General features: G+C 53.5%; 101 protein-coding genes and 1 pseudogene (2 of these 102 cut by a window edge). 69 read left to right on the top strand and 33 right to left on the bottom strand.

Annotated elements, in window-relative coordinates; genetic code table 11:
* On the top strand, window positions 1–150 hold the 3' portion of the coding sequence (locus GM557_RS07060) for a TM2 domain-containing protein (protein ID WP_155573658.1). Its footprint begins 327 nt before the window's first position; only the last 150 of its 477 coding nucleotides appear in the window; its start codon lies off the left edge, out of view; it ends in the stop codon at window positions 148–150.
* An 89-nt stretch (window positions 151–239) separates the two neighbouring features.
* Here GM557_RS07060 and GM557_RS07055 read toward each other — a convergent pair whose 3' ends face one another.
* The 5 genes from GM557_RS07055 to GM557_RS07035 all read right to left on the bottom strand — a co-directional run bounded on the left by GM557_RS07055 (window position 240) and on the right by GM557_RS07035 (window position 7,066).
* A complete protein-coding gene (locus tag GM557_RS07055; RefSeq protein WP_155573657.1) occupies window positions 240–1,175 on the bottom strand; it encodes a 2-hydroxyacid dehydrogenase in 936 nt (311 codons plus the stop codon).
* A gap of 13 nt (window positions 1,176–1,188) precedes the next feature.
* Window positions 1,189–1,677, bottom strand: coding sequence for a low molecular weight protein-tyrosine-phosphatase (locus GM557_RS07050; RefSeq protein ID WP_155573656.1), 489 nt, complete (start codon window positions 1,675–1,677; stop codon window positions 1,189–1,191).
* Window positions 1,674–2,651 (bottom strand): AEC family transporter, encoded by a 978-nt coding sequence (locus tag GM557_RS07045; protein WP_155573655.1) that lies wholly within the window; start codon window positions 2,649–2,651, stop codon window positions 1,674–1,676. The genes GM557_RS07050 and GM557_RS07045 overlap by 4 nt, the downstream gene beginning before the upstream one ends.
* Before the next feature lie 101 nt (window positions 2,652–2,752).
* A complete protein-coding gene (locus GM557_RS07040) occupies window positions 2,753–6,442 on the bottom strand; it encodes a Hint domain-containing protein (RefSeq protein WP_155573654.1) in 3,690 nt (1,229 codons plus the stop codon).
* A gap of 99 nt (window positions 6,443–6,541) precedes the next feature.
* Window positions 6,542–7,066, bottom strand: a complete 525-nt coding sequence (locus GM557_RS07035) for a hypothetical protein (protein WP_155573653.1) — start codon at window positions 7,064–7,066, stop codon at window positions 6,542–6,544.
* Between the two features lie 636 nt (window positions 7,067–7,702).
* Between GM557_RS07035 and GM557_RS07030 the strand changes: the two genes are divergently transcribed.
* The 7 genes from GM557_RS07030 to GM557_RS07000 all read left to right on the top strand — a co-directional run bounded on the left by GM557_RS07030 (window position 7,703) and on the right by GM557_RS07000 (window position 18,796).
* A complete protein-coding gene (locus tag GM557_RS07030) occupies window positions 7,703–8,197 on the top strand; it encodes a DUF3576 domain-containing protein (RefSeq protein ID WP_155573745.1) in 495 nt (164 codons plus the stop codon).
* Between the two features lie 9 nt (window positions 8,198–8,206).
* Window positions 8,207–10,816 (top strand): leucine--tRNA ligase, encoded by a 2,610-nt coding sequence (leuS, locus tag GM557_RS07025; protein WP_155573652.1) that lies wholly within the window; start codon window positions 8,207–8,209, stop codon window positions 10,814–10,816.
* 14 nt (window positions 10,817–10,830) lie between these two features.
* Window positions 10,831–11,577 carry a hypothetical protein gene (locus GM557_RS07020; protein WP_230880639.1) on the top strand — a complete coding sequence of 249 codons (747 nt, stop codon included), beginning with the start codon at window positions 10,831–10,833 and terminating at the stop codon, window positions 11,575–11,577.
* Complete coding sequence (gene holA, locus GM557_RS07015; protein WP_370513452.1) at window positions 11,574–12,578, top strand: DNA polymerase III subunit delta; 1,005 nt, start codon at window positions 11,574–11,576, stop codon at window positions 12,576–12,578. The genes GM557_RS07020 and holA overlap by 4 nt, the downstream gene beginning before the upstream one ends.
* 243 nt (window positions 12,579–12,821) lie before the next feature.
* On the top strand, window positions 12,822–15,212 hold the full coding sequence (locus GM557_RS07010) for a TonB-dependent siderophore receptor (protein ID WP_155573651.1): 2,391 nt from the start codon (window positions 12,822–12,824) through the stop codon (window positions 15,210–15,212).
* A 333-nt stretch (window positions 15,213–15,545) separates the two neighbouring features.
* Complete coding sequence (locus GM557_RS07005) at window positions 15,546–17,987, top strand: TonB-dependent siderophore receptor (RefSeq protein ID WP_155573650.1); 2,442 nt, start codon at window positions 15,546–15,548, stop codon at window positions 17,985–17,987.
* Window positions 17,988–18,112: 125 nt separating this feature from the next.
* A complete protein-coding gene (locus GM557_RS07000; RefSeq protein WP_155573649.1) occupies window positions 18,113–18,796 on the top strand; it encodes a Fe2+-dependent dioxygenase in 684 nt (227 codons plus the stop codon).
* Between the two features lie 81 nt (window positions 18,797–18,877).
* Here the strand turns inward: GM557_RS07000 and minE are convergent, their stop codons facing one another.
* The 3 genes from minE to minC all read right to left on the bottom strand — a co-directional run bounded on the left by minE (window position 18,878) and on the right by minC (window position 20,882).
* Window positions 18,878–19,183: a cell division topological specificity factor MinE gene (gene minE / locus GM557_RS06995; protein WP_155573648.1), complete on the bottom strand. Its 306-nt coding sequence runs from the start codon at window positions 19,181–19,183 to the stop codon at window positions 18,878–18,880.
* Window positions 19,180–19,995 carry a septum site-determining protein MinD gene (minD, locus tag GM557_RS06990; RefSeq protein WP_155573647.1) on the bottom strand — a complete coding sequence of 272 codons (816 nt, stop codon included), beginning with the start codon at window positions 19,993–19,995 and terminating at the stop codon, window positions 19,180–19,182. The genes minE and minD overlap by 4 nt, the downstream gene beginning before the upstream one ends.
* Before the next feature lie 185 nt (window positions 19,996–20,180).
* Window positions 20,181–20,882: a septum site-determining protein MinC gene (minC, locus tag GM557_RS06985; RefSeq protein WP_155573646.1), complete on the bottom strand. Its 702-nt coding sequence runs from the start codon at window positions 20,880–20,882 to the stop codon at window positions 20,181–20,183.
* A gap of 158 nt (window positions 20,883–21,040) precedes the next feature.
* On the opposite strand from minC, the gene GM557_RS06980 reads away from it, so the two are divergent.
* From GM557_RS06980 to GM557_RS06765, 44 genes are all read left to right on the top strand, one after another.
* On the top strand, window positions 21,041–21,709 hold the full coding sequence (locus tag GM557_RS06980; RefSeq protein WP_155573645.1) for a glutathione S-transferase family protein: 669 nt from the start codon (window positions 21,041–21,043) through the stop codon (window positions 21,707–21,709).
* Window positions 21,710–22,894: an aminoacetone oxidase family FAD-binding enzyme gene (locus tag GM557_RS06975; protein WP_155573644.1), complete on the top strand. Its 1,185-nt coding sequence runs from the start codon at window positions 21,710–21,712 to the stop codon at window positions 22,892–22,894.
* Between the two features lie 42 nt (window positions 22,895–22,936).
* A complete protein-coding gene (locus GM557_RS06970; RefSeq protein ID WP_155573643.1) occupies window positions 22,937–23,692 on the top strand; it encodes a response regulator transcription factor in 756 nt (251 codons plus the stop codon).
* Window positions 23,679–25,112: a sensor histidine kinase gene (locus GM557_RS06965; RefSeq protein ID WP_370513450.1), complete on the top strand. Its 1,434-nt coding sequence runs from the start codon at window positions 23,679–23,681 to the stop codon at window positions 25,110–25,112. Before GM557_RS06970 ends, GM557_RS06965 begins: the two co-directional genes overlap by 14 nt.
* A gap of 269 nt (window positions 25,113–25,381) precedes the next feature.
* Window positions 25,382–28,561, top strand: coding sequence for an efflux RND transporter permease subunit (locus GM557_RS06960; protein WP_155573642.1), 3,180 nt, complete (start codon window positions 25,382–25,384; stop codon window positions 28,559–28,561).
* On the top strand, window positions 28,558–29,907 hold the full coding sequence (locus GM557_RS06955) for an efflux RND transporter periplasmic adaptor subunit (RefSeq protein ID WP_155573641.1): 1,350 nt from the start codon (window positions 28,558–28,560) through the stop codon (window positions 29,905–29,907). The genes GM557_RS06960 and GM557_RS06955 overlap by 4 nt, the downstream gene beginning before the upstream one ends.
* Window positions 29,907–31,514, top strand: a complete 1,608-nt coding sequence (locus GM557_RS06950; protein WP_155573640.1) for an efflux transporter outer membrane subunit — start codon at window positions 29,907–29,909, stop codon at window positions 31,512–31,514. The genes GM557_RS06955 and GM557_RS06950 overlap by 1 nt, the downstream gene beginning before the upstream one ends.
* Window positions 31,515–31,635: 121 nt before the next feature.
* Window positions 31,636–32,070 (top strand): 50S ribosomal protein L11, encoded by a 435-nt coding sequence (gene rplK / locus GM557_RS06945; protein ID WP_099026841.1) that lies wholly within the window; start codon window positions 31,636–31,638, stop codon window positions 32,068–32,070.
* A gap of 3 nt (window positions 32,071–32,073) precedes the next feature.
* Window positions 32,074–32,766 (top strand): 50S ribosomal protein L1, encoded by a 693-nt coding sequence (rplA, locus tag GM557_RS06940; RefSeq protein WP_155573639.1) that lies wholly within the window; start codon window positions 32,074–32,076, stop codon window positions 32,764–32,766.
* Between the two features lie 260 nt (window positions 32,767–33,026).
* On the top strand, window positions 33,027–33,551 hold the full coding sequence (gene rplJ, locus GM557_RS06935; protein WP_099026839.1) for a 50S ribosomal protein L10: 525 nt from the start codon (window positions 33,027–33,029) through the stop codon (window positions 33,549–33,551).
* A gap of 60 nt (window positions 33,552–33,611) precedes the next feature.
* Window positions 33,612–33,989, top strand: coding sequence for a 50S ribosomal protein L7/L12 (gene rplL / locus GM557_RS06930; RefSeq protein WP_155573638.1), 378 nt, complete (start codon window positions 33,612–33,614; stop codon window positions 33,987–33,989).
* Between the two features lie 226 nt (window positions 33,990–34,215).
* Entirely contained in the window at window positions 34,216–38,382 is a 4,167-nt protein-coding gene (gene rpoB / locus GM557_RS06925) for a DNA-directed RNA polymerase subunit beta (RefSeq protein ID WP_155573637.1), read from the top strand.
* An 82-nt stretch (window positions 38,383–38,464) separates the two neighbouring features.
* On the top strand, window positions 38,465–42,781 hold the full coding sequence (gene rpoC / locus GM557_RS06920; RefSeq protein ID WP_155573742.1) for a DNA-directed RNA polymerase subunit beta': 4,317 nt from the start codon (window positions 38,465–38,467) through the stop codon (window positions 42,779–42,781).
* Between the two features lie 320 nt (window positions 42,782–43,101).
* The gene (gene rpsL / locus GM557_RS06915; protein WP_023979007.1) at window positions 43,102–43,473 is read left to right on the top strand and encodes a 30S ribosomal protein S12; all 372 of its coding nucleotides are present in this window, start codon (window positions 43,102–43,104) and stop codon (window positions 43,471–43,473) included.
* A 12-nt stretch (window positions 43,474–43,485) separates the two neighbouring features.
* The gene (gene rpsG, locus GM557_RS06910; protein WP_099026835.1) at window positions 43,486–43,962 is read left to right on the top strand and encodes a 30S ribosomal protein S7; all 477 of its coding nucleotides are present in this window, start codon (window positions 43,486–43,488) and stop codon (window positions 43,960–43,962) included.
* A gap of 105 nt (window positions 43,963–44,067) precedes the next feature.
* Window positions 44,068–45,258, top strand: coding sequence for an elongation factor Tu (tuf, locus tag GM557_RS06905; protein ID WP_155573636.1), 1,191 nt, complete (start codon window positions 44,068–44,070; stop codon window positions 45,256–45,258).
* Window positions 45,259–45,370: 112 nt separating this feature from the next.
* Window positions 45,371–45,679, top strand: a complete 309-nt coding sequence (gene rpsJ / locus GM557_RS06900) for a 30S ribosomal protein S10 (protein WP_018980179.1) — start codon at window positions 45,371–45,373, stop codon at window positions 45,677–45,679.
* 10 nt (window positions 45,680–45,689) lie between these two features.
* Window positions 45,690–46,373, top strand: coding sequence for a 50S ribosomal protein L3 (gene rplC, locus GM557_RS06895; RefSeq protein WP_155573635.1), 684 nt, complete (start codon window positions 45,690–45,692; stop codon window positions 46,371–46,373).
* Between the two features lie 5 nt (window positions 46,374–46,378).
* Window positions 46,379–46,993, top strand: a complete 615-nt coding sequence (gene rplD, locus GM557_RS06890; RefSeq protein ID WP_099026832.1) for a 50S ribosomal protein L4 — start codon at window positions 46,379–46,381, stop codon at window positions 46,991–46,993.
* A 41-nt stretch (window positions 46,994–47,034) separates the two neighbouring features.
* On the top strand, window positions 47,035–47,331 hold the full coding sequence (locus GM557_RS06885) for a 50S ribosomal protein L23 (RefSeq protein WP_196424622.1): 297 nt from the start codon (window positions 47,035–47,037) through the stop codon (window positions 47,329–47,331).
* Between the two features lie 18 nt (window positions 47,332–47,349).
* A complete protein-coding gene (gene rplB / locus GM557_RS06880; RefSeq protein WP_155573633.1) occupies window positions 47,350–48,180 on the top strand; it encodes a 50S ribosomal protein L2 in 831 nt (276 codons plus the stop codon).
* A gap of 16 nt (window positions 48,181–48,196) precedes the next feature.
* The gene (gene rpsS, locus GM557_RS06875; RefSeq protein WP_043557836.1) at window positions 48,197–48,475 is read left to right on the top strand and encodes a 30S ribosomal protein S19; all 279 of its coding nucleotides are present in this window, start codon (window positions 48,197–48,199) and stop codon (window positions 48,473–48,475) included.
* 2 nt (window positions 48,476–48,477) lie between these two features.
* Complete coding sequence (gene rplV / locus GM557_RS06870) at window positions 48,478–48,903, top strand: 50S ribosomal protein L22 (protein WP_155573632.1); 426 nt, start codon at window positions 48,478–48,480, stop codon at window positions 48,901–48,903.
* Window positions 48,904–48,906: 3 nt separating this feature from the next.
* Window positions 48,907–49,584 carry a 30S ribosomal protein S3 gene (gene rpsC, locus GM557_RS06865; protein WP_155573631.1) on the top strand — a complete coding sequence of 226 codons (678 nt, stop codon included), beginning with the start codon at window positions 48,907–48,909 and terminating at the stop codon, window positions 49,582–49,584.
* Window positions 49,585–49,641: 57 nt separating this feature from the next.
* Window positions 49,642–50,058 (top strand): 50S ribosomal protein L16, encoded by a 417-nt coding sequence (gene rplP / locus GM557_RS06860; protein WP_099026827.1) that lies wholly within the window; start codon window positions 49,642–49,644, stop codon window positions 50,056–50,058.
* A gap of 2 nt (window positions 50,059–50,060) precedes the next feature.
* A complete protein-coding gene (gene rpmC, locus GM557_RS06855; RefSeq protein WP_099026826.1) occupies window positions 50,061–50,297 on the top strand; it encodes a 50S ribosomal protein L29 in 237 nt (78 codons plus the stop codon).
* 13 nt (window positions 50,298–50,310) lie between these two features.
* Window positions 50,311–50,586 carry a 30S ribosomal protein S17 gene (rpsQ, locus tag GM557_RS06850; protein ID WP_077396236.1) on the top strand — a complete coding sequence of 92 codons (276 nt, stop codon included), beginning with the start codon at window positions 50,311–50,313 and terminating at the stop codon, window positions 50,584–50,586.
* Window positions 50,587–50,598: 12 nt separating this feature from the next.
* On the top strand, window positions 50,599–50,967 hold the full coding sequence (gene rplN / locus GM557_RS06845; RefSeq protein WP_043557844.1) for a 50S ribosomal protein L14: 369 nt from the start codon (window positions 50,599–50,601) through the stop codon (window positions 50,965–50,967).
* Window positions 50,967–51,287, top strand: coding sequence for a 50S ribosomal protein L24 (rplX, locus tag GM557_RS06840; RefSeq protein WP_155573630.1), 321 nt, complete (start codon window positions 50,967–50,969; stop codon window positions 51,285–51,287). Before rplN ends, rplX begins: the two co-directional genes overlap by 1 nt.
* 10 nt (window positions 51,288–51,297) lie before the next feature.
* Window positions 51,298–51,864, top strand: coding sequence for a 50S ribosomal protein L5 (rplE, locus tag GM557_RS06835; protein ID WP_155573629.1), 567 nt, complete (start codon window positions 51,298–51,300; stop codon window positions 51,862–51,864).
* Window positions 51,865–51,994: 130 nt separating this feature from the next.
* Window positions 51,995–52,300: a 30S ribosomal protein S14 gene (gene rpsN / locus GM557_RS06830; protein ID WP_155573628.1), complete on the top strand. Its 306-nt coding sequence runs from the start codon at window positions 51,995–51,997 to the stop codon at window positions 52,298–52,300.
* A 13-nt stretch (window positions 52,301–52,313) separates the two neighbouring features.
* Window positions 52,314–52,712, top strand: a complete 399-nt coding sequence (gene rpsH, locus GM557_RS06825; protein WP_099026822.1) for a 30S ribosomal protein S8 — start codon at window positions 52,314–52,316, stop codon at window positions 52,710–52,712.
* A 9-nt stretch (window positions 52,713–52,721) separates the two neighbouring features.
* Window positions 52,722–53,258: a 50S ribosomal protein L6 gene (gene rplF, locus GM557_RS06820; RefSeq protein ID WP_099026821.1), complete on the top strand. Its 537-nt coding sequence runs from the start codon at window positions 52,722–52,724 to the stop codon at window positions 53,256–53,258.
* Complete coding sequence (gene rplR, locus GM557_RS06815) at window positions 53,258–53,620, top strand: 50S ribosomal protein L18 (protein ID WP_099026820.1); 363 nt, start codon at window positions 53,258–53,260, stop codon at window positions 53,618–53,620. Before rplF ends, rplR begins: the two co-directional genes overlap by 1 nt.
* 12 nt (window positions 53,621–53,632) lie before the next feature.
* Entirely contained in the window at window positions 53,633–54,202 is a 570-nt protein-coding gene (gene rpsE / locus GM557_RS06810; RefSeq protein WP_099026819.1) for a 30S ribosomal protein S5, read from the top strand.
* Complete coding sequence (rpmD, locus tag GM557_RS06805; RefSeq protein ID WP_155573627.1) at window positions 54,195–54,386, top strand: 50S ribosomal protein L30; 192 nt, start codon at window positions 54,195–54,197, stop codon at window positions 54,384–54,386. Before rpsE ends, rpmD begins: the two co-directional genes overlap by 8 nt.
* Before the next feature lies 1 nt (window position 54,387).
* Window positions 54,388–54,876 carry a 50S ribosomal protein L15 gene (gene rplO, locus GM557_RS06800; RefSeq protein WP_155573626.1) on the top strand — a complete coding sequence of 163 codons (489 nt, stop codon included), beginning with the start codon at window positions 54,388–54,390 and terminating at the stop codon, window positions 54,874–54,876.
* 93 nt (window positions 54,877–54,969) lie between these two features.
* Entirely contained in the window at window positions 54,970–56,343 is a 1,374-nt protein-coding gene (secY, locus tag GM557_RS06795; RefSeq protein ID WP_155573625.1) for a preprotein translocase subunit SecY, read from the top strand.
* Window positions 56,344–56,345: 2 nt separating this feature from the next.
* Window positions 56,346–56,924, top strand: coding sequence for an adenylate kinase (locus GM557_RS06790; protein ID WP_370513449.1), 579 nt, complete (start codon window positions 56,346–56,348; stop codon window positions 56,922–56,924).
* A gap of 205 nt (window positions 56,925–57,129) precedes the next feature.
* Window positions 57,130–57,507, top strand: a complete 378-nt coding sequence (gene rpsM, locus GM557_RS06785; RefSeq protein WP_099026814.1) for a 30S ribosomal protein S13 — start codon at window positions 57,130–57,132, stop codon at window positions 57,505–57,507.
* Between the two features lie 50 nt (window positions 57,508–57,557).
* Window positions 57,558–57,950: a 30S ribosomal protein S11 gene (rpsK, locus tag GM557_RS06780; RefSeq protein WP_043557862.1), complete on the top strand. Its 393-nt coding sequence runs from the start codon at window positions 57,558–57,560 to the stop codon at window positions 57,948–57,950.
* 141 nt (window positions 57,951–58,091) lie between these two features.
* Window positions 58,092–59,111: a DNA-directed RNA polymerase subunit alpha gene (locus GM557_RS06775; RefSeq protein WP_155573624.1), complete on the top strand. Its 1,020-nt coding sequence runs from the start codon at window positions 58,092–58,094 to the stop codon at window positions 59,109–59,111.
* Window positions 59,112–59,155: 44 nt separating this feature from the next.
* A complete protein-coding gene (rplQ, locus tag GM557_RS06770; RefSeq protein ID WP_155573623.1) occupies window positions 59,156–59,572 on the top strand; it encodes a 50S ribosomal protein L17 in 417 nt (138 codons plus the stop codon).
* Between the two features lie 100 nt (window positions 59,573–59,672).
* Window positions 59,673–59,840 carry a hypothetical protein gene (locus tag GM557_RS06765; protein ID WP_155573622.1) on the top strand — a complete coding sequence of 56 codons (168 nt, stop codon included), beginning with the start codon at window positions 59,673–59,675 and terminating at the stop codon, window positions 59,838–59,840.
* A gap of 68 nt (window positions 59,841–59,908) precedes the next feature.
* Here the strand turns inward: GM557_RS06765 and GM557_RS06760 are convergent, their stop codons facing one another.
* The 4 genes from GM557_RS06760 to GM557_RS06745 all read right to left on the bottom strand — a co-directional run bounded on the left by GM557_RS06760 (window position 59,909) and on the right by GM557_RS06745 (window position 69,225).
* Window positions 59,909–61,429, bottom strand: coding sequence for an efflux transporter outer membrane subunit (locus tag GM557_RS06760; RefSeq protein WP_155573740.1), 1,521 nt, complete (start codon window positions 61,427–61,429; stop codon window positions 59,909–59,911).
* A gap of 123 nt (window positions 61,430–61,552) precedes the next feature.
* Window positions 61,553–64,834 (bottom strand): efflux RND transporter permease subunit, encoded by a 3,282-nt coding sequence (locus tag GM557_RS06755; RefSeq protein ID WP_370513448.1) that lies wholly within the window; start codon window positions 64,832–64,834, stop codon window positions 61,553–61,555.
* On the bottom strand, window positions 64,831–68,019 hold the full coding sequence (locus GM557_RS06750) for an efflux RND transporter permease subunit (protein WP_266137858.1): 3,189 nt from the start codon (window positions 68,017–68,019) through the stop codon (window positions 64,831–64,833). Before GM557_RS06750 ends, GM557_RS06755 begins: the two co-directional genes overlap by 4 nt.
* A gap of 24 nt (window positions 68,020–68,043) precedes the next feature.
* A complete protein-coding gene (locus tag GM557_RS06745; protein ID WP_155573621.1) occupies window positions 68,044–69,225 on the bottom strand; it encodes an efflux RND transporter periplasmic adaptor subunit in 1,182 nt (393 codons plus the stop codon).
* 287 nt (window positions 69,226–69,512) lie between these two features.
* On the opposite strand from GM557_RS06745, the gene GM557_RS06740 reads away from it, so the two are divergent.
* From GM557_RS06740 to GM557_RS06725, 4 genes are all read left to right on the top strand, one after another.
* The gene (locus tag GM557_RS06740; protein ID WP_155573620.1) at window positions 69,513–69,800 is read left to right on the top strand and encodes a CsbD family protein; all 288 of its coding nucleotides are present in this window, start codon (window positions 69,513–69,515) and stop codon (window positions 69,798–69,800) included.
* 28 nt (window positions 69,801–69,828) lie between these two features.
* Window positions 69,829–70,560: a DUF4339 domain-containing protein gene (locus GM557_RS06735; protein ID WP_155573619.1), complete on the top strand. Its 732-nt coding sequence runs from the start codon at window positions 69,829–69,831 to the stop codon at window positions 70,558–70,560.
* A gap of 140 nt (window positions 70,561–70,700) precedes the next feature.
* On the top strand, window positions 70,701–71,336 hold the full coding sequence (locus GM557_RS06730) for a ribonuclease HII (RefSeq protein ID WP_099026807.1): 636 nt from the start codon (window positions 70,701–70,703) through the stop codon (window positions 71,334–71,336).
* Window positions 71,333–72,418 carry a DNA methyltransferase gene (locus GM557_RS06725; RefSeq protein ID WP_099026806.1) on the top strand — a complete coding sequence of 362 codons (1,086 nt, stop codon included), beginning with the start codon at window positions 71,333–71,335 and terminating at the stop codon, window positions 72,416–72,418. The genes GM557_RS06730 and GM557_RS06725 overlap by 4 nt, the downstream gene beginning before the upstream one ends.
* Before the next feature lie 278 nt (window positions 72,419–72,696).
* Here GM557_RS06725 and GM557_RS06720 read toward each other — a convergent pair whose 3' ends face one another.
* The 5 genes from GM557_RS06720 to GM557_RS06700 form a co-directional block, all read right to left on the bottom strand.
* Window positions 72,697–73,422, bottom strand: coding sequence for an ankyrin repeat domain-containing protein (locus GM557_RS06720; RefSeq protein WP_230880638.1), 726 nt, complete (start codon window positions 73,420–73,422; stop codon window positions 72,697–72,699).
* A 119-nt stretch (window positions 73,423–73,541) separates the two neighbouring features.
* Entirely contained in the window at window positions 73,542–75,647 is a 2,106-nt protein-coding gene (locus tag GM557_RS06715) for a glutamine amidotransferase (protein ID WP_155573618.1), read from the bottom strand.
* On the bottom strand, window positions 75,644–78,418 hold the full coding sequence (locus GM557_RS06710; protein WP_155573617.1) for a DUF4159 domain-containing protein: 2,775 nt from the start codon (window positions 78,416–78,418) through the stop codon (window positions 75,644–75,646). The genes GM557_RS06715 and GM557_RS06710 overlap by 4 nt, the downstream gene beginning before the upstream one ends.
* Window positions 78,415–79,329 carry a DUF58 domain-containing protein gene (locus GM557_RS06705; RefSeq protein ID WP_155573616.1) on the bottom strand — a complete coding sequence of 305 codons (915 nt, stop codon included), beginning with the start codon at window positions 79,327–79,329 and terminating at the stop codon, window positions 78,415–78,417. The genes GM557_RS06710 and GM557_RS06705 overlap by 4 nt, the downstream gene beginning before the upstream one ends.
* Before the next feature lie 29 nt (window positions 79,330–79,358).
* Window positions 79,359–80,396: an AAA family ATPase gene (locus tag GM557_RS06700; RefSeq protein WP_196424616.1), complete on the bottom strand. Its 1,038-nt coding sequence runs from the start codon at window positions 80,394–80,396 to the stop codon at window positions 79,359–79,361.
* 134 nt (window positions 80,397–80,530) lie between these two features.
* Here GM557_RS06700 and GM557_RS06695 point away from each other — a divergent pair, with 134 nt between their 5' ends.
* The 3 genes from GM557_RS06695 to GM557_RS06685 are packed head-to-tail and all read left to right on the top strand — an operon-like array spanning window position 80,531 to window position 84,156.
* Complete coding sequence (locus GM557_RS06695) at window positions 80,531–81,142, top strand: DUF1285 domain-containing protein (RefSeq protein WP_155573615.1); 612 nt, start codon at window positions 80,531–80,533, stop codon at window positions 81,140–81,142.
* The gene (locus tag GM557_RS06690; RefSeq protein ID WP_155573614.1) at window positions 81,133–82,362 is read left to right on the top strand and encodes a CCA tRNA nucleotidyltransferase; all 1,230 of its coding nucleotides are present in this window, start codon (window positions 81,133–81,135) and stop codon (window positions 82,360–82,362) included. Before GM557_RS06695 ends, GM557_RS06690 begins: the two co-directional genes overlap by 10 nt.
* Window positions 82,363–82,383: 21 nt before the next feature.
* Window positions 82,384–84,156 carry an ABC transporter ATP-binding protein gene (locus tag GM557_RS06685; protein ID WP_230880637.1) on the top strand — a complete coding sequence of 591 codons (1,773 nt, stop codon included), beginning with the start codon at window positions 82,384–82,386 and terminating at the stop codon, window positions 84,154–84,156.
* Here GM557_RS06685 and GM557_RS06680 read toward each other — a convergent pair.
* The 3 genes from GM557_RS06680 to GM557_RS06670 all read right to left on the bottom strand — a co-directional run bounded on the left by GM557_RS06680 (window position 84,135) and on the right by GM557_RS06670 (window position 87,552).
* Window positions 84,135–84,632, bottom strand: coding sequence for an RNA pyrophosphohydrolase (locus GM557_RS06680; protein ID WP_155573613.1), 498 nt, complete (start codon window positions 84,630–84,632; stop codon window positions 84,135–84,137). The two genes, GM557_RS06685 and GM557_RS06680, sit on opposite strands and share 22 nt — an antisense overlap.
* Window positions 84,625–86,145 (bottom strand): S41 family peptidase, encoded by a 1,521-nt coding sequence (locus GM557_RS06675; RefSeq protein WP_155573612.1) that lies wholly within the window; start codon window positions 86,143–86,145, stop codon window positions 84,625–84,627. Before GM557_RS06675 ends, GM557_RS06680 begins: the two co-directional genes overlap by 8 nt.
* A gap of 156 nt (window positions 86,146–86,301) precedes the next feature.
* Window positions 86,302–87,552, bottom strand: coding sequence for a murein hydrolase activator EnvC (locus tag GM557_RS06670; RefSeq protein ID WP_155573611.1), 1,251 nt, complete (start codon window positions 87,550–87,552; stop codon window positions 86,302–86,304).
* Between the two features lie 132 nt (window positions 87,553–87,684).
* Here GM557_RS06670 and msrB point away from each other — a divergent pair.
* Window positions 87,685–88,088 (top strand): annotated as a pseudogene (gene msrB / locus GM557_RS06665) (peptide-methionine (R)-S-oxide reductase MsrB).
* 36 nt (window positions 88,089–88,124) lie between these two features.
* Here the strand turns inward: msrB and GM557_RS06660 are convergent.
* The 4 genes from GM557_RS06660 to carA form a co-directional block, all read right to left on the bottom strand.
* Window positions 88,125–89,345, bottom strand: coding sequence for a threonine ammonia-lyase (locus tag GM557_RS06660; protein ID WP_155573610.1), 1,221 nt, complete (start codon window positions 89,343–89,345; stop codon window positions 88,125–88,127).
* On the bottom strand, window positions 89,345–89,818 hold the full coding sequence (gene greA, locus GM557_RS06655; protein WP_099026795.1) for a transcription elongation factor GreA: 474 nt from the start codon (window positions 89,816–89,818) through the stop codon (window positions 89,345–89,347). Before greA ends, GM557_RS06660 begins: the two co-directional genes overlap by 1 nt.
* A gap of 139 nt (window positions 89,819–89,957) precedes the next feature.
* Window positions 89,958–93,212, bottom strand: a complete 3,255-nt coding sequence (gene carB / locus GM557_RS06650) for a carbamoyl-phosphate synthase large subunit (RefSeq protein ID WP_099026794.1) — start codon at window positions 93,210–93,212, stop codon at window positions 89,958–89,960.
* Window positions 93,213–93,215: 3 nt separating this feature from the next.
* Entirely contained in the window at window positions 93,216–94,595 is a 1,380-nt protein-coding gene (gene carA, locus GM557_RS06645) for a glutamine-hydrolyzing carbamoyl-phosphate synthase small subunit (RefSeq protein WP_155573609.1), read from the bottom strand.
* A gap of 241 nt (window positions 94,596–94,836) precedes the next feature.
* Between carA and GM557_RS06640 the strand changes: the two genes are divergently transcribed.
* Window positions 94,837–95,289 (top strand): GatB/YqeY domain-containing protein, encoded by a 453-nt coding sequence (locus GM557_RS06640; protein ID WP_155573608.1) that lies wholly within the window; start codon window positions 94,837–94,839, stop codon window positions 95,287–95,289.
* Window positions 95,290–95,352: 63 nt separating this feature from the next.
* Here the strand turns inward: GM557_RS06640 and GM557_RS06635 are convergent, their stop codons facing one another.
* Both GM557_RS06635 and GM557_RS06630 read right to left on the bottom strand, forming a co-directional pair.
* On the bottom strand, window positions 95,353–96,306 hold the full coding sequence (locus GM557_RS06635) for a DMT family transporter (RefSeq protein WP_155573607.1): 954 nt from the start codon (window positions 96,304–96,306) through the stop codon (window positions 95,353–95,355).
* A gap of 84 nt (window positions 96,307–96,390) precedes the next feature.
* Window positions 96,391–97,329, bottom strand: a complete 939-nt coding sequence (locus GM557_RS06630; RefSeq protein ID WP_155573606.1) for a DMT family transporter — start codon at window positions 97,327–97,329, stop codon at window positions 96,391–96,393.
* Window positions 97,330–97,457: 128 nt separating this feature from the next.
* Here GM557_RS06630 and dnaG point away from each other — a divergent pair, with 128 nt between their 5' ends.
* The 6 genes from dnaG (at window position 97,458) to GM557_RS06600 (ending at window position 104,369) form a co-directional block, all read left to right on the top strand.
* Complete coding sequence (gene dnaG / locus GM557_RS06625) at window positions 97,458–99,308, top strand: DNA primase (RefSeq protein ID WP_155573605.1); 1,851 nt, start codon at window positions 97,458–97,460, stop codon at window positions 99,306–99,308.
* Window positions 99,309–99,458: 150 nt separating this feature from the next.
* Window positions 99,459–101,408 carry an RNA polymerase sigma factor RpoD gene (gene rpoD, locus GM557_RS06620; protein WP_155573604.1) on the top strand — a complete coding sequence of 650 codons (1,950 nt, stop codon included), beginning with the start codon at window positions 99,459–99,461 and terminating at the stop codon, window positions 101,406–101,408.
* 159 nt (window positions 101,409–101,567) lie between these two features.
* Window positions 101,568–102,017, top strand: a complete 450-nt coding sequence (gene rpsF / locus GM557_RS06615) for a 30S ribosomal protein S6 (RefSeq protein WP_155573603.1) — start codon at window positions 101,568–101,570, stop codon at window positions 102,015–102,017.
* Window positions 102,018–102,023: 6 nt separating this feature from the next.
* The gene (gene rpsR / locus GM557_RS06610; protein WP_155573602.1) at window positions 102,024–102,308 is read left to right on the top strand and encodes a 30S ribosomal protein S18; all 285 of its coding nucleotides are present in this window, start codon (window positions 102,024–102,026) and stop codon (window positions 102,306–102,308) included.
* A 10-nt stretch (window positions 102,309–102,318) separates the two neighbouring features.
* A complete protein-coding gene (gene rplI, locus GM557_RS06605; RefSeq protein ID WP_099026785.1) occupies window positions 102,319–102,948 on the top strand; it encodes a 50S ribosomal protein L9 in 630 nt (209 codons plus the stop codon).
* 191 nt (window positions 102,949–103,139) lie between these two features.
* Window positions 103,140–104,369: a cyclopropane-fatty-acyl-phospholipid synthase family protein gene (locus GM557_RS06600; protein WP_155573601.1), complete on the top strand. Its 1,230-nt coding sequence runs from the start codon at window positions 103,140–103,142 to the stop codon at window positions 104,367–104,369.
* A gap of 16 nt (window positions 104,370–104,385) precedes the next feature.
* Here GM557_RS06600 and rsmA read toward each other — a convergent pair whose 3' ends face one another.
* From rsmA to GM557_RS06565, 7 genes are read right to left on the bottom strand one after another with little or no spacing between them, the layout of a single operon-like run.
* Window positions 104,386–105,228 (bottom strand): 16S rRNA (adenine(1518)-N(6)/adenine(1519)-N(6))-dimethyltransferase RsmA, encoded by an 843-nt coding sequence (rsmA, locus tag GM557_RS06595; protein ID WP_155573600.1) that lies wholly within the window; start codon window positions 105,226–105,228, stop codon window positions 104,386–104,388.
* The gene (locus tag GM557_RS06590; protein ID WP_230880636.1) at window positions 105,228–106,595 is read right to left on the bottom strand and encodes a peptidylprolyl isomerase; all 1,368 of its coding nucleotides are present in this window, start codon (window positions 106,593–106,595) and stop codon (window positions 105,228–105,230) included. Before GM557_RS06590 ends, rsmA begins: the two co-directional genes overlap by 1 nt.
* Window positions 106,596–106,602: 7 nt before the next feature.
* Window positions 106,603–109,056: an LPS-assembly protein LptD gene (locus tag GM557_RS06585; protein WP_155573599.1), complete on the bottom strand. Its 2,454-nt coding sequence runs from the start codon at window positions 109,054–109,056 to the stop codon at window positions 106,603–106,605.
* Window positions 109,056–110,177: an LPS export ABC transporter permease LptG gene (gene lptG / locus GM557_RS06580; RefSeq protein ID WP_155573598.1), complete on the bottom strand. Its 1,122-nt coding sequence runs from the start codon at window positions 110,175–110,177 to the stop codon at window positions 109,056–109,058. Before lptG ends, GM557_RS06585 begins: the two co-directional genes overlap by 1 nt.
* An 8-nt stretch (window positions 110,178–110,185) precedes the next feature.
* Window positions 110,186–111,340, bottom strand: a complete 1,155-nt coding sequence (locus tag GM557_RS06575; protein WP_155573597.1) for an LptF/LptG family permease — start codon at window positions 111,338–111,340, stop codon at window positions 110,186–110,188.
* A gap of 3 nt (window positions 111,341–111,343) precedes the next feature.
* Window positions 111,344–112,366, bottom strand: a complete 1,023-nt coding sequence (locus GM557_RS06570; protein WP_230880635.1) for an L-threonylcarbamoyladenylate synthase — start codon at window positions 112,364–112,366, stop codon at window positions 111,344–111,346.
* Window positions 112,367–112,401: 35 nt separating this feature from the next.
* Window positions 112,402–113,193: a 3'(2'),5'-bisphosphate nucleotidase CysQ gene (locus GM557_RS06565; protein WP_155573596.1), complete on the bottom strand. Its 792-nt coding sequence runs from the start codon at window positions 113,191–113,193 to the stop codon at window positions 112,402–112,404.
* 139 nt (window positions 113,194–113,332) lie between these two features.
* Here GM557_RS06565 and GM557_RS06560 point away from each other — a divergent pair, with 139 nt between their 5' ends.
* Window positions 113,333–114,844 carry a leucyl aminopeptidase gene (locus GM557_RS06560; protein ID WP_155573732.1) on the top strand — a complete coding sequence of 504 codons (1,512 nt, stop codon included), beginning with the start codon at window positions 113,333–113,335 and terminating at the stop codon, window positions 114,842–114,844.
* A gap of 15 nt (window positions 114,845–114,859) precedes the next feature.
* Window positions 114,860–115,343, top strand: partial view of a DNA polymerase III subunit chi gene (locus tag GM557_RS06555; RefSeq protein WP_230880634.1) — the 5' portion only. The gene runs 8 nt beyond the window's last position; 484 of the gene's 492 nt are visible here — the first part of the coding sequence; it begins with the start codon at window positions 114,860–114,862; the stop codon falls past the right edge of the window.

The following is a 115,343-nucleotide window of genomic DNA, read 5'->3' as shown; positions in this document are numbered from 1 at the left end:
CTTTTGGTGACTATTTTTGGGATTATCTTGCTAGGGATTCCAAGTATTATTATTGGGATTATTGCCTTTGTTGAAGGGATTATTTACCTCACAAGGTCTGATGAGGGTTTTTATCGAACATATGTGCAAAATCGCCGGGAGTGGTTTTAACCCTATCGGCTGTGGAGAGATGAAAATAGAAAGCCCGGCAGGCCTTCCCCTGCCGAGCTTTGCTGTAAGGACTTTATGATGAGACCTGTTTAATATGCAGGGGTCAGGAGGGGTTTACCGCTGAAATAGGCGTGCAAATTATCAATGATATTTTGCCCCATTGCTAAGCGTGTCTCTATCGTTGCGGAACCTTGATGGGGTTGTAGGACGACATTCTCTAGCGCGAAAAAGGCCGGATTAATCTTCGGCTCATTCTGAAAGACATCCAGCCCCGCCCCGGCAATGGTTTTGTTTTGGAGGGCAGTGAGCAGGGCATCTTCATCCACCACGCTACCGCGAGCTGTATTGATGAGGACGCCGTCCTTGCCGAGGGCTTCAAGAATCTCCGCATTAATCAACCCTTTTGTTTGGGCTGTTGCGGGGAGGGTTAGCACCAAAACATCCGCCCAATGGGCAAGAGCTTTTAAATCTGGCTCAAAAGCTAGTGGACTATTGGCATGGTGATGGCCACTAAAATAGGCGACCTCCATAGCACTGGCCTGCGCGCGTTGCGCTACTGCTTGGCCAATACGGCCAAACCCGGCAATCCCTAATTTCCGCCCTTTTAGGGAATGGGCGAGGGGTGGCAATGTCCCATCAGCCCATGCGCCTTTGCGTAAAAACGTCTCATTGGCTCTTAGATTACGCTTGAGCGCGAGTAGAAGCAGCATGGCCATATCGGCTACATCATCGGTGGAGATGTCAGTTGTGACAGTGACGCGGATAGCGCGCTTTTTGGCCTCTGTCAGGTCGATGCGGTCTAAGCCCACACCATTAACAGCGATGATTTCGAGATTAGGTAAGGCGGCCATGATCTCTGGGGCAACGCCGTAGGAGCCGCCTGTAGCAACTGCCCGAATGGTAGGTGCAACCTCTTTAAGAGCGTCTAACGTGCTGAACTGTAGAAGCGTGAAGTCCTTTGCGAGGGCCTCCATCGTAGGGGCGGGGAGGGGTTCTAAAAGCAGGAGGGGTTGTTTTGGGGACATGATGAAGGACCTTTCAGAGAGAGGAAGACTCTAAATAACGTGCTGCAAGAGCTTTACAGCCAGCTTCCACGTCGTGCCATGTGGTCTCAAAACCGGCTTCAGGGCCATAATAGGGGTCGGCCACATCGCGTCGTGTTTCATGAGGGATATGCTCTAATAAAAGGCTGAGTTTCGCTTTGCTTTGGGCAGGCTGCATCTTTTGCAAGGCGGCTAGATGGGAGCGGTCTAAAGCAATGATGTGGTCGAATCGTTCAAAATCTTCTTTACGGACTTGGCGGGCGCGGAGGGGGTCGGCATTCAACCCATGGCGGCGCGCTGTAGCGCGGGCGCGTGGGTCTGGTCGGTCGCCTTCATGCCAATTCCCCGTCCCTGCGGAGTCGATATCTGCCATGAGGCCGCGTTGTTCAATTTCGCGCCGCATAGCGAGTTCTGCCAAGGGAGAGCGGCAAATATTGCCGGTGCAAACAAATAAGAAGGAAGGCGCAGAGGAGAGGCAGCTCATGAATGGGTCATCCAAATAAAAAAGGCTAAGCTGAATATGGCACTTACCGTGCCGAAAAAAAGGACCGAGGCAATTTCGCGCTCCATTATGTGATAACGCATGGCGAGAATGACATTGATAGCCGCACTCGGCATCGCCATAGCAAGAACGCCTTCTTGCATGGTGAGAGTAGGGAGATGCCCAGCAAAGGCTAAAGCGCATACCCCAAGAGGGATGAGAAAATTACGCCCTAAAACCATTAATCCTACAGAGAGGCTAAGGCGGACTTGCCGGGCGCATAATACTACGCCGGAGGCAAAGAGGGCCGTTCCCCCCGTGGCATGGCCGAGTAGTTGGAAGGCATGTGTGAGTGAAACGGGAAGGCCGATACCAAGCAATACGAGCAAGAAGGCCAGCATTGGGGCCCAGACAACAGGCTCTTTGCAGGAATGGAGGAGATGCCCGCCCAGTTCGCGCATGGTGGTGTGCCAGCTATAAGGCCCTTCATGCTGACATTGTTGGCGTTGCTGGTCATGATTCATCAAAATGAGGGTCAGGGGGATTTGGCAGAGATTCATTACCAATGAGCCAACGGAGATTGGCACGGCACTGCTAGGGCCAAAGAGCTGCCCTAAAACGGGAATCCCAATAAAGGGGACAGAAGGGCCGGTGATTGTCATGGCGATGAGGGCTGCTTCGCTTTGTCTGCGCTTCATCACCCAACGGAGAAGGCAGAAAAGAACAACATAGATACCAAGCATCGCCACAAGAATGAGTCCCGCTAAAGGCCCAGCGGAGAGAATATGTGCGCGTGGTGTGCTGAGGATGGAGGTAAAAAGAGCCAGCGGCAGGGCATAAAGCATCACGAGGCGGATTAAGATACTTGCTTGTTGGGAGTCAAAATCCCGCCGCCAAGCCGCCACATAACCCAGCCCTAATGTAATTAATATGGGCAGGATAGCATTTATAATTGTCAGGAAAAGGGCTGTTGTCATAGCGGCCATCAATCCTGCCGTGGGAGTGGAAAGATTAGCCTATGATGTTTTCTTCCGTGAGGGAAGGGAGCATTACAGCTCCCTTCCTGTGTCCGTCCTCTTTATGAGGGGAGGCGGTAAGGCCCACCAGCCTGCACCTCAATCGCAAGGACTTGCTGGCTCGCACTGACAGGCGGGCTATCGTGCAGAGGCAGCTCTGCTTCGCCATTGGTCCAACGATGTGGCCCAGCCTCGATGACATCCCAACCATTTAGGCCTCTATCTGTTAGATGGCGTGTGATGATGCTCTCACGCCCACCATTCCAGAGGGAGACTTGTCCAACGAGAACACCTAGTTGACGGCGGTCATCCATATGAGGCCCTACAGCCTCGGATGGACGGAAGGTACGCGAGCCAACGGTGACGCGCTGTGTATAGGCGGGGAGGGTAAAGAGATAACGCCCTGCCTCATGCCGTTGTGGGTGGAGCGTCTCCCCCGTTTCTAGACGGATATAAGGCGCAGGGTCCGTTGTGGTTTCCCCATCTTGGGAATTTTGTTCGGCCTCTGGATCGGTGAGGCCAAGTTCCGCTGCGCGAGCAGCAAACTTGTCATGCAAGGGCTTGACGAACTCTTGAGTAACACCCAGCGGAGCCGCGGCATTCTCATTCCAGTTAAGCTGCTCTTGCTCGACCAAGCGGAGGGTATTCTCCTCATTAGCTTCGTAATGGTCTTGCAGGTCAGTATCCAGCCAGCTTTCTGTCAAGACATCATTTGCCCAGATGACAGAATGAGGCTCCGTTTTGATGTGGTAATAATCATATTCCACTTGGTTATGGTCATAACGGATGGAGGTCCCATTGATGAGCATGCGAGCTGGGACGAAGTGACCTTCAAAATAGAAGCAATGCTCCGGTGTTACAGAGAGGTCTTTATTGGGTAAGCCGGGACCGAAGGCGTCCTTGGCTACAATAACAGACCAACCGGCGAGATCCTCTGGCTGAGAGGTATTTACACGCGCACGCCGTTGGATGACAGCTGTAATCTCGCGCGTTTCCTCACGCCCTTCATTAAGGACACAGATTGTCTCACCTTTACGCAGACGTTCAACGGCCTTCTCCCCTTTCGGGGTACGAATCATACTGCCAGCGAGGAAGCATTTTTCGTAAATAAGGACCGTATTGCCTTCACCATCATCGTTGAGGATAAAGCCACCAGCGTTATAGTTACCTTTGAGGCTCAGCTGCCATGTTGAGGCGTTAGAGCCGTTAGAATCTGTCTGTGTCACAAAGACAGTATTCCCGCTGACAGCAGTTTGCCACTTATCGGTATATTTCATCCCGTAAATACGGATACGAGCATTATACCCCATGGAGGTATTGATGAGTGTTGCACCGGAGGCAATAGTGAGGAGCCCGCCAAGCTGCTCAGGGTCGTTTGTACCATCCGCACCGAGGACGGTAGCCCCAGAGAGGTAACCGCCAGAGGTCACCATTGTGTAAGGATGGCGTGCATAGGGCCCTTTACCAGAGTCGAAGGTAACAACGGTATCCTGTGCTGTTCCTTGGGGGCCAACAACAAGCTCATCATTGTTCGAGACTCTGGCACCACTGACCCAACCGCCGCTAGCGACATCAATATGTTGGACAGAGGCCCCGCTCATTAACACACCAGAGCCACCGCTGAGGATGGTCAGGCGGCTAACATACGCCCCCGACTGCACCGTTGCGTTACCACCGGAGATGAAGACGCTGCTAACATTGGCCCCGGAATTAATAACACCTACACCGCCATTAAGCGCGGAGAGCGTCTGGAGGCCAGCCCCACCGGCGGGAATAGCTATTGTCCCACCGCTCAGGGTAACATTCGGCACTGTTGCACCACCATCCAGCAGGGCAGAGCCACCGCTATTTATGGTAAGCGAGCTGACAGTCACCCCGGAGGCAATGTTCCCTGTCCCGCGGGAGCCTAGTGAGAGAGCATCGACTGTCCCACCGGAGGAAATATTAGCAAAGCCAGCATTATTACCAGCCCCGGTTGCGCTGATGCTGGTGACGTGGACGCCAGAAGCCAGAGAGATGAGACCGCCCGTAAGTTGAGCTGTAGCCCCATCAGCAACGCTAGCACCAGCCAGAATACTGGCTGTCCCGTTACTAATAGGCGCAAAGTTGCTTGCTGTCCCCCCAGAGCCGAGGATAAGCAAACCATTCATCCTGGCCCCAACATTATTCGCAACAGCTCCGCCGCTTACGATGACCGTCCCACCAACGGCAGCCTTATTCTGGGGATCATAACCTGCAATAGCAGCCCCGACCGAATCGCCAGATTGCGTGACCAAACCTGTACCGTTTGGACCTGCGGCATAAATGCCAGAGATAGTAGCCCCAACATTAGCGACCACCTGACCGGCACTAGCAAGCAGGTAATCTGCTGTTACCCCAGAGACGGGAGCAAAAACTTGGTTGCTATCATTAAGGGTCGCCCCGCTGTAAATGACGGCACCAGCATCAATCGTGGATGTACCACCGGTATTGATGACCAGGTTACCAGCCGTACCGCCGCTATTAAGCAGGACTGTACCTTGAGCGTTAGCGGTAACGGCACTTCCCGTACCGCCAGATGTTATCCGGATTGTACCGCCAGTAGATGCCGTAAGGACATTACCTGTCCCCGCTGCGGAAACAACAATGTTACCGCTGGTCTGGGCAGAAAGGTTGGAGCCTAGTGCATCGCTGAGGAGTGTGATGTTACCTTGTTGTAGGGCCGTACCACCGCTGATGATACCACCAGCACTGCCAATTTCTGTACCGCCCGAAACTAAAGGAGAAAGGGCCAAGCCACCGCTATTAACTGTACCGATACCGCCTGAAAGAATGGTGGAACGGCTGGCTATACCATCTTTGTTAACAATCTCGGTTCCGCCAGCGGAGACCATATTGTTAAAGGAGGTCCCGCTACCATAACCGTAAGCGGAGGTAGCATAGCCTTTATTCAGCCATGACACATATGTCCCACCCCCAACAATGAGGGTCCCACCGCTCACAGCGATAACACTGCTTGTTGTACCGCCAGAGTTGAGCCCGGTAGCACCGCTGAGGACAGTTGATTGTGATGCGAGCCCCTTGCTCATCACGGCCTGTGTGGCAGCAGAGCCAACAAACAGCTGATTGAGTGATAACCCGTTAGAGAAGACGGATTGTTGGCCGCCGACGGTGCCGCCGCTTGCCGTTCCCCCATTCCCAACAGCGTAGAGGCTGCCGGGGTTGAAGGTACCGCCCAACATAAGGCCACCACTACCGTTAACGGAGTAGCCTTTAACGGTGAAGTCAGCCCCACCACCACCAACGAGGGCGTAGCCGCCGGACCCAACAATAGAGTTAATAGCTGTACCAATCCCGGTGATAGGACCAATGCCCCCTTGGTTAGGGTCGGCTTTGGAGGTCACTGATCCAGCGAAGACGGCACCAGAATAACCTACAACCCCACCGCTAATAACCCCGCCACCGATAGCCTCAATAGAGGCGGCGGAAAGAGCGGTGGCACCATACATAAATGAGTTATTACCGGCGATGGCGATAGAGCCACCATCGACAGCGATACCATTTGTTATGTTATGGTTAAACACCGCTACGAGGGAGTTGATTATGGCCCCATTAGACCCGCTGGATAACCCGCTTACATAGTAGTTAGAAACGTTAGTGCTAAGGCCAACGGTATTTTGGGCACCGCTCAAAACTGTCGCCCACCCATCGGGGGCTTGAGCTGTCCCAATCGGGGGAAGATTATCGTACTTGGAATCAAAACTATAGGCCATGCAGAGGGCTGTCCTTCCAGCAAGTAGGGCAGAGTAAGTTCATGTGTGGCTATGATAAAAGAAGAATTAATAAAATACTATAAAAAAGTGCGCACTTTCTTAAGAAAGGGGGGTCACATTGTCCGCATAGCTGTGGGGGTGGCTGGCTTCAGCAACGCTAAAGAAAAGGAGAATCCCGTCCTTTTGCGGGGAACAGAACTCTAATTTCGTCCCAGCGCTAAGGCGCAGCGCGGTAATATCGTGGGGGTGTTGCAGCAGTGGGTGGGGTATCTCTGGATTCTCTAGGTCAATGGTATTGGGAGCGAGGTTGTTTAAATAATCCGAAGGGGATGGAATCCCGTAATCATTTGGATTTGAAGATTCGGTAATAGAGACTTTTAACGATCCTCCAAGGAATAAAGTGATTAAAGCTTGGTCTGTGGGGACTTCAAGAAGAAACTTAGTATTGGTTTGAATGAGGCATAGTTCTGCTTGGTACCCATTGCGCCGATATAATGTAAGATTCGTTAATCCATTTTGATGATGGGTTGGTTTTAAAAGAGGAATGGAGAGTAAGCCGGGTCCAGCGGGGGAGAGAAACCATTGACGAAACGCCTCTAAGCTTTCAATGATCGGATGGGTCATCCCGTATATATCCTAAAATATTGATTCTAGTCTCTGTGTAGCCATTCTTGCTGAATGGTTGGTGTCCGCGGGGGGATTCGAACCCTCGACCCCAGGATTCATACCACTTCGATTTTCATCGCCAGCCCTTCCTATAAAATAGGAAGGGCTGTTCGTGGTCTGGACTGTCTCTTCACCACAGGGAGGTCCTGCCGCGGTGTCGCCCGTACAGTCTCTACACCTTCCTGCGTCATTCAGATGAATGAGGCAGGTTTGGCTCGGGATTGGCATAGCCTACTCAATATTTATAGAGAGAGGCGTTAGCGTTCCCCGAATTTGAGCGAATTCACCGGATGGTTTGCCAGCCCGGTGCCCAATTAACTTAGGAATCCTGTGCTCTATCCTGCTGAGCTACGCGGACACGCAGGCTCTGCCTAGCGGCTTTTTTGCGCTTTCGCAAGCCTGTCTATGCAGCATAGCTCTTGGCCTGCGAGGGTGAGCGCGATATGAAGGGGGACGTTTTGATCATTTATGATCGTTATGCTCCTGTCTTTGCCATGGTGGGGGCTTCAATTTGAGACCGGCCTTGGCATGGCCTTTTCAGGTTTGCTCATGTTCTTTTCATCATCGCGCTCAGCCTTTCGCTCTTTTGTCTCTATGTACAATATGCCGCGTTATACCGTGCTGCCTCTTGTAGCGTTATTGGCTGTTGGCGGTCTGGCAGGGTGCGGCGGTGATAAGCGTAACCCATCCTCTTTAGCTGTGCCGCGTAATCACCTGTTAGGGGTGGATCGTGGTGCACAAGGGGGTGATGACCAGCTTCGCGGTGGGGTAAATGCTTATCTCTGGCGTGGGGCGATTGATACGCTTTCCTTCATGCCGATGGCCTCTGCTGATGCGCAGGGGGGTGTTATCCTTACGGATTGGTATCAGCCGGCAGGGGCGCAGGATGAGCGTTTTAAAATCGCAGCTTATATTTTGGACCGCCGGTTACGTTCCGATGCACTTCGTCTGAGTGTCTTCCGCCAGACGCGCCTTAATGGAGGGGAATGGCAGGATGCCCCCGCTGCACCGAACACAGCTTCAGACATTACGGCGCGTATTTTAGAGCGTGCCCGTCAGTTGCGCGCTGAAAATGGTGGCGGGAAGTAAGAGAGACTCATGAGCGATAAAACAGTGAATAGCGCAGCCGAGTCCGGTTTTGACTTCCATGCGCGGGAGCCGCATTGGCAAGCCCGTTGGGCTGAAGCGGGGACCTTCCATGTGCCGGATGTACCGCCAGCCGATAAGCCTAAATATTATGTGCTGGAGATGTTCCCGTATCCTTCTGGGCAGCTCCATGTAGGGCATGTGCGTAATTATACGCTAGGTGATGTCGTAGCACGTTATAAACGCGCGCGGGGTTATGCTGTGTTGCACCCTATGGGGTGGGATGCGTTTGGCCTCCCAGCGGAGAATGCCGCGCGGGAGCGTGGGGTGCATCCGGGTACATGGACATTGCAAAATATCGTCACCATGCGCGGCACGTTGCAACGGCTAGGCTTCTCGCTGGATTGGAAGCGAGAGATCGCTACATGCTTGCCGGATTATTACGGCCAGCAGCAAAAGCTCTTTCTCGATATGTTGGCAGCGGGTTTGGTAGAACGGCGCGATTCGTCAGTGAATTGGGACCCAGTGGACCAAACTGTTTTGGCAAATGAACAAGTTGTGGATGGGCGCGGTTGGCGGTCTGGCGCGTTGGTGGAGAAAAAGACGCTCTCCCAATGGTTCCTCAAAATTACCGATTTTGCTGAACCCCTTTTGGAGGGGCTGAAAACACTTGATAAATGGCCAGAGCGTGTCCGCACCATGCAGGAGCGTTGGATTGGCCGTTCTGAAGGGGCGCGGATTCGCTTCAGCCTGCATAATCCTCCGCAAGGCTATGATGTGGATGGCGATTCCATTGAGGTTTTCACCACCCGTCCTGATACGCTCTTTGGGCTAAGCTTCATTGGTATTGCAGCGGATCATCCCTTGGCGCGTAAGATTGCGGCGGGCAATGCTGAGGCGCAGAGCTTTATTGAGGAGTGCCAGAGAGTTGGCACGTCCGAAGAAGCGTTAAGCACGATGGAAAAACGCGGCTTTGATACGGGCCTGCGTGTGGTGAACCCGTTGAACCCAGAGCAAACCGCCCCGGTCTGGATCGCTAACTTCGTGCTGACAGAATATGGCACGGGTGCTGTGTTCGGGTGCCCCTGTGGGGACCAAAGAGACCTCGATTTTGCGCGTAAATATGGGTTGGATGTCCCTTCCGTTCTGCTGCCTACAGGTGAGGAAGAAGCGACGTTTAAAGTCGGGAAGAAGGCCGTCACAGGTGAGGCCACGCTTTATAATTCCGGCTTTTTGAGCGGTAAGACGACCAAAGAGGCGATTCGTGCAGCTATTGCGCGGGTGGAGGAGCTTGGCGTTGGGCAGGGTGTAACTAATTGGCGTTTGCGCGATTGGGGTATTTCTCGCCAGCGTTATTGGGGCTGCCCCATCCCTATCATCTATTGTCCGTCTTGTGGTGCGGTCCCCGTGCCAGAGGCAGAATTGCCGGTGACCTTGCCGGAGGATGTCAGTTTTGACGTACCGGGCAATCCGCTAGATCATCATCCAACATGGAAGCATGTTGCTTGCCCTAAATGTGGGGCAGAGGCGCAGCGGGAAACTGATACATGCGATACGTTTGTTGATAGCTCATGGTATTTCGCCCGCTTTACCGCCCCACAGGCCAAAACACCGACAGAGCGTAAGGCTGTTGATGGCTGGCTTGCGGTGGACCAATATATTGGCGGCATTGAGCATGCGATTTTGCATCTCCTTTATGCACGCTTCTTCACGCGTGCGATGAAGAAGACTGGCCATTTGGATGTGAGCGAGCCTTTTGCTGGCTTGTTTACGCAAGGGATGGTCACTCATGAGAGCTATCGTGATGGGGCGCAATGGCTATATCCTGATGAGGTCGAGCAGCGCGGCGCTGAAGTTGTGCGGAAGGATAACGGTAAAGCCGTGACGGTTGGACGCTCGGAGAAGATGTCCAAATCCAAGCGTAATACGGTCTCGCCTGTGGAGATTATCGAGCGTTACGGGGCTGATACAGCGCGGTGGTTTGTGCTTTCCGATAGTCCGCCAGAGCGTGATATGGAATGGACAGCAGCCGGTGTGACGGCGGCCGGACGTTTTATGCAACGTCTGTATCGGTTGGTTCAGACGGTTGCTGCGCAGGATGATCCTCATGCCGCGCATGATACGGCAGGGGATGAGTTGCGCCATGTGACTCATCGCACCATTGTCGCAGTGACGGAAGCATTGGAAGGCTTTACGCCGAATGTGGCTGTTGCGCGTCTGCATGAGCTAGCCTCGGCACTGGGTGAGGCCACTGGCCATGAGGAGGGCCTTCCCGCAGCGCGGCGTGAGGCCGCTTATGTGCTGGTGATGTTGATTTCCCCCATGATGCCGCATCTGGCAGAGGAGTTAATGTCTCTCTTAGAGCCAGAAGGCCCCATGGTTGTGGAGCGGCCTTGGCCGGAGGCAGATGAGAGCTTATTGGCGGTAAAAAAAGTCACGATTGCTGTGCAAGTGCTTGGTAAGCTGCGTGGGACGATTACATGCGCCCCTGATGAAGCTAAAGAGGTTGTTATCGCGCAAGCCAAGGATGAGCCGAATGTGGCGAAGGCTTTGGCAGGCAAGCGTATTGTTAAGGAAATCCATGTGCCAAACCGCATTGTTAATTTCGTGGTAGCAGGGTGAGTAAGAGGGGCTGGATGAGCAATATGTGCCAAATGCAGCGTATTATACGCGGGGGGCTTGTTATTCTTGCCGCAGGATTAGGGATTACGAGCCTTGGGGCATGTGGCTTCCAGCCTCTTTATGGCAAGCAATCAGCCCAAAAAGAGGTTGCGGTTAATGACCAGTTGAAGAATGTCTTCGTTGCGAACATTCCCAGCCGTTTTGGGCAGGAAATACGCCTCGCTTTGCAAAAGGAAATGGCTGGAGATGGGCCAGAGCGGCCAGAAGGCTATGTATTGCGTGTGAGTGCGACAGCCTCGTTAGAATCAGTTGATGTGCATGAAGATAACACATCTGGTCGGACGCGCGGTGTTGGTTGGGCGGATTGGCGTTTATATCGTGTCGGAGACATGGATAACGTTTTAGCACGTGGTTATGCTCGGACGATGGATGGCTATAATATGTATATTGAGCAATATTTTGCTCAAACCTTAAATAATGAGACGCTCTATAAACGGATTGGCGAAAATCTCGCTCATGAGATCACCATGCAAGTAGCCGTATGGTTTAAGGCGCATCAATCCCTTGGGCAGGAGAAATCCATTCGTCCCGGGCGTGACCCTTATTTGGACCGTCTGCCAGGGATTCAACGGACAGATATGCGGAATCTGGGGGTGGATGGCTTTCCTGCGAGTATGACGGGGCGCAGTAGCAATAGCATTACCACTTCGACAGGTGAGGATAGCCGCCACCTACAGGAGGAAGAGGATAACGGCCTGTGAGGATAGGCACGCAGGCTGCCGAGCGGACCATTACCGAGGCAGCTCGTTGGCGTGTTGTTCTTCTCCATGGGGAGGATCATGGTCTTATCCGTGAGCGCGCTAAGCGTGCGGTGCAAACGGTTTTTGAGGATTTGGATGACCCTTTCCGCCTTGCTCGGTTAGAAAGCGAGGAACAAGGCCGTTTTGAGGAAGAAGCCTCGGCCCTTTCTTTAACAGGAGGGCGGCGGGTTGTTTGGGTGCGTGGGGTGAAGGATGAGCTTTTACCTCCGCTTAAAGAAGCTCTAGCTCAAGAGAGTGATACGCTGGTTGTGCTGGAGGGACCGGAGCTGACAGCACGCTCTAGGCTGCGACAATTTGCGGAAAAACATGAGCAGGTTGCCGCTATAGGCTGTTACCCTGAAGAAGGGCGGACCTTATCGCGCACGGTTGCGGATATGTTGGCTGAAGAGCGCATAACGCTCGATAAAGAGGCGATGGTTTGGTTCCTTGAGCATGTGGGTAATGACCGCAGCCTTGTACGCAGTGAGGTAGAGAAGCTTCGTCTCTATGGTGAGCCGGGAACGAGATTGGATATAGAGGCGGTACAGGCTTGTGTGGGGGATTCGGGTCAAGCCTCGCTAGATGATGCTGTGTACGCAGCTTTAGCGGGTAACCGGCTGAAGGCGGACCGGGCTTTTGAGCGTGCTATGGCTGATGGCACGAGTGCTGTAGCTTTTGCGCGTGTAGCATTGTCTGTATTGGAGCGGATGCAACAGGTGAGCTTACGCGTTCAGCAAGGGGCCTCGCGGCAAGAGGCGATGGCGGCTTTAAAACCGCCTGTTTTCTTCCGCCGTAAAGATGAGTTTCTCGCTGGGCTACAACGCTGGTCCTTCCCCGCTTTGCAACAGGCCGCACGCGCTACGCAAGCTTTGGAGCTTGCATGCAAACAAAGTGGCGCACCTGATGAGTTATTATGCCGTCGTCATGTGGTAAAGCTGTGTTATCCGCGTTCTTTTTTATAAAGAAGATGTAAGTAGCATCCTCATTCTTTAAGTTCTTCTTGTAAGAAAGAATGGTTTTCCTAAAAAAGCGTTATTTTTATTAATATGGAGGGGTTTGGTTTATCTCCTTGAAAAACATGATTATTTTTACGTCCTTCTCAAAGGGAGAGGCGTATTGGGGAGAAATTAAATTAAGTTTTATTATTAAATGAAAATGATTATCATTTAGAGAAGAACGAGATTATTCCTTGCATGGTGATGTAAATGAGTCGATTTATCCGCAGCGGCCTTAGGCCTTTTTCAGCAGCCTTGACCTTAGGGAGCGTTGCGGGGGGAGCGTATGCAAACACAACGGCCGCTGCCGATGCTGCGCATATAGGGGCTAAGCCTAACATACAGGCGACAGAGGCCGACTCGGATGGTGACCAAACAGCGGCGGATGTTGGTGTTCAAGCTAAGGGTGTGGAGCGCATCCATGTAGTGGGGCACCCATTTAATACATTGCATGCAAGCAATGATATGGGGCGTATGCCGCAAGATGTGATGCATACCGCTCAGACAATTGATGTTGTCCCGCGGGAGTTGATTAAGCAGCAGAATGTCAAATCTCTTGATGAAGCCCTGAAGAATGTGCCCGGTATTACAGCCTCTGTTGGGGAGGGGGCTGGTGGGATGAGTGGGGATCAATTCCTCATCCGTGGGTTCCCTGCGCAAAATGATATTTATGAGGATGGCTTGCGGGATTTTGGTGTTTATACCCGCGATAGCTTCTTCCAAGATTCGGTGAATGTCATTAAAGGCCCATCATCTGAAGTATTCGGTAATGGGACAACGGGCGGGGCGATTAATATTGTTACAAAGACCCCGACATTACATGACCATTACGGTGCTGACTTTAGCGGTGGGTCGGCTAATTTTTATCGTGGTGTTGTGGATGTTAATAAACGCATCAATGATACATCAGCCTTCCGTGTGGAAGGTATGGCTAACTCCAACGATGTTGTAGGGCGCGATTATGTATATTCCCATCGTTGGGGTGTTGCGCCATCTATAGCTTTTGGTTTGGGAACCAAGACAACTGTTGTGTTGCAGGTGATGCACCAAACATCGCGTAATGTTCCCGATTATGGTGTACCCGTTGTGAATGGCCATCCCATAACGGAGAGCTCGTCCTTTGGGGTACGGCGTAGTAATATTTATGGTAAATCGCAAGACCATGATAATAGTGACGATACAATGGAGACGCTGCGTTTAAAGCACGTCTTTAATAAGCATCTTACCTTCCATAATGATTTACGCTTTGGTGAATATAGCCGTGACTTTGCGGCATCTTCACCACAATGTGCTAATGCGTCATGCTCGGAATTGCAGATTTATAATCCGGGTTATAAGAAGGTGGACCCTGCGGCGGGGATTGGCCTTAATGGCGGGCCAATGCCGTATAAGCAAAAGAGCTGGTCTTTCCAAGATGTGGCCTCCCTACAGGCTGATTTTAAGACAGGCTTCTTGCGCCATCAGCTCGTAACGGGGGCGGATTTTGAATATGTGCAGGATTCCCGGCGGCAATATGCGTATGATGCTGTAGGGGCTAATCGGGCAATTCCGTGGCAGAATACATATCATCCTCAGCGTGATAATTATGGCTATGGGACGTGCCGCGCTGATTCTGGGAATTGTTGGAAGAATACGAATTATAGCCTAGGGCGGCCTGATTCCCATGGTTATGGGTTTGATACGGGCTTATTCTTGTACGATCAAATCTGGTTTGCAAAATGGGTGTCCATCAAAGGGGGATTCCGGTGGGACCGTTGGCAAACAGCGTATAAAACATGGGGGGCTGATGGGCAGGAAAGTGCTGCTGCACGGGGCCCGCAAGGGAAGGCTCCCTCTGCTGCGCTAAATTATCACGATACAAAAGGCGTCTTTAACCCGACAGCCAGTTTGCTCATTACTCCCAATAGCTGGCAGACCTTTTACTTCACTTATGCGAGCTCTACCACGCCGATGGGCATGTATGTGACCAATGGCGCAATCCCTATTCGCCCCCTTAATGGGCAGGTTGCTACTCAGCCAGAGCGGGCAAAGCTCTATGAGGTCGGCTCGAAGATGAGCTTCTTGCATGACCGTTTAGGGGCGACAATTTCGCTTTTCCGGCTGGATAAGAGCAACGCTCTGACAACCGACCCGATTGCGGGGCAGGTTTTGGCCACAGGGGTGAAGGAGCGTAACCAAGGCTTGGAGCTCTCCCTTGGGGGGATGATTCTGCCGGGTTGGAACATTACCGGGACGTATGCTCTATATGACCCTCGCGTGATGTCTGGCGCGAATCACGGGCGGAATATCCAATATGTGCCGCATAATCAGGCGACCTTATGGACCGCGTATGAAGCCTTCCCCGGTAAGTTGTGGAACTTTACGATTGGCGGAGGCGTTACATGGCGAGAAGGCGTGTATCTGGACCTCGCAAATACGGCGAAAGTCCCGGCTAATGTGGAGTTCGATTCTTACATATCCCATCGTATCAATCGGCATTGGGGCGTATCGCTTAATGCGTATAACCTCTCCAACCGTTTGAATTATAATTCCCTCTTTACAAACCGCGTTACCCCAGCACCGGGCCGTGCCTTCTTGGGGCGGTTGAGCATGGATTATTAAATCACCACTCAAAATATCAGGGTGTGAACCGCGCTTGCTTGCCTTTCAGAGAAGGGCAAGGGGCGCGGTTTTTTGTGAATGCGCGTTTGTTATCTCACTGTTCTGTAACATTTATGAGGGGAGAGGCACGCACTTAAAGCGGCTTTTATGATGGGGCCTTGGCTGAATGATAGGAGAATACTGCGCTTTTTGTGTTGTGGCAATTAAGACACAATCGCAACTTTAAATAGTTTGTCATCTTTTTTAATGTTTGAAATTGAGAATAATTATCATGTAGGAGAAAAATCATCCTCTTTCGAAGGGCTGTATCATTCTTGCTGTGGAGCATCTTTTATGAGCCGTTTTATTCACCGGTGCCTTAGGCCAGCATCTGCCGCTCTGACATTAGGGAGTGTTGCAGGGGGAGCTTATGCTGCTGATGTGGCTGCAAGCCAGCATCAGGATAGTGCGAAACCAGGTGATAAACATCATGTCGCTGCAAAGGCTGAGCATAAGGCTGTCACTCAACAACATGCGCCGTCATCTGCGACGCAGGGGAGCGCAACGCAGCTGGCTTCAGCGCAAACCACCCCGCAGCAAGAGGGAGTCCAAGCGAAGGGTGTAGAGCGCATCCATGTGATTGGGCATCCTTTTAATACCATGCATGCAAGCAATGATATGGGACGCTTGCCGCAGGATGTGATGCATACGGCGCAGACGATTGATGTTGTTCCGCGGGAGCTGATTAAGCAGCAAAATGCGAAATCATTGGATGAAGCCTTGCGCAATGTCCCCGGCATTACGGCTTCCGTTGGGGAGGGGGCTGGTGGGTTGAATGGCGACCAATTCCTCATCCGTGGCTTCCCTGCGCAGAATGATATTTATGAAGATGGCTTGCGGGATTTTGGTGTCTATTCACGCGATAGCTTCAATTATGATTCCGTGAATGTCATTAAGGGGCCATCCTCTCAGGTCTTTGGGAATGGGACGACCGGCGGGGCCATCAATGTCGTTACAAAGACCCCGACGGTTAATAATCATTATAATGTCGATTTTAGCGGCGGGTCTGCCGATTATTTCCGCGGTACGGTGGATATTAACCAGCGTATTAATGATACAACGGCCTTCCGTATAGAAGGGCTGGGGGCCTCCAATAATGTTGTCGGGCGGGACCATGTGTGGGACCACCGCTGGGGGATTGCGCCTTCTATCGCGTTTGGGCTGGGGACAAAGACAACCGTTGTCCTGCAAGTCACACACGAGACGGATAATAGCGTACCTGATTATGGGATGCCCGTTGTCAAGGCGCGTGGCTCAGCCTATGGGCGGCCTATCTCAGAATATGGCGTCCCGCGGGAGAATTGGTACGGCAAACGCCAAGACCATAACCATACTGATGATACGATGGAGACATTGCGGCTGAAGCATATCTTTAACGACCATCTAACCTTCCATAATGATACGCGTTTTGGTGAATATAGTCGTAATTTTGAGGCCTCTAAGCTTGCTTGTGGGGCGCAATGTGTGAATGCGCTCAATAGTGGTAATTACGGGGCTGGGAGCATTCTTCGTAATACAAATGGGAGTGTGCCGCTGCCTTATAAGCAAAATAGCTGGTCCTTCCAGGATGTAGCGTCTTTGCAGGCTGATTTTAAGACAGGCTTCTTACGGCATCAGGTCGTGACGGGTGTTGATATGGAATATGTCCATGATTCCCGGCATCAGGATACTTATGAGGGTGTATCTATTAAAAACCCTACACCTACAGCGAATATGCTTAACCCTAACCCTGATAATGTGCCTGATGCGATGGTGCGCCGTGTGTCGGCACGGGCGAACTCTATGCCGGATATTGCCGGGATTGGGAAGAAGCCGAGCAGCCGTGGCTATGGGTTTGATACGGGTATCTTCTTGTATGACCAGATTTGGTTTACCAAATGGGCGTCTATTAAAGGTGGCTTCCGTTGGGACCGTTGGCAGAGCAATTATAGGGTCTATGGCCTTGAGAACTTGCCTAATAATCCTGACCGTAGCTTCCCGCAGACAAAGAATACCTTTAACCCAACGGCTAGCCTGATTTTAACGCCTACAAAATGGCAGACGATTTACTTCACCTATGCGAGTTCTACAACCCCAACGGGGATGTATGTAACAAGTGGGGCTGTGCCCGTACGGCCGGGGAGACAGGGGGGCGTGGATACGCGGCCGCAAAAAGCACGTTTGTATGAGGTAGGCAGTAAGTTCAGCCTATTGCATGACCGCTTAGGGGCTACCATCTCGCTCTTCCGGTTGGATAAGGATAACGCGCTGACGACTGATCCCGTCTCTAACTCCACCATTAATACAGGGGCACAGCAGCGTAACCAAGGGATGGAACTCTCTGTTGGGGGGATGATCCTACCGGGATGGAACATCACTGCAACTTACGCATTATATGACCCCAAGACATCGCCTAATGGTGGGGGGAAGATGCATAATCAAATCCAATATGTGCCGCATAATCAGGCGACCTTGTGGTCTGCTTATGAGGCCTTCCCCGGTAAACCGTGGAACTTTACCATCGGTGGGGGGCTAACATGGCGTCAAGGCGTGTATTTGAATAACGATAACACGAGCAAGGTCCCTGCCAATTTGGACTTTGACTCCGTTATTTCTCATCGTTTTGGGCGGCATTGGGTTGCCTCTCTTAACGGCTATAACCTCGCCAATCGTCTGAATTATAATAGTCTCTTTGCAGGTTATGCGACCCCAGCACCGGGGCGGACCTTCTTGGGCCGTTTGACGATGGATTATTAATTTTGGTCTATCCTTCTTGTATCGCAGGGAGGATGGGGTGAAAGTTTCATAAGGAGCGGGCTGGGACTGCCTGCTCCTTTTTACGAATACCCTGCTGACATGGGATAATGGAAAGGCGTGATTTTATGATGTTGCATATTCCTGCGGTTCTCTCCGCGGAGGAGCTGGCAGAACTACGTGGCCGCCTTGCAGCGGGAGAATGGGTTGATGGCCGTGGGACGGCGGGGCCGCAATCAGGCAGTGTAAAAAACAACCTCCAAATCGCGCCGGATAGCCCTTTAGGGCGTGAGCTTTCTACCTTTGTGTTGCGTAAATTGGGGACGAATCCTCTTTATAATAGCGCAGTCCTCCCTTTACGCCTCGTTCCTCCTTTGTTTAATCGCTATGATGTCGGGATGAACTTTGGGGCGCATGTGGATAATGCGTTGCGTCCTATCCCCGGTACAGGTCATCGTGTCCGAACGGATGTATCCAGCACACTCTTTATTTCCGATTTGGATGAATATGAGGGCGGGGAGCTGGTTCTTCATGGCCCGTCCGAGGAGAAGCGGGTACGGCTTCCTGCGGGGGATATGATTGTGTATCCCACAACAGCGTTGCATACTGTAACGCCTGTTACGCGTGGTAGCCGTTGGGGGTCGTTCTTCTGGGCGCAATCAGTGATTCGCTCGCAGGAGCATCGGTCTATCTTGTTTGATTTGGACCAGAGCATCATGGCTCTGACAGAGACACACGGGCCGAAGGATCAAGAAGTCCTAAGGTTGACCAATGTGTATCATAATTTATTGCGGAGTTGGGCGGAGCTATAAAGGGACCGCATCTAGACTTTAAGAACCGGCGGCGGAGCTAGGGCTCCGCCTGCATAACGGTACAATGTGGGGTAACTGGCTTTAAAGCTCGTCACTGGTGACGGTGGAGACCTGTGCACGCAAACCACTTTGAGGGACTTGGATATCAATCTCCAATTTGGAGCATTTATGCCCTCTATCAAGCTTTACATGAACATTATCTTCATCTACCGACACATGGCGTGCGAGGACCTCTAGAATCTCCGCATGTAAGGTACGGAGGAGGGTAGAATCCCCCCCCGCTTGGGCTTGACGCTCATGGGCTAGGAGAATCTGTAAACGGTCCCGGGCAACATTACTGCTTGTTACGGGGCGTTTTTTATTAAAAAAGCTATCCAGAAAACTCATGAGCCCCTCTTTTTGAAGATGCGGTCAAATAGGCCACGTTTTTCTGTAGGAACATTGACAGGGATGTCCTTGCCTTTAAGCCGCTCTACAGCCTCAAAATAGGCCATAGCAGGGGTACTTTCAGGGGCGGCAAAAGTGACGGGAGCTCCTACGTTGGAGGCTTTAAGGACATCTTCACTCTCTGGCACAACGCCGAGCAGTGGTAAGGAGAGGATACCCACCACATCTTCCACACTGAGCATCTCTCCGCGTGCGGCGCGACTAGGGTCGTAGCGTGTCACAAGGAGATGTTTCTCCACTGTTTCACCTTTTTGGGCGCGGGCGGTCTGGCTATCTAACATCCCGATGATGCGGTCGGAGTCACGCACAGAGCTAACCTCTGGGTTTGTGACAATGACCGCATCATCAGCATGATGCATCGCAAGCTGTGCCCCGCGCTCAATTCCTGCTGGGCTGTCGCAGAGGATCCAGTCGAAGCGTTCTTGTAATTCCTGCATGACGCGGGCAACGCCCTCGGCGGTGAGGGCGTCTTTATCGCGTGTTTGGGAAGCAGGGAGGATAGAGAGGGTCTCGCAGCGTTTATCACGGATAAGGGCTTGGGAGAGGGTGGCCTCATTTTGGATGACGTTGATGAGGTCGAAAACGACCCGCCGCTCCACACCCATGATGAGGTCTAGATTACGCAAGCCTACGTCAAAATCGACCACAGCCACATTCTGCCCGCTATGTGCCAAAGCGGCACCTAGGGCGGCTGTCGTTGTTGTTTTGCCAACGCCCCCTTTACCGGATGTAACAACCACAATCTTTGCCATGAAGTTCCCAGCCTTCCTAATTTGAGTGGCCGATTAGCCGAATGTTAGCAGCACACACATTATGGACCTTAGGAGGAGCCTTTATCCTCCTTATCTGTCCCCACACTCTATAGTAGCTCCTAGAAAATGATAAGATGTCCTTGCATGAAAAATACACAATGTTTCTTTCAAGAGTGTAAAAACGATCAGTTTTTTATAACAGCTGCTTGTAGAAGAACGATTTTTAGCTGTTCATCTTCTAGATAAACTTGAGCAGCTTGCCCGATAGGCTCAGCAGGCATTTCCTCAGCAACCATGTAAAAACCATCAATGGCGAGCAATTCCGCTTCCATTTTGGTGGTATAGATGCGCGCATGAGGGCGACCATCGACCCCGGCAATGGCGCGCCCACGCAGGGGGCCATAAACATGGATAGACCCCCCAGCGATAATTTCCGCCCCAGAGGAGACCGGCCCTAGGATAATGACATCACCATCAGGGTTTTGGATAGATTGCCCAGAGCGTACGGGGCGATTAATGATGAGGGGTTCTTTGATAGGGTTAAGAGGCGGGGCTTTTTCTTCTTCCTCAGGGAGTTGGACAGGCCCGCTGGGGCGACCGCCTTGGAGTTCGATAGGCCATTCCCATGTTTGTAAGGCTTGCCAGTGGCGGTCAGCCCCTTCTATGCCGATAAGATGAATATGGCGTTGGCGGAGTTCTTGCTGGAAGCCTGCAAGGCCTTCAGTATGTTCATCAAGTAGGCCAAGATCTAAAATAACGGGCTGGCGATTGAAGAACCCAGCCGCGCGTTGCATGTGATTATCCAGCCCAGCGAGCCAGTCTTTTAAAGGGGCCTCTGGAGAGAGAATAAGCGCAAGGAAAGAACGGCCACGAGCACGGATAGTCATGCCATTAGGCTTTGAGGCTTGCACTGAAGGCCCATCTGATGGATGAAGTGGCTGAGATGCTGAGGGGTTGGGCATGAAGCTGGGGTCACCTGGCTGTTTGTAGAATTATGGAGTGTCTTTTAATGGTCCATAGCATAAAAATGCGTTAGGAAGGACATATGCGTATACTGCATCACTTACCCCTCTCTCCGCAATCGCGTTTTGTGCGTCTTATGCTTGCTGAAAAAGGCTTGCCTTTTGAGCTTGTTATAGAGAAGACATGGGAACAAAATGACGCGTTCCATAAGTTAAATCCGGCGGGGGAAGTGCCCGTTTTGGTAGAAGATAACGGCATGGTTGTGCCCGGAGCGCGGGTTATTGCTGAATATCTGGAGGAAGCGTATCCAGAGACATTTCTATTAGGCCGCACCATGGCAGAGCGTATTGAAATCCGCCGTTTGATTGATTGGTTTGATCGCCTTTTTCAGCAGGAAGTGACAGTAAATTTGCTAGGGGAGAAGGTAGAGAAGCGTCTTTTTGGGCAGGGGGCTCCAGATGGGAATATTCTGCAAGCGGGCTATAAGAATCTGCGCTTCCATTTAGATTATATTGGCTATTTGGCAGAGACGCGTACATGGCTTGGTGGTACGGCCCTTTCTGCGGCGGATTTTATCGCTGCGGCACATTTCTCTGCGCTGGATTTTCTGGGTGATATTGACTGGCGTGCAGCCCCTTGTGTGCGCGATTGGTACGCCCGCATTAAGTCGCGCCCTTGCTTTCGGGCCTTATTAAGCGATCGAGTGAGTGGCGTTACCCCACCTGCACATTATGCGGATCTCGATTTTTGAATGTGGGATGTTATCGTCATAGGGGCTGGTGCAGCGGGGATGATGGCCGCTGCTAAAGCTGGGCAGAAGGGTGCGTGCGTCCTTGTGCTGGACCATGCAGAGCAGCCGGGGCGGAAGATTCTGATTTCTGGCGGGGGGCGATGTAATTTTACGAACATTAAGGCGGATTGGAGGTATTATCGCTCCGAAAATCCGCATTTTTGCCGTTCAGCCCTAGCGCGTTATCGCCCTCAAGATTTTTTGGCTTTGGTAGAAGCCCACAAGATAAGCTGGCATGAGAAGGAAGATGGTCAGCTTTTTTGTGATGAATCTGCCCGGCAGATTGTCACAATGTTGGAGACTGAATGTCGTGCCGCGCATGTGCGCTTTCAGCTTGGTTGTGTGGTACGGGATGTCGCGCATGATGGCCATGTTTTTGCGGTGGAGACCGCGCAGGGTGTGCTTCAGACGCGGGCGGTGATTTTGGCAACCGGTGGGTTGGCTTTGCCAAAATTAGGGGCAACGGACTTCTCTTTACGCATCGCGCAGCGTTTTGGGCTGCGTGTGGTTGCACCGGCTCCGGCCTTAGTGCCCTTTTGTTTGACTGAGGCCCAGCCGGAGCTTGCCGGTGTGTCTTTGCCTGTTACGGCGTCTCTTATGGGGCGGAAAAAACCCTGCTTTACGGGGGGGATGGTCTTTACACATCGGGGTGTGTCTGGCCCTGCGATTTTACAGATTTCTTCATGGTGGGAGAGGGGCGAGGCTGTGCGTCTTAATCTTCTCCCCGGCCGAGATGTGTATGAGATGATGCGGACTATCAGCCAAAAACGGCCCAAGGCCCATGCTGCGGCTTTGGTGGAGGCCCTGCCTGCGCGTCTAGCACGATATCTTGTTCATGGACGGATGGATGGACGTCCTTTGGCAGAACAGCCCGCAAAATCTGTGCGTGTTTTAGCAAACTATGTGGCAGATTGGACGATAAGGCCGAGCAGCACGGAAGGGTATGCTAAGGCGGAGGTCATGCGGGGAGGAGTGGATACGCGGGACTTGTCCTCCCAAACGGTGGAGGCACGCTCTGTGCCGGGGCTTTATATTGTGGGGGAAGCGGTGGATGTGACGGGCTGGTTGGGGGGCTATAACTTCCAATGGGCATGGGCGAGTGGTGTGGCAGCAGGACAGGCTGCGGCAGAACGGGCTAACGTATAGGGTAAGACTGAGGGGACAGTCCCGCGTGGGAGCATATAGCTGATGGTAGATATATCTTTGAAAAAGAATGAGCGGCAGCCTTGGCCTAGCGATCCTCATGAGGAGGGGAAAGGCCATGCCCCAGCGAAGCTTCTTTTAATAGAGGATGACGATAGCCTCGCTGAGGAGATAGTGGAGGACTTACGCGGGCGTGGTTATGATGTGAGCCGTGCTGCCACGGGGCCAGAAGGGCTGGAGATGGCCCGAACAGGTGAGCATGACCTTTTGGTGATGGACCGTATGTTACCGGGGCTTGATGGGCTGAGCATCTTAGAGACACTGCGTGAGCAGGGGATGACAATGCCCGTCTTAGTCCTCTCGGCATTATCGGCGGTAGATGATCGTATTAGCGGGCTTAAAGCGGGCGGTGATGATTATTTGACGAAGCCTTTTGTGATGGAGGAATTAGCCGCACGGCTAGAGGCTTTATTGAGGCGGCCTATTTATGGGCGAGCCTCTATGCTGAAGTTAGGGCCGTTGGAGATGGACCTGCTAGAGCGGCGCGTTCGGCGCGAGGGGCGGGAGATTGAGCTATTGCCGCGCGAGTTCCGTTTGCTGGAATATATGATGCGTCGGCCTAATACTGTCCTTACCCGGACAATGCTGCTTGAGGATGTATGGAATTACCGCTTCGTCCCGCGGACGAATCTTGTGGATGTGCATATCGGTAAATTACGCCGCAAGGTGGATAAGGAGGGTGAGGAAGCGTTAATTCATAGCATCCGTGGGGCGGGGTTCTGTTTGCGTGTTCCGGAGTGACCTTTTCCGCACCGCAGCGTTCCGGCTGACCTTAGGGCTTGTTGGCATCATCGTGCTGGGCATGTTGTTGGAGCTAGGCCTTCTTTATGGGCAGATTAGCACTTATGAGAAGCTCCGCACCGATGATTTGCTCCGCCGCTCCGCCTCTGTTTTGATGCAGGAAGCTCCGGGTGATTTGGAAATCCGTCTAAAGGAGCGCAGCACAAGCGAGCTACGCGTTTTTCTTAATGCCGCAGCGTTGTTTGATAAAAATCGTCATCCCATCGTAGGAGATATGAAGGCATGGCCTGCTGGGCTTAAGTTTGGCCCGACCATGCAGAAGCTCTCCTTTGTGCTGCCAGACCATAGCGTTACAGTCATGCGTTTTTTGGTGGTGGAAGTTCCGGGGATGCAGCCGGGGCGGACGCGGCTTTTAGTGCTAGGTCGCTCCCGTCATATGATTAACGAGCTATGGCAGGTTGCGCAGCGTTCAGCATTATTTGCGATGGTGCCGGTGGTGCTGTTCGCGTTGTTAGCGGGGATGGTCCTTAGTCGCAGGGCCTTGGGACGCATTACCAAAATGCACTCCTCTATTGAGCAAATTATGAAAGGCCAAATGCGTGAGCGTTTACCTGTTGGGCGCGGGCATGACGAGCTAGACCGCCTTGCAGGCTCGGTAAACCGTATGTTGGATAGGCTAGAGCAGCTTATGGGGGAGATGCGCGATGTGGGTAATGATATCGCTCATGACCTCCGCACCCCTCTAGCACGCGTGCAAGCGCGCTTAGATCGCGTTAATGCTGTGGCGCAGAGTTTGGGCCCTTCCATAGAGGATAAAGAGCGTTTTGAGCGTGCGATGGGGTTATGCCAGCGCGATTTGGAGCAATGTTTCTCCATCATTACGGCGTTATTGCGTATTGGTGAGATTGAGACAGGCCAGCGGCGGGTGGGTTTTCAGCAGATGGATATTATGCCCTTGATGATGGATATGGCCGATTTATATGAGCCTATAGCGGAGATGCAGGGTTTATCCCTCTCCGTGGTCCCGCATGAAGGGCCGGTCCCTCTTTGGGGGGATGCGGATTTATTGAATGAAGTCTTAGCAAACTTACTGGATAATGCACTAAAGTTTACAGCCGCGGGAGGCAGCGTCACCTTACGGGCGGGCTGTAATGAACTTGCAGAAGCGTGGTTTGAAGTACGCGATACAGGTGTCGGTATTGCTATAGAGGAGCGCAATGCGGTGATGGGCCGTTTTTACCGTGCAGATAAAAGCCGTCATATCCCTGGGAGTGGCCTTGGTCTTAGCTTAGTAGCAGCGATTGTTCGTCTGCATGAAGCCCGCCTTGTGATTGAAGAAAATAATGAGGTGGGCGTGATGAGTGGCACTGTCTTCCGCCTCATCTTCCCTGCCATTACGGCAGAGGATAAAGCTGCTTAATGGAGAGGAGGGTATGAGGGGGGAAGGAAAATAAATTGTAACGGAATTGTGTTATTTAAAAATCTTTTCAGATGAAAAGGATTTCCTCTTTCATTCCTCCTGTTATAATCTCCGCCCATGAGATAAAAGCGGCCTAGTTGCGCGCAGTGGAGAGATATAGTGCCCCGTGTGATGAAAAAAGAGACATATGCTTTTTTTACAATATTATGGGGCGGAGTGCAGCGCGTGATGCAAGGGGGGCGCGCATGTAAGGTAGGTGCGTTAGCTGTATGAATGCGATTGTTCTAACAGCGTTACGGCGGCCTTACACTTTTGTGGTGATGTCCATCATCATCGTCATTTTTGGTGTAAAAGCGATTTTGGGAACACCGACTGATGTATTCCCAAATATTAAGATACCTACTGTTGCCGTTGTTTGGTCTTATACTGGCTTAATGCCGGAGGAAGTCTCGGGCCGTATCGTTTATTATTACGAGCGCGCTTTGACGGCAACCGTGAATAACATTGAGCATATAGAGAGTAACTCTTATTACGGGCGCGGTATTGTAAAGATATTCTTCCAACCTGGGACGGATGCTGCTGTTGCGCAGACGCAGATTACCTCTGTATCGCAGACTGTGATTAAGCAGCTCCCCACCGGGGCAACGCCGCCTTTGGTTTTGGCATTAGATGCGTCTTCTGTCCCTGTGCTGACCTTGCAGGTGAATAACCCGAATATGTCGGCTTCGGAGGTCTATAATATGGCCTCCAACCTCATCAGGCCGGAGCTTGTCTCAGTCGCTGGGACGGCCATCCCTAACCCTTATGGCGGTGTGGCAGCGGATATCATGGTGGATATCGACCCCGGGAAATTGCTGGCTCATCGGCTCTCCCCGGTAGATGTCGCCAGCGCGTTGAATCGCCAGAATATTGTTCTCCCGGCTGGGGACCAGAAGATTGGGCCGATGGATTTCATGGTGCGGACTAATTCTGCCCCCATGGATATTGAAGCCTTTAATAAGATGCCGATTAAGCAGGTGGGCAACTCGGTCATCTATATGCGTGATGTCGCTTGGGTGCATAAAGGTGGCCCTCCGCAGACAAATGCCGTGCTTGTCCGGGGTAAGCAGGCGGTGATGATCGTCATCCTTAAAAGCGGAAATGCCTCGACCTTAGAGGTCGTTAATGGCGTGAAGAAGCTCCTCCCAGATATTCAAAAAACCCTGCCAGAGGGGACGAGCATGAACATCCTGACGGATGCTTCTAGCTTCGTAAAGGAATCTGTGGTGGATGTGGTGCGGGAGATGGTCACGGCGGCTATCCTAACAAGCCTTACCGTACTGCTCTTTCTTGGTTCATGGCGATCGACCGTTATCGTGGCGGTGTCTATTCCCTTAGCGATGTTAGCGGCACTGATTTGCCTAAGCCTCGCTGGGCAGTCCATCAATGTCATGACCTTAGGCGGTCTGGCGTTGGCTGTGGGTATTCTCGTGGATGATGCCACGGTGATGATTGAGAATATCGATGCTCATTTGCATATGGGTAAAGAGCTAGAGCAGGCTATTATTGATGCTGCGAACCAAATTGTTATTCCGACTTTTGTCTCTACAACGTGTATTTGTATTGTTTGGTTCCCTCTTTTTGGTCTGACGGGTGTGTCCGGCTGGCTCTTTATGCCTATGGCAGAGGCGATTATCTTTGCGATGATCGCGTCTTTTATTTTCTCACGAACTCTTGTTCCAACCATGGCAAATTGGCTGCTTGCTGCACAAGTACAGCAGCAACGTAGTGCCGAGCATAAAACGAAGCAGCGCGGTATTTTGGGGAGGTTTCAAGACGCTTTTGAGGCACGGTTTGAACGATTCCGCCATCTCTATCATGAGGTTCTGTTACGCGCTTTAGCGAACCGGAAGCGGTTTATCATTATTTTCCTCTCTGGGGCGTTATCGTCCTTATTATTATTGTTATTTGTCGGGCAGGATTTCTTCTCGGAGATTAAGTCCGGCACGATGCAGATGCATTTTCGCGCTCCGATTGGCACACGCATTGAGGAAAGTGCCAAGCTTAGCGGCCTTGTAGAGAAGAAAATCCGTGAGACATTGCCCGGCCAAGTTAAGTTGATTGTCAATAATTGTGGTTTGCCGATGAGCCAGATGAATCAGGCTATGGTCCCTTCACCGACAACAGGCGCGCAAGATTGTGACGTGACCATCCAATTAGCGGAATCCGAAAGCCCCGTTGCAACATACCGCAAACAGTTACGTAAGGCGTTGAGTACGGCCTTCCCCGGTATGGTCTTTACCTTCCAGCCGGGGGACTTGACGGCAAAAATCCTCAATTTTGGGCTGCCATCACCGATTGATGTACAAATTGTCGGGCGTAATTTGCAGGATAATTACGCCTTTGCAGTCCGTTTAGCCCAGCGGCTGCGGAAGATTCCGGGGGCGGTGGATGTAAGTATTCAACAGCCGATGACCCAACCAACCATGCTCATCAATGCACGGCGGAGCTTTGCGCTGGGGACGGGCGTTTCCGAAAAAGATATTGCCTATAACGTGCTGACGACCCTCTCGGGTAGTTCTCAGGTGGGGCAGACTTATTACCTCAATGCCCAAGGGACATCGCAGCTGATTGATGTGCAAGCCCCAGCGAATTATTTGCAGACGCTTAATGATCTCCAAAAGGTGCCGATTGATAAAGGCGATGGCAACCCGCAAAACCGGACCATGCAGATTATGGGGGGCTTGAGCCAGATTGTGCAGACAGGCACGCCCGCTGAGGTCTCACATTATAATATCATGCCGGTTTTTGATATTTATGTCGCGCCAGAGGGGATAGACCTTGGCAGTCTATCGCGGGCTGTAAAGCGGGAGGTAGAGGCTGTGCGGGCAGATTTGCCCCGTGGCTCTAGCATGGTAGTGCGTGGGCAAGCTGTGACGATGAACAACGCTTATATTCAGCTCATTGGTGGGTTGTTGCTCTCTATCGTGCTGGTTTATTTGATTATTGTTGTTAATTTCCAATCATGGTTGGACCCGTTTGTGATTATTATGGCCTTACCAGCTGCTTTGGGAGGCATTGCGTGGAGCTTGTTCCTTACACATACGACCCTCTCCGTCCCAGCCTTAACGGGGGCGATTATGTGTATGGGTACCGCAACAGCTAATGCAGTGCTGGTGGTAGCCTTCGCACGGGAGCGGTTGGAGGACCATGGCGATGCCATTTTAGCGGCCTCCGAGGCGGGGTTTGAGCGTATTCGCCCCGTGTTAATGACGGCTCTTGCCATGATGATTGGTATGATTCCTATGTCCGTCAGTAATTCCTCCAATGCAGCTTTAGGGAAGGCGGTGATAGGCGGGTTGCTGATGGCTACTGTGGCAACATTACTGTTTGTTCCCTGTGTGTTTGCTATGATTCATGGTGGTGCCCCGAAGGGGAAACGGGCTGCTACGCAAGGAGAAACGGTATGACATCGACCTCACAACAGCCATCATCTCCTATGCGTGGTAAGGGGCGTGTGTGGCTTTATGGCTTGCTGGCTGTGTTGGTGGGGCTGGTGGTTATCGGCTTGCTGCAACGGGCATGGCATCATGCAGCCTTAGAGCGGGAGGCGGCTGATGAGGCCATTACCCGCGTGGTGTTAATTAAGCCACAGCCCGGCCCTGCCACGCGTGAGGTCGATTTACCAGCCAACTTAGCCGCATGGTACGAGGCCCCCATCTATGCGCAGGTCTCCGGCTATGTGAAGATGTGGTACAAAGATTACGGTGCGCATGTAAAACGGGGGGATTTGCTCGCAGAGGTCAGCACACCGAGTATTGATGCCCAATATGCAGCGGCTAAGGCACATTATGAGGTGATTAATGCCCGGTATAAATTGGCGTTGATTACCACCCAACGTTGGACGGCTTTACGCAGCACGCAGGCGGTCTCGCGCCAAGAGGTAGATGTGCAAGCTGCTAATGCAGCGGCCCAACGGGCCGAGTTGGATGCGGCGGCTCATGAGGTAGAGCGTGTCGAAGCGTTGGAGAACTTTAAGCGGATTGTTGCCCCTTTTGATGGCATTGTGACTTCGCGTTTAGTCAATGTTGGGGATTATGTTAACGCCACAGGCGGCAATATGAGCGCGCGCGGGGCTATGGCGGAGTTATTCTCCGTTGCGGATGTGCATAAAATCCGTGTTTTTGTCTCTGTCCCGCAGGATTTTGCGAGTGTCATTTCCCCTAAAATCAGTGCGGATTTAAGCGTGCCACAATATCCGGGGCGTTCCTTCAAGGCGCGCTTTTTAGCCACGGCGAATGCGTTTAATGCCGCCACACGCACGGTGACGACGGAGCTTGTGTTGGATAATCCCGATGGGTTGCTCTGGCCCAACTCCTATGCGACTGCGCATATTCATGCCCCGGGGGATACGAATATTCTCATCGTCCCGACCAATGCGCTTATTTTCCGTGCACAAGGGATGCAGGTGGCTAAGGTTGTTCATAACCACATTACTTTGCTGAATGTGCAAGCGGGGACGAATTATGGGATGACCACGCAAATCCTTTCAGGCTTATCAGCAGAAGATGAGATTGTGGCTAACCCTACTGCGGATATGTTGGATGGCGATGAGGTAAAGGTCGTGACACCAACACGGGGTTATAATGATCATAAACCTAAAGAAGCCCCAGCGGTTAAAAATGTCACATCGAATGATTTACGCCGCGTGGGGGCTATGCCGCCGCCTGATGAGAATAACACGGATGATGCTGATAAAACGGGGGGAGCGGTGCATGACAAACCGGCTGTGCCCTCACAGCAGGAGCAGCATTAATGGCGGGGCGTTTATGGGGGCGGGTGTCGTTAGTGATAGGCGGGCTTTCGTTATGTCTGACTTCGTGTGACCTTGCCCCTCATTATCATACGCCGCATTTTATTTATCCTGATGGGTGGGCTGGCAAGGGCATTATGGGGGATGCTCAGCCCGCTGATGCTATTGAGCGTGGGCAATGGTGGACGCTCTTTCATGATCCGCAATTAGATGATCTAGAAAAACGTTTGGAGGCCTATAACCCAGACCTTCAAGCCGCGGCTGAGGTTTTTACACAAGAGCGCGATATCGCACGGGAGACTGAGAGCCGCCTGTATCCGCAATTAGCCGGTGGCGCACAGATGAGCCGTAATAAGCAGTCGGAAGGGCGGCTCTTTTTACGGCGTAGCAACAATACGCCTATTTATGAGTCGAACGTAGCCTATAGCGGTGCGGCAACATGGGAGCCGGATTTTTGGGATGCCATCCGCAACCAAAGCCATATGCAAAAGAACTTGGCACAAGCTGGGGCGGCACAATATGCGTTGACGCGTTTGTCGCTTCAAGCGGAGTTAGCGTCCAATTACGTTACGTTGCGCGGGATTGATGCACAGCTTGCCGTGTATGATGATTCCATTCGTTATTTCCGCACAGCGGTGGAGATTACGCGCTTACGGCAGGGCGGGGCTATTGGGGCGGGGCTGGATGTCTCGCGTGCTGAGAACCAACTTTATGATGCAGAGGCCGCTAAGAGTGACCTCATGGCGGCACGCCAGATAGAGGAACATGCAATTGCTGTCATGGTTAATATGGTGCCGGCAAGTTTCCATATCGAGCCGATTAAAGACATCCGCATGCATTTCGGGACAATCCGTGTGCAGAGCGGTTTACCCTCTACGCTGTTGGAGCGGCGGCCTGATGTCGCGGTGAGCGAACGGCAAATGGCAGCCGCAGCACGGGCGATTGGCGTCTCGCGTGCGGCCTTTTATCCGCATATCGTCATTAGCGCGACTGGTGGGTTTGAAGATTCAGGGTTTGACCTTGCCAGCATTTCACGTGCGTTTTGGCAAATTGCGGTGCAAGCGGTGGAGCCTCTTTTTACAGGCGGTATGCGCCGTGCGGCTTTACAACGGGCATGGTCGCAATATCGGGAGCGGGTAGATGCGTATCGCGCGACTGTATTAGGTGCCTTTCAGGATGTAGAAGATGGTCTTAGTGAGACCGGGTTATACCACCAAGAGCAGCTCCAGCAGCATCAAGCTGTCGAAGCGGCTTTACGGACCCAAGCCATGACCATGGCCCTTTATACTGGCGGGTTGAGCAATTATCTGGACGCGCTGGTGGCACAGCAAGATGCGCTGAAGGCACGTTTATTAGAGGTCCAAGCGCAGATGAAGCAGGTGCAAGCGACAGTGCGGCTTATTCGCGCTCTAGGGGGTGGCTGGTCGGATAAATTATTACCCGATATTAAGAGTATCGACCCGATTGGCCCGCTGCAATATAAGGGCCTGCATCATGCTCGCCCTGCGGGGGAGGTGCCCGTGGGGGTGGCGCAGCATGGCTCGGAGATTGAGCCACCTCTTGCAGAGCGTGACTTTACAGGTGCGCCGCATGAGACAACACATCCTTGATTCCACCTTGACGAAGCAGGGGATAATAGTCTAGGGAACGCCCCTAGTCGAACGCGGGAGGTAGGGATGCTCCCTGCCGTCTTAACCGCGGTTCGGGTACTAAAGATAAGGAGTCCCGGATATGGCCAAAAAAGTTGTTGGCTACATCAAATTACAGATTCCCGCTGGTAAGGCGAATCCGTCTCCCCCAGTTGGTCCTGCGCTCGGTCAGCGCGGGTTGAACATCATGCAATTCTGTAAAGAGTTCAATGCAAAGACGCAGGGTCTTGAGCCCGGTATGCCGATCCCGGTCGTCATTACGGCTTATGCGGACCGTACCTTTACGTTCATTACCAAAACCCCGCCGAACACTTACTTCTTGCTCAAGGCCGCCAAGATCACCAAGGGTGCTCAGACAGTTGGTCGTGCGGCATCTGTTGGCTCTGTGACGACAGCTCAGCTGCGTGAGATTGCTGAGAAGAAATTCCAAGACATGAACGCAAACGACATTGATGGTGCCGTGCGTATGCTGGCTGGGTCTGCTCGTTCCATCGGTCTTGATGTGGTGGAGGGCTAAGAAATGGCTAAAAACAAACGTATTGCTGCTCTGCGCGCTAAGGTTGATAGCGAGAAGCTCTATTCCCTGAATGAGGCTGTAGCTCTGGTAAAGGGCAATGCAACCGCAAAGTTTGATGAGACGGTCGAGTTCGCGATCGGGCTGGGCGTTGACCCTCGTCATGCTGACCAGATGGTCCGCGGTTTGATCTCCCTACCGCATGGCACAGGTAAAACATTGCGCGTTGGTGTGTTTGCCCGTGGGCCGAAAGCGGAAGAGGCGCAGGCTGCTGGGGCTGAGGTTGTCGGTGCTGAGGATTTGGCCGAGAAGATTCAGGCTGGTGAGATTGAGTTCGATCGCTGCATCGCAACACCGGATATGATGGCTCTGGTCGGGCGTTTAGGTAAGATTCTTGGTCCGCGTGGTTTGATGCCGAACCCGCGCCTAGGCACCGTGACAATGGATGTAAAGGGCGCGATTGAAGCCGCTAAGTCCGGTCAGGTGGAATATCGCGCTGAGCGTGCTGGTATCGTGCATGCTGGTGTTGGTAAGGCTTCCTTCTCCGAGTCTCAGTTGGCCGAGAACGTGAAGGCCCTTGTTGATGCACTCCAGAAGGCTCGTCCTACTGGTGCAAAAGGGACTTACCTGAAAAAAGCTTCCCTTTCTTCCACAATGGGGGTAGGGGTACGCGTTGACCTTTCCAGCTTTGAAGGCTGAATGAGGTTGTAAGGAATCGCCATCCTTCGGGATGGTGCTGAGCGGTGATGAGCCGCTCTTTTCCTGTCCAAGAGCGCATGTGGGGTATCCCCTTGAAGCTAAAGTAGCGCAGGCGTGAGACGGGTAGAACGTATTTTACCTCTGGGTATGGTGCGGTCTTCTCATCATGGACAGGCGAGCGGGCTTTGTTCTGCCATTGCGTGGGGCAGGGCCTATGGGTAACCTGGTTCGAGATAATCGGACTAACGAGGAGACAGGTTTTGGACCGTACGGAAAAACGGGCCTTTGTCGAGTCCCTCAGTAAAGTGTTCGGCAGCACCTCCATGGTTGTCGTCACCCAGAATCTGGGTCTGACGGTGGCTGATGCGACAGAGCTGCGCCGGAGCATTCGTGCTGTGGGTGCGACATATAAGGTTGCGAAGAACCGGCTGGTCAGCCGGGCTCTGGATGGGACCCAGTTCGACGGTATTGCGCCGCTATTTAAAGGCCCGACGGCCATTTCTTGGTCGGATGAGCCGGTTGGCGTGGCGAAGGTACTTGTCGAGTTCGCCAAGAAGAATGACAAGCTGGTGGTGCTTGGTGGTGCCCTTGGTAACCAGACGCTGGACGTCAATGGTGTCAAGGCTCTGGCTGAGCTTCCATCTTTGGACGAGCTGCGTGCACAGCTGGTGGGTATGATCAGTACCCCAGCAACGCGCATTGCAGGCGTCACCCAAGCTCCGGCTGGGCAGCTTGCTCGCGTTCTTGGTGCCTATGCCAGAACAGGCGACACAGAAGCCGCTTAATGAACAAGGTGGCTCGCATGTGTGTGGCTGCCTAACTTACATATCTTAGAGGATATTATCATGGCCGATTTGGCAAAACTGGTTGACGAACTCTCCGCTCTCTCCGTTCTGGAGGCTGCTGAGCTTTCCAAACTTCTGGAAGAGAAATGGGGCGTTTCCGCTGCTGCTCCGGTTGCTGTTGCTGCAGCTGCTCCGGGTGCTGCTGGTGGCGAGGCTGCTGCTGACAAGACCGAGTTTGATGTTGTGCTGGCTAAGGCTGGTGACAAGAAGATCAACGTCATTAAGGAGATCCGCGGCATCACAGGTCTGGGCCTGAAGGAAGCTAAGGAGCTGGTTGAAGGCGCGCCGAAGACCATTAAGGAAGGCGCAACCAAGGAAGAAGCTGAGAAGATCAAGAAGGCTCTTGAAGAGAACGGCGCATCTGTCGAGATCAAGTAAGAGTTTAATCCTGGCGGCCCCCTCTCAGGGGGTCGTTGGAGCGCGTGGGCGGGTGCTTTGTTGTGCCCGCCCCATTTGCCGTTGACAGGAAGTTTGCTTATAGTAGGCACTCCGTCACGCGTCATAGAGTAGGGGTAAGCCAGCCGTTCAAGTCGTCTGTCGTCTCTATTAAGAGGCATGGGACTAACACGGACGACTTGAAGGTCTGGTTCAGAGGCAGGATAAGATGGCGATCACAAAATCCTTCACAGGGCGTAAAAGGATCCGCAAAAGCTTCGGGCGTATTCCCGAGATTGCGCCGATGCCTAATTTGATTGACGTGCAGCGGGCTTCATATGAAGCATTCCTGCAAATGAATGTGCGCCCCGATAGCCGCGAGGCAGCGGGCCTTCAGGAGGTTTTTCGCTCCGTTTTCCCAATTCATGATTTTGCTGGGCGTGGTCGGTTAGACTTTCAGTATTATGAGTTTGAGGAGCCGAAATATGATGTGGAAGAATGCATCCAGCGCGGGCTAACTTATGCTGCTCCGCTGAAGGTCATTCTGCGTCTAACAACATGGGATATTGATGAGGATACAGGGACACGCTCCATTCATGACCTGAAGGAGCAGCCGGTCTATATGGGCGATATGCCGCTCATGACAGATAACGGCACCTTTATCATCAACGGGACCGAGCGCGTCATTGTTTCGCAGATGCATCGTAGCCCCGGCGTGTTCTTTGACCATGATAAAGGCAAGACACATTCTTCCGGTAAATATCTCTTTGCAGCGCGTATTATCCCCTATCGTGGCTCTTGGTTGGATTTTGAGTTCGATGCGAAGGATATTATCCATGTCCGTATCGACCGTAAGCGCAAATTGCCTGTCACTACGTTGCTTTATGCCTTAGAGGGAGAAAATTACCTCAAGGCGCGTGAGGCCAAATTGGCTGAAGGTGGCGATGTTGATGCGCTAGAAGTCACGGGGATGGATGAGGATGAAATCCTCGCTAACTTCTATGGCACGGTGCCCTTCACGCGCATGGGGAGTGAGTGGGCGCGTCCGTTTGACCCAGAGGCTTTTCGTGGCATTAAGCTGCTCAGCCCGCTCGTGGATGCGGATACGGGTGAGGTCGTTGCAGATGCCGAGACAAAGCTAACAGCGCGCGTTGTTCGTAAAATTGCTGAAAAGACCCGCGTTGTGCAAGTTGGGCGGTTGGATATTCTGGGCCGCTTCATCGCTCATGACCTCGTCAATGAAAAGACGGGTGAGATCTACGCGGAAGCCGGCGAGGAGCTTACGGAAGAAAAGCTTGCCGAGCTGGAAGAGCTTGGCCTAACGGAGCTGCCCGTTCTTGCCATTGATGGTACGCATGGCCCGTGGGTTCGTAATACGCTTATGGCGGATAAGAACACCACGCGTGAGGAGGCGTTGATCGATATTTATCGCATCATGCGCCCCGGCGAGCCGCCGACCCGTGAGACGGCGGAGGCTATGCTGCGTGGTTTGTTCTTCTCGCAGGATCGTTACGACCTCTCTGCTGTTGGCCGTGTGAAGATGAACATGCGGCTGGATGTGGATGCGCCTGATACGCTGCGGACGCTGCGTAAAGAGGATATCCTACGCACGGTTAAGATTCTGTGCGACTTGAAGGATGGACGTGGTCAGGTTGATGATATTGATAACCTGGGTAACCGCCGCGTCCGCTCCGTTGGGGAGCTGATGGAGAATCAATATCGCATCGGCTTGCTGCGGATGGAGCGTGCTATCCGTGAGCGGATGGGCTCTGTCGATATTGATACCGTCATGCCGCATGACCTCATCAATGCGAAACCGGCTGCGGCTGCTGTGCGTGAGTTCTTCGGTTCTTCCCAGCTTAGCCAGTTTATGGACCAAACCAACCCGCTCTCTGAGGTAACGCATAAGCGGCGTCTCTCCGCTCTTGGGCCGGGCGGGTTAACGCGTGAGCGCGCAGGCTTTGAGGTTCGTGACGTTCATCCAACGCATTATGGTCGTATCTGCCCGATTGAGACGCCAGAAGGGCCGAATATTGGTCTGATTAACTCCCTGGCGACTTACGCAAAGGTCAATAAATACGGCTTTATCGAGACGCCTTATCGTCTGGTGAAGGATGGTGTCTTCCAAGATGGTTGGAAGTATCTTTCCGCGATGGAAGAAGAGCGTCTTTTGGTGGCGCAAGCGGATGCTAAGCAGAGCAATAACCGCTTGACTGATGAGCTTGTTGCTGTGCGTCAGACGGGTGATTTCCGCCTCGTAGCCCCGGAGCAAGTCACGGCGTGTGACGTCTCACCAAAGCAGCTCGTCTCTGTTGCGGCGGCGTTGATTCCGTTCTTGGAAAATGACGATGCGAACCGTGCGCTCATGGGTTCAAACATGCAACGTCAGGCCGTGCCTCTGGTGCGCGCGGATGCGCCGCTCGTGGGTACGGGGATGGAAGGGCCTGTCGCACATGATTCTGGGGCGACCATCATCGCTAAACGTGGCGGTGTGGTGGACCAGCTCGATGGTGCGCGTATTGTTATCCGTGCCACGGATGAACAAGGCGCAACGCAAGGTGTGGATATTTACCGCTTGCGGAAATATATGCGCTCCAACCAGTCCACATGCTTGAATCAACGTCCACTAGTGCGGGTTGGGGATCAAGTTGTGGCAGGGGACATCATCGCAGATGGTCCTTCTACCGAGCTTGGGGAGCTGGCTCTGGGGCGTAACGTTCTCGTGGCCTTCGTGCCGTGGAATGGGTACAACTTCGAGGATTCGATCCTGATTTCCGAGCGTATTGCGCGTGATGACATCTTCACTTCAATTCATATTGAAGAGTTTGAGGTCATGGCCCGTGATACAAAGCTGGGGCAGGAAGAAATTACGCGTGATATTCCCAATGTCGGGGAAGAAGCCCTGCGCAACCTTGATGAAGCTGGCATTGTTTATGTTGGAGCCGAGGTTAATCCGGGCGATATCCTCATCGGTAAGGTGACACCAAAGGGTGAAAGCCCGATGACGCCGGAAGAAAAACTTCTGCGTGCCATCTTTGGTGAGAAAGCCTCCGATGTGCGCGATACGTCTCTGAAGCTTCCGCCGGGGACAAGCGGCACAGTGGTTGATGTGCGCGTCTTCTCCCGCCGCGGGGTGGATAAAGATGAGCGCGCCATGGCGATTGAGCGTTCCGAGATTGAGCGTCTCGCTAAGGACCGTGACGATGAGCGCGGGATTCAGGAGCGTAGCTTCTATAACCGTCTTAAAGAGCATCTGATTGGCCAAGAGGCTGCGGCTGGCTTTAAGGGGATTCGTGCAGGTACGCCTATCACGGCGGAGCTGCTTGCTGAGCACCCACGTACAACATGGCGTAACATTCCGGTTGCTGATGTTGCGACTATGGCGCAGCTTGAGACATTATGTCGTGAGTTTGATGATGCTGTTAAGCGCATCAATTATCGCTTCGATAATAAGGTCGAGAAGCTTCAGCGTGGTGATGAGCTGCCGCCGGGTGTGATGAAGATGGTTAAGGTCTTCATTGCGGTGAAGCGTAAGCTTCAGCCGGGTGATAAAATGGCCGGTCGTCATGGTAATAAGGGTGTGGTCTCCCGCGTTGTGCCGGTTGAGGATATGCCCTTCCTTGAGAATGGCCAGCCTGTTGACCTGCTATTGAACCCTCTTGGCGTGCCATCGCGTATGAATGTGGGGCAGATTTTGGAGACCCATCTCGGATGGGCCTGTGCCAATATCGGCCAAAGCATTGGTGCAATGGTAGATGAATATCAGCGCACGGGTGAGAAACGGCAAGAGTTGTTGGACAAGCTGAAAGATGTCTATGGGGAGGAAATCTTCAAAGAAGACATCGCCAGCATGGATAACAACCAGCTGATTGAACTTGCCAATAACCTGCGTAAGGGTGTGCCGATTGCTACCCCAGTCTTCGATGGGGCATCTATCCCTGATATTGAGGGAATGCTGAAGAAGGCTGGTGTGAGCGAGACGGGGCAGTCCCAGTTGATTGATGGGCGGACGGGTGAAGCGTTCGAGCGTCAATCCACCGTTGGTTACATCTATATGCTGAAGCTGCATCATCTTGTTGATGACAAGATTCACGCACGTTCGATTGGTCCTTACTCGCTGGTCACCCAGCAGCCGCTTGGTGGTAAGGCTCAGTTTGGTGGGCAGCGTTTCGGGGAGATGGAAGTTTGGGCATTGGAGGCTTACGGGGCGGCTTATACGCTTCAGGAAATGCTGACAGTGAAATCCGATGACGTCTCCGGCCGTACAAAGGTGTATGAGGCGATTGTTCGGGAGCAGGATGATTTTGAAGCAGGTATTCCAGAAAGCTTCAACGTCCTTGTGAAAGAACTGAAGTCGCTTGGTTTGAATGTCGAGCTTGAGCAGGGGGGGCTGTGAGGGCAGTGCTTTCCGCTCCTTCTTCATTGTTCATGTTTAACGTGCCGGCGGTATGTCGTTCGGCACAATGGGGTTTCGGCAAATGAACGATCTCATGAAGATTCTCGGTCAGTCTGGGCAGTCAGGCACGTTTGACCAGATCCGTATTCAGCTTGCTTCGAGCGAGCAGATTCGGTCTTGGTCTTATGGCGAGATCAAAAAACCAGAAACGATCAATTACCGGACGTTCAAGCCAGAGCGCGATGGTCTTTTCTGTGCGCGCATTTTTGGTCCGACTAAGGATTATGAATGTCTGTGCGGTAAATATAAGCGGATGAAGTTCCGCGGGATTATCTGCGAGAAATGTGGCGTAGAGGTCACCTTAGCCAAGGTGCGGCGCGAGCGGATGGGTCATATCGATCTAGCCTCGCCGGTGGCTCATATTTGGTTCCTCAAGTCCCTTCCTAGCCGTATTGCCACAATGCTGGATTTGCCGCTCAAAGATGTTGAGCCCGTCCTGTATTTTGAGAAGTTCTTGGTGCTGGATAAAGGGGTTTGTGAGTCCGACCAAGTCGAATCTTACAAGCATGGCAAGCGTCGTGATCAATATTTGCTGGATGAAATCCGCTGCGAAGAATTGATGGATGAGTTCGCTGATGATGGTCTGGATGTCGGCATCGGGGCGGAGGCGATTAAACGTGCGCTCTCCAGCTATAATTGGGGTCTTCCCAATGCTGAGGAAGCCGAGCTAAGCCGCGCGGCAAAGGAGCGGGGCGAGGCGGATCCCTTCGATTACGATGCAGATGTAATGGAAGGCGATTCGGAAAAGACCATCATGCGCAAGAAATTGCGTAAGGCGACATCCGAGGCAGCGCGTAAGAAGCTCGTCAAACGCTTGAAGATGGTGGAAGCCTTCGTGGAGAGCGGGGCTAAGCCGGAATGGATGATTCTGGACATTGTGCCGGTGATTCCGCCGGAGCTGCGCCCCCTCGTGCCACTGGATGGCGGGCGTTTTGCAACATCCGACCTCAATGATTTGTATCGCCGTGTTATCAACCGTAATAACCGTCTAAAACGCCTCATTGAGCTTCGTGCGCCCGATATTATCGTGCGTAACGAAAAGCGTATGCTGCAAGAGGCGGTGGATGCGCTGTTCGATAATGGTCGCCGTGGACGTGCCATTACCGGGGCGAATAAACGGCCGTTGAAGTCCCTTTCTGATATGCTGAAAGGGAAGCAAGGTCGTTTCCGTCAGAACCTTCTTGGTAAGCGCGTGGACTATTCTGGTCGTTCCGTCATTGTGGTGGGGCCGGAGCTGAAGCTGCATCAATGTGGTCTTCCTAAGAAGATGGCTTTGGAGCTGTTCAAGCCGTTCATCTACTCCAAGTTGGAGAAGTACGGGCACGCAACGACCATTAAAGCCGCTAAGCGTATGGTCGAGAAGGAGCGGCCGGAAGTGTGGGATATTCTTGAGGAAGTTATCCGCGAGCATCCGGTGATGTTGAACCGTGCGCCAACGTTGCACCGTCTGGGGATTCAGGCCTTCGAGCCGAGCCTCGTAGAAGGCAAGGCGATTCAGCTTCATCCGCTCGTTTGTACTGCTTTTAATGCGGACTTTGACGGTGACCAAATGGCCGTGCATGTGCCTCTCTCCCTAGAGGCGCAGCTAGAGGCACGCGTGTTGATGATGTCTACCAACAACATCCTCAGCCCTGCCAATGGTAAGCCCATTATTGTGCCGTCTCAGGACATTGTGCTTGGCCTGTATTATCTGAGCCTTGAAGTGCCAGAATACCGCCTCACACCCGATGAAGCAGAGATTAAGGATGGCAAGGTCGTTAAAGCTGGGCCGCCTGCTTATGCAGCGGTTGCCGAGATTGAGGCCGCTCTGCTTGCTGGTGCATTAAAGCTGCATGATAAGATTCGTCTGCGCTTGGATGTGCAGGATGAGGAGGGCAAGTCCGTCCGCCAGACGGTGCTTACAACCCCTGGTCGTGCTTTGATTGCTCAGATTCTGCCCAAGAATCCGGCTATTCCTTTCAGCTTGATTAACCGTCAGCTGACGAAGAAGCTGGTTTCCGACGTGATTGATACGGTGTATCGTCATTGTGGGCAGAAGGAAGCGGTTATCTTCTGTGACCGTCTGATGGCTCTTGGTTTCCGCCATGCTGCGAAGGCCGGTATTTCCTTCGGTAAGGACGACATGATCGTCCCAAGTGAGAAGGCAACCTTGGTTGCCAAGACGACCGAGGAAGTAAAGGAGTTCGAGCAGCAATATCAGGAAGGTCTGATTACCGCTGGCGAGCGTTACAACAAGGTGGTGGATGCGTGGTCGCGCTGCACGGACGAGGTGCAGGCCGCCATGTTGAAGGAAATCTCCAAGCAAGTGCCGGGTAAGCCCACTAATTCTGTGTGGATGATGAGCCATTCTGGGGCTCGTGGGTCACCAGCACAGATGAAGCAGCTTGCCGGTATGCGTGGCCTGATGGTGAAGCCATCAGGTGAGATTATCGAACAGCCGATTGTTGCTAACTTTAAAGAAGGTCTGTCGGTTCTCGATTACTTCACCTCGAGCCATGGTGCGCGTAAGGGTCTTGCCGATACTGCGCTTAAAACAGCGAACTCCGGGTATCTTACCCGCCGTCTGGTCGATGTGGCGCAGGATTGCATCATTATCGAAGCAGATTGCGGCAGTGAGCGTGGTTTGGTTGTTCGTGCCGTGATGGATAGCGGTGAGGTTGTAGCCTCCTTGGCAGAGCGTGCTCTGGGGCGGACCTTGGCGAAGGATGTCGCTCATCCTATGACGGGTGAAGTGCTGCTGGAGCGTAACCGCCTGTTGGATGAGGCGGATGTCGAGCGGCTTGAGGAAGCAGGGATCGAGGCGGTTGAGATTCGTTCCGTTCTCACCTGCGATAGTCAGGCTGGCATCTGCGCCCATTGCTATGGGCGTGACCTTGCTCGTGGTACAGCAGTGAATATCGGTGAGGCTGTGGGTGTAATTGCCGCTCAATCCATTGGTGAGCCTGGTACGCAGCTTACGATGCGGACCTTCCATATTGGTGGTGCGGCGACCCGTGGTGCGGAGCAATCCATGGTGGAAGCCTTCCGTGATGGTAAGGTGACCATCCGCAACCGCAATGTGGTGCAAAACTCACAGAATGTTCCTGTAGTGATGTCCCGTAACTGTGAGATCCTGCTTATTGATGAGACCGGGGCAGAGAAAGCCCGGTATCGTGTGCCTTACGGGGCGCGCTTGATGGTCTCGGAAGGGCAGGAGGTAAAGCGCGGTGATAAGATGGCTGAGTGGGATCCTTACACCCTCCCCATCATCACCGAGCAAGCTGGTACGGTGGAGTATCAAGACCTGATCGACAGTATCACACTGGTTGAGCGGGTTGACGAAGTCACCGGCCTAACCTCTCGCGTGGTTGTGGACTACAAACAAGCCGCGAAGGGTGTGGACCTACGGCCTCGCTTGCAGTTGAAGGACGCTCAAGGGAATGTGGTTCGTCTTGCCAATGGTAATGAGGCTCGCTACTTCCTCTCTCCCGACAGTATTCTCTCGGTAGAGAATGGGGCAGAGGTTCATGCGGGTGACGTGCTGGCCCGTATCCCGCGTGAAGGATCTAAAACGCGTGATATTACCGGTGGTCTACCGCGCGTGGCAGAGCTTTTTGAGGCACGCCGTCCGAAGGACCATGCGATTATTGCAGAAGGTGATGGTCGTATTGAGTTCGGCAAGGACTATAAGGCTAAGCGTTGTGTCATCGTGCATAATGATGAAACAGGCGAGCGAAAAGAATATCTGATTCCTAAGGGCAAGCATATTTCCGTTCAGGAAGGTGACTTTGTTCAAAAGGGTGACCCGCTGGTGGATGGCCCCCGTGTTCCGCATGATATTTTAAAAGTCATGGGGATGGAGGCTCTGTCTGACTATCTCGTTAATGAGATTCAGGATGTTTACCGCCTGCAAGGTGTGAAGATTAACGATAAGCATATCGAAGTAATCGTCCGCCAGATGTTGCAGAAGGTTGAAGTTCTGGAGCCGGGTGATTCCACTTACCTTATTGGTGAAACAGTGGATCGGATTGAGTTTGAGCGCGATAATAAAGCTCTTCTGGAGCAAGGGCGTGAGCCAGCAAAGGCGATGCCGATTCTTCAGGGGATTACCAAAGCATCGTTGCAAACGCAGTCCTTTATCTCGGCGGCTTCCTTCCAAGAGACGACACGCGTGCTTACAGATGCTGCTACATCAGGCAGAATCGACACGCTTGGCGGCTTGAAGGAGAATGTGATTGTCGGTCGTTTGATCCCCGCAGGGACAGGCGGTGCTATGCGGCGGTTGCGTAGTCTGGCAGCCGATCAGGCTCCGACACAGCTCCCTAAAGGGCTGGATGAGGTGGAGGACGCCGCAGAGTAAGGATTCTGGATGTTTAAGCCTCTCTGTTGGTACAGAGAGGCTTGACAGTGAGGCCAAGCCCTCTTAGGGTTCGCGCTTCAGACAGTTCCCGCTTGTTAAGGTGAAGGAATCGTCCCAGAGTAAAAAATAGCGTCTGGCACTACTTCCGTTTCTGTAAGAAAGGGGTTAAGTCCAGAGGCAAGTCGCTACGGGAGGAGGAGTCTCTCCTTCTCTTCGGTGCAATTGTGCGAGACAGGCGGTTCAGCCGCGTGTCGGTTAGAACGGAATGTCGTGGTGGGAATGTCTCCCACCAGCATATGGACAAGGATTGGGAAGGGCGCATGCCGACCATCAACCAGTTGATCGCAAAGGGCCGTGAGCCGGCCGCAAAGCGGAACAAGGTTCCTGCTCTGCAGGGATGTCCGCAGAAGCGTGGTGTTTGCACACGTGTTTATACTGTAACGCCGAAGAAACCGAACTCCGCCCTGCGTAAGGTCGCCAAGGTGCGTCTGACCAACGGGTATGAGGTGGTGAGCTATATTCCTGGTGAAGGGCATAACCTTCAGGAGCATAGTGTTGTTCTTATCCGCGGTGGTCGCGTGAAGGATCTTCCCGGTGTGCGTTACCACATTCTACGTGGTGTGTTGGATACGCAGGGTATCGCAAAACGTCGTCAGCGTCGTTCGTTGTATGGCGCGAAGCGGCCGAAATAAGGGGTATTTGGAATGAGTCGCCGTCATCGCGCTGTTAAGCGTGAGATCCTTCCCGATCCAAAATTCGGAGATGCCGTCATTACGCGCTTTATGAATGCGCTTATGTATGATGGTAAGAAATCTACTGCCGAGCGCATCGTTTATGGAGCACTTGAAGTGCTGCGTAAGCGTGGTGGGTCCAGCGCGGACCCAGTGGCTATGTTCCACTCGGCATTGGATAATGTAAAACCGGCCGTTGAGGTCCGCTCCCGTCGTGTCGGCGGTGCGACCTATCAGGTTCCGGTAGAGGTTCGTGCAGAACGCCGTCAAGCTCTGGCTATTCGCTGGTTGATTGATGCGTCCCGCAAGCGTGGTGAGAACACCATGCAGGACCGTCTTTCCAATGAGTTGATGGACGCGGTGAATAACCGCGGCGCAGCCGTCAAGAAACGGGAAGACACGCACCGCATGGCTGAAGCCAATAAGGCATTCAGTCATTATCGCTGGTAATTTTACCAGCTAAGGCTTCTGGTCACTATCTGCTTGCAGGGTGGCCAGCATGAAGTTTCAGTCATACCTTTGGCCCTTGCCGGGTCAAGGTTTTGGAGAGAGACGATGGCAAAGGCTAAATTTGAGCGTACTAAGCCGCATGTTAACATCGGCACGATTGGTCACGTTGACCATGGTAAAACCACGCTGACGGCTGCAATCACAAAGACACTGGCTGAGACCGGTGGTGCAACCTTCAGTGCTTATGATCAGATCGATAAGGCTCCTGAAGAGCGCGCTCGTGGTATTACGATTTCCACAGCGCACGTTGAGTATGAGACGGATAACCGTCACTACGCTCACGTGGACTGCCCCGGTCACGCTGACTATGTGAAGAACATGATCACTGGTGCGGCGCAGATGGATGGTGCCATTCTGGTTGTGTCCGCTGCTGACGGCCCAATGCCGCAGACACGTGAGCACATCCTTTTGGCTCGTCAGGTCGGTGTGCCGGCTCTGGTTGTCTTCTTGAACAAAGTTGACCAGGTTGACGATCCAGAGCTTCTGGAGCTGGTGGAGATGGAAGTTCGTGAGCTTCTGTCCTCCTACGACTTCCCTGGCGATGATATCCCCATCGTGAAGGGTTCCGCTTTGGCAACTCTGGAAGATGGTGATCCAGCCCAGGGTAAGGAAGCTATCCGTGAGCTGATGAAAGCTGTTGATGCTTACATCCCGCAGCCTGAGCGTCCGGTTGATCGTCCCTTCTTGATGCCGATTGAGGACGTGTTCTCCATCTCTGGTCGTGGTACCGTTGTGACGGGCCGTGTCGAGCGTGGTGAAGTCAATGTTGGTGACGAGGTCGAGATCGTTGGTCTTCGTCCGACCACAAAAACAACAGTTACGGGCGTTGAGATGTTCCGTAAGCTGCTGGATCGTGGTGAGGCTGGTGATAACATTGGTGCGCTGCTCCGTGGTACGAAGCGTGAAGATGTTGAGCGCGGTCAGGTTCTGGCTAAGCCGGGTACAATTACCCCGCACAGCAAGTTCAAGGCTGAGGCTTACATCCTGACGAAGGAAGAAGGTGGCCGTCATACGCCGTTCTTCACTAACTATCGTCCGCAGTTCTATTTCCGTACGACGGACGTGACAGGTGTTGTTACATTGCCGGAAGGCACCGAGATGGTGATGCCGGGTGATAATGCTACCATGGATGTCGAGCTGATTGCTCCGATTGCTATGGATGAAGGCCTCCGCTTCGCTATTCGCGAAGGTGGCCGTACAGTGGGTGCCGGCGTGGTGGCTTCCATCAGCGCCTAAGGTCCGACTGGTTTTGAATATGGAACCCCGGTCGAATTTTTTCGGCCGGGGTTCCATTTCTAAATAAAATGCAGTAGGACAGCATCCGGTTTAGTAAGGATGAAGTGAAATCATGGACGACCAGAACATCCGCATTCGCCTTAAAGCGTATGATCATCGCGTGTTGGATAACAGCACAAAGGAGATTGTGAATACGGCGAAGCGTACGGGTGCGCGGGTACGGGGGCCAATCCCTCTGCCGACGCATATTGCCCGGTTTACTGTGAATCGTTCACCGCATGTGGATAAGAAAAGTCGCGAACAGTTCGAAATGAGAACACATCGCCGCTTGCTCGACATTGTCGAGCCGACTCCGCAGACCGTGGACGCCCTCATGAAGCTCGACCTCGCCGCTGGCGTTGATGTCGAGATTAAACTCTAAGGTCCAGACGATGCGTACCGGATTGATTGCAAAAAAGCTGGGGATGACCCGGCTCTTTAAAGAAGACGGCACACATGTGCCGGTGACGGTGCTGCACCTTGATAATGTCGAGGTTGTGGATGCCCGCACAAAAGAGCGTGATGGCTATACGGCTGTTCAGCTTGGTATGGGTGCGGCAAAAACAAAGCACGTTACAAAAGCGAACCGTGGGCACTTTGCCCGTGTGAAGGTTGAACCCAAGAAAAAGCTGGTCGAGTTCCGCGTGGCAGAAGATGCCGTTCTGGAATCAGGGACGAAGCTTTCTGCTGCTCATTTTGTTGTGGGTCAGAAGGTGGATGTTACTGGCCGCAGTAAAGGTAAAGGTTTTGCTGGTGTTATGAAACGCCATAACTTTGCCGGGTTGGAAGCCACACATGGTGTGTCTATTAGTCACCGCTCTCACGGCTCTACAGGCCAACGCCAGGATCCTGGTAAGGTCTTTAAGGGCAAGAAGATGGCTGGTCACCTTGGTGATAAGCGGGTGACAACACAAAACCTCGAAATTGCTGCTGTGGATGAGGAGCGTAACCTGATTATGGTGCGCGGTGCTATCCCAGGTGCCAAGAACAGTGTTGTTCTGGTTCGCGATGCAATCAAGAAGGCCCGCAATGCGGACGCGCCCTATCCGGCTGCGACCGTAGGGGCCGCCGGGTGAGGGATATGGAATACGATATCAAAACCCTCGATAACGGGAGTGCAGGCAAAGTCGCACTGCCGGAAGAGATTTTCGGGATTGTCCCCCGCAAGGACATTATGGCCCGTGTTGTGAACTGGCAGCTCGCTAAGCGTCGTGCTGGGACGCATGCAACGCGCGGCATGGGTGCTGTTTCTGGTACGACAAAAAAGCCGTACCGCCAAAAGGGAACAGGCTCTGCTCGTCAAGGCTCTTTGAGAGCACCGCAGTTCCGTACTGGTGGTGTGGTTCATGGGCCGGTTGTGCGCGATCATGGCTTTGATTTGCCTAAGAAAGTGCGCCGTCTTGGTTTGCGGTCTGCTGTTTCTCAGAAAGCGTCTGAAGGTAAGTTGATCATCCTTAAAGACCTCTCTGGTGTTGAGAAGACACGCGATGCAGCGGTTCGTCTAAAGGCTCTCGGTTGCTCTTCTGCTTTGATTGTTGATCAAGTAGCCGACCAGCCTTTCGCGCGCGCAATTTCCAACCTGCCGAAGATTGATCTTCTGCCTACGGTTGGGGCGAATGTTTATGATATTCTCAAGCATGATGTGTTGGTAATTACCCACGCTGCTCTTGAGGGTCTCAAGGAGCGTCTGGCATGACAACAAAAACTGTTTTGAATGCCCGTAAGGCCGCAGCAAATCTGTCTCAAGAGGCTCTGTTTGATGTTCTGCGTGCGCCGGTGATTACGGAGAAGGCAACATTGCTCTCCGAAAAGAATCAGGTTGTTTTCAAAGTTGCTTTGGAAGCTACTAAGCCGCAGATTAAGGTCGCTGTTGAGGCACTCTTTAAGGTGAAGGTTGCTGGTGTCAGCACTTTGGTCCAAAAGGGTAAAGTGAAGCGAGTTAAGGGTCGTCCAGGTCGCCGTTCTGATGTCAAGAAGGCGTATGTTCAGCTTGCTGAGGGTCAATCGATCGACCTTACAGCGAAGCTTGGTTGACGCGCGGGGTAAAAAACTATGGCATTGAAGCACTTTAATCCCACGACACCAAGCACTCGTGGTACCGTGCTGATTGACCGGAGCGAGCTTTGGAAAGGCAAGCCCGTCAAGCAGTTGACGGAAGGTAAAAACAAGACTGGTGGTCGCAATAATTACGGGCGTACGACTGTGCGCTTCCGTGGTGGTGGGCATAAGCAGTCTTATCGTTATGTTGATTTCAAGCGGCGTAAGTTTGATGTTGCTGCGACGGTTGAGCGTCTGGAATATGACCCTAACCGCACAGCCTTCATCGCACTCATCCGTTATGAAGATGGTGAGCTGGCCTATATTCTGGCTCCTCAGCGTGTGAAGGCTGGTGATCGTGTGATTGCAGCTCATCATGCTGATGTGCGCCCAGGGAATGCTATGCCGCTGGCATCTATGCCGGTGGGGACCATCATTCATAATATCGAGCTAAAGCCGGGTGCTGGTGGTAAGCTTGCCCGCTCTGCTGGGAATTATGCTCAGCTGGTTGGTAAGGATGCTGGTTACGCGCAGATTAAGCTGCAATCTGGTGAGCTGCGTATTGTGCGCGGTGAGTGCATGGCAACGGTTGGTGCTGTGTCTAATCCGGACAACATGAACCAGCATTTCGGTAAGGCTGGTCGCCGTCGTTGGATGGGTCGCCGTCCGCATAACCGCGGTGTGGTTATGAACCCTGTTGACCATCCACATGGTGGTGGTGAGGGGCGTACGTCCGGTGGTCGTCATCCTGTGACACCTTGGGGTGTACCGACAAAGGGTTACAAGACGCGTACCAACAAGAAGACGGACAGCCTGATTATCCGTCGTCGTAAAACTGGTAAGTAAGAGAGGGGCATAGAAGATGGCACGTTCCGTCTGGAAAGGCCCGTTCGTCGACGGGTATCTGTTTGGTAAGGCTGAAAAGGCTCGTGCATCGGGCCGGAACGAGGTGATTAAGATTTGGTCACGTCGTTCTACCATCCTGCCGCAGTTTGTCGGGCTGACGTTCGGCGTCTATAATGGTCAGAAGTTCCTGCCTGTGCAGGTTACGGAGCATATGGTTGGTCATAAGTTTGGGGAGTTTTCTCCGACCCGTACTTATACCGGTCATGGTTCCGATAAGAAATCGAAGCGAGGCTGAGCATGAGTAAGCCTAAGCATATCCGTACCTTGGCTGATACAGAGGCGCAGGCAGTTGCCCGCAATATTCGTGTTAGCCCGCGTAAGTTGAACTTGGTTGCTGCGACGATTCGTAATCAGCCAGCTGATAAGGCTATTGCTGCGTTGACATTCTCACGCCGCCGCATTGCCCAGCAGGTGAAGAAGGCTCTTGAGAGTGCCGTCGCTAACGCAGAAAATAATCATCAGCTTGATGTCGATAAGCTGGTGGTGAAAACTGCCGAGGTTGGCAAGTCGATTGTGATGAAACGCTTCCATGCTCGTGGCCGTGGTCGGTCTGCACGTGTTGAGAAGTTTTTCAGCCACCTGAAGATTGTTGTTGCTGAGCGCGCAGAGGCTGTTGAAGCCCCCAAAGCTAGCAAGAACTCCAAAGAGCAGAAGGCAGCCTGATCTATGGGACATAAGGTTAATCCGATCGGGCTGCGGCTCGGTGTCAATCGTACATGGGATAGCCGCTGGTATGCAGGTGGGGATTATGCCCGCCTCCTCCATGAGGACTTGAAGCTACGCGCTTTCTTGCGTAAGAAGCTTTCTGGTGCTGGCGTTGCCCGTGTTGTTATTGAGCGTCCAGCGAAAAAACCGCGTGTGACGATTTATGCTGCGCGTCCTGGTGTGATTATCGGTAAGAAGGGGCAGGACATTGATGCCCTGCGTAAGACCCTTAGCCGCATGACCAAGGCCGATGTTGCTCTGAATATCGTTGAGATTCGCAAGCCAGAAATTGATGCCACTCTGGTAGCGGATAGCATTGCGCAACAGCTGGAGCGTCGTGTAGCGTTCCGTCGTGCGATGAAGCGGTCCATCCAGTCTGCTATGCGTCTGGGGGCTCAGGGTATTCGCATCACATGTAGTGGGCGTCTTGGCGGTGCTGAGATTGCTCGTGATGAGCAGTATCGTGAGGGTCGCGTTCCGTTGCATACATTGCGTGCGGACATCGATTATGGAACTTCTACAGCGCATACCACTTACGGTTCTTGTGGGGTGAAGGTCTGGATCTTTAAAGGTGAGATTCTGGCTCATGACCCAATGGCTCAGGACCGTCGTGCTGCGGAGCAGGCTCCCCAGCGTTAAGGGGCGGGGGTCTCCCCGTCTTTTAATCTGCGGTGCTTGATGTGAGGATAGAAAATTATGCTTTCTCCAAAGCGGACAAAGTTTCGTAAGGCCCATAAGGGCCGTATTCATGGCTTGGCTAAGGGCGGTACGCAGCTGAATTTTGGTGCGTATGGTCTAAAAGCCTTGGAGCCGGAGCGTATTACTGCGCGTCAAATTGAGGCATCTCGTCGTGCGATTACACGTGCGATGAAACGTGCTGGGCGTGTTTGGATTCGTATTTTTCCGGACACTCCGGTCTCGACAAAACCGGCAGAAGTGCGTATGGGTTCCGGTAAGGGTAACCCTGAGTACTGGGCAGCCCGTGTAAAGCCGGGACGTATCCTATTCGAGATCGAAGGGGTGCCACCGGAGGTTGCTCGCTTGGCTCTTAGCTTGGCAGCTGCGAAGTTGCCGATTAAGACCAAGTTCATTCAGCGTATCGGGGAGGCTTGAGAATGGCTGAAACGACCTATAAGGTTGCTGATCTGCGCGCCAAGAGCGAGGATGAGTTGAAGACTCTTCTTGTAGATTTGAAGCGTGAGCAGATTAACCAGCGTTTCGCTGCGGCCACAGGCCAGTCCGAAAATAGTAGCCGTGTTAAGATTGTGCGTCGTGCTGTCGCGCGTATCAAAACATTGCTGAACCAGTCGAAGAACCGCGCGGGCGCAAAAACGTCCGCCGCAAAGTCCTGAGAGGAGACGGACGATGCCAAGGCGCGTCCTGACAGGGCGGGTGACAAGCGATAAGATGGACAAGACGGTAACCGTTCTTGTCGATCGTCGCGTGATGCATCCGCTCTATAAAAAGTTTATCCGCCGTTCCAAAAAGTATGCAGCGCATGATGATGCTAACGCATGCAAGATTGGTGATGTGGTGCGTATTGTTGAGTGCGCACCGCTTTCCAAGCGCAAGACATGGACGGTCATTTCCCGCAATGGAGTCGATGTTGCTGAGGCTGCATCGTCTTCTGTCGGCGCATAAGGGGGTAGACAGATGATTCATCCCGAGACCAACCTAGACGTGGCTGATAATTCTGGTGCGCGTCGGGTGCAGTGCATCAAGGTGCTGGGCGGCTCCAAGCGGAAGACCGCCTCGGTCGGCGACATCATTGTCGTATCCGTTAAAGAGGCGATTCCGCGTGGTAAGGTGAAGAAAGGTGACGTCCATCAGGCCGTTATCGTGCGTACATCTTACCCGGTGCGCCGCGCCGATGGTTCCGCCATTCGCTTTGATCGGAATGCCGCTGTGTTGCTGAATAAGCAGCAGGAGCCGATTGGCACGCGTATCTTTGGCCCGGTTGTTCGTGAGCTGCGTGCACGCAAGTTCATGAAGATCATCTCCCTTGCTCCGGAGGTGTTGTAATGGCTGCACGTATTAAAAAAGGTGATAAAGTCCTCGTTTTGACAGGTCGCTCCCGTGGTGTGCAGGGGGAAGTTCTTTCTGTTCTGCCTAAGGCGGAGAAGGCTGTTGTGCGTGGGGTTGCTATCGCGAAGCGTCATACGAAGCCGAATCGTATGGGCGAAGGTGGCGGTATTGTTGAGCGTGAAATGCCTGTTCATCTCTCCAATCTAAAGCTGATCGACCCGAAAAGTGGTAAGCCAACACGTGTTGGTTTCCGTGTTCTGGAAGATGGTCGCAAAGTCCGTGTTGCTAAAGTAACCGGCGAAGTGATCGAAGGCTGAGGAGCGAACGATGAGCGATAAAAAAGGTACCGTTCTGCCTCGTTTGCAGCAGGATTATCAGGACAAGCTTCGCGCTAAATTGCGTGAGCAGTTCGGATATAAAAGCGACATGCAGATTCCCAAGCTTGAGAAAATTGTCTTGAACATGGGTGTCGGTGAAGCCGCTGCTGACCAAAAGAAGCTTGACGCTGCTGTTGAGGAAATGGCTCTGATTTCTGGTCAGAAGCCTGTAAAAACAGTGGCTCGTAAGGCTGTTGCGGGGTTCCGCATTCGTGAGGGGCTGCCGATTGGATGTAAGGTCACGTTGCGTAAGGCTCGTATGTACGAGTTCTTGGATCGTCTTGTGACGATTGCTATGCCGCGTATTCGTGACTTCCGTGGTCTTCCGGCGAATAAAGGCTTTGATGGCCGTGGTAATTTTGCCATGGGTCTGAAAGAGCAGATTGTATTCCCGGAAATTGATTATGACAAAGTTGATGACATCCGTGGGATGGACATTATCTTTGTGACGACGGCAAAAACGGATGAAGAAGCAAAAGCTCTTCTGAAGGCATTTGATCTGCCGTTTGTGTCCTAAGCGACATTTTTTCGTATCAATCGCGGAAAAGAGATTTTCCCCCTTCACATGAGGGGGGAGTTTCCGTTACAGTTCCGTTGATTGGAAAACCGTCGGGATGGGCCCGACAGGTTCCGGGAGAAGATTCGAGATGGCGAAAATCTCTGCGGTAAACCGTAATAATCGTCGTGCTGCTATGGCGCAGCGTGATCGTGAAAAGCGGACCGCTCTTAAAAATACAATTAAGGATCGCTCTCTTTCTATGGAAGAGCGTTTCGAAGCGACACTGAAATTAGCGAAGTTGCCGCGCAATGGCTCTCAGACCCGCGTGCGTTTGCGTTGCAAGCTTACTGGTCGTTCTCGTGGGAACTACCGTAAGTTTGAGCTGTGTCGTATTGCACTGCGCGACTTGGCGTCTACGGGGCAAATCCCCGGCATGGTTAAGTCCAGCTGGTAAAAGGGTAGTCTGAATGTCTATGTCTGATCCATTGGGTGATATGCTCACCCGGGTCCGTAACGCTCAGCGTGCCCGCCATGCTGCTTGCGTTGCTCCGGCCTCCAAATTGCGCGCTAGCGTGCTTGAGGCATTAAAGCGCGAAGGATATATTCGCGGTTATACGACTGAGGAGGTCCGTAAGGGTATCTCTCAGTTCCGTATTGAGTTGAAATATAGCGATGGCCAGCCTGTGATTCGTGAGATTCACCGTGTTTCTCGTCCGGGGCGTCGCGTATATTCCAAGATTAAAGAGTTGCCCCGCGTTTATGCTGGTTTGGGTGTTTCTATCCTTTCCACTCCGCGTGGCGTTCTTTCAGACGTTGAGGCTCGTGCTGCCAATGTTGGTGGCGAGGTCCTCTGCCGCGTCTTCTAAGGAGGGAATATGTCTCGCGTAGGTAAATATCCTATTGAGCTCCCCGCCGGGGTTGAGGCGGTTGTCAAGGACGGCATGTTTTGCGTCAAAGGCAAACGTGGTGAGCTGAGTGTGCCAGTATCTTCATTTGTTGATGTGAAGATTGCGGATGGTAAGATTACTGTCTCTCCTCTAGGGGGGCGTACGCCGCGTAGCTGGACGATGTGGGGGACATCTCGCGCTGTGTTTGCAAACATGGTGAAGGGTGTTTCTGAGGGTTTCCAGAAAGGGCTTGAGATTCAGGGGACGGGTTTTCGTGCTGCTGTTCAGGGTTCCAATCTGGTGATGAATCTTGGTTTCTCACATGATGTGGTCTATCCGATCCCATCTGATGTGAAGATTACGACACCGCGTCCGACAGCCATTTTGGTTGAGGGTAACGACAAGCAGCGCGTTGGTCAGGTAGCTTTGGATATCCGCAGCTTCCGTAAACCTGAGCCTTATAAGGGCAAGGGTGTTCGTTATGAGACCGAAGTTCTGCGTCAGAAAGAAGGTAAGAAGAAGTAATGGCATCGCTGCAAGGATTGCAGGAGCGTCGCCGCAAGCGGTTGCGTTTCCAGCTTCGTCGCAAGAGCGGCGGCCGGCCGCGTTTGTCGGTCTTCCGTTCTAGCAAGAATATCCACGTTCAAGTCATTGATGATGCGCGTGGGGTTACACTGGCCAGTGCGTCTACGCTTGAGAAAGCTGTTCGTGAAGCCGGTAAAACCGGTGCGAATATCGCAGCCGCTTCCGTCATTGGTAAGCTGGTTGCAGAGCGCGCTGTTAAGGCTGGGGTCAAAGAGGTTGTGTTCGACCGTGGCTCCTATCTCTATCATGGCCGGGTGAAAGCCCTGGCAGAGGCTGCCCGTGAGGGCGGGCTGTCTTTCTAAGGAGGATCACACATGGCACGTGAGCCAAGAGAAGGCGGCCGTGGTGGTCGTGAGCGTGAGCAGGGTGATGAGCTTGTTGATAAGCTTGTAACCATTAATCGCGTTGCAAAAGTTGTTAAAGGCGGTCGGCGTTTTGCCTTTGCTGCTCTGGTTGTTGTTGGCGACCAGAAAGGGCGCGTTGGGTATGGTGCAGGTAAAGCCCGTGAGGTGCCTGAGGCCATTCGTAAGGCGACAGAGCGTGCACGCCGTAACATGATTCGCGTTCCGATGAAGGAAGGCCGTACGCTGCATCATGATGCAGTGGGGCGTTTTGGGGCTGGTGAGGTTGTTGTACGTGCTGCTGAAGCGGGTACAGGGATCATTGCTGGTGGGCCAATTCGTGCTGTCTTCGAGAGCTTGGGTGTAAGCGATGTTGTCGCAAAAAGCCTAGGGACACGGAACCCGCACAATATGATTAAGGCTGCATTTGACGCCCTGGAGCGTGCAAGTAGCCCGCGTCAGGTTGCGGCACGTCGTGGTAAGAAGACATTCGAGCTGTTTGGCCGCCGTGAGCAGTCAGAGACGGAGGCTGCTAATGTCTAAGACAAAAGGTAAGACTATCCGGGTGACGCAGATCGCTTCTGTGATCGGCTCCAAGCCGGGTCAGGCGGAAACGGTCAAGGGGCTGGGCCTTCGTGGTATCGGTTCCAGCCGTGAGTTGGAGGATACGTCCTCCGTCCGCGGGATGATCCGCAAGGTGTCCCATCTGGTAAAGGTGGAGGCTTGATATGAACCTGAATGAATTGCGTGATAACGCTGGGGCTCGCTACCGCAAAAAGCGTCTTGGGCGTGGTATCGGCTCTGGTAAAGGCAAGACCTCTGGTAAGGGCCATAAGGGTCAGAAAGCACGTTCCGGCGTAGCGATTAATGGCTTTGAGGGTGGTCAGTTGCCGATTTATCGTCGTATGCCGAAGCGTGGCTTCGTCAATATTTTCCGTAAGGAATATGCGGCGGTTAATCTTGGTGCTGTCAGTAAGGCTCTGGAAGCTGGTAAGCTTTCTGCTGGTGCGCCTATTACCGAGGACGTGTTGCGTCAAGCTGGGCTTATTGGTAGCCGTAAGGTTGCTGGTGTGCGTCTTTTGGCCAAGGGCGAGCTGTCTCAGGGTGTGAACTTTGAGGTCTCCGGGGCGTCTGCAGCAGCGGTAGCTGCGGTAGAGAAAGCCGGTGGCTCTGTGAAGGTTCTTGCCGTTAAGAAGGAAGCTCAGGCTGAGGCTTGAGTTTGCTTACCCAGTAAGCTGGGGTGACAGTGAACAAATGAGCAGCGTCCCGTACGATGTGCGGTGACGCTGTTTTCATGAAAGGACGGGGAGATGGCTTCAGCGGCAGAACAGTTGGCCGGCAACCTGAATATGAGTGCCTTTTCTAAGGCGACAGAGCTCAAAAAACGGATCTGGTTTACATTAGGTGCATTGATTGTTTATCGCCTTGGCACGTTTATCCCTGTGCCGGGGATTGATGCTTCTGTGTTGGGGCAGCTTGTTGGGGAAAATCAGGGTGGCATCTTGGGCATGTTTGACATGTTCACAGGTGGTGCTTTGGGGCGTATGACGCTTTTTGCCCTTAACATTATGCCCTATATTAGTGCTTCTATTATTATTCAGCTGCTTTCAACGGCGTTGCCTTCTATGGAAGCGTTGAAGAAAGAGGGTGAATCAGGGCGTAAAAAGCTTAACCAATATACGCGGTATCTCACGGTGCTTATTGCCGTGGTACAAGCTTATGGCTTCGCCATGGGGTTAAGTAGCATGCATACAAAAACAGGGTTGAGCGCGGTTATTTCCCCCGGTCCGACCTTCCTTGTTTCTTATGTTGTGATGCTTGTGACGGGGACGCTGTTCCTTATGTGGTTGGGGGAACAGATTACCTCACGTGGGATTGGGAATGGGATTTCTCTCATAATTTTCTCCGGTATTGTAGCGAATTTACCACATGCGCTTAATACGTTGTTCGAGCTAGGAAGAACGGGGGCTTTGTCGCCGCTCTTTGTGGTGGCCTTCCTCATTTTAGCTCTGCTGGTTATCGCTTTTATTGTGTTTATGGAGCAAGCGCAGCGGCGTATTGTTATTCAGTATCCTAAACGGCAGGTGGGTAACCGTATTTATGGCGGGGATTCCACACATATGCCGCTTAAGGTGAATACAGCAGGTGTAATTCCCCCCATTTTTGCGTCTTCTGTTTTGCTTGTGCCGGCGACTTTGTCGGGCTTTATGCATAATAATGGTGGCATTATGGGGCGTGTGGGGCAGTGGCTCTCCCAAGGGCAACCGCTTTACATGGCGTTTTATGCTTTCATGATTGTGTTTTTCTCTTATTTTTATGCAGCTGTGACATTTAATCCTGAGGAAACAGCTGATAATTTGAGGAAGCAAGGCGGGTTTGTGCCGGGTATTCGTCCGGGGGCTAATACGGCGCGTTATTTTGATCGTATTTTGTCACGCTTGACGAGCATTGGCGCGGCCTACATGGTGCTGGTTTGTCTCTTGCCGCAGTTCTTGATCAACAAATATAATGTACCGTTTTACTTTGGTGGGACGAGCTTGATTATTATCGTATCGGTCACGATTGATACGGTTACGCAGGTGCAATCTCATTTGGTGGCGCATCAATATCAAGGGCTTATCCGTAAGCAGCGGGAGCGGGGTAGCCGTGGGCGTAGTCGCGTTGGTCGGGAAAAACGGAGGTAAGGGTGAATATCATTCTTCTTGGTCCCCCCGGTGCGGGAAAGGGGACACAGGCGAAGCGTCTCGAGAAAAATCGTGGCATGAAGCAAATCTCTACAGGGGATATGCTGCGTGCTGAGGTCAAGGCGAAATCTCCGATTGGTTTGGAGGTTAAGGGTTTGATGGAGAAGGGGCATTTTGTGCCGGATCCCATCATTGTTCAAATGATTGAGAATCGTATTGAGCAGCCCGATTGTGCGAAGGGGGTCATTTTAGATGGTTTCCCTCGTACAGAGCCTCAGGCAGAGATTTTGGATTCTATGCTCAAAGAGCAGGGGCTCAAAATTGATGCGGTGATTTTGTTAGAGGTGAGTGAAGATGCTCTTGTAAAGCGTCTTTGCGAACGTCAGCATGATGATGGCTCCCGCCGTGCGGATGACCACCCAGAGGTGATTCATTCACGTCTGAAGGTCTATCGGGAGCAAACAGCCCCTATTCTGCCTTATTATGAGGGGAGAGGGTGCTTAAAGCGCGTTGATGGGATGCAAGATGTTGATACGGTTGGGGCGGCGATTGACGCTATTCTCGACCAATTAGCGTCTTGATATGTGAGTCGGTCACGAAAAAGTGATCTTTATTATTTGACTTGTCTGGCAGGGCAGTATATTCGCCCAGCATAAGGTGAACGTATCGAACCCCATGGCGGGGTTGGAATCGTTCTTTGGGGACTGATGCCGGTGAGCGGCCATGGTCCGTCAGACAAAGATTTTTGGCAACGCGGCTTTGGGCCGTGTGGATGGGAGAATTGGCGTGGCACGTATTGCCGGCGTAAACATTCCGACCAACAAACGGGTGGTCATCGGTCTGCGCTATGTTTATGGCATTGGTCCGTCGAGCGCACAGGCAATCTGTGCAAAGCTCGGCATTGATGATGCTAAGCGCGTGAATGAGCTTTCTGATGATGAGGTCACAAAGATTCGTGACCTGATTGACAGTGAGTACCGTGTAGAAGGTGATCTCCGTCGTGAGACGGCGATGAATATTAAGCGTCTGATGGACCTTGGCTGCTATCGTGGTCTGCGTCATCGCCGTGGTCTTCCGGTTCGTGGGCAGCGTACGCATACAAATGCGCGTACTCGTAAGGGTAAGGCTGTTGCCATTGCTGGTAAGAAGAAGGCAACGCGCTAATAAGCGCGTTCTCTTTGACGCTTTTGCAGATTTAGTAGGACAAGCATATTATGGCCAAGGCTGCCGCACCGCGTATTCGTAAGAAGGAGCGTAAAAACATCATCTCTGGTGTTGCTCATGTTCTTTCGACCTTTAACAACACGATGATCACGATTGCTGATGCTCAGGGCAATGCGATTGCATGGTCTTCCTCTGGGGCTCAGGGCTTCAAGGGGTCTCGTAAGTCCACACCTTATGCGGCACAGGTTGCTGCTGAGGATGCTGGCCGTAAAGCCCGTGAGCATGGCATGGAAACGTTGGAGATTGAGGTCTCTGGTCCTGGTTCAGGGCGTGAGAGTGCTTTGCGTGCTTTGCAGGCCGTTGGTTTTACAATTACGTCTATTCGGGATATGACGCCAGTACCCCATAATGGTTGCCGTCCCCGTAAGCGTCGTCGCGTTTAAGGCGGACAGTGTATTTGGCTGGGTTGGTTGTCACGATTGGATGGTGCAACCAATCTGAGCTTTGGTAAGTTCGTACCGCACGACATGTGCGGGCCTGGTACCGCCAGAATGGCGGGCTTCGTTGTTTGAAAGGCCATGATCTTGGTTCTCCAGAAAAATTGGCAGGCTCTCATCAAACCGGAGAAGCTTGAAGTCGAACCCGGCCCAGTTCCTTCCCGCATGGCGACCATTGTTGCTGAGCCGCTTGAGCGTGGCTTTGGGCTGACGGTGGGGAATGCTCTGCGTCGTATTCTTCTTTCATCTCTTCAGGGTGCTGCTGTTACGGCCATCCAGATTGATGGGGTCTTGCACGAGTTCTCCTCTGTAGCAGGTGTGCGTGAGGATGTGACCGACATCGTGTTGAATGTGAAGCAGCTTGCTTTGCGTATGCACGGTGAGGGGCCAAAGCGTATGGTTCTTGCTGCGACAGGGCCGGGGGAAGTTACAGCTGGGCAAATCCAAACAGGTCATGATATTGAAATCATGAACCCAGATTTGGTTATTTGTACGCTGGATGATGATGTCAAATTGGGCATGGAGTTTACGGTGAATATGGGCAAGGGCTATGTCCCGGCCTCTGCAAACCGTCCTGATGATGCTCCGATTGGCTTAATCCCCATTGATGCGATTTACTCTCCCGTGCAGCGTGTCTCCTATAAAGTGGAGCCGACTCGTGTGGGTCAAGTTACTGACTATGATAAATTGCTCCTGAGTGTTGAGACGAATGGGGTGGTTACGCCGGAAGATGCCTTGGCATTAGCCGCGCGCATCATGCAGGATCAGCTTCAGCTCTTCATCAATTTTGATGAGCCGCGCCCGGTTCAGAATGAAGAGCCACAAGATGACTTGCCCTTCAGCCGTCATCTGTTGCGTAAAGTGGATGAGCTTGAGCTTTCTGTGCGTAGTGCAAACTGCTTGAAGAACGACAATATTGTTTATATTGGCGATCTCGTGCAGAAGAGCGAGCAGGAAATGCTTCGGACTCCGAATTTCGGTCGTAAGTCGCTGAATGAGATCAAAGAGGTGCTAACAGGCATGGGCCTTTCGCTAGGGATGAATGTTCCTGCTTGGCCGCCGGAGAGCATCGAGGATCTGGCCCGGCGTCTCGATGAGACCTTCTAAAAAGCCCCGGCTGGGAAGTTCGGGCAAAGGATTAGGGAAAGAAAATGCGTCATAATCTGAGCGGACGTAAACTTGGCGTCACCTCCACTCATCGCGCGGCTATGTTCCGTAATATGGCTGTCGCACTCATCAAGCATGAGCAAATCTCCACAACGCTGCCAAAAGCGAAGGAGCTGCGTCCTGTTGTTGAGAAGCTGATCACCTTAGGCAAGCGCGGTACGCTTCATGCACGCCGTCAGGCTTTTGCTCAACTGCGTGACGATGCTATTGTGAGCAAGCTGTTCTCTGTTCTGGGGCAGCGTTATGCAAACCGTGCTGGCGGTTATAGCCGTGTGCTGAAGGCCGGTGTGCGTTATGGTGATAATGCCGATATGGCTGTGATTGAGCTGGTGGACCGTGAAGTTGCTGAAAAAGGCAAAGATAGCGGGCCAGTGCAGAAAGAAAATCAAGAAGCAGCTTGAGCTTTTTCTCCAATAGGAGAATAAAGGAAAGGTCGGTGCTTTTAGGCATCGGCCTTTTTTCGTGGGTTGAGCGTAACCCCTTAGAAAAGCAGGTGTAGCCATGAGTTCTGATCTGATAAATGCATGCCACTCTATTCTGGGGCTTGTAAGGGATGTGATGGAAGACCTCGTGATGGATCATCCATGGGGATGGACGGGGTTAGCCTTCATTGTGGGGTTGCTTTTCGGGCGGAAAAAGATGGCTAGCCGTGAGGAGGCTTCCTCCTAAAAAGGAGGCGGTTGCGTAAAAAAAGGGCGTCCCTGTAAGAGGAGACGCCTTTTTTTATGCGTAAGGTTTTAGTTTTTATCTTTTTGGATGAAGCTGGGGAGGAAGGGATTATCTGTTTGTAAGGAGGCCTTGCTGGGTAGCTTGCTTCTATTCCATCCCCCACCTAGGTCTGTGATGAGGCGTAGTGTGCTGATGACGCGCTGTTGTTGGATTTGCAGCCGCATTTCTTCATATTGTAGGGCCGTTTGTTGGGCCGTGATGACGGTGGTGTAGATTTGTGTCCCGGCAAGATATTCGTTCATAGAGACGGTGACGGCCTCTTGTGCGCTGCGTAAAGCTTGCTCTTGGAAAGTTATCTGGTCACCAAGATAATGTAGGTTCGAAAGTTGGTCCTCGGTATCTTGCAGAGCCTTTAGCACCACTTGGCGGTAATTGGCTACGGCACCGTCATAATCGGCTTCGGCTTCCCGCACAGCAGCGGAGCGCGCGCCGCCTTCAAACAGGGTCTCATTCGCTGCGGCCCCGAGGGACCATGTGCGTGTGGCAAGTTGGATGAGATGTTGGATGGGGTTACCGCTATAACCATAGCTGGCTGAGAGGCTAATTTGTGGGAAGAAGGCCCCAATCTCATAGCCGATTTCAGCATTATAGCTTTCCATTTCCCGCTCGGCTTGGGCGATGTCGGGCCGCCTTTGGAGGAGGTCAGAAGGTATGAAATGAGGAATTGTTGGTAAGGTAAAGGGGAGAGGGGCGTGTGGAATTGTCACATCGGCTGGGGGATGACCTGTTAAGACAGCAATAGCATGCTCATATTGCGCACGCGTTACACGGGCACCAGAGAGACTCGCTTGAGTTGATTCGTATTGATAGCGTGCCTGAAAAATGCTCGTAGGGTCTGCTACACCGGCTGCATATTGGTTATTGAGGATTTCGAGGTTATGCAGATAGAGGCGGACATTGCGGTCGTAAAGGTCAATTAAGCTATCCTGATAGCGGAGATTCATATAGTCGCTTGCTAATTCTAGCTCGTAAGAGAGGCGCATATTGGCAAGCAAAGCGGCATTGGCTTGCGTTGAAGCTACTTGTTGTTGGATTTGGCGACGAATCATGCCCCATACGTCAATGGTCCAGCTTGCACTTGGACCGGTGGCCCATGTGTTGGTGGTTGTGACGAAGGTATGGGGGCTCTCAGGGAGCCCGCTTGGGGTGCGTCTTCCGCTAGAATTACGATTAAAGCTGAACTTGCCGTTAAGGGTAGGAAAAAGGCTAGCGCGAACGGAATCAATCATCGCACGGGCTTTGCGATATTGCGCCTCATATTGCTTTAAGCTTTGGTTAGAGCGGCTAACCTCTTCTTCTAATTTATTTAGGGTTGGGTCGTTAAACACTCGCCACCAATCACCTTTGGGTAAGGTGCTGAGGTAAGGATTGGCTTTTTCCCATCCGGCAGGCGGGGGAGCTTCTTTAAAGCGGGGTGAAATAATGGCTTGAGGCATATCGTAATCCGGCCCGACCATACATCCGCTTAGAGTAAGGCTAAGTCCTGTTGTTAGGATGGCAATTGAAAGGGTACGAGAGGGAAGAGGCATGATAATCCGCAATAAGACGAAACAAGCAGCGATATAATGAGACATGCTATACCAGCAGAGGCTTGCATAAAGGTAGTCATTACTTTTTTAGATTTGTAAAATCTACAGCCATATCACTGCGTGTTAGTCGGCTTTGGGGGAATGGTGAGGCATCCAAGAGCGCATGTGTTGGCTTAGTCTGTCTAGGGAGAGATAAGCTACGGGGGTGGTGTATAGGGTCAGGAGTTGGCTTAGGCAGAGGCCACCGAGAATAGCGAGGCCGAGCGGTTTACGCATCTCGCTCCCATAATCCCCGCCGATGAGCAATGGGACAGCCCCTAAAGCCGCGGCGAAGGTTGTCATCAAAATAGGGCGGAAGCGTAACCGGCTTGCGGTCATGATGGCTTCTTGTGCGGATTTGCCATGCTGGCGGGCTTGGATGGCAAAGTCGATCAGCATAATGGCGTTCTTTTTCACAATGCCGATGAGCAAAATAACACCGATGAGGGTGAGGAGGGAGAAAGGCTGGCCAAAGAGGGTAACAGCCAGCAAGGCCCCTACGCCGGCTGAAGGCAGGGTGGAGAGGATTGTTAGCGGGTGGACTAAGCTTTCATATAAAATACCGAGGACGACATAAACGGCTATTAACGCGGCGAGAATTAGGAGCGGCTCTCGGCTTACAGATTTTTGCAAACTGGCTGCATTGCCAGCGAAGCCACCTTGAATCTCGCGTGGGAGATGGAGTTGCACCATGGCTTGGTTAATTGCGGTAATGGCGTCCCCTAAAGCGGCACCGGGGGCGAGGTTGAAGGATAGAGTTGTCGCGACAAACTGGCCTTGATGATTAACAGCGAGGGGGTCATTGACCTGTTTTAAGGGGCCAAGCAGAAGAAGGGGGACCATAGTCTCACTGCGTGTTGTAACGGCAGAGCCATTAGAGGCGGACTTACCTCCTGCAAGGGCATTAGCAACAGAGTTTAGATAAGAGAGCTGCCCTTCGGAGAGTGATGCGCTGGAGGTGTCATGCGCACGGACACGGATATTATTGGTGGCATAAGCCCCGTTGGCTGTACCGCCTGTTACACTCACACGCATTTGCGTGAGGAAGTGCGGGTCGGACCAGAAGATGGGTGCGGCCTCCATAATGACGCGATATTGATTTAATGGCTCATAAATCACAGAGGCTGCGCGTTGGCCAAAAGCGTCATAAAGTGCGTTGCTGGCGAGCTGCGGGGTAATATTATAGCGGGCTTCTACATCGCGTGTGAGGGCGAGGGTGATGCCACGGCCGCCTTGCTCCATATCAGAGGTTACATCAGTGAGTATAGGCAAGTGTGAGAGGGCTTCAACTACGCGTGGGGTCCATTGGTAAAGCTCCTCGGCAGAGTTGCCCTGTAAGCTATATTGATACGCCCCATCAGTTGAGCGCGCGCCCCCGCCGATGAGGCTCGGTAGGCGGAGGCGGAGGGATAGCCCGGCTTGGTGAGAAAAAAGATGGTTCAAGCGATTAATCGTGACAGAGATATCATCCTTGCGTTCTCTCTTCGGCTTGAGGGTAATGAACATATTGACCGAATTAGAGGAGCGTTTGCCTAACCCCCCAATCGCACTAATGACATCAGGGTCTTGGGCGAGGCGTTTTTCGGCCTTAATGGTGAGGGCCTGCAACGCATGGAAGGAAATATCCTGGTCTGCCACAAGCCGCCCCATAATCATACTCTGGTCCTGCTGGGGGAAGAGCTCCTTGGGCAGGGAGGTAAAGAGCCAACCGGCGAGAAGGAGGCTGAGCGGTAGGGAGAGGAGGACGAGTTTTGGATGGGCCATCACAGCGTAGAGCGAGCGCATATAGCCTACGGTGAGGCGTTGGAAGCCATAATCCAGCTTATGGCTACACCATTTTAGGCTGGTGTGGATTATCCCTGTGGAGGTGCGCGCCTGTTTATGCTCTTGCAGAGCGAGAAGCTGGGCACTGAGCATGGGGGCTAAGGTTAGGGATAACACCATCGAGACACAAAGTGCGATGATGATTGTCATGGCAAATTCATGAAAGAAAAGGCCAGAAACCCCTTCCATCAGCAAGATGGGGAGAAAAACGACAATCAGCGATAAAGTGATGGACATGACGGTAAAGACGACCTCCCCCGTGCCGTCTATGGCCGCTTTATAGGCAGATTTTCCCATTTCCTGATGGCGTGTGATGTTCTCCAGCACCACAATGGCATCATCCACAACAAAGCCTGTGACGATGGTGAGAGCCATTAGCGACATCACATCAAGCTGATAGCCTAGCAGCTTCATAAAGGCGAATGTGGTGATGATGGAAGCGGGGACGACAAGCGCAGGGATGAGGACAGCTACCCCATCGCGTAGGAAGAAAAGAACGACCAGAACCACTAACCCTACAGCGAGGATGAGGGTCCGTTGTGTATCAGCCAGTGAGGCGCGAATGGTGACGGAGCGGTCAAGCTGGAGGTCCAAACGTGTATTACCCGGCAAAGCTGTGCGGAGGAACGGCAAACGTGCTTTTAGCCCGTTGGTCGTTTGGATGATGTTAGCCCCACTTTGAGGATAAACGGTGCAGATAATATCTGGCTGACCATTTACATAACCTGCTTGGCGGAGGTCTTCCGCACTATCAACGACATCAGCGACATCGGAGAGGCGGACAGGTTGGTTATTGCGATAGGCGATGATGAGGGAGCGATAGGCACTTGCTTGTGTGGCTTGGTCATTCGTAGCGAGGATGAAACGCTGATTATGGCTCTCGATAAAACCTTTGGGCGTATGGGCGTTAGCAGAGGTTAGAGCAGCGCGAATATCCTCAAACCCAATCCCATAGCGGAAGAGCCGTAACGGATTAACCTCCACACGGACAGCGGGTAAGGCACTGCCGCGAATATCGACATTGCCAACACCCTCTACTTGGCTAAGGCCGGGGAGGACGATGTTATTGGCGAAATCATAAAGCTGCTGAGGGGTACGGGTTGAGGAGGTGAGCGTAAGGACCATGATAGGCGGCCCATTCGCATTGGCCTTCATATAGCTAGGGTCGCTGCGGAGGGTTGTAGGCAAGTCTTGCCGTGCAGCGCGGAGGGCTGATTGGACATCGCGCGCGGCCCCATTAATATCGCGTGAGAGGTCAAATTGGAGGAGGATGCGGGTTTGATTAACGGTGGATTGGGAGGTCATTTCCCGCACCCCCGCAATGGCCCCCAAATGACGCTCTAAAGGCTCGGCGATGGTGCTAGCAATTTCAGACGGGGAGCCGCCGGGTTGGTTGGCAATCACCATCACCACAGGGTAATCGACATCGGGTAAGTCCGAGATGGGAAGATAATGATAGCCAAGGCAGCCTGCAAGAATCATCGCCAGCGTCATGAGGAGCGTGCCGACGGGGCGACTGACAAAGAGGCGAATTAACCTCACGGGGTTTGCGCAGGATGTTCAGATTTATGGAGGTATTTTTGGACAACCCCTCGCACCTTCAAGCTACAAGTGTTCATAAAGAGATAAATCACCGGCGTGGTAAAGAGCGTCAGCAGTTGGGAGAGCATCAATCCAAAGACAATCGCCACGCCCAGCGGGCGGCGTAATTCCGTCCCTGTGCCGCTGCTGAGGAGGAGGGGGAGTGCCCCAAAAAGGGCGGCGAGTGTTGTCATCAAAATCGGGCGGAAGCGGAGCAAAGCGGCTTGGCGTATGGCCTCAATGGGGGGGAGGTTATCTTGTCGCTCCGCTTGGAGGGCGAAGTCGATCATCATAATCGCGTTTTTCTTGACGATGCCGATGAGCAGCACAATGCCGATAATGCCCATAATATCCAAGGGCATCCCAAAGCCATAAAGCCCTAGGAACGCCCCAATCGCAGCGGAGGGGAGGGTAGAGAGAATGGTGATAGGGTGAATGAAGCTCTCATACAGCACGCCTAGCACGATATAGACCGCTACAATCGCAGCAATGACGAGGCCGAGCTCATTGCCCAGTGCATTTTTAAAAGCAGCAGCCGTGCCTTGGAAAGCGGTTTGGAAGGTGCCGGGGAGGCCAATCTTCTGGCGGATATGCTCAATGGCGGTTGTGGCCTCTCCCAGCGCATGATGTGGCGCGAGATTGAAAGAAATTGTCGTGGCGGGGAATTGCCCATAATGCGTGATGAGCAAAGGCGAGGTCAGCCGGCTTAGGCTGGTGACTTGCAAGAGCGGTACTAACCCAGAGGTCGGCTGGCGTGTTGGCCCGCTCGTGCTGCCTCCTGCCTCGGAGGCGATACCCGGTAGATAAAGCTGGGAGAGAGAGCGTTGGCTCTGTTGGAAGCGCGGGTCAGCCTCCAAAATGACACGATATTGGTTGGATTGTGTGTAGATGGTGGAAACCTGCCGTTGGCCAAAACTATCATAAAGCAAATTATCGACCGTCTGTGGGGTGATGGAATAACGCGCCCCATTGGTACGGTCCAGCGTAAGCATAGCCGTTAGACCATCCGCTTGGAGGTCGGAGGTCACATCATTGAGGGAAGGCTCATGCTTGAGGGCGTCAAGAAAACGCGGCACCCAGAGGGAGAAATCGTCATAATCGGGTGTTTCAAGCATGAATTGATATTGCATGGCTGAGACGGATGTCTCCAGCGAGAGGTCTTGGACGGGCTGGGTGTAAAGATGCGTGCCGGGGAGGGCGCGTGCTGCGGCATTAAGCCGGGCTTGTATGGCATCAAGGGAGCTTTCTCGTTTTTCTTTGGGCTTTAGATTAATGAGAAACCGGCCGGAATTGAGGGTCATATTTTGCCCATCAATCCCGATAAAGGAGGAGAGGCTCACCACATCAGGGTCTTGGAGGATGAGCCGTCCGAGTTCAGCTTGCCGTGTTTTCATGCCCTCAAAAGATATATTAGCCGGCATGACGGAAATCCCCTGTATGACACCGCTATCTTGGGAGGGGAAAAAGCCTTTCGGTATGCCCCATGCGAGCAGACCGGTCATGAGAATACTCGCTACGGCGACAATGAGGGTTAATGGTTGGTGGCGAAAGACAATCTCTAAGCCGCGATCATATTGGGTGATGAGCCAGTCCATCATCTCTTGCATGAAGTCGGCAAAGCGTGTGAGCCAATGTACTCTCTCCTGTGGCGTGCTGTTGGGTTTGTGGCGTTCACTTAGCATACGCGCGCACATCATCGGCACGAGGGTGATGGAGATAAGAGCCGAGAGGGAGATAGTGATGGCCAAGGTCATCGCGAATTCATGGAAGAGACGCCCTACCACATCGCTCATAAAAAGCAGCGGGATAAGCACAGCAATTAGTGAGACTGTGAGTGAGATGATGGTAAAGCCAATCTCTTTGGCCCCTTTAAGGGCGGCTGTATAACGGTCCTCGCCTGCTTCTACAAAGCGGGAGATATTTTCAATCACCACAATGGCATCATCCACCACAAAGCCGGAGGCAATGGTAAGGGACATAAGGGAGAGATTATCCAGCGAGAAGCCCAGCAAATACATTGCCGAGAGTGTCCCAATTAGCGAGAGAGGGACAGAAAGGCCGGGGATGATGGTCGCAGGGATATTGCAAAGAAAGACAAAAATCACCCCCACAACGAGTAGCATCGCCAAGATAAGCTCTAGCCCAACATCATGAACAGAGGCGCGGATGGTGGTGGTACGGTCTGTTAAGGGGACAATATCAATCCCCGGTGGGAGGTCTTGTTGTAAGCGGGGGAGAATGGCGCGTACATTATCAGCCACGGCAATCACATTCGCGCCGGGTTGGCGTTGAATATTGAGGATAAGAGCCGGGGTTTTATTAGCCCATGCCGCAAGCTGGTTATTTTCGGCCCCCTCCACAACGCGCCCAACATCTCGTAAGCGGATAGGCCCGTTATTTTGATACGCAATGACCTGATTCATAAGTTGTTCAACGGATTGTATTTGCCCATCAATGCGGAGCGAGGTCGCATGATGGGGGCCATCGAACGTCCCTGTAGGGGAGTTGACATTCACCGTGCCGATGATGGTGCGGACAGTATCTAGCGCGATGCCGTATGAGGTAAGCTTAGGGATGTTGATTTGTATGCGATAAGCCTTGCGGTTCCCCCCGGAGAGGGTCACCAACCCCACACCGGAGATTTGGCTTATCTTTTGCTCTAAGCGTGTGTTGACGTAATCTTCCACCTCCGGCAGCGGCAAGGTGCGGGAGGTGATGCCGAGCGTCATGATGGGTGTATCAGCGGGGTTGACCTTGGCGTAAATCGGCGGGGCGGGGAGGTCATTAGGCAGGAGAGAGCCAGCATTATTGATGGCGGCTTGCACTTCTTGCTCGGCAATATCCATCTTCATGTCTAAGCCGAAGCGCAATGTGATGACAGAGGCCCCCCCAGAGGATTGGGAGGTCATTTGGTCTAACCCAGCCATCTGCCCTAATTGTGTCTCTAGCGGGGCTGTGACAGAGGTACTCATCACATCAGGGCTGGCACCGGGGTAGAAGGTCGAAACGGTGATGGTAGGGTATTCGACCTCTGGCAAAGCGGAGAGGGGGAGGAAATGATACCCTAATAACCCAGCCAGCATAATGCCCAGCATCAGCAAGCTGGTCGCAACGGGGCGTTCGATAAAGAGACGAGAAGGATTCACAGGCTCACAAGCTCAAACGGAGTATTAAGGGTGTGTGGTTGTTGCGTCAGCAGGGCCAGCGGCGATGGTAACTTTACTGCCGGGGCGGAGGTGATTAATCCCATCAGTGACGATGCGGTCTCCCTCTGCCACGCCAGAGAGGATGACGCTGTTATTATCATCACTCTGGCCTAGTTTTACAGGGTGGACAGCGGCCGTCATATCTTTCTCAATGACATAAACAAATTGTCCATCCGGCCCGGTTTGGACGGCATTGCTTGGCACAAGTAATGCGTTTTGGATGGTCTGCACTAAGAGATGTGCATTGACGAACTCATTAGGAAAGAGGCGTTCATCCTCATTGGGGAAGATACCACGTAACCGCACCGTCCCTGTTGAGGTATCAATTTGGCTATCCAGCGCGTTAACCGTCCCTGTGGCAAGCTTATGGGTGTTATCGCTACTCCATGCCTCCACAGTGAGGGAGGGATGGCTATTAAGCTGTTCTTGGACCTCAGGTAAGTTATTTTGTGGTAATGTAAAAATGACGGAAATAGGTTGCATCTGGGTAAGGGTCGTCAGACCACCAGATTGGCCTACTGTGACATAATTGCCAATGTCTAAGGCACGAATACCCACGCGCCCATCCACAGGGGCCGTAATGTGGCAATACATCAGATTAAGCTCTGCATTACGGACATTTGCTTCATCAAAAGCGACCTGACCTTCTAGCTGCTCGACAGTAAACTCTTGGTCGCGCGCTAACATAGCGGAGGTGGAGTTCTGTTTAATCAAACGCTGATAACGGCCACTATCGACACGCGCTTTAGCAAGCTGGGCGCGGTCAGCCGCAAGGGTACCCTGATATTGATGCAATGTTGCTTCATAAGGGCGTGGGTCGATGAGTTCTAGCACATCACCACGGTGAACATGCTGCCCTTCTTGATAATATACGGCCAAGATATGGCCACTAACGCGTGGGGTAATGGTAACATTTGCAACAGGGACGACTGTCCCTAAAAGTTGTAAAACGATGGGCATATTAGCCCGGTGTGCCGCTGCAACAGCTACAGCGGGAGGAGTATCACCATGACGATGCGCGCCATTATGGCTTGCGCTATGTAGTCGCCAAGCGATGATGAGGATAGCAAGGAGAGATGCCCCGGCGATCCACCATTTTTTCCCTTTTGGGGTGGGGGGAGTATGGGAGGAAGGGGCGGGGCTCATAATCAGGAAACTCTCTTGATGGTGAGGGTTATTAGCGGCGTGTTGTTATGCCAGAAAATATGGCATGAGATAGATAAATAATAGCGGTTTTATCAACAAAGTGCACCTTAACATTCTGTATTTAATTTATAAAAATACAGCCTCTACCCTTTAAGGGTAGAGCATTCCCCCTCTTGAAGAATGGGCGACGGAACCGCATATCAGCAAGCGTAGCGGCTTTCATGCGCGTATGGGCTTGCTACAGATTTATTGATTCACAGCGCATTGCGTTGATGGGAGAGACGGACATGGTTGATACTACCGCTATGAAGGGTGAGGGCTTCGTACAAGAGGCTAAAGGGCGTGTCAAAGATGCGTTTGGTGCAGTCTCTGGTGATGCAGCAATGCAGGCTGGTGGCAAGATTGACCAGTTGAGTGGCCGTGCAAAGCATGAATTTGCTGATTTGTACGATGCTAATGAGAGCCGGATTGAGGCCGCAACAAGCTTCATTCAAGAGCGTCCCTTTGTCGCTTTGGGGATTATCACGCTTGTTGGGTTGGTTTTGGGCCGTCTTCTGTTTAAAAAGCGCGGTTAAGTAAAGTAACGGAGGGTCAGAGAGGGTTATGCAGTGGTATTATGAGCGTGATGGTCAGCAGGCTGGGCCGGTGTCACAGGCCGAACTCATCCGGTTGATGATTCAGCGCGTTATCACCCCGCAAACCCTCGTCTGGCACCCGGCTTTTGGCAATGAGTGGCGGCCTGCAAGTAAGGCAGGGTTGCCTGTGCCTAGTGGGGATGTAAAGATATTTACTCTCGCTTTAGGTGGGCCGAAGCCTGCTACCACTATAGCTGCTGGTACGGGAGGGAAGCTGGGCAAGGTGCCTTTTTTATGGGCGTGGATGTTGCTTCTACCAGAAGTTGTGAATGTGACTCTGCTGTTTGCAGGGCAAATATTGCATTGGGCGGTTGATTTGGGGAGTGCCCTAACAGGGGTATCCATAAGTGCTATTTTGTTCCTCGCCCTCATACAGGACAGAAAGACCCTTATCTTGGCTGGGGTTACGCCGCCTTCCTTTTGGTGGGGGCTCTTCTTTGTGCCCGGCTATTTTTGGTGCCGTTGGAAGTCTGTTCGGCGTGGGCTTATTTTGCTCATCCTTTCTGGGCTGTTGACGGCGGGGGAAGCGGCTATTCTGGCCACTAACCCGCCGCCGGGCTTCCCTCATCTTTCTTTTCAGGCGCAGAGCGTAAAACCCTCAGCAGAGCATAGCACCATGGGGCAAAAATCTGCTTCCTCCAACCCGGATAATACCAGCCCCGCTCAGGCCGCCCCGCAAGAAGGAGATGTGCAGCTTTAGGCGGTATTGCCTCATAAAAATGCATTATTTTCTCTCTTGACTCATTATTTTTAAAAAAGGGGCTTTCTTTCCGACTCGGAGTGATTCAAAATCGGCACGGATGAATGACGTGTCGAATGAAGCGAGTGGAAAGGGCCTTCATGCCAGATTACAGCCTAGAAGACCAATATGAAGGGCTTGTCGCAGGCGTGGATGAAGTCGGGCGTGGTCCGCTGGCAGGGCCTGTGGTCGCTGCTGCGGTTGTGTTTCTCACGCGGCCTTCTGCACCATTGGCGGGTCTGTTGGATGATTCCAAAAAACTGACAATAGCACGGCGGGAGAAGGCTTATGCCGCTTTGGTGGCGGAGCCAAGCGTTTGTGCGGCTGTTAGCGCGGCCTCGGTGCAGGAGATTGACCGGCTCAATATTGGTCAGGCGTGTCATTTAGCGATGCAGCGCGCGATGAGCCGCCTTGCCGTAAAGCTGGGCCAATGGCCTGCTATGGCCTTGATAGACGGCAACCGCGCGCCTGCCTTACCTTGTCGGGTAGAGACGGTTGTTAAAGGTGATAGTAAGAGCCTCTCCATTGCTGCGGCGTCTATTGTGGCCAAAGTGGTGCGAGACCGGCTTATGGCCCGTTTAGCCACACGTCATACAGCCTATGGATGGGAGCGTAATGCCGGGTATGGCACGGCTCTCCACCTTGCAGGATTGCACGAGGATGGGGTGACCCTCCACCATAGGCGTAGTTTTGCCCCCATAAAACATATGATTGCAGCAAAGGTTCACGCAGCATGAAAGCGGATATGCCCCTTAACCGGATTTTACGTGGGGAATGTGTGGAGGTGATGAAAACCCTCCCTGATGCGAGTGTGAATTGTGTCTTTGCAGACCCACCCTATAACCTCCAATTACGTGGGGAGTTGCGCCGCCCAGATGAAAGTGTGGTGGATGGCGTTGATGATGATTGGGATAAGTTTACAGGGTATGAAGCCTATGATGACTTTACCCGCGCATGGTTAAGCGAGGCGCGCCGTCTGCTCCATAAGGATGGCACCATTTGGGTGATTGGCTCTTATCACAATATTTTTCGCCTTGGGGCGATTATGCAGGATTTGGGGTTCTGGATCCTCAATGACATTATCTGGCGTAAGTCGAACCCCATGCCTAATTTTCGGGGGCGGCGTTTTACTAATGCGCATGAGACCTTAATTTGGGCAGCACGCGGGCCGGAGAGCAAATATCGCTTTAATTATCAAGCCATGAAGGCTCTGAATGAGGACCTTCAAATGCGCTCGGATTGGTATCTTCCCTTATGTACTGGTAATGAGCGGCTTAAAAATGAGCATGGGTTAAAGCTTCACCCCACGCAAAAGCCGGAGAGCTTGCTGCATCGGACACTCCTTGCAGCAACAATGGCTAAAGATGTTGTGCTGGACCCTTTTTGTGGGACGGGGACAACCCCAGCTGTGGCTAAGAAGTTAGGGCGGCGTTATGTCGCGATTGAGCGTCATCCCGACTATATTAAAGCCGCAGAAGCACGCTTGGCGGAGATTGAAGCGTTGCCAGCCGAGCAATTGGAGATTACCCCCGCTAAGCGGGAATTGCCGCGTATTCCCTTTGGGTCTTTTGTGGAGAATGGAAGTCTCCCACCGGGTACGGTGGTGTATGACCGCCAAAAACGGCTTAAAGCACGCGTCTCCCCCGATGGGACGTTGGTGTCGGGGCAGCATCGTGGCTCCATTCATAAATTAGGGGCGCTTCTAACGAATGCAGCGTCCTGTAATGGTTGGACCTTTTGGTATTTTGAGCGTGATGGTCAGCTAGTGCCGATTGATGTTTTACGGCAGGAAACGCATGAATTACGCCGCACTGCGTAATTCTGTATATTATGGGGGAGAGCTGAGATGCGTATAATACATGACCCTATGGCCCTTATGATCGCAGCCATAGCTTTGGTGTTTGCTGTGTTATTTCATTTTATAATTATGCGGCCACAAAAGCAGCGTTCTGGCTTTTCTGCTTTTTGCTGGGACGTGGTGATTTTTCTGATTTGTTGGGTGGGTATCGCGCTTATTTATTATAGTGCAATACCCTTGTTGGAGGCATCTGGAGGTTAGCGTTTGGCGCACCTCTCTTCCCCCTTAAAAGAGTTTTTTTAGGGGGAAGAAGATGAGGACGCAGCAGCAGATTTATGGGGATGGACTACGTGCCGTACGCGCCGGGCTGTAGCAGGGCGCACGACATGCCGCACGGGTAGAGGCCGCAGGGCAGGGTGTGCAGGCTCTGGGGCAGAGGGGCCATTAAAACCGAGGAAGCCAATCGCGGGGATAGGTTGACCACGATCCTCTATAATACGGGGCGGAGCTTTGGCTGTAATGCCTGCTTGGCCATTAATGGTGATATGCTCACCATTGCTCTCATGGCTAGAGCTGGTGATGAGCTTCCCATCGGGGTTGTAAGTCCGCAAAGAGAGAAGTTGGAACATAATATCATTGCGGCCAAGGTCGATTGCGAGATCGAGCGGGGTTTGGTCGAGGACATTACGCGCGTTAATATCAGCTCCACGGCTAAGAGCTTCTTTCGCCCCAATTAAAGAGCCGCGATTAACAGCATCAAAAAGGGCCGCGGTGGGGTTTACATCCATACGGGCGTGGCTGTCATCCCCATCTTCGGCCTCTGCACCGGGGAGAGCAGAAGGTGGGGCGGCGTGGCGTGCTGCTTTACGCGCTTCAGCCTGTTTTTGGGCATTCATGGCATCTTGCTCGGCCTCTGCTTCATCAGCCGATTGGGCATGAGCTGTGTAGGGCACCATAGCCAGTGAGGCAGCAGAAAAACCGAGGGCACAAATGATATGGGGTAGCCAAGAACTCAATGGGCGCATGTTAGGGAATAAAGCCTTCTCTTATACCAGCTACAGGGACGCTGGGCTTATCATGCCAAGCCCTACCGCGCCTTGTCAATTTCATAGATGATGGGCATATCATAGAGGGTGCGTTTTTTCTACCGTCCTTCACGCCACCAGCTTATTCCTACCAAGGTAAGAATGGCTACAAGGAGGAGCCAAGAGGGTAGGTAGGGGGTTGTTGTTGTCTCGGTAGAGAGCTGGATTTGATGTAGCGGCAGCCCTACCCAGCCTGAACCATGAAATGGCCCTGTCTCAGCGACTTGACGGAGTGTTGGTACCCCCTCACGCCCTAGCCAGATAATCCCCCCACCAGATTGACGAACAAGAGGGGTAAGTAAGGTCGCGGTACTGCGGAGGTCTTGGTCCTCCAGCGGGTTGGGCTTTGTTAGGGCCACGGTGGTGTTGAGCGCCCCTTGATGGATGGTCCAGATTTGTCCTGTTTGTTCGGCCGTAGGAGGGATAGCGATGGAGCTAGTCCATAAGCCGCTCTGCTCTGCTGTTGGGGTGAGTGTGATAAGGCTATGACTGCCATCGGGGCTAATAATCTCGGCTTGGGCATTATGGAGTACATCTAGACTGGTACGTTGGATGAAGATCCGACCTTGGCTTATATGGGCTTCAAGCTGGTTTTCTTCCAATTCTGGCTCTTTCATCAGCCAATGGGAGAGGCGGCGGAGGAGTTCTGCTTGCGGGCCGCCGCCTTTTTCCCCACGGGACCAGAGCCATATTTGGTCCGAAAGCAGCATCGCCACGCGGCCTTTATCGCTCTGGTCCAAGACGAGCAAAGGCGCACCGCTTGGTGTGGCTAAGAGCGTGCGGCCTTGTGTTTGGTCAGTGCGTAAAGCGCGGTACCACGGGCCCCATGCGTCCCCCCAGGGGCCGTGTGTGGGTAAGGCCCTTGTGACGGGGTGAGACAGGCCAAGAGCAGTCCGTTTAGGGGAGAAAGGTTGGAGGATAAGGCCATTTTCTGAAGGGATATGGGCAGGCAGGACAGCCCCTACTGGGGTATCTTGCAATGTGCCGGCCTGCGTCATTTCAGGCCCACCGACAACGAGTAACCCTCCCCCTTGGCGAACATAATGGGCGATATTCTCAAGATAGCTCTCGGGTAGGATATTTTGATTGCTAAAGCCATCTAAGATGATGAGGTCAAAACTGTTGATCTTTTGGGAAAACAGCTCATGGGTGGGAAAGGGGATTAAGGCAAGGTCAGAGAGGGGGGTATCATCGGCTGTATCGGGGGAGCGGAGAATGGTAAAATGGACCAAATCCACCGAAGGGTCGGCTTTTAGCAAGCTCCGCCATACCCGTGCGCCTTGGTTAGGCACGCCTGATACAAGCAGAACACGCAGCCGGTCCCGCACGCCCTGCAAGCGTAGCACGGTGCTGTTATTGCGTAGGGAGGCTTCCCCCGCCAATGGGGAGGCTGTGAGTTCTTTTAAAGTCAGGCCCGCATGGGTGATGGGGATAGCAATATCCACCGCTTGGCCGCTTTGTGTATGCGCGAGGACGGTGGTTCGCCCGTCATCACCATGCTCCAAAATATCAACCGCTTGCCCAGCCATTGTTCCAAGGTCATCGACCTGCACACTGATATGCGCTGTCTGACCAATGATGACATAAGGCGGTGCGCTCAAGATACGTAGGCGGCGGTCTGTTTCCTCCCCCTTTGCAGCAAGGAGGAGATGGAGCGGGATGGTTTGGCCTGTAATGGTTTTGAGCGATGAAGGCAGTTGAGCGGGGATATCATGATCCATCCCATCGGTAAGGAGGAGGATACCAGCAGGGTTGTTGAGGGTCAGGGTGGCACGGTCTATGGCTTCAAATAAGCGTGTGCCTTGCCCATTGCCGCCTGCAACATCAATTTGATGGAGTGTTAACCCATGGAGGGCCTGCCCTTGTGCGAGCAGCTGGCTGCGGGCGCGCTCAATGAGGGCACGGCGCGTCCCAACCTCCATAGAGGGGGAGAGGTCCACCACAAGGAGGGCATCTTGGGGTTGGATTTGTTTATGTGGGTGCGTTTGCTGTGGGTTAGCCAACCATAAAAGGCCGATGATGATAGCCCCAGCGCGCCATAATAGACCACGAGCATGGCGGATGAGGCCATAAAGCCCCATGATGATGCTGAGTCCTGCTACGGTAAGAAGGAGCCAAAGGGGAAGGACAGGCATCCAGATGAGAGATGGTAGAGGGAACATCATGGGGCCTCGCCTTCATCTGTTGGGCCTTCCATTGTGTCATCAGCACTATTTTTGAGGCGTTTGAGCATTTCGGGATAGTGGCGTTGGTCGTTTTTATAATTGCCTGTTAGCGCGTAGATGATGGTGTTGAAGCCAAAGCGATAGGCCAAGGTGCGTTGTGTTTCACCATCGGGGATGACGGCAAAAGGATGTTCGCCATGGCTATCCACCGCCCAAGCATGAGCCCAATCGCCATTACCGATAATAACGGGGCTGACGCTCTCACTCTCATCATTTTCCTCTTGGCGGGCGACATAAACAGTTTGGCCTGCAATCCGTCCGGGGAAGTCATGCAAAAGATAGAATGTGTGGGAGAGTGTATGTTGCTCCCCCAAAGGCATGAGGGGGGGGATAGGCAAACCAGATGTTGCGGCTTTGAGGGCCGAACGGGTGGCGTGGCCATCGCTCTCATCAAGGGGGCTTCCTGCACCCATTTCATCAATTAGAATCATACCATCATGTTGAATATAGTTGCTGAGGGCCTGACGGCCCGCCTCATCAAGTTGCGTGCTGGGGAGGATGGGCCAGTAAAGCAATGGGTAAAAGGCGAGGTCATCACGCCCCGGCACCACCCCGATAGGACTATCCAAATGGGTGGTGCTGCGTTGGTTGAGAAAGCGCGTTAAGCCTTCTAACCCTTGCTGGACGGCGTCATCTGTTGCGGCATCGCCTGTTTGGATATGCGCAAGGCGAATGGCAAGGGCGGCCGGGGGGACGTTTTGCTCTGTTGGGGAGGCGGCATAGCTTATGGGGGAGAGGCCAGCGATGAGCAGGCTAAGCCCTATGGTAAGCATCGTGCCTCCCCGGCGAGGAAGGCGGAGGATACCGGCGCGGGCGAGGGATAAAAACATATCGAGGAGGAGGAAGCCTATGGCAAGGAGCATCAAACCCGGCCAGAAGGGGCGTTCAACCACGGCACGACCTGCTTGTTGGAGGGAGCCAAGGGCGGGTTCTTCCGCTAGAGGGGGCTGATGGTCTGCTAGATTTAGGGGGTGCCGTTGCGCCGCCCCACCATAGAAGCCAACAGGATGAAGGGCATCGGCGGTTTGTTCTGCCGTAGTGAGGAGAGGGCGGACGGTTGTGGGCGGTGTTATGAGGGTTTTCTCTGCATCTAAAAGCCGCCATGGGGCCAGAGTATCGGCCGAACTATGCGCTGTTGTATCATGATGTTGTATGAAAGGCGTACGCGTGATGAGGCGTTCCATCATCTGCGGGAATAGGCCAGAGAGGGGAAGGCTGGACCAATCCGCTGTCGCGGTGATGTGGAAGAGGATGAGCAGCCCGTTGCCCTCTTGCCGGGCAGTGACGAGGGGGGTGCCGTCTGTCAGCGTGGCCCATACATGGCGGGAGAGGTCATCTGTCGGTTGGGCCAGTAATTGGCGGGATATTGTGGCATCATGCGGGATGGTAAGCCCTGCAAATGGCGTATTGGGGGGAAAAGGTGCCAGTGGTTGAGGGTTCCCCCACGACATGGGGCCGCCGAGTTGACGCATCCCAGAGAGGAGCGGCACAGGTAGGAGGGCCGCGGCATCGCCCTGCATCCCTTGTTGGTTTTGATGAGCGAGGTCCGGCCCTGCAAAGCGGATGAGGATACCGCCCTCCCGCACCCAATGGAGCATATCGTTGAGGGAAGCTTCTGGAAGGCTTCCATCCGTAGCGATGATGATGGTGGGATGTTGGGGGAGGAGGCTATCGACTGTCCCTTCTTGGTACGGGGTAATGTCGTGGAGGGCATGTTCTAGGTAAAAGCCGCCCCCTGTTAAGGGGCGGTCATCCCCATTGAGATGCAATAAGCCGACCCGTCTTTGGGCGGCTGTGCCGGGGAGCAGAACCATCCCCGCCGGGCCTGCAATAGCCGGGAGAGAGAGCGCATCATAGGCTATATTATGTGGCAGTTGTGTGTTGAAGGGCCGAGGCGTGTTGGTGGGGATAAGCGTACTGGCTTGGAGGGCAAAATGCCCGTTGGGGGTGAGCTTCATGCCCATTAAATGGAGCATTTGCGGCGGGCAGCTGGGTAAAGTTTCGGCGAGGATTGTGGTGGGGGTGCCATGTTGGAGGGAGAGGCGTGTTAGCGCACAACGGGGCCAGCGTATATCATGACGGGACGCCGCATCTTGTAAGGCTGTGCGTAAGGCGTCATCGCCCGGTTGGGCTAAGCCATCGGAGAGAAGCATAACGCTTGCTGTACGCAGGATGTCGTGCATCGCTGGGTTTTGTAACTGCCGAGCCAGAGCGAGCCGGTCACTAGGCCATAGCTGTGGCTTTAAGGTGGCTAAGCTTTGTTTAAGGGAGGCTGGGCTACTAGGATGGAGCGGGCTTGGCATATGCCCATCAGCCTCCGGCGCACTGAGGAAGAGCGTAATCCTCCCCCCAGCGCGTAATGTTGCTTCCCCTAAAGCGAGGGCTTGCTCTGTACGCTCTGCCCAATGTGTTGTAGCGGCCCAGCCATTATCAAGAATGAGCATGAGGTTATGGGGCACATGGCTGGAGCGCGGCGGAATATAAAGCGGGCGGCTAAAGGCAAGGATGAGTAGTGCCAAAGCTGCCAAGCGGAGCAAGAGCAGCCAGAGCGGCGTATGAGCGGCATTCTGCCGGGTTGTGGTTAATTGACGCAGCAGAATCAGGGAGGGGAAGCGTTGCTCACGCGGTTGGGGAGGGATAGCCCGGACGAGCCACCATACCCCCGGTAGAATGAGCAAAAAGAGCAGAAGATAGGGGGAGAGAAGGGTCATGCGCGCCCCCGGAGGAAGTGATGACAGTCAGCCAAGACCGGGCGGGCAGGCTGGCTTGTGATATGGAAGCGGAAGAAGGACCGTGCCCCCCCAAAGCCTTGTTGAAGCTGCGCGAAATGCGCCTTCAAGCGTGTCTGATACGCATCATGAAGGCTCTCAGTGGCGGGGAGGGTGAGGTTAGGCTCTGCCTCGCAGCTGGTAAAGCGGATGGAGCCGTGGAAGGGGATTCGTTCCTCTTGTGGGTCTAAGATGGCCAGTAGGGTAGTTGGGCCGGGATGGGTAGCTAAAGCGGTGAGGCATTGGTCCATCATGGCATTATCCCATAAAAAATCACTCACCAAGAGCAGTGGTGCATGGGGGGGCAGGCCCGCAAAGGAGGGGAATGTCTGCATGGTATCGGCAGGATTATGCGGTGCATGATTTATGAGGTTATGGGCCAGTCTTGGTAAAGCTTGCCGCCCGTTAAAGCGGGATTTTAAGCCGAGGATACCAACATCCTCCCCCCCTAAGAGGGCCGCTTGGCCGAGGGCGAGGGCATCGGTAAGGGCTGTGTTATATTTGCTGGGGAGTGTTTTGGTTGATTGCCAGCGCATGGAGGCTGAAGAATCCACCCATAGGAAAAGCGGGCGCGGGGCATGTTGCTCTTGCTCGCGAACCCATAGGAGGTCTGGCGAAGGGGAGCGGGCAGATTGCTTCCAGTCGATGAGGGAAGCAGGCTCGTTGGGTTGATGGGGGCGGAACTGCCAAAACTCATGCCCATCTCCTGCGCGGCGGTTGCCATGTGGGCCACTACGCAGGCTTTGTGCGAGGGCTTGTGCGGCGATTATCAGCTCCGGCAAGGCCGGCGGTTGAGCCGGTGCGTCTTGCGCCTGAGCGGGCTTAAATAAACGCTGGAAGAATGATGAGGCCATATCCGTACCCAAAACCGCCAAATGATGGCCTAGCGGAGGCGTTTTAGCTGGTCGGCAATCAGGCTTTCAGCCGTTATGCCCTGTGTTTGGGCGGTAAAGCTTATGCCAAGACGATGGGCGAGGCTTGGCTCTGCCACATGGTGGAGGTCCTCCATAGAGGGGGCTAAGCGACCATGCAGCATAGCCCGGGCGCGTGTTGCAATCATCAAAGCCTGTGCGGCACGGGGGCCGGGGCCGTAATCAAGCGTATGGCGGACCTCCTTACTGGCGGTCTCATCTTGGGGGCGGAGGCTGCGCACAAGGGTGAGGATGGCGTCTAGGATGGTCTCTCCAACAGGGAGGGTACGGACCAATTTTTGAGCGGTGATGAGCTCTGAGGCAGAGAAAAGACTCTCGGCAGTTTTATGTGTTGCGCCAGTTGTTTGGAGGAGCATATGACGCTCAGCCTCCCGCGTGGGGAAGGTGAGGGGGATACGCATCATAAACCGGTCGAGCTGCGCTTCTGGCAGGGGGTAGGTGCCTTCTTGCTCAATGGGATTTTGTGTAGCAAGCACATGGAAAGGCTTTGGTAAGGCCCATGTCTTGCCCCCTTGGGTGACGTGCCCTTCTGCCATAGCTTGGAGGAGGGCAGATTGTGTGCGTGGGCTGGCGCGGTTAATCTCATCAGCAAGGACTAATTGGCCAAATAGCGGGCCGGGGAGGAAGCGGAAATGCCGTTGCCCATTTTCATCTTGCTCAAGAATCTCAGCCCCGGTGATGTCGGAGGGCATGAGGTCTGGCGTAAATTGGATGCGGCTATCACCAAGGCCCATAACCCGCGCACAAGTGGTGACGAGCAGTGTTTTCCCAAGGCCCGGGGCCCCCAATAACAAGGCATGACCTGCCCCTAAAAGGGTTGTGAGGACATGGTCGATGACGGCCTCCTGCCCGAGGACGATTCGGCCAATTTCTTGCTGTAGGGCTTTTAGCCGGGGGGAGAGAGCATCAAAATGGCGCATAGTGTCTTCATGATGGGAGAGGTCTTCTTGAGAGGCAGGCTGGGGTGCCGAGGAGGAATGTTGAGTCATGATTCTGTTTTAGAAACGCAGGCTAGGGGGTTTTAACAGGCCAAGTTCATCCCCAACTTTGGGGTGGATAGCCCAAGCTATCATGTAAATGGTTCCTTTAAAACGGACCATCGCAGGAAAGTAGCGAGGATGTTATGAGCATCGAGCCTTATGAGACCTTAGCCCCCTCTCCCATAGGGCTAGATAACGCTGCATTATGTGATGACGAGGCTGTTCTGCCGCATTTGCCCTTTCATATTCAGCGCGATGGAACGTGGTTATATCGGGGGACGCCTATTCGCCGTAAGGCTATGTTATGCTTGTTTGCTTCTTGTTTGGATCGTGACCAGCAAGGTCGCTATTGGCTCCAAACACCAACTGAAGCCGGAATCATTGGGGTGGAGGATGTTCCCTTCCTCGCGGTGGAGCTGGATTTTAAGGGCTGCTCCCAACGTGACCAAACGCTTTGCTTACGGACAAATTTGGATGAGGTCTTTTGTATAGGAGAGGATCATCCTTTGCTGTGTGAGTGGGACCGGCCCGCAGATGTAGCGACAGTTCCCTATATTCATATGCGTGCAGGGACAGGCGGGCAGCCTATCATGGCGCGTATTAGCCGGGCTGTGTTGTTCGAGCTTGCTGCACTTGCCGTACCTGGTTGTGTAGCGGGGGAGCCGTGCTTAGGGGTGTGGAGCCGGGGTATGTTCTTCCCCCTCTCACGCTTGCCGGAGGAAGGATGTGCCGAGGCTGAGGGGGTATGTGGGTGAGTACGTCCCTAAAAGAGGCTGTTGAAAAACTTCCCGGTTATGAGGGGTTAGAGCGTATTTGGGCGGCTATACCACAAGCACGGCTTGTGGGGGGCTGTGTGCGGGATATGCTGTGCGGTCGTAATGTGCATGACCTCGACCTCGCCAGCCCTTTACCGCCAGAGGAGGCGCAACAGAGGCTAGAGGCGGCTGGGGCGAAGGTCATTCCCACAGGGTTGGAGCATGGGACCATCACAGCGGTGATAAATCACCGGCCTTATGAGGTGACCACCTTGCGGCGGGATGTCAGCACGGATGGCCGTCATGCTGTTGTGGCATGGACGGATGATTGGCAAGAGGATGCCCAACGGCGTGACTTTACCATCAATGCGTTATCGTTGGACCAAGAAGGCAGGCTTTACGATTATTTCGGCGGGGAAGAGGATTTACGCGCGGGGCGGGTGCGTTTTGTAGGGCGGGCAGCACAACGTATTGAGGAAGATGCTCTACGGTGCTTACGCTTCTTCCGCTTTTTTGCGCGTTATGGGCAAGGCACGCCAGATGAGGAAGCCTGCCAGGCCATCACGCAGCTTAGGGAGAGGATGACCCGTCTTTCCATCGAGCGTGTGGCGATGGAATTATTGAAGATTCTTGCAGGGCCACAGCTCTTGCGCACGATGAAGTTAATGGAACAAACAGGCAGCCTTGCTGTTTTATTGCCTCATCATGCGCCGCTTTCGGCTTTAGAGCGGTTATTAGCGTGCAAGGACCCGGCCGAGCCATTGCATCGCTTAGCTGTGTTGTATCCCCCCGGTGGGGGTGATGGGCAGGGTTTTGATGATATTGGAGCGCATTTAAAGCTCTCTAATGATAATCGCGCCCTTTTAGCCGCTTTTGCACGGCCAGAGCCGTCTTTAGCGGTCACAATGGATGATGATGCGCTAAGGCGAGTGCGGTTTGTGCAAGAGTTGCCTATTTTGTTAGGGCGCAGCTGGTTGATACAGGCCCGCCAATTAGGCCGCCCTGATGCTGAATGGAGCATGTTGCGCCATCGTCTGGCAGAGATGGCCCAACCGGTTTTCCCCCTCGCAGGGCGGGATATGATGGCTCTAGGTGTAAAGCCGGGGCCGGAGATGGGGCGGTGGTTAAAGCGCGTGCAACAATGGTGGTTGGAGCAAGGCTGCCGAGCAGATGGGGCGGCTTGTCGGGCGTGGCTTTTGGCGCAACTTCCCCCTTGTTAAAGAGCCTGCTAAGACGGGGGCATGACACATCCCACCGCCAAACAGCCTGACCCTAAAGCACGCGAGGCCAGCCTCTCTCTCATGCGGCGATTATGGCGGGAGGATATTGCTCATAATAAACTCCAGCTTTTAGCGGTGTTGGTGTTGACCCTTGCTATGGCCTTGCTGACAGCGGCTTATCCGCTCGTCATCAAAAAGGCGATTGACATGTTCACCGCGCATGATCGCCGTATTCTCTACCAAATCCCTCTTTTGGTGGTTGTGGTTACGGGGGCGAAGGCTCTTGCCCAATATGGGCAGAATGTATGTGTGCAAACATTAGTGTTGCAGATTGTGCGGCGGTTGCAGGAGCGGATGTTTACCCATGTTCTGGGGGCCGATATTGCACAGATAGAGCAAGACGCCCCCGCCCGTTGGGCAGCACGTTTTACAACAGATGCTTTGGCCATGCGGGAAGCCTTAACACGCTCGGTCAATGCGTTGGGGGATGTGGTGACCATCATCGGGCTTGTTGCCTCGATGATTTGGACGGATTGGGAGTTGAGCGTTATCGCTGTTATCCTCTATCCGCTGGCGATTATCCCGGTGCAGAAATTAGGCCGGCGCGTGCGGCGTGCCTCTGGGGGGATGCAAGAGCAAGTGGGGGATGCTGCTGCCCTTTTGACAGAGAGCCTCTCTCTGGCGCGGCAAATCCGTATTTATCGGATGGAGGGGCATGAGCATCGCCGTATCGGCAAAGCCTTGGACCGGCTGCATGATACATTCCTGCATATTGCGTGTTATCGGGCGCGTCTGGACCCGATGTTGGAGGTTATTGGCGGGGTGGCGATTGCCTTCGTGCTGGGTTTTGCGGGCTGGCGTGCGGCTATGGGTGGGGCCAGTTTGGGCGATTTTACAGCCTTTATCGCGGCGTTATTCGCTGCGTCTCGCCCTTTGCGGGCGTTAGGGTCGCTCAATACCTCCATGCAGGAGGGACTAGCGGGGTTAGGGCGTATTTTTGCCGTGTTAGATGAGCCTATCAAGATAAGCGATGCCCCCCATGCGCGTATGTTACCAGAGGGGCCGGGGCATCTCATTTTTAAAGATGTAGTCTATCGTTATGCTGATGGTCATTACGGGGTGCAGCATGTCACGTTAGAGATTCAACCGGGTCAAAGCGTAGCTCTTGTAGGGCCAAGCGGGGGGGGGAAGTCCACCATGTTGGCCCTTATCCCGCGGTTATTTGATGTTACAGAAGGGGCCATTACCCTAGAGGGTGTGGATATACGCGGCTTAACTTTGGCTAGCTTGCGGGACCATGTGGGCTATGTCAGCCAAGAGACATCCTTATTTGATATGAGTGTGCGGGAGAACATCCATATCGGCCGCCCGTCTGCTACAAAAGCGGAGCTTGATGCGCTTTGCCAAATAGACGCGTTGGATTTTGTGCACCAACTCCCCCAAGGGTTAGAGACGGTCATCGGCCCCGGTGGGTTGAGGCTCTCTGGTGGGCAGCGGCAACGTATCATGCTGGCACGGGCTTTGCTGCGTAATCCGCGCTTGCTTTTGCTGGATGAAGCCACAAGCGCGCTGGATTCCGAGAATGAAGCCCGCGTGCAACACGCTTTAGCTCAGCTTCGGCAGGGGCGCACAACGGTGATGGTGGCTCATCGTCTCTCTACCGTGCAAACGGCGGATCTTATCGTGGTGATGGACCAAGGCCGCATCATAGAGCAGGGAACACATACCCAGCTTATGGCTAAAGCCGGACTTTATGCCCGGCTTGTGAAGGCTCAAATGTTAGAAGATGCCTGATAAAGGGCAAGTACATCGGGTAAGAGACGCTCATAAACCTCTTTTTTAAAGCCCAAATTATACTGGCCGCTTAGAATATCCTGCGGGGGCACCCATCGCCATGTGGTGAACTCGACCTCATCAAATGTATCAAGCTTGATGTCGCTGTCTTGCCCGGTAAAGCGGAATAGGAACCATTGCTGCTTTTGCCCCCGATATTGCCCGCCAAGGGCTTTACCGATGAGATGGTCGGGAAGGTCGTAGAGGAGCCAACCATCCCGTTTGCTAAGCATAACGGCCTTATTCGTGCCGATTTCCTCTTTCATTTCGCGCCAAACGGCTGTCTCGGGGCTTTCCCCTTCATCAATCCCCCCTTGGGGGAATTGCCAAATCCCCTCCGCAAGGTCAGCGCGGCGGCCCATAAAAATCTCGCCCTTATCGTTAAAAAGGATAATGCCGACATTAGGCCGATAAGCGAGGGCGTCTCTGTTAATCATGATGCTCTTTCCCCGGTTTGGCAGCGTCATTTTTAGCCGTTGGTGTGGCCTCATGCGCTTGAGCAGGCACTTGCGGGTGGGCTAGCAAGCTAGCCTCATGGGCGGCATCGGCCCCGCCAGCCATCGCATTGAGGAGATGTAGGGCTTGCTGAAGCTGGAAGTCCGTCTCTGGTTTTGTGGGGTCAAAACTCGGCCATTTTGCGGGGGGCAGTCGTTCGACTGTCTTCGCAAGGGCGGGGAGGTCCGTACGAGGGGCCTCTTTGGGTAATTTGCCATCTGTGTTGGTGATGGTATGGGCGAGGTCTGCCTCATGGAAGGTGAATAGCGTATCATCATCCCGGCTGGCTAAAACGGGGATATCTGGCGTAATGCCCAACCCCTGAATCGAGCGGCCAGAGGGTGTGTAATAACGCGCTGTTGTCAGGCGGATGGCCCCTTGGTCGGCAATAGGGATGATGGTTTGGACGGAGCCCTTCCCAAAGGTGCGCTCCCCCATAATCATCCCACGATGATGGTCTTTTAACGCCCCAGAGACAATCTCACTGGCTGAGGCCGAGCCTGCATTGGTGAGGACGATAATCGGCAAGCCGTGGGTAATATCTTTACCCACACCATCCCAATGCTGGTTCCCCTCTGGATGGCGGCCACGGATGGAGACAATCTCCCCATCTTTGACAAAATCGCGGGAGACGGCAATGGCTTGGTCGAGCTTCCCACCGGGGTCGGAGCGGAGGTCTAAAATCAGCCCGCTTAGTGTTTTACCGGGTGTTTTAGCAACGGATTGTACGAGCTTTACATAGGCTTTATGGAGCTCTTTTTCCGCATCATCATCAAACTCACTCAAGCGGATATAGCCCACGCGCCCATAAAGAGCAGAGCGGACAATCTGGACATGAATAATTTCCCGTTTAAGGGTGATGGTCTGCACTTTGCCCGTTTTGGGGCGCAAGATGGTGAGGATAATTTGCGTCCCTGGTTTACCGCGCATCTTGCGGACGGCTTGGTCTAAAGTGAGGTCGGCAATGCTTTTATTATCCACCATGGTGATAACATCGCCTGATTGAATCCCCGCCCGTGCTGCAGGTGTATCATCAATGGGGGAGACAACGCGTACATGCCCCGCATCCCCTTGGACTTGCAAGCCGAGGCCGCCAAATTGACCGGACATCTCATCCTGCATGTCTTTAAGCTGCTGTGCATCCATGTAGGAGGAGTGAGGGTCGAGGTTGCTAATCATCCCATCAATGGCATTGCGGATGAGCTTCTTATTCGGCAAAGGGGTGACATATTCGGAATGAGCAATATCCATCACCGTGCCGAGTAAGGTCAGCATACGGACTGTCTCAGCATTGTTGGAATCGCTGTTACTCGCGGCGTTGGAGGCGTCTTTATGGGCACTATCTTCCGCCCATGCAGGGGGAAGTAGGGCTGGACGGCTGGCAAGAAACACGCCAGAGGCAACACCTATTGTCGAACAGGCAAGACCTAGCATAAGGCCAGCACGGAAGTTCATGGTCGGTCTATTCCTTTTAAGTCGTAACGTAACCATCATATTGGGACGTCGCAGTGTAAGGGTGCTACGCCCGAAGAGAGTGTTAATAACCTTACAGTGTTTTGCGTTATGGTGAAACTCCCAAGAGGGGCTTCCGTTACAGGAGGGTTACCGTCTTTAGAAAAACGCTGCTGGGTTGATGAGCTTCGTCCCATGGCGGAGTTGGACAAATAACAAAGGATGTTGTGTAGGCATATGCCCAATAAGCGCACCTTGCTGTACGGCCTGCCCTGTATGGAGGGCGATTGTCCCTAACCCTGCGAGGACAAGCCGTTGTTTTTGCCCACAATCTAAAATCACCATCGGTCCAAAGGAGCGGAACGCCCCTGTAAAGAGCATCTGCCCTGTGCAGGGGGCTATAACTGGGGCAGAGGGGGCAGTTTGATAGGTTAAGCCTGTTGCAGGGCCAGCCTCGGTTGGTTGGGCCCATTGGGTGACGATGCGGCCTTGAACAGGGGCATGAGCGGCCCCGTGCTGCAAGCCTTTACCGGGGTTGGATAGGGTGCGGGTTTGTTCATCCACCATTTGTTCTTCATGATGTTGATGCAGCTTATGGAAATGCTGTTTCTCCGCTTTTAAACGGCGGCGTGTGTTGGCCTCTTGTTGGGCTAATTTTGTGATGATGGCTGTAAGGGCCTCCGTACTTTGGCGTGCTTGTGTGAGGAGGGCTTGTTGGCGCAGGAGAGCTTGTTGGGCTTGCTCTGAAAGTTTTTCAGCATGTTGGGTGCGATTTTCTGCCAGAGTTTGGCGGGTTTGGAGGCGGCCTTCCTGCACGGCCATGGTGCGGCTTTGGGTGGTTAATGTTTTTTGTTGGTCATGAAGTTGCGCTTCTTGTTGGAGGGCATGGGTCATGGCCTCTTGGTTTTGCTGTTGACGCAGCGTGAGAAGCGCGAAAGGGAGGGCGGGGTTATCTGCTGGGCCATCTGTAGGCATAAGCAAAGCGAGTTCGGGCGTTGTATCAAGCTGCCGTAATGCGGGCAGGCGTGTGGCTTCATCGGCTAAAATGGCATGTTCTTGGGCTTGGATATGCGTCTCTCCCGATGTGAGTTGAGCCAGCTGTTGCGAGAGGGCTGCTAAACGAGCCTCCACACGGGCATGTTGATGGGCTAGGAGAGCTTGTTTTTGGCGGAGTTGGGCCAGTTGACGGGCTGTTAAATGCGCTTGGGTTTCGGCTTTGCGGGTATTGTCCTCCTCTTGTTGGAGGAGGCGTGCCTTACGGGCAAGAAGCTGCTGCAAAGCTTGGCGTTTAGTTTGTATCGCGCTGGTGGAGGCCCGCACTGCCTTGGAGGCGGCTGCATGGAAGGGACAGCACATTATGATTGCCGCGAAGCCAACCAGCCAGAAACGGGAGATGTATTTTAAGAGCATAGCTCTGCGGAGTTTATCATAGGGCTTGTAAAAGTAAGAATGCGTTATGACATCATGCCGGTGATTGTGGAGCAGATAGCCCTAATCTGGCGGAGGCGGGTTGGTCTGTCCAGAGTATGGGGGAATGAGATTATGAAAGAGCATAACAAGACTTCGGCTCATCATTGTGGTTGTGGCCCGTTAAGTGAGGCGCAGAAGCATATTTTGCATGAGCGCGGCACCGAGCCTCCCGGCTCCAGCCCGTTGAATGATGAAAAACGCCCCGGACATTATGAATGTGCCGCCTGTGGGGCTCGGCTATTTAACGCGAACACAAAATATGAGAGCGGCTCTGGTTGGCCCTCCTTCTTCCACGCAGAACCTGGTGCCGTGGGGGAACGAAGCGATTCTAGCCTAGGGATGCAGCGGGTCGAGATTTATTGCACGGGCTGTCATGGTCATCTCGGCCATGTTTTTCCCGATGGCCCCCAAAACCAACGGGATTACGTTATTGCACAAACGGCTTAGCCCTACATTTTGTGCCAGAAGCGCAATAAGGAATCCCGTGTTATAAAATGCGTGTGGGGAAGGGGTTAATCCCGCTCCACATGATAATGGCGGGAGAGTTCACGCTCAATCTCGAGAGCATGTTCTGTATCCCGGGCTTCAATCATCACAACGAGTTCCGCTGTCTGCACAGAAGGGGCAGCAAAGAGGCGATGGTGGGAGACCTCAATGATGTTGCCGCCATAGCTGCCAATCTTCTCGGAGATAGCGGCAAGGAGGCCGGGGCGGTCGGGGATTTGGAAGATAAGCCGCAGGATGCGCCCTTCCCGCAGGAGGGAGCGGAGGATGACATGGGCAAGAATACGGGCATTGATGTTCCCACCAGAGATGGGGAAGCCGACCCGCTTGCCTTTAAAGAGGTCATGATGGGCTAAAATCGCAGCGAGGGGAGCCGCGCCAGCCCCTTCGCCCACTTGGCGGGCTTTTTCGGCAAGGGTGGTGATGGCCCCTTCTACTTGGAGCTCATTAACAACAAATACGCCATCAATATGTTTGCCGATGACATCCAAACAATGGTTGCCTGGCTGCACAACAGCGATCCCTTCTGCAATGGTCGGGCCACCGGGAACAGAGCGTAGTGGGGCAGGGTAGGCCCCAAGGGGGGAATATCCCTCTACCTGTACGCCATAAAGCTTGGTGTTGGGGCTGAGTTGCTTGAGTACGGTGACAAAGCCTGCCATGAGGCCACCACCACCAATAGGCACGACAATAGCATCAAGCTGAGGGGCGTCCTCAATCATCTCCAAAGCGCAGGTGCCTTGCCCTGCGATGACGGCAGGGTCATTGAAGGGATGGACGAGCGTTTGGCCTTCTTCGTGGCGAATTTTTTCTGCCGTTTGTACGGCTTCATCAAAATTATCACCGGCTAATACAACGCGTGCGCCCCAACTTTTTGTGGCGGCGACTTTTGTGGCAGGGGTGAAGCGCGGCATCACAATGGTCGCTTGGATGCCAAGCAAGCTGGCTTGCCGCCCCACACCCTGAGCATGATTACCCGCCGAGACGGTGATAACCCCGTGCTTGCGCTCTTCCTTGGTGAGGAGGGCCATGCGGTTTGCGGCCCCGCGCTCTTTAAAGGAGCCAATGGCTTGGAGGTTCTCTAGCTTGATAATAATCTCTGCTTCTGTCAGCCGGGAGAGTGCCACATTGCTAATGGTGGGGGTACGAGCAATGGTGCTGGCAATGCGCTTTTGGGCGTCTTGGACGTCAGTAAAGCTGAGGCTGGGATGAGAAGCAGGGTCCGGCATTATTTATACGTCACTTTCAAAACTTCGTAAGTGCGGTCACCCCCCGGTGCGGGGACGGAGACGCTCTCCCCAACTTCCTTCCCAATGAGGGCTTTGGCAAGGGGGGAGGAGATAGAAATACGGTTCTGCTTAATGTCAGCTTCGTGAGCACCGACAATTTGATAGGTTTTTTCTTGGTCGGTTTCCTCATCCACAAGCTCTACTGTGGCACCGAACTGGATGCGGTCACCAGAGAGGGTGGATGGGTCGATCACTTCTGCGGTGGAGATGAGGCTCTCTAGCTCCAACACCCGGCCTTCGATAAAGGATTGACGCTCGCGCGCGGCATGATACTCGGCATTTTCGGAGAGGTCGCCATGAGAGCGAGCCTCAGCAATGGCACGAATGACAGCGGGGCGTTCTTCAGATTTTAATTGGCGTAACTCATCCTCAAGGCGTTTTAATCCTTGGGCGGTCATAGGGCTTTTCTGCACGGAGGGTATCCTCACATTAGGGTCAATTTACAATGAATGGCACACCGCCCCTTCCATCACGCGGGAGGAAAGGGGCGGTGTACGCTGTAAGAGGTAGGATAAACAGCAGGGCGTGCGTGCTGCAAGCCTTCTCTTGCGATTAAAAGCTGCTATGGAAGTAAGATTGCAGCGGGGCTACATCAGCTTCCTTCTGTTTTAGGACGGAAATAGCATAGGTTGCTGCTCGCGCCCCCGCGATGGTGGTGTAGTGGGGGATGTTCATCGTCAAAGCCGAGCGGCGGATGTCGAAGCTATCGCGCACGGATTGCCCACCTTGTGCGGTATTGATGACCATTTGCACCTCGTTAGAGTGGATGGCATCCACACAATGAGGGCGACCCTCCAACACTTTATTAACCTGTGTAACGGGGATACCAGCCTCTTTTAAGCGGTCTGCCGTGCCGCGTGTGGCAAGGATGGTAAAGCCCATCTCCACCAATTTACGCGCAAGCGGCTGCACATGGGCTTTATCACTCTCCCGTACGGAGAGGAACACCGCCCCCTCCCGTGGGAGATTTACCCCAGCGGCAAGCTGTGCTTTAGCAAAGGCCATCTCGAAGTTAGCATCCAGCCCCATGACCTCCCCCGTAGAGCGCATCTCTGGCCCAAGGATGGTATCAACCCCAGAGAAGCGGCTGAAGGGGAACACAGCTTCTTTCACCGCAACATGCGGGGCGACGGAGCGGCCCTCAAGCGGGAAGTCGGCTAATTTTGCCCCAGCCATGATGCGCGCACCAATCTTAGCGACAGGCACACCTGTGGCCTTAGCCACGAAGGGCACAGTACGGGAGGCGCGCGGATTGACCTCTAGCACAAAGACTTCATCATCCTTGATGGCGAATTGCACATTCATCAGCCCACGGATGCCGAGCTCACGCGCCATGGCTTCAGTTTGTTCCCGCAACTCGGTGACGAGAGCGGGGGAGAGGGTATAGGGCGGCAATGAGCAGGCAGAATCACCGGAATGAATCCCGGCTTCCTCAATATGCTCCATCACCCCGGCAACATAAACATCTTGCCCATCGGCAATGCAGTCCACATCAGCTTCGATGGCGTCATTGAGGTAATGGTCTAACAGGACAGGCCCCGTAGCGACTTCCTCGCCCGCAGCGCGTAGCACGGTGTTGAGATAATGAGAGAGGCCTGCCTTGTCATAAACAATCTCCATCGCACGGCCACCTAATACATAAGATGGACGCGCCACGACGGGATAGCCGACCTCCTCAGCAATCTTCAAAGCTTCATCAGGATTGCGGGCGATGCCGTTGCGCGGTTGGCGTAGGCCCAGCTTGCGGAGCATAGCTTGGAAGCGTTCCCGGTCCTCGGCCCGGTCAATCGCATCTGCGGGAGTACCGAGGAGGGTGATGCCGGCTTTCTCCAACGCGCGGGAGAGTTTAAGGGGGGTCTGCCCCCCATATTGCACGATGCAGCCCAGAACGGTGCCGTTCGTCATTTCCGTTTTTACAAGGCTGATGACATCTTCAGCCGTCAGCGGCTCGAAATAGAGGCGGTCGGACGTATCGTAATCGGTGGAGACAGTCTCCGGGTTGCAGTTGACCATGATGGTCTCAAAGCCAGCTTCCCGCAGGGCGTAAGCGGCATGGACGCAGCAATAGTCGAACTCAATACCCTGCCCAATACGGTTGGGGCCACCACCGAGGATGACAATCTTCGTTTTGTCAGTCGGGCGGCTTTCGCATTCTGGCGTGCCGAAGCCGCCTTCATAGGTGGAGTATAGATAAGGCGTGTCGGAGGAGAACTCCGCCGCGCAGGTGTCAATCCGCCGATAAACGGGCAACACGCCGAGCTTGCTGCGCAGGGCGGTAACATCCTCTACGCTTTTGCCGCTGAGGCGTGCAAGTTGCCGGTCGGAGAAGCCTTGCGCTTTGACCTGCCGTAGGGCGATGGCCTCTTGTGGCAAGCCGTTTGCTTCGATGTCACGTTCCGTTGCGATGATGGCTTCTAGCTGGCGGAGGAACCATGGCTCAAAATGGCATGCCTTTTGAATATCCTCTAATGAAAGCCCAGCCCGGAAGGCCTGCGCTGCCATGAGGATGCGCTCCGGCCGCGGCTCGGAGAGAGCAGCGCGGTAAGCATCTGGAGAGCCATCACCGGGGGCTTCCACAGGGTCGAGACCTGTTAGGCCTGTCTCCATAGAGCGCAGACCTTTTTGGAGGGATTCTGCAAAGCTACGGCCCACAGCCATGGCTTCCCCAACGGACTTCATAGAGGTGGAGAGTAGGGCTGGCGTGCTGGGGAACTTCTCGAAGGTGAAGCGCGGAATCTTCGTGACGACATAATCGATGGTCGGCTCGAAGCTGGCGGGGATGGTGCCGGTGATGTCGTTTGTTAACTCATCAAGCGTATAGCCAACGGCAAGTTTGGCTGCGATTTTAGCAATCGGGAAGCCGGTGGCTTTAGAAGCCAGAGCAGAGGAGCGCGATACACGGGGGTTCATCTCAATGACGACCATGCGGCCATCTTTCGGGTTCACGCCGAACTGCACATTAGAGCCACCCGTCTCCACCCCAATGGCCCGCAAGCAGGCGATGGAGACATCACGCATGCGTTGATATTCTTTATCCGTCAGCGTCATAGCTGGGGCAACGGTGATGGAATCCCCCGTATGGACGCCCATCGGGTCGATATTCTCGATGGAGCAGACGATGATGCAGTTATCGGCTACGTCACGGACGACCTCCATCTCATATTCTTTCCACCCGATGACGGATTCTTCAATCAGCACCTCAGTGGTAGGGGAGGCGTCCAAACCGCTCGCGACAATTTGGGAGAATTCCTCACGATTATAGGCAATCCCGCCGCCAGAGCCGCCCATGGTGAAGGAGGGGCGAATGATGGCCGGTAAGCCGATATGCTCCAGAGCCGTACGAGCCTCATCCAGCGTGTGGGCAATGGCACTGCGGGGGCTTTCCACCCCGATAGCATCCATGGCCTCACGGAACTTTAGGCGGTCCTCAGCACGGTCAATCACATCAGCCCGCGCACCAATCAGCTCCACCTTATGCTTGGTAAGGAAGCCGGATTTATCCAACGCCATCGCCGCATTGAGGGCCGTTTGGCCGCCCATAGTGGGGAGGATGGCATCGGGCTTTTCTTTGAGGATGATGCGCTCAACAAACTCTGGCGTGATAGGCTCGATGTAAGTCGCATCGGCCAAGCCGGGGTCGGTCATGATGGTGGCGGGGTTGGAGTTTAGCAGGATGACGCGATAGCCTTCCTCCTTGAGGGCCTTACAGGCCTGCGCGCCGGAATAGTCGAACTCACAAGCCTGCCCGATGACAATCGGACCAGCACCAATGATGAGGATGGAGCGGATATCTGTGCGTTTGGGCATGGTTCAGGCTCCTGCCTTGCTGGTTGTGCGGGCTGCGGCGCGGCGGTCCATCACAGCGACAAACCGCTCAAAGAGGTAAAAACTATCAGTCGGGCCGGGGCTGGCCTCTGGGTGATATTGGACGGAGAAGGCTTCCTTCACAGTGGAGGCTAGCCCTTCATTAGAGCCATCAAACAAGCTGACATGCGTCACCTTCACTGTATCGGGTAGGGATTTTTCATCCACAGCGAAGCCGTGATTCTGGCTGGTGATTTCTACCCGGCCCGTTGTGAGGTCCTTAACTGGTTGATTAGCCCCACGATGGCCACGCTCTAGCTTATAAGTCGTCCCGCCCAAAGCACGGGCGAGGAGCTGATGGCCTAAGCAAATCCCAAAGACAGGAATATCAGCTTCCATCACCGCTTGGATGGCCGGGACAGCATAAACAGCCGTAGCGGCGGGGTCTGCCGGACCATTGGAGAGAAAGACGCCTTCAGGTTTTAAGGCCAGGATTTCCTCACCCGTGGCCGTGCCGGGGAGGACATGCACCTCACAGCCAGCGGCTACGAGGCTGCGGAGGATGTTATCCTTCGCGCCGTAATCCAGAGCCACGACACGGCGTTTTACGGCGCGTTCTGGCCGGATATTGTGCCATGTGGTTTTCGTCCAGCTGCGTGCGGGTTGGGCGACTTCCTTTACAAGGTCCATCCCCTCCAAGCCGGGCCATTCTGCGGCTTTTTTGCGGAGAGAGGCGAGGTCAAATTGGCCATCTTTTGGGTAAAAGAGCAGGGCATTTTGTGGCCCCTTATCCCGCAATAGCCGTGTAATACCGCGTGTATCGACCCCACTAATGCCAGCGCGCTTATGGGCTTTTAACCACTCTTGTAACGCTTGAGTGGACCGCCAATTTGCCGGAGCGGTAACATCTTCCTTTACCACAAGGCCGAGGGCTGCCATGGTAGGAGCTTCATCATCATCCCCATTCGTGCCGACATTACCAATATGAGGGAAGGTGAAGGTGATGATTTGACCGGCAAAGGAGGGGTCCGTCAATGTTTCTTGGTACCCCGTCATCCCGGTGGAGAAGCAGAGTTCCCCCACGGCACCCTCATTAAAAGCCCCAAAGCCACGGCCCCAGAAATGGGAGCCATCTGCTAGTACGAGGACGGCTGTTGCCCCTTTTGGAGGTGTATCATCAGTCGGATGGGTCATGGCGGATGTCTCCTCGGAGGTCTCATTTAGGTCGGCTAGGGTGATCCCCGGCACATGGAGCAGGGCAGGCCAATGCTTGGTGGGTACCATACCAGCTTGCCGCCATTTGCGCACGGCCTCGGTCGTGACACCTGTAAGCTGGGCAATTTCAGCCGCACCGCCCGCTTTTGTGATGAGTGAATCGATGTTCATGCGTTGATACTCCGGCACATGCCTTGCGCGTTATGACATTATCATAAGCGAGCTGGAGCGTAATGGGAAGTTTTTTCCCATTACGGAGATGAGGAGGTGGCGATTGTGATATTGGGAAGTTTTTTCCCGTATGTAGCTCTAAGCCTTTCAAAATGGCTCTTATCGACAGGAGAGAGCGAGACTGATACCAGTTAACACCCCTTTTGGGTGATTAGAAACTCATAATTAAGAGAGGACCATCATGACACTTCGTACCCGTATCATGGATGATCTCAAAGCCGCGATGAAGGCTGGCCAGTCTGAGCGTGTGGCGCAGATTCGGGCCATTTCTGCCAAGATTAAGGACCTCGATGTCGCTGCTCGTGCCAAAAGCGGCGAGGTGAGCGAGGATGATATTTTTCTGGCGTTGCGCTCTATGATTAAGACACGCACGGAGTCCGCAGCGATGTATCATCAGGGCAACCGCCCAGAACTTGCCGCAAAGGAGGAAGCCGAAATTGAGACGATTCGCTCTTACCTCCCTGCTGAATTGTCAGAAGATGCCCTCAAAGCTGCGATTGTTGAGGCCGTGAAGGCAACAGATGCTCAGAGCATGAAGGATATGGGCAAGGTCATGGGCGTGTTGAAAAGCCGTTTCGGCGCGGCTTTGGATGCGGGCCGGGCCAGCGGCCTTGTTAAGGCTCATTTAGGCTGAGAACTTTGCCCTTTATAGGCGTTTTATATCCCCGTCCGTCCATAGCGGGCGGGGATGTGTTTATCAGTGGTAGGAGTGGGACGCTTCGTTGTTCTTATGCGCTCGGACGCATGCCAGAACCCCGCTGACAGAGAGTAGGAAGGCCGCCGCCTCCCACAGGGTGGGCAGGCGTTGCTCCCATAAGAAGCCATAGATGAGCGAGAATAATGTCTCAAAAAGAATCATCTGCCCTACCATGGTGAGGGGGAGCAGATGGGTCATGCGGTTCCAGAACGCATTGGCAATGGTGGAGGAGAACAACCCCACACCGCAGGAAATGAGGAAGAAGCGCACCCAACCTGTTGTCGGTAAATGAGCAGGCCAGAAGAAGGCCGCAGGCAGAAGGATGAGGAGCGAGAGTGCCCCAGCGACCACGCCGGTCAGTAAGTTCCATTCATCACTCGTAATATGCTCAAGTTTTTTCAGCCAGTCGGAATTAATGACATTAAACAGCGTCCAACCTAGCAGGGAGCCAATAGCCATGAGCAAGCCGACAGCTTGAAGGAGGGGGCCGGTATGATGCAAGGCGGAGCCGATGAAGAAGTTCTGCCATGAGATGCAGAGGATGCCCGCCGTGCTGAGCAGGATGGAGGGGATAAGCTGGCGGAGTGTGACTACAGCATTATGGCGGCAGATACCGGCTAATGTTACCGTTACAGGGATAAAGCCAATGATGAGAGAGGGCATTGCCACGCCACTAAGCTGAATGGCGACACCCATCATGCTGTAATAGCCTACGCTGCCGAGTATCGCGAGCAGCACAAGAGCCCGAAATGCCGCCCCGTTAATGTGAGGGAGCAGCTTACCCAGCCGTGGGAGCAGGATGAGCAGGGAGACGATCCCGAAGGTTAGATAACGTAATGTTGCCAGTTGGAAGGGCGTGAAGGGAGCGACAAGCTCCGGGGCAAGGAAGGTAATACCCCAGAAGGCTCCTGCCATGGCACCATAGGCGGTGCCAATGAGAATGGACCGTGTCATGCAGGCTCGTTGTTATGTTGTTAATATGTGAGTTGGGCTTGTGTTGTCGTAATGGGTCTTCTGCGTCAAGAGGGGTGGTGTGATTTACCCATGTTTAGCAGGGCCATGGGCACGCACGCAGGAGATGACCCCACTAATGGCCAGAATAATGGCACAGCCCTCCAACAAGGTGGGGAAACGCTGCTCCCAGAGGAAGCCGTAAAAGAGGGAAAAGAGTGTCTCAAAAAGGATCATCTGCCCTACCATGGTGAGGGGCAGCAAGCGTGTCATATTGTTCCAAAACGCATTGGCGACAATGGAGGCCAATAAGCCCATCCCACACGCAATGAGGAAGAAACGCCCCCAGCCTGCCACTGGCAGATGATGGGGCAGAAGGAAGGCAAGTGGGAGCATCAGCAACGCTAGCCCGCCAGTGACGAGACCGGTGAGGAGGTTCCAATCATTATGGGAGAGCGGGGCAATGAGTTTGAGCCAATTAGCGTTTTTAATAACAAAGCCTGTCCAGCTTAGCAATGCCGCTGTTGCCATAAGCAACCCGCCAAGCTGAAGCCATAAACTATTATGATGCTGGGGAGAGGCGTTATGGAAGTTCTGCCACGCAATGCAGATAATCCCCCCCGCACTGAGCAGCATAGAGGGGATAAGCTGGCGAATATGCAAGGCGGAATCCGCTCGCAAGGCCCCTACGACTGTCACTGTGACAGGGATGAAGCCGACAATAAGGGACGGCATCGCCACCCCGCAAAGCTGCACGGCTGTGCTGAGCAGGCTATAATAAATGATATTGCCCATCAGGCTAAGGCCCAGCAGCCCGAGCCACTCCGCTTTGCCAAGATGGGGGAGGAGCGTCTTTAAGCGTGGGGCCAGCAAGAACAGGGCAATCACCCCATATGTGACAAACCGCACCGAGGCGAGTTGGAGTGGAGCAAAGGGGCCAATAAGTTCTGGCGCGAGAAGGGAGAGGCCCCATAAGGCCCCTGCTGCTGCACCGCATGCAATACCGCTGATTGTGGAACGTGTCATAAAAGGCCCGCTCTTTGCTTTGGAAGAACTGAAAAGATGCCTTTGTGTGTTGAGGCTCTGGCGGCTTTCGTCAAGGGGGAATCGGGAGGTATCTTCCCTTTTAAGGGGGGGGATGTCAGAGTAGTGCTATGGCTTTAGATACTGCATTTTTGGATGAGCTGCGCCAGCGTACATCCCTTACGTCACTTTTTAGCCGGCGGAATAAGCTTGTCCGCTCTGGGCGGAACTGGAAGGCATGCTGCCCTTTTCATGGTGAGAAAACGCCATCCCTATATATTTATGACGACCATTATCATTGCTTTGGCTGTGGCGCACATGGCGATGCGATAACTTATGTCATGCAAAGTGAGGGGGCTAATTTTCGTGAGGCGGTAGAACGTCTCGCAGGAGAGGCGGGGATGGACATCCCCGCTGATGACCCCCAACAGGTGGAAAAAGCCCGCGTCAGGCAAACGCTTTATGATGTGATGGAGGCTGTACAAGCCATTTATCGCCGCAGACTTTACCAGCCAGAAGGGCGCGCTGGGCTTGATTATCTACAAAAACGGGGGTTAAGCGCGGAGACGCTGGAGCGTTTTGGCCTTGGCTGGTCTGGTGATGGGCGGTCTCTTCTCAATGCGTTAGCCGCGCAGAATATCACAGCAGAGACGCTGGTGCAGGTCGGGCTTATGCGGGTGGATGAGGCAGGGCGTCCTAAGGGAGAATTATTCTTTAACCGTGTGATGTTCCCCATTCGGGACCGGAAGGGGCGCATCATCTCCTTTGGGGGGCGTGTGCTGGGGGATGGGCAACCTAAATATCTGAATGGGCCGGAGACGGATATTTTCTCCAAAAGGCGGACGCTTTTTAACATCGACCAAGCCCGCCAAGCCATTCATAAAGGGGCTAAGGCCGTTGTGGTGGAAGGCTATATGGATGTCATCGCGATGGCACAGGCTGGCTTTGGGGGGGCTGTAGCTCCCTTAGGCACAGCCTTGGGAGAGGAGCAGATGGAACTCCTCTGGCGGATGACCGATGGGCCTATCATCTGTTTTGATGGTGATGGTGCAGGCCAACGTGCCGCCTTGCGCTCTTGCGAGGTGGCCTTACCTTTGCTCAAAATAGGGCGAACAGTGCGCTTTTGCCGCTTAGATGGGGGGGATGACCCGGACTCCCTCATCCAGCGCGAGGGCGCAAAGGGGATGGAAGCGCGTCTCGTCCAAGCCCGCCCTATGGAGGAGGAATTGTTCAGCCTGCTTACGGCGCAGGAGAGCAACCCCACGCCAGAACGCCGCGCCGCTTTGCGGGAGAAGCTATATGCTCTCGCGCGGATGATCCCTGATAAATTGCTCGCTGGTGAATATCGCAGCACCTTTAGCGAGATGTTTTTTGCACGCTATCGCCGCGTTAGAGGCGGGCGTGGCGGGTATGGGCAACGTAGTACGGAGTATACATCTGTCGTCCCCATAGCGGGGGAGCGGCAGGTCGAGGAAGGCAGTAAAGAGCGGTTAAACCTGCTAACACTCCTTCTTTTACGCTATCCAGAGATATTACCGGGGGTTGATAAAGATTATAATACCCTTTCCCTCCCCGCGCCTTTGGCAGATATCCGCACAGCCTTGCTTAGTTGGATGGATGAATGGACAGGCCCTCTTACAGCGGAGGCGTGTCAGCAATGGATGGATGAGCATGGGTTAAAAGAGACTATTACGCAGTTGCAAAACAGCCCTATGCCCCGGCAGATTAAGGTAGAGGAGGGTGAAGACCATTTGCAAATGGCCATGACGCTATGGTGGCATTTTTATGCTTTGGAGACTCTGAAATCCTTACAAGAGAATGTAGAGGAGGAGGTCCGCAAAACCGTGGAGTTTTTGTTGAGCGCACCTGCCGACTCGGACGAAGCGACCCAACGGGCCCGTTTTGCGGCTATGAAAGCCCGGCAGGCTGTCCTTTTTGCTTTGCGCCGAGGGGAAAAACCTGTCTTAGAGGGTGATACCTAGTGCAGTTTATATGGTAGAAGAGCCAAAAATGGCTGAATAGAACAAGGAATTGTAAGTTTCTCGTGTTCAGTCCTTGACTTGGGGAGCAGGATTAACCAATTCCATGCTGCCCCATTACTGGCTTTACGAGTAAAGTTGACGGAGAGACGCATGGCCATCAAATCAGCCTCTGGATCAGACCGGAATGCACCAGAGCAAGATAGCTCTCCGCTTGATGTGCAGTCTGTCGCTGTTAAGAAGCTGATTGCTAAAGGGCGCGCTGGCGGGCACATCACATTTGATGAACTTAATGCTGTCCTCCCACAGGATAAGATGTCCTCTGAGCAGATTGAGGACATTATGGCCGCATTCTCCGAGATGGGGATTCAGGTCGTTGAGAGTGCGGATAAGGATGAAGATGGCAATAGCGAGGAAGGCGACAGCTCTGCCTCTGAAGATTCGGCAGAAGATGAAAATGCGGGCGGTAATATTGATGCCGTAGCAGCAAGCCGTACCGATGACCCCGTGCGGATGTATCTGCGCGAGATGGGAGCTGTGGAGCTGCTTTCCCGCGAGGGGGAAATTGCCATTGCCAAGCGCATTGAGGCTGGGCGTGGGGAAATGATAGGCGGTTTATGCCGTAGCCCGCTGACCTTCCAATCTATTTTAGGGTGGTATGAACAGCTAAAGAATGAAACGCTGCCTCTGCGTGAGGTGATTGACCTTGAGGCCAGCCAAAGCGACCCCGAATCTCCCGAAGATATGGAGGATCTCACCTCTGAGGAGGACGATGATGATTCCGAGGATGACGCTGAGGATGGCGAAGGCGAGGGTAATGGCGGTGAGGGCAGCGGCCTCTCTCTCTCTGCGCTAGAGGAGAAGCTGCGCCCAGATATTATGTTGATGTTTGAGGCTTTTGAGCCGCTATATCAAAAGCTGGTCAAGATGCAGAGCCAACGTCTCGCTGCTCTGATGGAGGGGCGTGAGGCTTCGGCTACGGATGAGAAGAAATATAACAAGCTACGGACAGAGCTTGTCGCCCTTGTGGAGCGGATGCATCTGCATAATAACCGTATTGAGGAGCTAGTTCAGTCCCTTAAAGCTCATGTGCAGAAGCTGAACACTGTTGAGGGGCGGATGCTGCGTTTAGCAGAGAGTTGTAAAATCCCGCGTGAGGATTTTATGAATCATTATCGTCATCATGAGTTGGCCCCGGATTGGATAGAGAGCATCTGCCAGCTGACCGGTAAGGGATGGAAGACTCTGACCGGCAAGCATCTCTCAACACTTGAGAAAATGCGTGGAGAGGTCGCTGCTCTCTCTAAAGAAACAGGGTTGCCTGTTGGTGAGTTCCGCCTTGTGTATCAGACCATTTCGCGTGGGGAGCGTGATTCCACCCGCGCGAAGAAGGAGATGATTGAGGCTAATCTGCGTTTGGTGATTTCGATTGCCAAGAAATATACAAATCGCGGGTTGCAGTTCTTGGATTTGATTCAGGAAGGCAATATCGGGCTGATGAAGGCGGTTGATAAGTTTGAATATCGCCGTGGTTATAAGTTCTCCACCTATGCCACATGGTGGATTCGGCAGGCGATTACACGCTCTATTGCTGACCAAGCCAAGACCATCCGCATCCCTGTCCATATGATTGAGACGATCAACAAGTTGGTGCGGACATCACGGCAGATGCTCCATGAGATTGGCCGTGAGCCTGCCCCGGAGGAGTTAGCCGAGAAGCTTGGCATGCCGCTGGAGAAGGTGCGGAAGGTCCTCAAGATCGCTAAAGAGCCGATTTCTCTTGAGACCCCCATTGGGGATGAGGAAGATAGCCATCTCGGTGATTTTATTGAGGATAAAACAGCCGTTATCCCGCTAGATGCAGCGATTCAAACAAACTTGCGGGAGGCCACAACGCGCGTTCTGGCATCTTTGACCCCGCGTGAGGAACGTGTGCTGCGTATGCGCTTCGGTATTGGTATGAACACTGACCATACGCTGGAAGAAGTCGGTCAACAGTTTAACGTGACGCGTGAGCGTATCCGCCAAATTGAGGCGAAAGCTCTGCGTAAGTTGAAGCACCCAAGCCGTAGCCGTAAGCTACGTTCCTTCTTGGATGATTAAGTCGTCACTTGCTTTTAAGCGGTTTTTATGGTCTAAGGCCGCTTTCCCTGCCGTGCGCTATGGCGGCGCAACGGCTATACCCGGCATTGCCCTATAGGGGTGGTGTGTTCAGGCCAGCACTGGGTTGGTCCGGGTTGACCTTATCCGAAGGGAGTTTTCATGCCACTTTATGAGACCGTGTTGATTGCACGTAATGATGTCTCTCAGGCTCAGGTTGAAGCCTTGGTCGAGACCATCTCAACACTTCTTGGCGAGCATGGCGGCACAATCCGCAAGCGCGAGTTCTGGGGCCTGCGGACCCTGGCTTATCGTATCAAGAAGAACCGTAAGGGCCATTACGTCCTGCTGGGGATTGAAGCCCCGGTCGAGGCGATGAATGAGCTGACACGTCAAATGGGCCTGAACGAGGATGTTCTCCGCCTGATGACGCTGCGTGTGGATGAGATTGACGAGACGCCGTCTCCGATTCTGTCCCGCAAGGATGATCGCGGTGGTGAGCGTGGGGCCCGTGGGGGTTCCCGCAGCGGTGGCCGTTATGAGAGTGGCCGTGGCGGCCGCCGTCAGAACGAGTCTTCCGAGGCGCGTGATCACGAGGATGAAGCGGAGTAAGAGAGCATGTCAGAAACAAACACGACACAGGCCGTTAACCCTGCGACACGCCGTTTGGCTGTGGGGGCACGCCGTCCTTTCTATCGCCGCCGTAAATCCTGCCCGTTCTCCGGGGCGAATGCACCGAAGATCGATTATAAGGATGTACGCTTGCTGAGCCGCTTCCTTTCCGAGCGTGGCAAGATTGTCCCCAGCCGCATCACGGCAGTGTCGGCTAAAAAGCAGCGTGAACTGGCGCAGGCGATTAAGCGCGCCCGCTTCCTCGCTCTGCTCCCCTATGTTGTAAACTGAGGAGCGCGACATGTCCCAGACATCATTGATTCTGCTTCAACGTGTGGAAAATCTTGGCCAGATGGGCGATGTCGTCCATGTGAAGCCGGGTTATGCGCGTAACTTCCTGTTGCCTAAGGGTAAGGCTCTGCGTGCAACAGAGGCTAACCGTGCGCGTTTTGAGACAGAGCGCGCTCAGCTGGAAGCTCAGAACATCCGTAAGCGTGAGGAGGCCGAGCGTCTTTCCGAGCGTATGCACGGCTTGAGCGTGACGTTGATCCGTCAGGCAGGTGATAGTGGCAGCCTTTATGGCTCTGTTACCCCGCGTGATATTGCAGCCGCTGCTACAGCAGCTGGTTTGACGGTGTCCCGTCAGCAAGTTGTGTTGGATGAGCCCATTAAGGTGCTTGGCCTGGTAGAGGCACGCATTATCCTTCACCCAGAAGTGTCCATTCAGGTGACTGTTAATGTGGCACGCTCTGAGGAGGAAGCTGAGCGTCAGGCACGCGGTGAGGTTATCGGTCAGGAAGAAGAAGAGGATAACATCCTTGGTGAGCTTCATGCCGAGCAAGCCGCTGAAGAAGCTGCCGCTGAGGCCGCCGAAGCTGCTGCTAAAGCCGCTCAGGGTGAAGTGGCAGAGGGCACAGGTCACGAGGGCTAATAGGCTTTCGGCTCTTTTAAGAGACCTTATAGAAACCCGGCAGAGTTCATTCTGCCGGGTTTTTTAGTGCGCGGGGATGATAAGGGGGGCTTGTTATCTCCCCATATTGTGCAAATATTAGCATCTAGAGGTGGCCATTAGGTCCCTACAAAATAAACCTATTTTGAGCCATGTTGGGATGGAATAGCGCGATGAAGTCGGTTCTTGATGCCTTACTAAAGCGGTTCATCTATTTTGGGAGCTTAACCGTCACTTACAGTGATGGAACACAACGCTATTATCCCGGTGAAAAGCCCGGGCGTAAGTCGGCTATTCGCATCCTCTCATCAGCGGCGGAGCGCGCTCTTGCTTTAAAACCGGCCCTAGCCTTTGGGGAAGAATATATGAATGGGACGGTTGTCCCTGATGGTTGTTCCCTAGAGGATGTGATGTGGACGCTCATGCCGAATATTGAGCGTGGCGGGCTATTGAGTGAGGATATTAGTGGTAAATTGCGGTATGTTAGCCGCGTTTTGCGCCCTCTTAATTCGCTAAAACGCTCTCGTACAAATGTGGCGCATCATTATGATTTGAATGGCAGCTTATATGAGCTGTTTTTGGATAAAGACCGGCAATATTCCTGCGCTTATTTTGAGCATGATGATATGTCGCTAGATGACGCACAAATTGCTAAGAAGCGTCATATCGCCGCAAAATTGAAGCTCGATCATGCCGGGCTGGAGGTCTTAGATATTGGCTGCGGTTGGGGTGGGATGGCCCTCACGCTTGCGCGTGATTACGGTGTGAAGGTAACGGGCATTACCCTCTCAGTTGAGCAACTGCAAGTAGCGCGGCAACGGGCGAAAGAGGAAGGGCTAGAGGGCTTGGTTTCTTTCGAGCTGCTGGATTATCGGACGCTGAATAGGCAGTTTGATCGTATCGTCTCCGTGGGGATGTTCGAGCATGTGGGGGTACGGCAGTACGAGAGCTTCTTCAACCATATCAAGCGGTTATTACGACCAGAAGGTGTTGCGGTTATTCATTCCATCGGGCGGATGGATGGGCCGGGTATGACCAATCCGTGGATTACGAAATATATCTTCCCCGGTGGTTATTCTCCCGCTTTAAGCGAGACGCTTGCCGCGTTGGAGCAGACAGGCTTGTGGCTGACAGATTGTGAGGTCTGGCGGTTGCATTATGCGAAAACACTCGCTCATTGGCGTGTGCGCTTCGAGACGAATAAGGACAAGGTGCGAGCCTTATATGATGAGCGTTTTGTGCGGATGTTCGAGCTTTATTTGCTCGCCAGTGAGCTTGCTTTCCGCATTCAAGGCCATATGAACTTTCAACTTCAAATCACACGGGATATTGAAGCCGTGCCTCTTACGCGGGATTATATGTTTGTAGCCGAGCAAGCCCAGCGAGCAAAGGACGAGGCTTAAGCGCGTGCCCTCCGGTTTAGGAGGGGCCTTGTTGCTGGCGTAAATGGCAGCGGGCGAGTGTGTCAAACTCGGCAATGGTGAGGGTTTCGGCCCGGCGTGTTGGGTCGATGCCTGCTTCTTCTAGCAAGATGCTCCCTTTGATGGGTTTGAGAGCCGCCCGTAGCATTTTGCGCCGTTGGCCGAAGGCAGCAGCCGTTACTTGCTCCATGGCTTTAAAGAGGGCGGGTGCGGGCTGCTCAGCATGGGGGATGATGAGGACCACAGCAGAATGAACCTTTGGCGGAGGGGAGAAGGCCCCCGGCGGCAATGTCAGCGCGATGGAACATTCTGCGCACCATTGGGCGAGTACGGCTAACCGCCCATAAGCGGCACTGCCCGGCGCGGCGCAAATGCGCTCTGCGACCTCTTTTTGGAACATCAAGACCATGCGTGACCATTGCGCGGCTTGGCGTAGCCAATTTACCAAAAGGGGTGTGGCGACATTATAGGGTAAGTTAGCGATAATTTGCCGTGGTGCGGGGGTAAGCTGGGTAGCATCTAGCTTTAGGGCATCTTGCCGGACAATATGTAGCTGCTCAGGATAATGGGCCTGTAGTTCCTCAAGGAGAGGCCAAGCGCGGCGGTCAATCTCTACAGCATGAACACTTTGTGCGTTGGAGTCTAGCAACGCACGGGTCAGCCCACCGGGGCCGGGGCCTACCTCTATAACATGCGTTTTGGCGAGGTTACCCCCCAAAGCCGCAATACGCATACAAAGGGTCGGGTCGAGCAAAAAATGTTGCCCTAGCGATTTAAGAGCATCCAACCCATGATGGCGGATGCTCTCGCGTAAGGAAGGGAGCGCGGTTGGTACTGCCATCAAGGAGCGAGGACAGTTTTAGCCGCCGGGCGGATTTTGATGATAGCTGTCCGGCGTAATGCGCGTTGGAGCTGCTGGGAGGCTTGCTCAACACGCTCATTCATCAACTGGTCCGCAATTTGACCAGGAGTTTGCTGGGCAAGGTTGCGTTGCTCGCGAGAGCAGACCATGAGCAAAGCAATGCCATCTGGGGCGACAAGAGGGTGGGATGAATGGCCCGTGGCGATTTTATCAACAACAGCCTTCATTTGGGGGGCGAGACGCTCCTCAACTTGTAAACCCGGATTGCTAGGGCGGCTATTGCCCAATGAGGTGTTGAGAGCCTCCATCTCCTCGCATGTTTTGATGGTCTGTGATTCATGAATCGCTTTCTGCAAAGCGAGTTTTTGTTGGTCCGTGGGGTTGGAGGGGTCTAGCTGAGTGCTGAAGGGGAAGAAGGCCTGCCGCATATTGAGGATTGTGCCCATTTGCTTACCAATCGTCCGGCGGTCCAGAACAGTCACAATCTCATAGCCCCCCGGTACTTTAATAGGGTTAGAGATAGCATTCTCCGGCATTTTTTGAACGATAGGGAGGACTTCTGGCTCGATATTATCTTCCTGCATCCAACCGCGAGAGCCGCCTTGTAGGGCGGATTGGTCTTGGGAGAACTGCGCCGCTACAATCGCAAACGGAGCCCCATTACGCAGTTGATTGATGATAGTTTGGGTAAAGGCCAGCTCTGTAGCGTCATGGCGAGGGTCATTCACAGGGACGAAGATCTCGCTGATGAGATATTGCGGTCGTCCAGCCTCGCGTTGCAGAGCTTCTTCACGCTGGGTGATTTGCAGTGGTGTAACGCGGCTGCGTGTCCCGAGCTCCTCACGCAGTACTTGCATCCAGCCAATTTGGACGCGGATTTGGTCGATTAAGGTTGTAAGAGATACGCCATCAGCTTTAAGCCGGTTGCGAAGGGCGTTTTCTGGCATGCCATTGCGTGTCTCGATGGTGCGGATGGCTTCGGCAATTTGCTCCGGTTCGACATTGATGTGCCGGCGGAGGATTTCCTGCATTTTCAGCCGCTCGTTAATGAGCTGCTGGATGAGCTGCCCACGTAGACGCTCCATAACTTCTGCATTAGGGGTCAGACCGGTGGAGATGACAAAAAGCCGAGCGCGGTCTTCAACATCGCGTTGGGTGAGGATTTGCCCATTCACGATGATAATAATCTGGTCTTCCGTAGCGGGGGTATTTGCTGCTTTTCCATGTTCATGAGGGGTGGCGGCTGGGATATGCGATTTCGCCATTGCCTGCCCTCCGACCATAAGGGCGGTGCATGTTGTTAGGGAAAATAGTGCAACGCGCGAGAGACGAGAGTAAAAAGCCATAACCAGATTAGTTTCCGAAGGTACCAAGAGAATTGAACGTGACGCTGAAGCCAACCGTTACGTTAGGCCGCCGACCGCCGATATAGGTGTTCTGACGTGAGGCGTAAACATTGAGGGTGAAACATTCATTAGAATACCCAACTGTGCCCCCATTTGCCACAAATTGCTTACGGGCAATGCTACGGCGCGTGTAATAAGCGAAGGAATATTCTTTCCATCGCCCAGTCACTCCGCCGGTAAGCTCGCTGACTTTACCAAGGAAGGGGTTGTTAACGCGAGACTGGTCCATGCGGTTCGTGCGTGGGGTATAGTAATAGTAATAAGGGGTTCTAGGCTCATACACATAGCCTGCCATGACACGGAAGATGGGTATCCCCGCCGAGACGAGCCCCTCACCATAGTCAAAATGTTTACTATAAGGGTTAAAGCGCCCGCGCGCTGTGACATCAACAAAGCGAGAGGGCGTCATCTGAATGCGGCCGACAGGGTCGGAGAATGTATGATTAACGCCGGAATAGCGCATATAAGCCGGCCCCCCACGGTTGGGATGCTGGATGAAGCTTTCCCCAATGAGAACATCCACTGAGCGGCCATTCCAGCTCCAATTTTGATGCAGGCCTACATTGGCGCGTAAGCCACCATCAAGCCTGTCCGTCCCCATATAACGATTGAGGGAGAAAAGTGTCGCATCAGTAAACTCGTAAGCGAAGCTATCCTCATTAGGGAGTTGTCGATGCAGAGCACTGCCTGTGTTGGGGGCAGCAATCAGCTGAATGATAGGCTCAAAAATCTGCGTGGCATGGCCTTTGGCAAAGCTGCGGAGGAAAGGCCAGTTCATCTTTAATGCAAGGGTTGGTTGGACTTGCCCACTTACATGCGATCCAGATTTCTCATAGAGAGGTTGCTCATGCATACGCGTGGCATGATACACCATAGAATCAACACGGGCGGTTAAAACCCATTGCTGGCCCCAATTATTGGTCCAAGGGCGATCCCATTGGAAGGCAAGCTCCCCGCGTTGGTCATTTGCACCGCGATCGCGCAGAATGACAAAATCGGTCGTATGGACTGTGAGACGCCCGCCTAAAGCATCTGGCTCACCTTGGAAGTCATATGTAAAACGAGGGAGGGAGTAGGGGAGGTCCTTATTGTTAATAATACCTTGGTTAAGACCCTGATAAATCTGGGTATCTAAGCGTAGGTAGGAGCCAACACCAAAGCCCTCTAAATAGGCATTGGTATTGAGCGCATCACTACCATATCCCGGCACACTATAGTCACGCATATAGTTTGCTGCTGTTGTACGGTTAGCATTAAACCCAACGCGCCAATGAGGTGAGAGGTTAAATTCGCCTCGGCCTGCAATATAGGCTTGGGCACCATGCTCCTTCCCACCATAGCTGGGCTCACCAAAGGCATTATAGAAAGGTTGGTTACGTAGTGAGTCGTAAGCGACAGCACCGGTGAGGTTTAAATAACCGTTATTGAAGCGATTGCGGTAATTAACTGTTAATTGAGGTCCGGATTTTGTCCCTACAAGGGGCGTAAAAGTAGCGTCTTGATGGCCATCAATTACCCAAAAATAAGGGATGCTAAAGACCGTACCAAGATAATGGTCATGGGGTTTCGCATAGAAATTAAGAAACCCACTATGACGTTTTGAGCTGGGGTCAGTAATCGGCAAGTAGGGGAAATAGGCGACAGGCACCCCTAAGATACGTAACCACGCATGATTAAACTCAAGATTTTGATTATCTTTATCTTGTGTCGCATTACGCGCCGTTATGGACCAAAAAGGTGCTCGCTCGGGATGCTGTGCGCAAACAGGGCAGGCTGTATAAACAGCGTTGGAGAAATCTGTCACGCGGCCATTGTTACGCCGCGTCCCGCTGCTGGATATTTTGACATTATTTTTCATACGGGCATAAGAGGCCGTGCTAACACCATCCTTCATTCCGTGGGAGAACTCGGCCCGCTCTGTATAAGCAATTGTGCCATCTGGTTGGGTGAGCGCGACATGATGAAGTGCTGTGATTGTACCAGCAGCGCGGTCGTAAATAACCTTATCAGCCCGCATAGCTTGGCCACCCTGCCAAATACGGACATTGCCTTTTAAGACAAGAAGGCCTGTTTTATCATAGCTCTCATGGTTGGCGAGGTAAGTAACAGGCTCAGAGTCTGACACGCCGCCATTGGAGGATAGGTTGGGCGGTGTACCTGCGGGGAGAGGGCGAGCATTAGCAGGTGGTTTTGGCGCGTTAGAGGGAGTCTTTTGTGTATCTTGTGGGGGCTGCTGCGCGGGGATGGTTGTAGGAGCGGCTGTGGCGGGAACAATTTGCAAAAAGGCCCCTAGCGCACTCCCGGCGAGGGCTTGGCTTAGCAGCGACCAGGGCTTTCCAACACGGTGTGGCTTAGCCTGTAATGGCCCAGCGCGTAACGGAAAGTCAGCAGACAGTGGCATTAGCCATCCTCCAAATGCAACAACAAGGCCGCCGCGAGACATAACCCGATACCTGCTGGTGCCCAAGCAGCAGGCAACGGGGGTAAAGCACCAGATTTTCCCAGTTGCTCAGCGATTTTAGAGACCGCGAACAAAGTAAAGCCTGCTGTTACACCAATGCCGAGCATCCGCGCAATGCCACCACGCCCTGCCGGACGAATGGAAAAACCGGCCGCAACGAGCACCATAGTAACCGCAAGCATGGGAAGGGCTAAAAGCCCTTGAAAGTGGAGTTGATAGGGTATCGTAGAAAAACCGGAATGATGCAACAATTTAATGATATGAGGCAGGGCCCAAAGTGAGAGTGTATCGGCAGGGATAGCCCGCCGATTGAGGATTTTTGGTGTAAAATCAGACGGTAAAGTAAGGTCATGTGGTGTATGAGGCATGCGCGTATTAGAGAGGGTAAGCGCGTTATGGATGTTCCAATACCCATGGGAGAGAGTGCCTTCTGGGGCTTCAATCCGTTCTAAAAGATTCATAGCGCGGTCTAGTCGGAAGATGGTCAACTGTTGCGCTATCAACACAGTATTTTGTTGGTGGAGTGTCCCGATATGGAAGATAATATCCCCCCCAAGGCCGGGAATATTATCGCTACTGCGAAGCCATAAATCGGTAAAGAGCGTGCGTGGCTGGGGGGTAGGGCCTTGTAGCCACTGGGCCTCTAATGCGACAGCATGGCGGTAGCTTGCGGAGGATAGGGGCGACAAAGCAGCACTCATAAAGGCCCCTAAAAGGGCTGCACACAAGCTCGGGCTGAGGAGAAGTTGCCATACGGAGAGGCCAGCGGCACGGGTTACCACAAGCTCGGAGGAGCGCGCCAGGCGAGAGAAGCAGATCATCCCGCCCAATAAAACGGCAAAGGGAAGGATGTAGAGGCTGTAATAAGGGATGTGAAGTGCGGCGATGTGTAGAACAGGTTGTATGCCCGCCTCTGGGTGGGCCGCGGCGCGGCGGAGGAGGTCGATAAAATCAAAGAGGGAAATGAGTCCGGTGAGGGCGCATAGGGTCAGTATTGTGGTGAGGGTAAATGCCCGCCCTACATAACGGGCTAATGTGGTGGAAAAGCCAGTATGAACCATAAAATGCCCTACCTAGCCATGGAGGTGGATGGGGTTTTATGGCGCATACTCGCCCATAAGAGGCTTCCCCCGCCCATGAGGCTAGGGAGTAGAACCTCAGCCCATAAAAGAGGCACAAAAGCAGGATTTCCCTCTGCAAGATGTTTTAGGATGAGGGAGAGAATCATCAATAACATCACAATGAGGACAGCGAGCGTGGGACGAAGGAATGTCGCATGACGGCTGAAGCGGCTTTGTAAGACGCAGAGGAGGGCTATCATAGCATAAGAGAGGCAAGCGAGCGGGTTTGTCAGGCGCGTCCAACCCTCAATGAGCAATTTATTACGGCTATGGCGGGAGAGATTACCTTGTGGGAAAAAGAGAGCCGAGAGGGGAAGCTCTGCGACATCAGGGGCAAAGGTTTGATGATGAGCAGACCCAATATCGACTGTTTCGAGCTGGAAATAAAGTGTGCTGATCTGGCCTGTATGGCGGTTTAGCGTATGGCGAGACCCATTATGAAGGACTAAGCGCAAAAGGTCGCCTTGTGGTGTGGTCAGGCCATCTTCAGCGAGAATAGTGACGGGATAAGCGGGGTTACGGTCATCCTCAATCATAATGCCGTCAAAGCTATCATCGCTGCGGCGTTCATGGATATATACGGTCATCCCCTTACTTATGGGGGTAAAGACGCCTTCCTCCAGCAAGAAAGCTGCTGCGCGATTGCGGATTTCTAGCTCATAGCGGTGGAAGTGATGATAAGCGAGCGGTGCGGCCCAAAGGCTAAGCCCGTACCCGGTGAGGCAGGCCAGCCCCGCCCCAATTAGTCCCGGCCGGGCGAGGCGGAGGGGGGAGAGGCCCATAGCCTGCAAGACGGTGAGTTCCCGGTCTCCTGCGAGCCGATGGTAGAACCATAAGGTGATAAGAAATGTCGTGACGGGGAGAATGACACTGATGAAGGAAGGCACCATTAGGAGGGTGAGATGCAAAAAGGCGAGTAGGGAAAGCCCATGTTGCACCACCATACCGATAAAATGGAGCGATTGTGTTAGCCAGATTAAAGCTGTGGCCCCGCCCGTGAGGGCAATAAGCCCCATGAGGAGATGATGGAGGATGTAGCGGTCCAATAACGCTAAGGATGTAACATGGCGAAATAGGGGGGGTGGAGTGTGCTGTAGGGCCATGTTTTAGGCAGGGCGCGGGGCCGCAGCACGTTTAAGCCTATCCTGCAAAGCACGGCCTAACCCATCATGCGGCAGGGGAGCTACAGCGATGGCCGTGAGGTTATGGCGTGCAGCAGAACGATCTATCTGCCGTAAGGCTGCAAAGAGACGGTGAGCGGCTTCTTCCACATTACCTTCTAAGCTGAGATTGACGTTAAGAGCTGGGGCGGCTCCCTCGGCTATATAGTCGCCAAAGGTAAGAAAGGCCTCACCCGGGGAGAGATGCGTTGCATTTAGGCGGACTGGTAAAGAGGGGGCATAATGGGACGCTGCTTGCCCCGGCGCGTTGGGCTGGCTGTGCGCGCTCATATGGTCCGCTACGTTAATTGGGCCACAAAGGCCCTCTAAAGCTTCTAAGGTGATGCCACCGGGGCGGCGGAGAATGGGTTGTGTGCCGGTAAGGTCTAGCACGGTGCTTTCTACCCCCACAGCGCAAGGGCCAGTATCCAAAACAGCATCAATCCGGCCATCCAGCTCTTCCAAAACATGCGATGCTTGGGAAGGGCTCACTCTACCAGAGCGATTGGCAGAGGGTGCAGCGATAGGCTGCCCAACATGCTGGAGTAGCTCCTCCACCGCACGGCCTTTAGGAACACGAATGGCCAGAGTCTTTAAGCCCGCTGTGGCAGCAGGGCAGATGCGGCTTTCTGCATGGCGGGGGAGGATGAGGGTTAGCGGGCCGGGCCAGAAGGCTTTGGCGAGTGAGCGAGCCATTTCATAAAGAGGGGCTGTCTCATCAATCTCTGCAAATGCGGCATCAGCAGTGGCAAAATGGCAGATAAGCGGGTTAGAGCTTGGCCTGCCCTTGGCTTGGAAGATGCGCTCTACCGTATGAGGGGAGGTCGCAAGCCCACCCAGCCCATAGACGGTCTCCGTCCCGAAGGCGACAAGCCCCCCTTGTTGTAACAAGCGGGCAGCACGGCGGATGCCGTCATAATCATGGTCGAGCCGTTCTGTCGTGCGGGAGGGGGCGTGAGGCATAGGCATAATATGTGGTACCAAGATGTAAGAAAGGGCGGGGATTAATGTGGGGTATAGCCTGTACAGAAGAAGGGTGGGTTCAACCATCCTTTCTTCCCATAGCGGAGGGGTTGGCCTGTTTCATCCAATAAATGACCGCCCGCAGCTTCTAAAATCGCGTGCGGGGCAGCGGTGTCCCATTCCATCGTAGGGCCAAACCGGGGGTAGAAATCCGCTTTCCCCTCGGCAATATGGATGATTTTTGCCGCAGAGCCTAACCGTGTGATGCAATGAATGTGACGGCCATCCGACCATTTCCGCAATAGGTCTTCTGATGTATGGTGGGAGGAGGCCATAACGCGTAAGCCTTCTTTCCCCACTGGGGCCGTCCTGATGGGGTGGCGTTGCTTTCCAATAAGTTGAAAAGCCCCTAAGCCTCTGCCCCCACCGTAAATCCCATATTGAGCAGGCAGGGCAACCGCCCCAAGAATGGGCTGATGGTCGCGAATCAACCCGATATTGATGGTAAAATCATGGCCCCCAGCGGCAAATCCGCGCGTGCCATCTAGCGGGTCTATCAACCAATAGCTGTTGCCTGGTTGGATATGGATGCCTGCGGCATGTTCTTCTTCAGCAATAGCGGGGATGGTGGGGCAGGCATCCCGCAACCGTTTGAGAATATGCGCCTCGGAGGCTTTATCAGCCTCTGTTACAGGGGAGGAATCCTCTTTTATATCGGTCTGAAAGCCACGTGCGCGGACATCACGCACAATCGCGGCGGCTTCATCAATGACCTCTAGGGCGAGGTTTAAGAGGTCATAATCTTGCGGGACAGGGGCGGAGGAAGCGTTCATGTGGGTGATAGTAGCGTATTATTGCTCATTCGTCACTTCTCCTCTTCTCTGATATAAGAGGGGAATAAGGGTCTTCGTCCTAGTCTCATAGGGGGCAGGCGGGCCAGTTTTGAGAGATAATGATTCAGGTAGGGGTATGATGTTTACTATTTCTTTCACCACAAAGCGACAAGGGCAGGATAAAGCCGGTCTTTCTGCGTTGTTATTGTGCCATGGGGCAGAGTTTACCAAGGGCGCGTTATTTCAGCATTATGATAAGATGTTAGGCGGGGCTTTAGCGCGAGCGGCCTCTTTGCGGGCATTTGCGGGGAAGGTGGGGGAGAGTGTTAGCCTCATCGCCCCAGAAGACTCGATAGCGCAATTCCATCTCATCGGTTGTGCCCCGTGTGATGATGAGCCTCAAACAACAGCGCAGGCGATGCAGTTGGCAGGCGGCAATGCGCTGCGTCTTTTAGCCCATAGTAAAATTAAAGCGGATAAGGCCAGCTTGTTGGTCGAGGCGGAGCAAGCCCCTCTTGCTGCGGAGCTTGCTTTAGGTGCCCGTTTGGGGGGGTATCGGTTCGACCGTTACAAAACAGTGAGCCAAAAACCGCAAAGCCTTAAGGTACTTCACATCGTTGTGCCCTCCACAGGGGCGATAAAGGAGCTTGAGGCACGTTGGGCCGAGCTGGAAGGCTTAGGGGAAAGTGTGTTCCTTACGCGTGACCTCGTTAATGAGCCTGCAAATCGTTTAACGCCGGCCGTGTTTAAGGACCGGATTCAGGAGCTCTCCGCCCTTGGTTTGGAGATTGAAGTGTTGGACCGCGCGCAGATGGAATCCCTCGGCTTTGGGGCTTTGCTGGGTGTAGCACAAGGCAGTGAGCAACCGCCCTTTACGGTGATTATGCGCTATCAGGGGGCCGCTAAAGCAGAGACGGCACCGCTGGCTTTTATCGGTAAGGGCGTGACATTTGATTCTGGCGGTATTTCCATCAAGCCCGCAGCGGGGATGGATGAGATGAAGATGGATATGGGCGGGGCTGCTGCCGTTGTGGGTGTGATGAGCGCATTAGCCCGCCGTAAGGCCGCAGTGAATGCCATTGGGGTTGTTGGGCTGGTGGAGAATATGCTCTCCGGTGCGGCGCAACGTCCGGGTGATATTGTTAAAAGCCATAGTGGCCAGACCATTGAGGTGCTGAATACGGATGCAGAAGGCCGCCTTGTTTTAGCAGACCTCCTCTTTTATACGCGCCAAACTTATAAGCCTGCGCTGATGGTGAATCTCGCGACCCTAACCGGGGCCATCGTTGTAGCGTTGGGGAATGATATTGCCGGCTTATTTAGCAATAATGACCAGCTTGCTCAGGCTTTAACAAAAGCAGGGGATGAAACAGGAGAGGCTTTATGGCGTATGCCGATGGGGCCTGCTTATAACCGGCGTATTGATTCCGACATTGCCGATATGAAGAATATCGGTGGCCGGCCGGGTAGCTCTAGTTTGGCAGCAGAGTTCCTCAAACGCTTTGTCGGTGAGACCCCTTGGGCGCATCTGGATATTGCCGGTACGGCATGGGCTGAAAAAGCAACAGCCTTAACCCCTAAGGGGGCGAGCGGCTTTGGGGTGCGTCTGTTGGACCGCTTTGTTCAGCTTTATAGCGATATGGCGCCATAAGGTAAGGGACGCGTTATGGAGCATCAGGCGGAGGGGATGGGTGAGAGCGCACCGTCAGAGCGTGCGATGGTCGGGTTCTACCACCTTACCCGCACCACTTTGGAGGAAGCCTTACCTGCTTTGTTGGAACGCACCTTAGAGAGCGGGGCGCGGGCGGTTGTGCGCTGTGAGGATGCCGCTCAGGTTAAGGCCTTGGATGAAGTGTTGTGGAAAGTCCCTCCCTTGATGTGGCTCCCGCATGGTTATGCAAAAACAGGCCAGGCACATCGCCAACCCATCTGGCTTACAGAGTCTGACGAGCGACCGAATGAAGGGACGTTCCTCTTTCGGCTCAACGGGGCGTGGGATGGCGATTTGGTAGGTTTTCAACGTGTGTTCGACCTCTTTGATGGTCGTGATGAGCAAGCGGTTCAGCAAGCACGCCAGCGGTGGAAAAGCCTGAAACAAGCCGGTTACGGCATGACCTATTGGCAGCAGCAGGCCAAAGGTTGGGCGAAGA

Source organism: Bombella sp. ESL0385 (assembly GCF_009725755.1).
In the GTDB taxonomy this organism is placed as follows: domain Bacteria; phylum Pseudomonadota; class Alphaproteobacteria; order Acetobacterales; family Acetobacteraceae; genus Bombella; species Bombella pollinis.
This window is presented reverse-complemented; position numbering and strand designations above follow the sequence as displayed.

Bases quoted from the DNA above. Each gene is read 5' to 3' on its own strand.
- rplA (WP_155573639.1), top strand. From the start codon at position 32,074: ATGGCTAAAAACAAACGTATTGCTGCTCTGCGCGCTAAGGTTGATAGC.
- tuf (WP_155573636.1), top strand. From the start codon at position 44,068: ATGGCAAAGGCTAAATTTGAGCGTACTAAGCCGCATGTTAACATCGGC.
- rpsE (WP_099026819.1), top strand. From the start codon at position 53,633: ATGGCACGTGAGCCAAGAGAAGGCGGCCGTGGTGGTCGTGAGCGTGAG.
- rpsH (WP_099026822.1), top strand. From the start codon at position 52,314: ATGTCTATGTCTGATCCATTGGGTGATATGCTCACCCGGGTCCGTAAC.
- GM557_RS06590 (WP_230880636.1), bottom strand. From the start codon at position 106,595: ATGGCTTTTTACTCTCGTCTCTCGCGCGTTGCACTATTTTCCCTAACA.
- GM557_RS06730 (WP_099026807.1), top strand. From the start codon at position 70,701: ATGCCAGATTACAGCCTAGAAGACCAATATGAAGGGCTTGTCGCAGGC.
- leuS (WP_155573652.1), top strand. From the start codon at position 8,207: ATGAGCGATAAAACAGTGAATAGCGCAGCCGAGTCCGGTTTTGACTTC.
- GM557_RS06760 (WP_155573740.1), bottom strand. From the start codon at position 61,429: ATGCCTCTTCCCTCTCGTACCCTTTCAATTGCCATCCTAACAACAGGA.
- GM557_RS06660 (WP_155573610.1), bottom strand. From the start codon at position 89,345: ATGCCGGACCCTGCTTCTCATCCCAGCCTCAGCTTTACTGACGTCCAA.
- GM557_RS06745 (WP_155573621.1), bottom strand. From the start codon at position 69,225: ATGAGCCCCGCCCCTTCCTCCCATACTCCCCCCACCCCAAAAGGGAAA.
- rplN (WP_043557844.1), top strand. From the start codon at position 50,599: ATGATTCATCCCGAGACCAACCTAGACGTGGCTGATAATTCTGGTGCG.
- GM557_RS06635 (WP_155573607.1), bottom strand. From the start codon at position 96,306: ATGACACGGTCCATTCTCATTGGCACCGCCTATGGTGCCATGGCAGGA.
- GM557_RS07000 (WP_155573649.1), top strand. From the start codon at position 18,113: ATGATGTTGCATATTCCTGCGGTTCTCTCCGCGGAGGAGCTGGCAGAA.
- rpsQ (WP_077396236.1), top strand. From the start codon at position 50,311: ATGCCAAGGCGCGTCCTGACAGGGCGGGTGACAAGCGATAAGATGGAC.
- GM557_RS06685 (WP_230880637.1), top strand. From the start codon at position 82,384: ATGACACATCCCACCGCCAAACAGCCTGACCCTAAAGCACGCGAGGCC.
- rplV (WP_155573632.1), top strand. From the start codon at position 48,478: ATGAGTAAGCCTAAGCATATCCGTACCTTGGCTGATACAGAGGCGCAG.
- GM557_RS06970 (WP_155573643.1), top strand. From the start codon at position 22,937: ATGGTAGATATATCTTTGAAAAAGAATGAGCGGCAGCCTTGGCCTAGC.
- rpsN (WP_155573628.1), top strand. From the start codon at position 51,995: ATGGCGAAAATCTCTGCGGTAAACCGTAATAATCGTCGTGCTGCTATG.
- rpsJ (WP_018980179.1), top strand. From the start codon at position 45,371: ATGGACGACCAGAACATCCGCATTCGCCTTAAAGCGTATGATCATCGC.
- GM557_RS06725 (WP_099026806.1), top strand. From the start codon at position 71,333: ATGAAAGCGGATATGCCCCTTAACCGGATTTTACGTGGGGAATGTGTG.
- GM557_RS06705 (WP_155573616.1), bottom strand. From the start codon at position 79,329: ATGGCCTCATCATTCTTCCAGCGTTTATTTAAGCCCGCTCAGGCGCAA.
- GM557_RS07020 (WP_230880639.1), top strand. From the start codon at position 10,831: ATGAGCAATATGTGCCAAATGCAGCGTATTATACGCGGGGGGCTTGTT.
- rpmC (WP_099026826.1), top strand. From the start codon at position 50,061: ATGGCTGAAACGACCTATAAGGTTGCTGATCTGCGCGCCAAGAGCGAG.
- GM557_RS07035 (WP_155573653.1), bottom strand. From the start codon at position 7,066: ATGACCCATCCGATCATTGAAAGCTTAGAGGCGTTTCGTCAATGGTTT.
- rpoC (WP_155573742.1), top strand. From the start codon at position 38,465: ATGAACGATCTCATGAAGATTCTCGGTCAGTCTGGGCAGTCAGGCACG.
- rplQ (WP_155573623.1), top strand. From the start codon at position 59,156: ATGCGTCATAATCTGAGCGGACGTAAACTTGGCGTCACCTCCACTCAT.
- GM557_RS06980 (WP_155573645.1), top strand. From the start codon at position 21,041: ATGCGTATACTGCATCACTTACCCCTCTCTCCGCAATCGCGTTTTGTG.
- rpsR (WP_155573602.1), top strand. From the start codon at position 102,024: ATGTCAGAAACAAACACGACACAGGCCGTTAACCCTGCGACACGCCGT.
- rplB (WP_155573633.1), top strand. From the start codon at position 47,350: ATGGCATTGAAGCACTTTAATCCCACGACACCAAGCACTCGTGGTACC.
- rplE (WP_155573629.1), top strand. From the start codon at position 51,298: ATGAGCGATAAAAAAGGTACCGTTCTGCCTCGTTTGCAGCAGGATTAT.
- minD (WP_155573647.1), bottom strand. From the start codon at position 19,995: ATGGCAAAGATTGTGGTTGTTACATCCGGTAAAGGGGGCGTTGGCAAA.
- rplC (WP_155573635.1), top strand. From the start codon at position 45,690: ATGCGTACCGGATTGATTGCAAAAAAGCTGGGGATGACCCGGCTCTTT.
- rpsC (WP_155573631.1), top strand. From the start codon at position 48,907: ATGGGACATAAGGTTAATCCGATCGGGCTGCGGCTCGGTGTCAATCGT.
- GM557_RS07045 (WP_155573655.1), bottom strand. From the start codon at position 2,651: ATGACAACAGCCCTTTTCCTGACAATTATAAATGCTATCCTGCCCATA.
- GM557_RS06735 (WP_155573619.1), top strand. From the start codon at position 69,829: ATGCAGTGGTATTATGAGCGTGATGGTCAGCAGGCTGGGCCGGTGTCA.
- minC (WP_155573646.1), bottom strand. From the start codon at position 20,882: ATGACTATCCGTGCTCGTGGCCGTTCTTTCCTTGCGCTTATTCTCTCT.
- rplK (WP_099026841.1), top strand. From the start codon at position 31,636: ATGGCCAAAAAAGTTGTTGGCTACATCAAATTACAGATTCCCGCTGGT.
- GM557_RS06690 (WP_155573614.1), top strand. From the start codon at position 81,133: ATGTGGGTGAGTACGTCCCTAAAAGAGGCTGTTGAAAAACTTCCCGGT.
- dnaG (WP_155573605.1), top strand. From the start codon at position 97,458: ATGGCTTTAGATACTGCATTTTTGGATGAGCTGCGCCAGCGTACATCC.
- GM557_RS06710 (WP_155573617.1), bottom strand. From the start codon at position 78,418: ATGACCCTTCTCTCCCCCTATCTTCTGCTCTTTTTGCTCATTCTACCG.
- rplX (WP_155573630.1), top strand. From the start codon at position 50,967: ATGGCTGCACGTATTAAAAAAGGTGATAAAGTCCTCGTTTTGACAGGT.
- GM557_RS06695 (WP_155573615.1), top strand. From the start codon at position 80,531: ATGAGCATCGAGCCTTATGAGACCTTAGCCCCCTCTCCCATAGGGCTA.
- rpoB (WP_155573637.1), top strand. From the start codon at position 34,216: ATGGCGATCACAAAATCCTTCACAGGGCGTAAAAGGATCCGCAAAAGC.
- GM557_RS06675 (WP_155573612.1), bottom strand. From the start codon at position 86,145: ATGAACTTCCGTGCTGGCCTTATGCTAGGTCTTGCCTGTTCGACAATA.
- rplO (WP_155573626.1), top strand. From the start codon at position 54,388: ATGAACCTGAATGAATTGCGTGATAACGCTGGGGCTCGCTACCGCAAA.
- GM557_RS06670 (WP_155573611.1), bottom strand. From the start codon at position 87,552: ATGCTCTTAAAATACATCTCCCGTTTCTGGCTGGTTGGCTTCGCGGCA.
- carA (WP_155573609.1), bottom strand. From the start codon at position 94,595: ATGAACATCGATTCACTCATCACAAAAGCGGGCGGTGCGGCTGAAATT.
- rpoD (WP_155573604.1), top strand. From the start codon at position 99,459: ATGGCCATCAAATCAGCCTCTGGATCAGACCGGAATGCACCAGAGCAA.
- rpsL (WP_023979007.1), top strand. From the start codon at position 43,102: ATGCCGACCATCAACCAGTTGATCGCAAAGGGCCGTGAGCCGGCCGCA.
- GM557_RS07040 (WP_155573654.1), bottom strand. From the start codon at position 6,442: ATGGCCTATAGTTTTGATTCCAAGTACGATAATCTTCCCCCGATTGGG.
- GM557_RS06765 (WP_155573622.1), top strand. From the start codon at position 59,673: ATGAGTTCTGATCTGATAAATGCATGCCACTCTATTCTGGGGCTTGTA.
- GM557_RS06975 (WP_155573644.1), top strand. From the start codon at position 21,710: ATGTGGGATGTTATCGTCATAGGGGCTGGTGCAGCGGGGATGATGGCC.
- GM557_RS06640 (WP_155573608.1), top strand. From the start codon at position 94,837: ATGACACTTCGTACCCGTATCATGGATGATCTCAAAGCCGCGATGAAG.
- rplR (WP_099026820.1), top strand. From the start codon at position 53,258: ATGGCATCGCTGCAAGGATTGCAGGAGCGTCGCCGCAAGCGGTTGCGT.
- rpsF (WP_155573603.1), top strand. From the start codon at position 101,568: ATGCCACTTTATGAGACCGTGTTGATTGCACGTAATGATGTCTCTCAG.
- rplP (WP_099026827.1), top strand. From the start codon at position 49,642: ATGCTTTCTCCAAAGCGGACAAAGTTTCGTAAGGCCCATAAGGGCCGT.
- GM557_RS07005 (WP_155573650.1), top strand. From the start codon at position 15,546: ATGAGCCGTTTTATTCACCGGTGCCTTAGGCCAGCATCTGCCGCTCTG.
- GM557_RS06600 (WP_155573601.1), top strand. From the start codon at position 103,140: ATGAAGTCGGTTCTTGATGCCTTACTAAAGCGGTTCATCTATTTTGGG.
- GM557_RS06720 (WP_230880638.1), bottom strand. From the start codon at position 73,422: ATGCGCCCATTGAGTTCTTGGCTACCCCATATCATTTGTGCCCTCGGT.
- GM557_RS06565 (WP_155573596.1), bottom strand. From the start codon at position 113,193: ATGAACGCTTCCTCCGCCCCTGTCCCGCAAGATTATGACCTCTTAAAC.
- lptG (WP_155573598.1), bottom strand. From the start codon at position 110,177: ATGGTTCATACTGGCTTTTCCACCACATTAGCCCGTTATGTAGGGCGG.
- GM557_RS06700 (WP_196424616.1), bottom strand. From the start codon at position 80,396: ATGACTCAACATTCCTCCTCGGCACCCCAGCCTGCCTCTCAAGAAGAC.
- GM557_RS06560 (WP_155573732.1), top strand. From the start codon at position 113,333: ATGTTTACTATTTCTTTCACCACAAAGCGACAAGGGCAGGATAAAGCC.
- GM557_RS07010 (WP_155573651.1), top strand. From the start codon at position 12,822: ATGAGTCGATTTATCCGCAGCGGCCTTAGGCCTTTTTCAGCAGCCTTG.
- GM557_RS06955 (WP_155573641.1), top strand. From the start codon at position 28,558: ATGACATCGACCTCACAACAGCCATCATCTCCTATGCGTGGTAAGGGG.
- rplD (WP_099026832.1), top strand. From the start codon at position 46,379: ATGGAATACGATATCAAAACCCTCGATAACGGGAGTGCAGGCAAAGTC.
- GM557_RS07055 (WP_155573657.1), bottom strand. From the start codon at position 1,175: ATGTCCCCAAAACAACCCCTCCTGCTTTTAGAACCCCTCCCCGCCCCT.
- secY (WP_155573625.1), top strand. From the start codon at position 54,970: ATGGCTTCAGCGGCAGAACAGTTGGCCGGCAACCTGAATATGAGTGCC.
- minE (WP_155573648.1), bottom strand. From the start codon at position 19,183: ATGAGTTTTCTGGATAGCTTTTTTAATAAAAAACGCCCCGTAACAAGC.
- GM557_RS06950 (WP_155573640.1), top strand. From the start codon at position 29,907: ATGGCGGGGCGTTTATGGGGGCGGGTGTCGTTAGTGATAGGCGGGCTT.
- rpmD (WP_155573627.1), top strand. From the start codon at position 54,195: ATGTCTAAGACAAAAGGTAAGACTATCCGGGTGACGCAGATCGCTTCT.
- rpsG (WP_099026835.1), top strand. From the start codon at position 43,486: ATGAGTCGCCGTCATCGCGCTGTTAAGCGTGAGATCCTTCCCGATCCA.
- GM557_RS06575 (WP_155573597.1), bottom strand. From the start codon at position 111,340: ATGGCCCTACAGCACACTCCACCCCCCCTATTTCGCCATGTTACATCC.
- GM557_RS06570 (WP_230880635.1), bottom strand. From the start codon at position 112,366: ATGCCTATGCCTCACGCCCCCTCCCGCACGACAGAACGGCTCGACCAT.
- GM557_RS06680 (WP_155573613.1), bottom strand. From the start codon at position 84,632: ATGATTAACAGAGACGCCCTCGCTTATCGGCCTAATGTCGGCATTATC.
- GM557_RS06585 (WP_155573599.1), bottom strand. From the start codon at position 109,056: ATGCCACTGTCTGCTGACTTTCCGTTACGCGCTGGGCCATTACAGGCT.
- GM557_RS06960 (WP_155573642.1), top strand. From the start codon at position 25,382: ATGAATGCGATTGTTCTAACAGCGTTACGGCGGCCTTACACTTTTGTG.
- rplI (WP_099026785.1), top strand. From the start codon at position 102,319: ATGTCCCAGACATCATTGATTCTGCTTCAACGTGTGGAAAATCTTGGC.
- rpsK (WP_043557862.1), top strand. From the start codon at position 57,558: ATGGCCAAGGCTGCCGCACCGCGTATTCGTAAGAAGGAGCGTAAAAAC.
- GM557_RS07050 (WP_155573656.1), bottom strand. From the start codon at position 1,677: ATGAGCTGCCTCTCCTCTGCGCCTTCCTTCTTATTTGTTTGCACCGGC.
- GM557_RS06715 (WP_155573618.1), bottom strand. From the start codon at position 75,647: ATGATGTTCCCTCTACCATCTCTCATCTGGATGCCTGTCCTTCCCCTT.
- rplL (WP_155573638.1), top strand. From the start codon at position 33,612: ATGGCCGATTTGGCAAAACTGGTTGACGAACTCTCCGCTCTCTCCGTT.
- carB (WP_099026794.1), bottom strand. From the start codon at position 93,212: ATGCCCAAACGCACAGATATCCGCTCCATCCTCATCATTGGTGCTGGT.
- rplF (WP_099026821.1), top strand. From the start codon at position 52,722: ATGTCTCGCGTAGGTAAATATCCTATTGAGCTCCCCGCCGGGGTTGAG.
- GM557_RS06740 (WP_155573620.1), top strand. From the start codon at position 69,513: ATGGTTGATACTACCGCTATGAAGGGTGAGGGCTTCGTACAAGAGGCT.
- GM557_RS06630 (WP_155573606.1), bottom strand. From the start codon at position 97,329: ATGACACGTTCCACAATCAGCGGTATTGCATGCGGTGCAGCAGCAGGG.
- GM557_RS07030 (WP_155573745.1), top strand. From the start codon at position 7,703: ATGTACAATATGCCGCGTTATACCGTGCTGCCTCTTGTAGCGTTATTG.
- rsmA (WP_155573600.1), bottom strand. From the start codon at position 105,228: ATGGCAGTACCAACCGCGCTCCCTTCCTTACGCGAGAGCATCCGCCAT.
- rpsS (WP_043557836.1), top strand. From the start codon at position 48,197: ATGGCACGTTCCGTCTGGAAAGGCCCGTTCGTCGACGGGTATCTGTTT.